General features: G+C 71.4%; 94 protein-coding genes and 1 pseudogene (2 of these 95 cut by a window edge). 41 read left to right on the top strand and 54 right to left on the bottom strand.

Going from position 1 to position 115,343, the window contains the following annotated elements; all coding sequences use genetic code 11:
* On the top strand, positions 1–755 hold the 3' portion of the coding sequence (locus tag HHX40_RS03520) for a multicopper oxidase domain-containing protein (protein WP_220498561.1). The gene continues 274 nt to the left of window position 1, outside the view; 755 of the gene's 1,029 nt are visible here — the last part of the coding sequence; the start codon falls outside the window, past its left edge; the stop codon is at positions 753–755.
* 13 nt (positions 756–768) lie between these two features.
* Here the strand turns inward: HHX40_RS03520 and HHX40_RS03525 are convergent, their stop codons facing one another.
* A complete protein-coding gene (locus tag HHX40_RS03525) occupies positions 769–1,947 on the bottom strand; it encodes an ROK family transcriptional regulator (protein ID WP_182879369.1) in 1,179 nt (392 codons plus the stop codon).
* Between the two features lie 276 nt (positions 1,948–2,223).
* Between HHX40_RS03525 and HHX40_RS03530 the strand changes: the two genes are divergently transcribed.
* The 3 genes from HHX40_RS03530 to HHX40_RS03540 all read left to right on the top strand — a co-directional run bounded on the left by HHX40_RS03530 (position 2,224) and on the right by HHX40_RS03540 (position 5,490).
* Complete coding sequence (locus tag HHX40_RS03530; RefSeq protein ID WP_182879370.1) at positions 2,224–4,143, top strand: endonuclease/exonuclease/phosphatase family protein; 1,920 nt, start codon at positions 2,224–2,226, stop codon at positions 4,141–4,143.
* A 63-nt stretch (positions 4,144–4,206) separates the two neighbouring features.
* Complete coding sequence (locus HHX40_RS03535; RefSeq protein WP_111699706.1) at positions 4,207–4,671, top strand: RrF2 family transcriptional regulator; 465 nt, start codon at positions 4,207–4,209, stop codon at positions 4,669–4,671.
* A 33-nt stretch (positions 4,672–4,704) separates the two neighbouring features.
* A complete protein-coding gene (locus HHX40_RS03540) occupies positions 4,705–5,490 on the top strand; it encodes an Fpg/Nei family DNA glycosylase (protein ID WP_182879371.1) in 786 nt (261 codons plus the stop codon).
* Positions 5,491–5,776: 286 nt separating this feature from the next.
* On the opposite strand, the gene HHX40_RS03545 is transcribed toward HHX40_RS03540, so the two are convergent.
* The 11 genes from HHX40_RS03545 to HHX40_RS03595 form a co-directional block, all read right to left on the bottom strand.
* Entirely contained in the window at positions 5,777–6,133 is a 357-nt protein-coding gene (locus HHX40_RS03545; RefSeq protein WP_111699708.1) for a helix-turn-helix domain-containing protein, read from the bottom strand.
* Between the two features lie 253 nt (positions 6,134–6,386).
* Positions 6,387–6,881 (bottom strand): CinA family protein, encoded by a 495-nt coding sequence (locus HHX40_RS03550; protein WP_111699709.1) that lies wholly within the window; start codon positions 6,879–6,881, stop codon positions 6,387–6,389.
* The gene (gene pgsA / locus HHX40_RS03555) at positions 6,878–7,630 is read right to left on the bottom strand and encodes a CDP-diacylglycerol--glycerol-3-phosphate 3-phosphatidyltransferase (protein ID WP_182879372.1); all 753 of its coding nucleotides are present in this window, start codon (positions 7,628–7,630) and stop codon (positions 6,878–6,880) included. Before pgsA ends, HHX40_RS03550 begins: the two co-directional genes overlap by 4 nt.
* Positions 7,627–9,039 (bottom strand): 30S ribosomal protein S12 methylthiotransferase RimO, encoded by a 1,413-nt coding sequence (gene rimO / locus HHX40_RS03560; RefSeq protein WP_111699711.1) that lies wholly within the window; start codon positions 9,037–9,039, stop codon positions 7,627–7,629. The genes pgsA and rimO overlap by 4 nt, the downstream gene beginning before the upstream one ends.
* A 30-nt stretch (positions 9,040–9,069) precedes the next feature.
* A complete protein-coding gene (locus HHX40_RS03565) occupies positions 9,070–9,813 on the bottom strand; it encodes a helix-turn-helix domain-containing protein (RefSeq protein WP_182879373.1) in 744 nt (247 codons plus the stop codon).
* 177 nt (positions 9,814–9,990) lie between these two features.
* Positions 9,991–12,552: a DNA translocase FtsK gene (locus HHX40_RS03570; protein ID WP_182879374.1), complete on the bottom strand. Its 2,562-nt coding sequence runs from the start codon at positions 12,550–12,552 to the stop codon at positions 9,991–9,993.
* Positions 12,553–12,616: 64 nt separating this feature from the next.
* Positions 12,617–13,390 carry an IclR family transcriptional regulator gene (locus HHX40_RS03575; RefSeq protein WP_111699713.1) on the bottom strand — a complete coding sequence of 258 codons (774 nt, stop codon included), beginning with the start codon at positions 13,388–13,390 and terminating at the stop codon, positions 12,617–12,619.
* A 31-nt stretch (positions 13,391–13,421) separates the two neighbouring features.
* A complete protein-coding gene (locus HHX40_RS03580) occupies positions 13,422–14,585 on the bottom strand; it encodes an enolase C-terminal domain-like protein (protein WP_182879375.1) in 1,164 nt (387 codons plus the stop codon).
* 93 nt (positions 14,586–14,678) lie between these two features.
* Positions 14,679–15,968 carry an ABC transporter substrate-binding protein gene (locus HHX40_RS03585; RefSeq protein WP_182879376.1) on the bottom strand — a complete coding sequence of 430 codons (1,290 nt, stop codon included), beginning with the start codon at positions 15,966–15,968 and terminating at the stop codon, positions 14,679–14,681.
* Positions 15,969–16,012: 44 nt separating this feature from the next.
* Positions 16,013–16,891 carry a carbohydrate ABC transporter permease gene (locus HHX40_RS03590; protein WP_138461426.1) on the bottom strand — a complete coding sequence of 293 codons (879 nt, stop codon included), beginning with the start codon at positions 16,889–16,891 and terminating at the stop codon, positions 16,013–16,015.
* 14 nt (positions 16,892–16,905) lie between these two features.
* The gene (locus HHX40_RS03595; RefSeq protein WP_182874914.1) at positions 16,906–17,763 is read right to left on the bottom strand and encodes a carbohydrate ABC transporter permease; all 858 of its coding nucleotides are present in this window, start codon (positions 17,761–17,763) and stop codon (positions 16,906–16,908) included.
* 264 nt (positions 17,764–18,027) lie between these two features.
* Here HHX40_RS03595 and HHX40_RS03600 point away from each other — a divergent pair, with 264 nt between their 5' ends.
* On the top strand, positions 18,028–19,350 hold the full coding sequence (locus tag HHX40_RS03600) for a pectate lyase family protein (protein ID WP_182879377.1): 1,323 nt from the start codon (positions 18,028–18,030) through the stop codon (positions 19,348–19,350).
* 42 nt (positions 19,351–19,392) lie between these two features.
* Here the strand turns inward: HHX40_RS03600 and HHX40_RS03605 are convergent, their stop codons facing one another.
* From HHX40_RS03605 to HHX40_RS03615, 3 genes are read right to left on the bottom strand one after another with little or no spacing between them, the layout of a single operon-like run.
* Positions 19,393–19,812: a nuclear transport factor 2 family protein gene (locus tag HHX40_RS03605; RefSeq protein ID WP_182879378.1), complete on the bottom strand. Its 420-nt coding sequence runs from the start codon at positions 19,810–19,812 to the stop codon at positions 19,393–19,395.
* A gap of 56 nt (positions 19,813–19,868) precedes the next feature.
* A complete protein-coding gene (locus HHX40_RS03610; RefSeq protein ID WP_182879379.1) occupies positions 19,869–21,311 on the bottom strand; it encodes an aldehyde dehydrogenase (NADP(+)) in 1,443 nt (480 codons plus the stop codon).
* A gap of 1 nt (position 21,312) precedes the next feature.
* Positions 21,313–22,116 carry an NAD-dependent epimerase/dehydratase family protein gene (locus HHX40_RS03615; RefSeq protein ID WP_111699720.1) on the bottom strand — a complete coding sequence of 268 codons (804 nt, stop codon included), beginning with the start codon at positions 22,114–22,116 and terminating at the stop codon, positions 21,313–21,315.
* Between the two features lie 223 nt (positions 22,117–22,339).
* Between HHX40_RS03615 and HHX40_RS03620 the strand changes: the two genes are divergently transcribed.
* The 4 genes from HHX40_RS03620 to HHX40_RS03635 all read left to right on the top strand — a co-directional run bounded on the left by HHX40_RS03620 (position 22,340) and on the right by HHX40_RS03635 (position 27,082).
* Positions 22,340–23,242, top strand: a complete 903-nt coding sequence (locus HHX40_RS03620) for a 5-dehydro-4-deoxyglucarate dehydratase (protein ID WP_182879380.1) — start codon at positions 22,340–22,342, stop codon at positions 23,240–23,242.
* A gap of 8 nt (positions 23,243–23,250) precedes the next feature.
* Entirely contained in the window at positions 23,251–24,510 is a 1,260-nt protein-coding gene (locus tag HHX40_RS03625) for a glucarate dehydratase family protein (RefSeq protein ID WP_182879381.1), read from the top strand.
* Positions 24,507–25,643 (top strand): hypothetical protein, encoded by a 1,137-nt coding sequence (locus HHX40_RS03630; RefSeq protein ID WP_182879382.1) that lies wholly within the window; start codon positions 24,507–24,509, stop codon positions 25,641–25,643. The genes HHX40_RS03625 and HHX40_RS03630 overlap by 4 nt, the downstream gene beginning before the upstream one ends.
* Positions 25,644–25,879: 236 nt before the next feature.
* On the top strand, positions 25,880–27,082 hold the full coding sequence (locus tag HHX40_RS03635; RefSeq protein ID WP_182879383.1) for a lipase family protein: 1,203 nt from the start codon (positions 25,880–25,882) through the stop codon (positions 27,080–27,082).
* 8 nt (positions 27,083–27,090) lie between these two features.
* On the opposite strand, the gene HHX40_RS03640 is transcribed toward HHX40_RS03635, so the two are convergent.
* The 4 genes from HHX40_RS03640 to HHX40_RS03655 all read right to left on the bottom strand — a co-directional run bounded on the left by HHX40_RS03640 (position 27,091) and on the right by HHX40_RS03655 (position 30,821).
* Positions 27,091–27,588 carry a DUF402 domain-containing protein gene (locus HHX40_RS03640; RefSeq protein ID WP_182874820.1) on the bottom strand — a complete coding sequence of 166 codons (498 nt, stop codon included), beginning with the start codon at positions 27,586–27,588 and terminating at the stop codon, positions 27,091–27,093.
* A gap of 42 nt (positions 27,589–27,630) precedes the next feature.
* Positions 27,631–29,316 carry a ribonuclease J gene (locus HHX40_RS03645; RefSeq protein ID WP_182874821.1) on the bottom strand — a complete coding sequence of 562 codons (1,686 nt, stop codon included), beginning with the start codon at positions 29,314–29,316 and terminating at the stop codon, positions 27,631–27,633.
* A 101-nt stretch (positions 29,317–29,417) separates the two neighbouring features.
* Positions 29,418–30,332: a 4-hydroxy-tetrahydrodipicolinate synthase gene (gene dapA, locus HHX40_RS03650; protein ID WP_111699726.1), complete on the bottom strand. Its 915-nt coding sequence runs from the start codon at positions 30,330–30,332 to the stop codon at positions 29,418–29,420.
* A gap of 279 nt (positions 30,333–30,611) precedes the next feature.
* A complete protein-coding gene (locus HHX40_RS03655; protein WP_259403209.1) occupies positions 30,612–30,821 on the bottom strand; it encodes a hypothetical protein in 210 nt (69 codons plus the stop codon).
* A gap of 224 nt (positions 30,822–31,045) precedes the next feature.
* On the opposite strand from HHX40_RS03655, the gene HHX40_RS03660 reads away from it, so the two are divergent.
* From HHX40_RS03660 to HHX40_RS03670, 3 genes are all read left to right on the top strand, one after another.
* Complete coding sequence (locus HHX40_RS03660; RefSeq protein WP_182879384.1) at positions 31,046–31,783, top strand: GntR family transcriptional regulator; 738 nt, start codon at positions 31,046–31,048, stop codon at positions 31,781–31,783.
* A 52-nt stretch (positions 31,784–31,835) separates the two neighbouring features.
* Positions 31,836–32,498: a JAB domain-containing protein gene (locus HHX40_RS03665; RefSeq protein WP_182874823.1), complete on the top strand. Its 663-nt coding sequence runs from the start codon at positions 31,836–31,838 to the stop codon at positions 32,496–32,498.
* Positions 32,499–32,611: 113 nt separating this feature from the next.
* Positions 32,612–33,091 (top strand): GntR family transcriptional regulator, encoded by a 480-nt coding sequence (locus HHX40_RS03670; RefSeq protein WP_310737930.1) that lies wholly within the window; start codon positions 32,612–32,614, stop codon positions 33,089–33,091.
* Between the two features lie 1,486 nt (positions 33,092–34,577).
* Here the strand turns inward: HHX40_RS03670 and HHX40_RS03675 are convergent.
* Positions 34,578–41,111, bottom strand: a complete 6,534-nt coding sequence (locus tag HHX40_RS03675) for an RHS repeat-associated core domain-containing protein (protein ID WP_182879386.1) — start codon at positions 41,109–41,111, stop codon at positions 34,578–34,580.
* A gap of 634 nt (positions 41,112–41,745) precedes the next feature.
* On the opposite strand from HHX40_RS03675, the pseudogene HHX40_RS38095 reads away from it, so the two are divergent.
* The 3 genes and pseudogenes from HHX40_RS38095 to HHX40_RS03690 all read left to right on the top strand — a co-directional run.
* A pseudogene (locus HHX40_RS38095) lies at positions 41,746–41,835 on the top strand (HAD hydrolase-like protein); the annotation flags it as partial.
* A gap of 382 nt (positions 41,836–42,217) precedes the next feature.
* Entirely contained in the window at positions 42,218–42,865 is a 648-nt protein-coding gene (locus HHX40_RS03685; RefSeq protein WP_182879388.1) for a DUF2306 domain-containing protein, read from the top strand.
* A 95-nt stretch (positions 42,866–42,960) separates the two neighbouring features.
* Positions 42,961–45,237 carry an LLM class flavin-dependent oxidoreductase gene (locus HHX40_RS03690; RefSeq protein ID WP_182879389.1) on the top strand — a complete coding sequence of 759 codons (2,277 nt, stop codon included), beginning with the start codon at positions 42,961–42,963 and terminating at the stop codon, positions 45,235–45,237.
* Here HHX40_RS03690 and HHX40_RS03695 read toward each other — a convergent pair.
* From HHX40_RS03695 to HHX40_RS03705, 3 genes are all read right to left on the bottom strand, one after another.
* The gene (locus HHX40_RS03695; RefSeq protein WP_182879390.1) at positions 45,230–45,850 is read right to left on the bottom strand and encodes a DJ-1/PfpI family protein; all 621 of its coding nucleotides are present in this window, start codon (positions 45,848–45,850) and stop codon (positions 45,230–45,232) included. The genes HHX40_RS03690 and HHX40_RS03695 overlap by 8 nt on opposite strands.
* The gene (locus HHX40_RS03700) at positions 45,847–46,845 is read right to left on the bottom strand and encodes a GlxA family transcriptional regulator (RefSeq protein ID WP_182879391.1); all 999 of its coding nucleotides are present in this window, start codon (positions 46,843–46,845) and stop codon (positions 45,847–45,849) included. The genes HHX40_RS03695 and HHX40_RS03700 overlap by 4 nt, the downstream gene beginning before the upstream one ends.
* Before the next feature lie 106 nt (positions 46,846–46,951).
* A complete protein-coding gene (locus HHX40_RS03705; protein ID WP_310737931.1) occupies positions 46,952–47,455 on the bottom strand; it encodes a MarR family winged helix-turn-helix transcriptional regulator in 504 nt (167 codons plus the stop codon).
* Between the two features lie 258 nt (positions 47,456–47,713).
* Between HHX40_RS03705 and HHX40_RS37535 the strand changes: the two genes are divergently transcribed.
* The gene (locus HHX40_RS37535) at positions 47,714–49,084 is read left to right on the top strand and encodes a PHB depolymerase family esterase (protein ID WP_182879392.1); all 1,371 of its coding nucleotides are present in this window, start codon (positions 47,714–47,716) and stop codon (positions 49,082–49,084) included.
* A gap of 73 nt (positions 49,085–49,157) precedes the next feature.
* Here the strand turns inward: HHX40_RS37535 and HHX40_RS03715 are convergent, their stop codons facing one another.
* Entirely contained in the window at positions 49,158–50,018 is an 861-nt protein-coding gene (locus HHX40_RS03715) for a PaaX family transcriptional regulator C-terminal domain-containing protein (RefSeq protein ID WP_310737932.1), read from the bottom strand.
* Between the two features lie 110 nt (positions 50,019–50,128).
* Between HHX40_RS03715 and HHX40_RS03720 the strand changes: the two genes are divergently transcribed.
* The 8 genes from HHX40_RS03720 to HHX40_RS03755 all read left to right on the top strand — a co-directional run bounded on the left by HHX40_RS03720 (position 50,129) and on the right by HHX40_RS03755 (position 58,008).
* Positions 50,129–51,073 (top strand): SDR family oxidoreductase, encoded by a 945-nt coding sequence (locus HHX40_RS03720; protein ID WP_182879393.1) that lies wholly within the window; start codon positions 50,129–50,131, stop codon positions 51,071–51,073.
* Entirely contained in the window at positions 51,070–51,954 is an 885-nt protein-coding gene (locus HHX40_RS03725) for an amidohydrolase family protein (protein ID WP_182879394.1), read from the top strand. The genes HHX40_RS03720 and HHX40_RS03725 overlap by 4 nt, the downstream gene beginning before the upstream one ends.
* Complete coding sequence (locus HHX40_RS03730) at positions 51,951–52,409, top strand: MaoC family dehydratase (RefSeq protein ID WP_182879395.1); 459 nt, start codon at positions 51,951–51,953, stop codon at positions 52,407–52,409. Before HHX40_RS03725 ends, HHX40_RS03730 begins: the two co-directional genes overlap by 4 nt.
* A gap of 215 nt (positions 52,410–52,624) precedes the next feature.
* Positions 52,625–54,049, top strand: a complete 1,425-nt coding sequence (locus HHX40_RS03735) for an MFS transporter (protein WP_182879396.1) — start codon at positions 52,625–52,627, stop codon at positions 54,047–54,049.
* A 47-nt stretch (positions 54,050–54,096) separates the two neighbouring features.
* Positions 54,097–55,644 (top strand): acyl-CoA synthetase, encoded by a 1,548-nt coding sequence (locus HHX40_RS03740; protein ID WP_182879397.1) that lies wholly within the window; start codon positions 54,097–54,099, stop codon positions 55,642–55,644.
* Between the two features lie 3 nt (positions 55,645–55,647).
* A complete protein-coding gene (locus HHX40_RS37540) occupies positions 55,648–56,709 on the top strand; it encodes an aromatic ring-hydroxylating dioxygenase subunit alpha (RefSeq protein ID WP_208798394.1) in 1,062 nt (353 codons plus the stop codon).
* Between the two features lie 71 nt (positions 56,710–56,780).
* A complete protein-coding gene (locus HHX40_RS03750; RefSeq protein WP_220498563.1) occupies positions 56,781–56,945 on the top strand; it encodes a hypothetical protein in 165 nt (54 codons plus the stop codon).
* Between the two features lie 109 nt (positions 56,946–57,054).
* On the top strand, positions 57,055–58,008 hold the full coding sequence (locus HHX40_RS03755; protein ID WP_182879398.1) for a PDR/VanB family oxidoreductase: 954 nt from the start codon (positions 57,055–57,057) through the stop codon (positions 58,006–58,008).
* Here HHX40_RS03755 and HHX40_RS03760 read toward each other — a convergent pair.
* From HHX40_RS03760 to HHX40_RS03785, 6 genes are all read right to left on the bottom strand, one after another.
* Complete coding sequence (locus tag HHX40_RS03760; RefSeq protein ID WP_182879399.1) at positions 57,982–61,623, bottom strand: WD40 repeat domain-containing serine/threonine protein kinase; 3,642 nt, start codon at positions 61,621–61,623, stop codon at positions 57,982–57,984. The genes HHX40_RS03755 and HHX40_RS03760 overlap by 27 nt on opposite strands.
* 137 nt (positions 61,624–61,760) lie before the next feature.
* Entirely contained in the window at positions 61,761–63,536 is a 1,776-nt protein-coding gene (locus tag HHX40_RS03765) for a DUF222 domain-containing protein (RefSeq protein ID WP_182879400.1), read from the bottom strand.
* Between the two features lie 758 nt (positions 63,537–64,294).
* Entirely contained in the window at positions 64,295–64,681 is a 387-nt protein-coding gene (locus HHX40_RS38100) for a ClpX C4-type zinc finger protein (RefSeq protein WP_182879401.1), read from the bottom strand.
* A gap of 109 nt (positions 64,682–64,790) precedes the next feature.
* Complete coding sequence (locus HHX40_RS03775; protein WP_182879402.1) at positions 64,791–66,221, bottom strand: MFS transporter; 1,431 nt, start codon at positions 66,219–66,221, stop codon at positions 64,791–64,793.
* Positions 66,222–66,297: 76 nt separating this feature from the next.
* Complete coding sequence (locus tag HHX40_RS03780; RefSeq protein WP_111699749.1) at positions 66,298–66,783, bottom strand: MarR family winged helix-turn-helix transcriptional regulator; 486 nt, start codon at positions 66,781–66,783, stop codon at positions 66,298–66,300.
* A 61-nt stretch (positions 66,784–66,844) separates the two neighbouring features.
* A complete protein-coding gene (locus HHX40_RS03785; protein ID WP_111699750.1) occupies positions 66,845–67,432 on the bottom strand; it encodes a TetR/AcrR family transcriptional regulator in 588 nt (195 codons plus the stop codon).
* 84 nt (positions 67,433–67,516) lie between these two features.
* Here HHX40_RS03785 and HHX40_RS03790 point away from each other — a divergent pair, with 84 nt between their 5' ends.
* Entirely contained in the window at positions 67,517–68,482 is a 966-nt protein-coding gene (locus HHX40_RS03790; protein ID WP_182879403.1) for a quinone oxidoreductase family protein, read from the top strand.
* Positions 68,483–68,544: 62 nt separating this feature from the next.
* On the opposite strand, the gene HHX40_RS03795 is transcribed toward HHX40_RS03790, so the two are convergent.
* A complete protein-coding gene (locus tag HHX40_RS03795) occupies positions 68,545–69,480 on the bottom strand; it encodes a DMT family transporter (RefSeq protein ID WP_182879404.1) in 936 nt (311 codons plus the stop codon).
* On the opposite strand from HHX40_RS03795, the gene HHX40_RS03800 reads away from it, so the two are divergent.
* From HHX40_RS03800 to HHX40_RS03815, 4 genes are all read left to right on the top strand, one after another.
* The gene (locus tag HHX40_RS03800) at positions 69,479–70,873 is read left to right on the top strand and encodes a PLP-dependent aminotransferase family protein (protein ID WP_182879405.1); all 1,395 of its coding nucleotides are present in this window, start codon (positions 69,479–69,481) and stop codon (positions 70,871–70,873) included. The two genes, HHX40_RS03795 and HHX40_RS03800, sit on opposite strands and share 2 nt — an antisense overlap.
* Before the next feature lie 245 nt (positions 70,874–71,118).
* On the top strand, positions 71,119–71,664 hold the full coding sequence (locus HHX40_RS03805) for a CGNR zinc finger domain-containing protein (protein ID WP_111699754.1): 546 nt from the start codon (positions 71,119–71,121) through the stop codon (positions 71,662–71,664).
* Positions 71,665–71,702: 38 nt separating this feature from the next.
* Entirely contained in the window at positions 71,703–72,305 is a 603-nt protein-coding gene (locus HHX40_RS03810) for a GNAT family N-acetyltransferase (protein WP_111699755.1), read from the top strand.
* Positions 72,306–72,439: 134 nt separating this feature from the next.
* The gene (locus HHX40_RS03815) at positions 72,440–73,312 is read left to right on the top strand and encodes a 1,4-dihydroxy-2-naphthoate polyprenyltransferase (protein WP_182879406.1); all 873 of its coding nucleotides are present in this window, start codon (positions 72,440–72,442) and stop codon (positions 73,310–73,312) included.
* A 48-nt stretch (positions 73,313–73,360) separates the two neighbouring features.
* Here the strand turns inward: HHX40_RS03815 and dapB are convergent, their stop codons facing one another.
* From dapB to rimP, 13 genes are all read right to left on the bottom strand, one after another.
* Entirely contained in the window at positions 73,361–74,098 is a 738-nt protein-coding gene (gene dapB, locus HHX40_RS03820; protein WP_111699757.1) for a 4-hydroxy-tetrahydrodipicolinate reductase, read from the bottom strand.
* Between the two features lie 222 nt (positions 74,099–74,320).
* Positions 74,321–75,631, bottom strand: coding sequence for a M16 family metallopeptidase (locus HHX40_RS03825; RefSeq protein ID WP_182879407.1), 1,311 nt, complete (start codon positions 75,629–75,631; stop codon positions 74,321–74,323).
* On the bottom strand, positions 75,628–77,973 hold the full coding sequence (locus HHX40_RS03830) for a polyribonucleotide nucleotidyltransferase (RefSeq protein ID WP_182879408.1): 2,346 nt from the start codon (positions 77,971–77,973) through the stop codon (positions 75,628–75,630). Before HHX40_RS03830 ends, HHX40_RS03825 begins: the two co-directional genes overlap by 4 nt.
* 282 nt (positions 77,974–78,255) lie before the next feature.
* A complete protein-coding gene (gene rpsO, locus HHX40_RS03835) occupies positions 78,256–78,525 on the bottom strand; it encodes a 30S ribosomal protein S15 (protein ID WP_111699759.1) in 270 nt (89 codons plus the stop codon).
* A gap of 162 nt (positions 78,526–78,687) precedes the next feature.
* Positions 78,688–79,632, bottom strand: coding sequence for a bifunctional riboflavin kinase/FAD synthetase (locus HHX40_RS03840; RefSeq protein ID WP_182874918.1), 945 nt, complete (start codon positions 79,630–79,632; stop codon positions 78,688–78,690).
* Positions 79,633–79,759: 127 nt separating this feature from the next.
* Positions 79,760–80,647 (bottom strand): tRNA pseudouridine(55) synthase TruB, encoded by an 888-nt coding sequence (gene truB, locus HHX40_RS03845; protein ID WP_111699760.1) that lies wholly within the window; start codon positions 80,645–80,647, stop codon positions 79,760–79,762.
* Positions 80,644–81,675: a DHH family phosphoesterase gene (locus tag HHX40_RS03850; RefSeq protein ID WP_182879409.1), complete on the bottom strand. Its 1,032-nt coding sequence runs from the start codon at positions 81,673–81,675 to the stop codon at positions 80,644–80,646. Before HHX40_RS03850 ends, truB begins: the two co-directional genes overlap by 4 nt.
* Positions 81,672–82,166, bottom strand: coding sequence for a 30S ribosome-binding factor RbfA (rbfA, locus tag HHX40_RS03855; protein WP_138461450.1), 495 nt, complete (start codon positions 82,164–82,166; stop codon positions 81,672–81,674). Before rbfA ends, HHX40_RS03850 begins: the two co-directional genes overlap by 4 nt.
* Positions 82,167–82,213: 47 nt before the next feature.
* A complete protein-coding gene (locus tag HHX40_RS03860; protein ID WP_165900587.1) occupies positions 82,214–82,513 on the bottom strand; it encodes a DUF503 domain-containing protein in 300 nt (99 codons plus the stop codon).
* A gap of 70 nt (positions 82,514–82,583) precedes the next feature.
* Positions 82,584–85,706, bottom strand: coding sequence for a translation initiation factor IF-2 (gene infB / locus HHX40_RS03865; RefSeq protein WP_182879410.1), 3,123 nt, complete (start codon positions 85,704–85,706; stop codon positions 82,584–82,586).
* 187 nt (positions 85,707–85,893) lie between these two features.
* Positions 85,894–86,196, bottom strand: a complete 303-nt coding sequence (locus HHX40_RS03870) for a YlxR family protein (RefSeq protein ID WP_182879411.1) — start codon at positions 86,194–86,196, stop codon at positions 85,894–85,896.
* Positions 86,180–87,169, bottom strand: coding sequence for a transcription termination factor NusA (gene nusA, locus HHX40_RS03875; protein WP_220498565.1), 990 nt, complete (start codon positions 87,167–87,169; stop codon positions 86,180–86,182). The genes HHX40_RS03870 and nusA overlap by 17 nt, the downstream gene beginning before the upstream one ends.
* 23 nt (positions 87,170–87,192) lie before the next feature.
* Positions 87,193–87,753, bottom strand: a complete 561-nt coding sequence (gene rimP, locus HHX40_RS03880) for a ribosome maturation factor RimP (RefSeq protein WP_182874855.1) — start codon at positions 87,751–87,753, stop codon at positions 87,193–87,195.
* 160 nt (positions 87,754–87,913) lie between these two features.
* On the opposite strand from rimP, the gene HHX40_RS03885 reads away from it, so the two are divergent.
* Positions 87,914–88,447: a hypothetical protein gene (locus HHX40_RS03885; protein ID WP_182879413.1), complete on the top strand. Its 534-nt coding sequence runs from the start codon at positions 87,914–87,916 to the stop codon at positions 88,445–88,447.
* Positions 88,440–89,033 (top strand): ferritin-like domain-containing protein, encoded by a 594-nt coding sequence (locus HHX40_RS03890; protein ID WP_310737933.1) that lies wholly within the window; start codon positions 88,440–88,442, stop codon positions 89,031–89,033. The genes HHX40_RS03885 and HHX40_RS03890 overlap by 8 nt, the downstream gene beginning before the upstream one ends.
* A 43-nt stretch (positions 89,034–89,076) precedes the next feature.
* Here the strand turns inward: HHX40_RS03890 and HHX40_RS03895 are convergent, their stop codons facing one another.
* A complete protein-coding gene (locus HHX40_RS03895) occupies positions 89,077–90,831 on the bottom strand; it encodes a proline--tRNA ligase (protein WP_182879415.1) in 1,755 nt (584 codons plus the stop codon).
* Positions 90,832–91,006: 175 nt separating this feature from the next.
* Entirely contained in the window at positions 91,007–91,492 is a 486-nt protein-coding gene (locus HHX40_RS03900; protein ID WP_259402406.1) for a hypothetical protein, read from the bottom strand.
* A 224-nt stretch (positions 91,493–91,716) separates the two neighbouring features.
* Between HHX40_RS03900 and HHX40_RS03905 the strand changes: the two genes are divergently transcribed.
* The gene (locus HHX40_RS03905) at positions 91,717–93,039 is read left to right on the top strand and encodes an FAD-dependent oxidoreductase (RefSeq protein ID WP_182879416.1); all 1,323 of its coding nucleotides are present in this window, start codon (positions 91,717–91,719) and stop codon (positions 93,037–93,039) included.
* Between the two features lie 32 nt (positions 93,040–93,071).
* Here HHX40_RS03905 and HHX40_RS03910 read toward each other — a convergent pair whose 3' ends face one another.
* The gene (locus tag HHX40_RS03910; protein ID WP_259403281.1) at positions 93,072–93,722 is read right to left on the bottom strand and encodes an NYN domain-containing protein; all 651 of its coding nucleotides are present in this window, start codon (positions 93,720–93,722) and stop codon (positions 93,072–93,074) included.
* 181 nt (positions 93,723–93,903) lie between these two features.
* Between HHX40_RS03910 and HHX40_RS03915 the strand changes: the two genes are divergently transcribed.
* Entirely contained in the window at positions 93,904–95,085 is a 1,182-nt protein-coding gene (locus HHX40_RS03915; protein WP_182874861.1) for a DUF6986 family protein, read from the top strand.
* A gap of 91 nt (positions 95,086–95,176) precedes the next feature.
* The gene (locus HHX40_RS03920; RefSeq protein ID WP_182879418.1) at positions 95,177–96,763 is read left to right on the top strand and encodes an SAM-dependent methyltransferase; all 1,587 of its coding nucleotides are present in this window, start codon (positions 95,177–95,179) and stop codon (positions 96,761–96,763) included.
* Between the two features lie 12 nt (positions 96,764–96,775).
* On the opposite strand, the gene HHX40_RS03925 is transcribed toward HHX40_RS03920, so the two are convergent.
* The 3 genes from HHX40_RS03925 to HHX40_RS03935 all read right to left on the bottom strand — a co-directional run bounded on the left by HHX40_RS03925 (position 96,776) and on the right by HHX40_RS03935 (position 99,306).
* Positions 96,776–97,456 (bottom strand): copper homeostasis protein CutC, encoded by a 681-nt coding sequence (locus tag HHX40_RS03925; protein WP_117410490.1) that lies wholly within the window; start codon positions 97,454–97,456, stop codon positions 96,776–96,778.
* Between the two features lie 51 nt (positions 97,457–97,507).
* Complete coding sequence (locus HHX40_RS03930; protein ID WP_182879419.1) at positions 97,508–98,233, bottom strand: GNAT family N-acetyltransferase; 726 nt, start codon at positions 98,231–98,233, stop codon at positions 97,508–97,510.
* A 320-nt stretch (positions 98,234–98,553) separates the two neighbouring features.
* Entirely contained in the window at positions 98,554–99,306 is a 753-nt protein-coding gene (locus HHX40_RS03935; protein WP_117410488.1) for a GntR family transcriptional regulator, read from the bottom strand.
* 199 nt (positions 99,307–99,505) lie between these two features.
* Here HHX40_RS03935 and HHX40_RS03940 point away from each other — a divergent pair, with 199 nt between their 5' ends.
* Together HHX40_RS03940 and HHX40_RS03945 are read left to right on the top strand one after the other, a co-directional pair.
* A complete protein-coding gene (locus HHX40_RS03940) occupies positions 99,506–99,763 on the top strand; it encodes a hypothetical protein (RefSeq protein ID WP_133306211.1) in 258 nt (85 codons plus the stop codon).
* A gap of 199 nt (positions 99,764–99,962) precedes the next feature.
* Complete coding sequence (locus HHX40_RS03945) at positions 99,963–100,724, top strand: SDR family oxidoreductase (RefSeq protein WP_117410486.1); 762 nt, start codon at positions 99,963–99,965, stop codon at positions 100,722–100,724.
* A 28-nt stretch (positions 100,725–100,752) separates the two neighbouring features.
* On the opposite strand, the gene HHX40_RS03950 is transcribed toward HHX40_RS03945, so the two are convergent.
* From HHX40_RS03950 to HHX40_RS03960, 3 genes are all read right to left on the bottom strand, one after another.
* Complete coding sequence (locus HHX40_RS03950; protein ID WP_182879420.1) at positions 100,753–101,580, bottom strand: ATP-grasp domain-containing protein; 828 nt, start codon at positions 101,578–101,580, stop codon at positions 100,753–100,755.
* 96 nt (positions 101,581–101,676) lie between these two features.
* A complete protein-coding gene (locus HHX40_RS03955) occupies positions 101,677–103,227 on the bottom strand; it encodes a glycoside hydrolase family 3 protein (protein ID WP_182879421.1) in 1,551 nt (516 codons plus the stop codon).
* 87 nt (positions 103,228–103,314) lie between these two features.
* A complete protein-coding gene (locus tag HHX40_RS03960; RefSeq protein ID WP_182879422.1) occupies positions 103,315–104,691 on the bottom strand; it encodes an alkaline phosphatase D family protein in 1,377 nt (458 codons plus the stop codon).
* 87 nt (positions 104,692–104,778) lie between these two features.
* Between HHX40_RS03960 and HHX40_RS03965 the strand changes: the two genes are divergently transcribed.
* The 4 genes from HHX40_RS03965 to HHX40_RS03980 all read left to right on the top strand — a co-directional run bounded on the left by HHX40_RS03965 (position 104,779) and on the right by HHX40_RS03980 (position 110,006).
* Positions 104,779–105,459, top strand: coding sequence for a TetR/AcrR family transcriptional regulator (locus tag HHX40_RS03965; RefSeq protein ID WP_182874869.1), 681 nt, complete (start codon positions 104,779–104,781; stop codon positions 105,457–105,459).
* Positions 105,456–106,136 (top strand): DNA alkylation repair protein, encoded by a 681-nt coding sequence (locus HHX40_RS03970; RefSeq protein ID WP_117409812.1) that lies wholly within the window; start codon positions 105,456–105,458, stop codon positions 106,134–106,136. The genes HHX40_RS03965 and HHX40_RS03970 overlap by 4 nt, the downstream gene beginning before the upstream one ends.
* Before the next feature lie 149 nt (positions 106,137–106,285).
* Positions 106,286–108,316 (top strand): serine/threonine-protein kinase, encoded by a 2,031-nt coding sequence (locus tag HHX40_RS03975; protein WP_182879423.1) that lies wholly within the window; start codon positions 106,286–106,288, stop codon positions 108,314–108,316.
* Between the two features lie 328 nt (positions 108,317–108,644).
* Positions 108,645–110,006, top strand: coding sequence for a cellulose binding domain-containing protein (locus HHX40_RS03980; RefSeq protein ID WP_182879424.1), 1,362 nt, complete (start codon positions 108,645–108,647; stop codon positions 110,004–110,006).
* Positions 110,007–110,051: 45 nt separating this feature from the next.
* Here HHX40_RS03980 and HHX40_RS03985 read toward each other — a convergent pair whose 3' ends face one another.
* Complete coding sequence (locus HHX40_RS03985) at positions 110,052–112,307, bottom strand: MMPL family transporter (protein WP_182874873.1); 2,256 nt, start codon at positions 112,305–112,307, stop codon at positions 110,052–110,054.
* Positions 112,308–112,792: 485 nt separating this feature from the next.
* On the opposite strand from HHX40_RS03985, the gene HHX40_RS03990 reads away from it, so the two are divergent.
* Positions 112,793–115,343 carry the 5' portion of a helix-turn-helix transcriptional regulator gene (locus HHX40_RS03990; protein WP_182879425.1) on the top strand. The gene runs 56 nt beyond the window's last position, so the window shows 2,551 of its 2,607 coding nt (coding positions 1–2,551); the start codon lies at positions 112,793–112,795; its stop codon lies off the right edge, out of view.

A 115,343-nucleotide genomic window follows, 5' to 3' on the forward strand; every position in this document is an offset into this window, starting at 1 on the left:
AGGGCGAGACCCTCGAAATCGAGCTGGTCAACAACACCGACGTGACCGCCAGCCTGCACGCCCACGGAGTGGACTACGAAACCTCCAGCGACGGCACGCGGATGAACGACAGCGTGGTGCAGCCGGGGGGCCGGTACGTCTACACCTGGCGCACCCACACCCCGGGCACCCGCACCGACGGCACCATCGAGCCCGGCAGCGCGGGCTACTGGCACTACCACGACCACGTCGTGGGAACCGACCACGGCACCGGCGGCATCCTGCGCGGCCTCTACGGACCGCTCGTGGTACGCCGAACCGGCGACATCCTCCCCGACAAGACCCTCACCGTCGTCTTCAACGACATGAAGACCAACAACCTCACCCAGGCGCCCGACTTCACCGCCAAGCTGGGCGAACGCGTGGAGTTCATCGTCATCGCCCACGGCAACCTGTTTCACACCTTCCACATCCACGGACACCGCTGGGCCGACAACCGCACCGGCATGCTGAGAGGCCCGCAGGACCCGAGCCGCGTCATCGACACCAAGACCACCGGACCCGCCGAGTCCTTCGGCTTCCAGGTGATCGCCGGCGAACGCGTCGGCCCCGGGATGTGGATGTACCACTGCCACGTGCAGAGCCACTCCGACATGGGGATGGCCGGTATGTTCACCGTGACCGACGCGAACGGGAACGTGCCGGGCCACTCGATGGACGACATGCCGAGCCCTTCGACGAGCGCCGTGCCGGGCCACTCCATGGAGGGCATGTAACGGCGACGCCGTCCTACGCCGTGAAGATCTCCTCGCGGGCCTGGTCGAGCGCGGCGAGGACGGCGCCGCGCAGCACGGGGTTGCCGTCCACCTGACTGGGGATCACCTGAGGCGGTATGGGGCAGATGCGCGCCACGGCCTCCTCCACCCGGGTGGCCAGGCCCTCCCCGCCGGCCCGGCAGACCTCCCCGGCCAGGACCACGAGGCCGGGGTCGAGCACCACGCACACCGAGGCGACGCCGAGCGCCAGTCGCGCGGCGACCTCGTCGAGCAGGGGCTCGCCCGCCGCCCCCGCGGCCACCGCGGCGGTCACGCAGTCGGCCGCGGTGGCTCCGGCGAAGCCGTGCTCGCGGGCGAGTTCGCCGACCGCCTCCGAGCTGACCAGTGACTGCAGTCCGCCCCGCAGCGACGGCAGCCGTCCGGGGATCGCCCGCACGTCGTCGGCGAGGGGCACCCCGGGCACCGGGAGATAACCGATCTCTCCCGCGCTGCCCGATCTGCCGCGGTGCAGGCGTCCACCCAGCACGACGGCCAGGCCGATGCCCCGGCCGACCCAGACGAGCACGAAGTCGTCGGCCTCGCGGGCGGCGCCCCGCGCGCGTTCGGCGATCGCCGCGAGGTTCACGTCGTTCTCGATCGTGACGTCCCGGCGCAGGTCTCTCGCCAGCGCCTCGTGGATGCCCTCGTGCCACTGCGGGAGGTCGAAGGAGAAACGCACGTCCCCGGTGCGGGGGTCCACGACGCCGGGCGTGCCGATCACGACCCCCCGCAGCCGCGACAGCGCGACCCTGCCGCCGCGGCAGGCCTTCACGACGGCGGAGTGCACCAGCGACACCGGGTCGTCCGCGCCGTCGGGAGACGCCGTCACCTCGGCGACGATGTGCCCGTTGATGTCGGCGATCGCCGCCGACACCCGGTCGGGCCCCACGTCGAGCCCCGCGACGTACGCGCAGGAGGGGATCACGCCGTACAGCGCGGCGTTGGGGCCGCGGTTGCCCGCCTGCTCCCCCACGACCTCCACGAGGCCGCGCTCCTCCAGGCGCGCGAGCGTCTGCGAGGCCGTGACCTTGGACAGTCCGGTGAGCTGGCCGATCTGGCCACGCGTCAGGGGACCCGAGGCGAGCAGCAGTTCCAGGGCGGCCCGGTCGTTGATCTCCCGGAGCAGCCGGGGCACGCCAGGACGTCGCTCCATACTCCCGCTTCCCATCGTCTGAGTCTCCCGCTCACCGTCGGCGCGCACCCGCACACCCCTCCGACTTCGCCGGGCCCCCGTCGGCGCTCCCACCACGCGCGCCCGTGAACGACCGGCGCCCGTGAACGAGCAACAAAGTTTTCAGCAAAGCTTAGCGAGCCGGGGAGCGCGGAGAACGCGCCGGTCGCCGCTCCCGGTAACGCTCCCAGCCCGCATGAGGATGGCTTATGAGGACGGCTCACATGACCGCCCAGCCGGCCGGGACGAGGGAGCGCCATGACCGAGACGGCCCGGGAGCCGCACGCCCCGCCGCGGCGCGGGCTGCCCGCTCCCCCGTGGCCGCTGGTCATGCTCGTGACGGGCGTCGCGCTCCTGTTCGACGTGGTGCGGGTGTTCCTGCCGTCCCTCATCACCCTGTTCGGCAGGGCGGGCGAGACCTCTCCCGAACGCATGGGGCTGTACGCGGCGCTGTGGTTCGTCCTGCCGTTCGCCGCGATATTCGCGGCCCGGCTCGTCCCACCCCGGATCGTCCTGGTGGCGGGCGCGGTGGCGCTCACCGCGGCCCGGCTCTGCCTGCAGGTCTCCGACGGGGGCACGCCCCAGCTTCTGCTCGCCTCCGCCGGGGTCACGGCGGGGCTGGTCTTCCTCCACGGCTGCGCGCGCACGACCAGGGGCGCGTGGGTGCCGGCCGGGCTCGTCGGGGGCCTGGCGGGCGCCTCGATCCTCCACCTGGCCCTCGACCGGGTGGACCTCGTCTGGCGGGACGGGCCGCTGCCCTGGCTCGCCGTAACAGCACTCTGCGCCGCCTTCCTGTGGTCCGTACGCCTGTCGCCCCCGTCGCCCGGCCCGGCCCCGGCGGCCGTGTGGTTCGCGTTCGGCCCGATGCTCCTGCTCGCGGGCATGTACGGCGGCGGCTCGGGCATGCTGCCGCAGGAGGCCGGGCAGCACAGCGGGGCCTACACCGCCCTGATGGTCGCGCTGCAGGCGGGGGCGTGGTGCGCCGCCGTCGTGTGCGCCTGGACGTCGTCGTGGGGCTGGGCGGCGGGGCCCTTCCTGGTCGCCGCGGTGGCGGCGCTGGAGGCGGGTGTGACGGGCCTCGCCGCCATCGTCGCGACCATCGCCCTCGGTGCCTGCGCCGCCGCCGCCGGACAGGACACGGGCGCCGGACAGGATATCGGCGCCGGCCCGGAGACCGCGGCCCGGCGCGGGGGCGTCGCCGTGCTCGGCGGGATGCTGGTGTTCCTGGTGGCGGCCTTCCTCTACTACGCGGCCTTCGACGCCGACCTCGGGTTCCCCAACGCGGTGGTCCCGGTGGCGGTGGCCGTCCTGGTCGCCGTCGTCGCCTTGCGGCGGGGCCGGCGGCACCGGTCCGCCCCCGTACGGCGGGCGCCCCGCCGATGGGGCTCGGCGGCGGTGTCGATCGCGCTGCTGACCGGGCTCGTCACCTGGCAGCGGCTCCCTGCCGAACGGCCGATCGAGGGGGACGAGTTCACGCTCGTGGCGTACAACATCCGGATGGGGTTCGGGCTCGGCGGCCGGCTCGACCTCGACCGGATCGCCGCCTGGGCCGCGGCGCGGCGTCCCGACGTGGTGCTGCTCAGCGAGGTGGACCGGGGCTGGCTGCTCAACGGCGGGCACGACGACCTGGCGAGGATCGCCCGGGGCCTGGGAATGCGCTACCACTTCGCCCCCGCCGCCGACCGTCTCTGGGGCGACGCACTGCTCACGAACCTGCCCGTCACAGAGATCGGCTCCACCCGGCTGAACCGGCACGGCTATCCGACCGGCGCCCAAGCCCAGTCGATCGTGCTGGAGGTCGGCGACCACGAGGTGGGGATCGTCAACACCCACCTGCAGGAGCCGCGGGGGCAGGCGCCCGAGGTCGCGGCGATCGCCCGGCGGCTCGCCGCGGCCGCCCTCCCGCCCGGCGTCGGCGTGGCCGAGCCGCGACCGGTGATCGTGGCGGGCGACCTCAACACCACGCCGTCCGACCCGCAGATGCGGGTGCTGGAGGCCGCGGGCCTGACCGATCCGCTGCGGGCGCTCGGCGACCCGCCGACCTCGCCCGCCGACGCTCCCGTCCGGCGCATCGACCACGTGCTGATCTCGAAGGGGCTCACGGCGGTCGCCGCCGACGTCCCCAGGGTGCCGTTCTCCGACCACCTCCCGGTCGTCGTACGCCTGCGGGTGGGGTGAGACCAGGAGGTGAGAGGGGACCGCGCGTCGTACCGAGGCCAACCAGGCGGGATAATCGGCTACATGCGACTTTCTGCCCGTGTCGACTACGCCCTCCGTGCCGCCGCCGAGCTCGCCGCGGCGGGCGAGGGACCCACAACGGTGGGCGAGCTGGCCAAGGGGCAGGAGATGCCCCCCAAATACCTGGAGAACATCCTGCTTCAGATGCGCCGCGCCGGCCTCGTACGCGGTCAGCGCGGCCCGGAGGGCGGCTACGTGCTGGCCCGTCCGGCCGCCGAGATCTCCCTCGCCGACGTGATCCGCGCGGTGGACGGCCCTCTGGCCAACGTCAGGGGCGAGCGGCCCGAGCACGTCGGCTACCAGGGCGCCGCCCAGGCGTTGCAGCAGGTGTGGATCGCGCTGCGGGCGAGCGAGCGGGCCATCCTGGAGGAGGTCAACCTGGAGCAGATCGCCAAGGGCGAGCTGCCTCCCCGGGTGACCGAACTGGCCGCCGACCCGGCGGCCTGGGACTCGCACACACCGGTGTGAACCGCCCGTCCCTGATCCTCGCGGGAGGATGGCGTGCCGGAGGGTGACTCGGTCTACCGGGCCGCGAAACGCCTGCGGGAGGCCCTCGACGGCCGGACGCTGACCCGCAGCGACTTCCGGGTGCCCCGCCACGCCACCGCCGATCTGCGGGGCCGGGCCGTGCTCACCACGATCTCGCGCGGCAAGCATCTCCTGACCCGGGTGGAGGGCGGACTCACCGTCCACACGCACCTGCGCATGGAGGGCAGCTGGCGGGTCGGCCCGGCGGGCCGGCCGGTGCCCCGGGGCGACGTGGTGCGGCTGGTCCTCGCCAACGCCGAGTGGCAGGCGGTCGGAACCCGGCTGGGGATGGTCGACCTCGTCCCCACCGGCCGGGAGGACCGGGTCGTCGGGCATCTCGGCCCGGATCTGCTCGGGCCCGACTGGGACCCGGGGCGGGTCGTGGGCAATCTGCTGCGGGAGCCCGGGCGGACCATCGGAGAGGCGCTGCTCGACCAGCGCGTGCTGGCCGGAATCGGCACGATCTGGCGGGCGGAGACGCTGTGGGCCGCGCGCCTGTCGCCGTGGCGCGTCATCGGGTCGATCCCGCCGGAGGAGCTGGAGTCGCTGGTCTCGGCCGCGCACCGGCTGATGGAAGCGAGCAAGGACGCGCCGTTTCCGGTGACGAGCGGTGATCCGCGTCCCGGCCGGTCACTGCTCGTGTACGGCAGGGCACGCCGTCCGTGCCGGCGGTGCGGCAGTCCGATCAGCAGGGGGGAGATGGGTCCGCAGCCGTCCGAACGGCTCGTCTACTGGTGTCCCGCCTGCCAGCGCCCATAGCGGCGCGAGGGGAACAACCACAGGGGACCAGGCACTGGGGAACAAGCACGGGGTAACAAGCACGGGGTAACAGGCGCGGGGCAACAAGCGCGAGAGAACGAGCGCGGGGAAACGAGCACGGAGAACAGTCGTGCGACAGGCCCGGCACATGCCCGGACACTGTGCCGCGGCGATCCTGCGTGCGAAGGCGACACCGGTCGCACACCCGGGGGCCGGGCGTCCGGCGTCAGGCACGGCGGCACGACCTCGCCACAGGCGGAGACCCGGGGCGGCGGAAGCGCCGTCTCTAGGCGGCGACCATGTCCTTGACCTCGGGGAAGCCGTCGAACTCGGGGCCGGCGGGCACGGTCTCGGGAATCGGCAGCCGCTCGTGCTCGGGCAGTTCCGCGAGCATGGGGGCGGCCTGCAGTTCGGCGAGCGCGAACTGGTCGGACACCTCACGCAGCACCTGGGACAGCGGGACGCCCAGTGCGCCGCAGATCGAGGCGAGCAGCTCAGAAGAGGCTTCCTTCTGGCCGCGTTCGACCTCGGACAGATAGCCGAGTGAGACACGGGCCACGGTGGAGACCTCGCGAAGGGTGCGATTCTGCCGCACCCTCAGCCGCCGCAGTACGTCACCGAGCAGCTGACGCAGCAGGATCATCTGTCGCTCCCTCCCCAAGGGGGGCGCCTTCACGACGCCTCGCACGGTGGGCTCATGGCGCCCCTTCTTCATCTGCCCTTCGTACATACGCCTCGCCGTCATCATTGGTTCGCTCGGCCCCTTTGCCGGGCGTGCGCCTGTCTTGCTCCTCGCCGATGGCTCACGGACCTCACTCACAGCTCCACCGTACCTGTAGAGGGCAACACCGCGGCAGACCGTGGCGAGCATGTTCGCTGGGGACGTAACGCGGTAATCACCCGAGATGTTCCCCCGAATTTGCCTGTAGCACACCTTCCAAGAGGTCCAAAGCCTCCCGGAGGGTCGCCTTTCTGATCTCGTCCCTGGTCCCGGTCAAGAGCAGGTCACGGTGCCAGAGCCGCTCCCCCGGGCCGGCCAGGGCGATGTGGACCGTGCCGACCGGTCTGCCGTCCTGCGGCTCGGGACCGGCGACCCCCGTCACCGCCAGACCGTAGTCCGAATCCGTCAGCTTACGCACCCCTGTCGCCATGGCCGCCGCCACGTCCGGGTGCACCGCCCCCTCCCGCTGCAGCAGGCCGGGCGGCACGCCGAGGATGCTCGCCTTGAGGTCGGTGGCGTAGGCGACCACCCCGCCGCGGAAGGCCGCCGAGGCCCCCATGGGCTCGGTCATCGCGGCCCCGATCAGACCGCCCGTCAGCGACTCGGCCACGGCGGCCGTCGCGCCCCGGCGGACCAGCAGGGACAGCACGTGCGCCGCCATGCCCGTCATACGGTCCGCGCCCTCTTCGCCACCTGCCGCAGCCGCACCGCCCGCACCACGTAGTCGGCGCCGGTCCCCACCGTGACCACCAGGGCGAGACCCATCGCCGCCCACCTGGCCAGGTCGGGCACGACGGGCACGATGTAGAGCGCGATGGCCACGATCTGCAGCACGGTCTTCACCTTGCCCCCGTAACTGGCCGGGATAACCCCGTGCCTGATCACGAGGAAACGCAGCAGCGTCACTCCCGCCTCACGAGCGATGATCACCAGGGTGACCCACCAGGCGAGCTCGCCGAGGTACGACAGGCACAGCAGCGCCGCGCCGATCAGCGCCTTGTCCGCGATCGGGTCGGCGATCTTCCCGAAGTCCGTGATCAGCGCGTACTTCCTGGCCAGCCAGCCGTCGAGCTGGTCGGTGACGGACGCGAGCAGGAACACCCCCAGCGCCGCCAGCCGCCAGGCCTCGCCCTCGGCGAACAGGAAGACGACGAAGACGGGCACGATCGCCAGGCGGGCGATGGTCAGGGCGTTCGCGATGTTCCAGGTGCTGACGCGGCGGGCCGTCCCCTCCTCGCCGGCGGCGGGCGCCGGCGTCAGAGGCTCTGGTGTCACAGGCGCGGGAGGCGCGACGGGGACGGCGGCGGCCGGCGACGGGCCGATCTCCGCGGTCGCCTCCACCGGCGCCTCCACGGTGGCCTCTACCGCGGCCTCTACCGGGCCCGCCACCTCCACCGGCGGCTCGCCGCGCTCCGTCATGTGCCTGCCTTGATCCGGGCGATCAGGTCGACCCCCTCGGAGTCGACCGCGACCGCCTGCACGATCTGCCCGGGGACCAGGCCGATGCCCTGGACCGTGACCGCTCCGTCGACCTCGGGGCCCTGGTGCGCCGCACGGCCCTCGTATCCGCCGTCGCCGAGGTCCTCCTCGATGAGCACCTCCAGTTCGGTGCCGATACGCTCCTCGGCCCGCTGGGCGGTCAGCTCCTCGGCGAGCTCGGTGAGCGTCGCCACGCGTTCGTCGATCACGTCCTGGTCGAGTTTGCCGTCGAAGCCGTACGCCTCGGTGCCCTCCTCGTCGGAGTAGCCGAAGACGCCGATGACGTCGAGCCTGGCCTCCTCCAGGAAGCCCACCAGCTCCTCGAACTGCTCCTGGGTCTCCCCCGGGAAGCCCACGATGAAGTTGGACCTGACGCCCGCCTCCGGCGCGCGCTCGCGGATCTGGTCGAGGAGGTCCAGGAAGCGCCGGGGGTCGCCGAAGCGCCGCATCCGCCGCAGCACCGGCCCGCTGGCGTGCTGGAAGGACAGGTCGAAGTAGGGCGCGATCCCCTCGGACGAGGCGATCACGTCGAGCAGCCCCGGCCGCAGCTCGGCGGGCTGCAGGTAGCTGACCCGCACCCGCTCGACGCCGTCGGTCTCGGCCAGCCGCGGCAGCAGCTTCTCCAGCGCCCGCAGGTCGCCCAGGTCCTTGCCGTACGACGTGGAGTTCTCGCTGACCAGCACCAGCTCCTTGACGCCCTGGCCGGCCAGCCACGCGGCCTCGGCGAGCAGGTCCTCCGGACCGCGCGAGACGTACGAGCCGCGGAAGGCCGGGATGGCGCAGAAGGTGCAGCGCCGGTCGCAGCCCGAGGCGAGCTTCAGCGAGGCGACCGGCCCGGAGCCGAGCCGCTTGCGCAGCGTGCGCGGGCCGCTCGCGGGGGCGACGCCCCGCGGCAGCGGGTCCTCCTGGGCGTGGCCGGGGATGTGCGCCCGGGCCGCCGAGCGCTCCACCGGGCTGATCGGCAGCAGCGTGCGGCGGTCCCGGGGGGTGTGCGGGACCAGCGGCCTGCCCGCGAGGACGTCGTCGAGACGCTCCCCGATCTCCGCGTAGTCGTCGAAGGAGATGACGGACGCCTCGGGCAGGGCGTCGGCGAGCTGCGCGCCGTACCGTTCGGCCATGCAGCCCGCCGCGACCACCTTCGCGCCCGAGTCGGCCGCGGCGAGCAGGGTGTCGATGGAGTCCTTCTTCGCCGAGTCGATGAAGCCGCAGGTGTTGACGACGACGACGTCCGGGTCGTCGTCACCGGTCTGCCACCCGGCGGCCTCGAGCCGCGCGGCGAGCTCCTCTGAGTCGACCTCGTTGCGGGCGCAGCCCAGCGTGATCAGCGATACGGTTCGGCGAGAAGACATGATGCGAACTACGGTATCGGCAGTCGGCGATTAACGGGGACTCGGGCCGCCCGCGGCGAAGGTCCGCCGCACCATCTGGCCGTCCCTGCCGGGCGCGCCGAGGTCCCTGCCGTTGACCACGAGCCGCACCGCCCCGGCGTCGCCGATGACCATCTTCACCCGGTCCCTGGCCGAGTACGTCGTGGTCCTCCCCTCCGGCAGCGTGCCCTCGAAGATGGCCTTGCCCTTGGCGTCCTTCACGGCGATCCAGGACGGCTTGCGCGTGGTGACCTTGACCACCACGAGGCCGGGCGCGAAGGCCTCCTCCAGGCTCCGGCCCTCCCGGTCCCCCTCGTGACGCGCCTGCCCGTGCTGCGCGGGCGCCGGGAGCCGGACGGCCGTCGGGCCCGTCCTGTCTCCGGAGCCTCCGAGCATCCGCGCGACGACGACGATCACGACGATGGCCAGGGCGACCGCGACGGCCATCGTCCAGCCGGAGCCCCGGCGGCCCCGCTCGCGCAGCACGGCGGCCCCTCCGAACAGCGCCGACGTCCTGACCGGGGAGTCGCCGCCCGGGTGCTCCTGCTCGTACTGCCGCACGAGCTCGTCCGGGTCCAGGCCGAGATCGGACGCGATGGTACGGAGGTGGCCGCGCGCGTAGAAGTCGCCCACCGAGAAGTCGTCCCCCTCGAAGCGCTCGATGACGGTCTCGCGGATCCGCGTGCGCTCGCTGAGCTGACGCACGGACAGTCCGGCGCGCTCACGGGCCTCGGCCAACGCAGCACCTACGCTCATCGTTAAGCCCCCTGTCTTCCAGACCGCCCCACAATGCGTAGTTAGCCACATTCAATCAGCTACTGACTACGAACGGTACCCAAGAGTGGACACAGAGCAACCGCTCTGTCACCTTCGCACCGGTTTCGGGGCCTGGCGAGAGGAGCGCGGCTCAGCCTCCCGCGCCGGAGCCGGCTTTCAGCCGGTCTCCCCGCGCAGGTCGGCGAGCAGGCCGGGCAGGTCGTCGGGCTTGACCAGCACCTCGCGGGCCTTCGATCCCTCGCTCGGGCCGACCACGTTGCGGCTCTCCAGCAGGTCCATCAGCCGTCCGGCCTTGGCGAAGCCGACCCGGAGCTTGCGCTGGAGCATCGATGTGGAGCCGAACTGGGTCGACACGATCAGCTCGGCGGCCTGGACCAGCAGGTCGAGGTCGTCGCCGATCTCCTCGTCGATCTCCCGCTTGGCGGCGGCCGGAGCGGCCACGTCCTCCCGGTACTCTGCCTGCATCTGGACCTTGCAGTGGCCGACGACCTCCGCGATCTCCTTCTCGGAGATGAACGCGTTCTGCAGCCGCATCGGCTTGCTAGCGCCCATCGGCAGGAACAGCGCGTCGCCCTGCCCGACCAGCTTCTCGGCGCCCGGCTGGTCGAGGATGACCCGGGAGTCGGCGAGGGACGAGGTCGCGAACGCCAGCCGCGACGGCACGTTCGCCTTGATCAGACCGGTGACCACGTCCACGGACGGCCGCTGGGTGGCGATGACCAGGTGGATGCCGGCGGCGCGGGCGAGCTGGGTGATGCGGACGATCGAGTCCTCCACGTCGCGCGGGGCGACCATCATCAGGTCGGCGAGCTCGTCCACGATCACCAGCAGGTACGGGTACGGCTGGTAGACCCGCTCGCTGCCCGGCGGAGGCACCAGCTTGCCCGCCCGGACGGCCTTGTTGAAGTCGTCCACGTGCCGGAAGCCGCTGGCCGCGAGGTCGTCGTACCGGCGGTCCATCTCGCCGACCACCCATTCGAGGGCCTCGGCGGCCTTCTTCGGGTTGGTGATGATCGGCGTGATGAGGTGGGGGATGCCCTCGTACGCGCTGAGCTCGACCCGCTTGGGGTCGACCAGCACCATGCGGACCTCGTCGGGGGTGGCCCGCATCAGGATCGAGGAGATCAGCCCGTTGATGCAGGTCGACTTGCCCGCGCCGGTGGCGCCCGCGATGAGGATGTGCGGCATCTTGGCCAGGTTGGCCACGATGGTGCGACCCTCGACGTCCTTGCCGAGGCCGACGATCATCGGGTGGTGGTCGGCCTGGGCCACCTGCGAGCGCAGCACGTCGCCGAGCGACACGAGGTCCTTGTCGACGTTGGGGATCTCCACGCCGATCGCCGACTTGCCCGGGATCGGGGACAGGATCCGCACGTCGGCCGACTTCACGGCGTACGCGATGTTCTTGGTGAGCGCGGTGACCTTCTCGACCTTGACCGCCGGGCCCAGCTCGATCTCGTACCGCGTGACCGTCGGGCCGCGGGTGAACCCGATGACCTGCGCGTCGATGGCGAACTGCTCCAGCACGCTGGTCAGCGCGTTGACGACCGTCCGGTTGGCCTTGGTCTCCTGCTTGGGCGCGCTGCCCGGCCGCAGCATCGCGAGATCGGGCAGCGTGTAGGGCCCCTCCTGGCTGGACAGGACGAGCTGCTCGACCTTCCGCGGCGCGGGGGTCGGCAGCGGCGGCTGCGGCACGGGCTTGGGGAGCTGAATCTCCGGCTCGGTGGGCTCGCCGGGCTCGGCCGAGTCGGCGACGTCGTCCGTCAGGCCGGGGACGATCTCCGGCGAGTGCTCCTTCTCCGACAGCACGGGCGTGTCGTACGGCTTGACCGTGTCGCCGGGCTCGCCGGCGTCGCCCTGCGACCTGCGGGTGCGCTTCTTCGGCCCGGCCGGCGACCTGCGCGGCGCCCCGGCGCCCTCCGGCCGCTCGAAGAGCATGTGCCGGATCTCGGCGAGGCGCTCGGGGACGCGGTGCACCGGGGTCGCGGTGATCACCAGCAGGCCGAAGCCCGACAGCATCACCAGCAGCGGGATCGTGATGAACGCCGGCAGGATGCTCGACGGCGGCGCCGAGACGATGAAGCCGACCATGCCGCCCGCCGCCGACACGTTGTCCATGCCGTCGGTCGGCCCGCCCGAGGGGTACGGCGTGCCGTGGGCGACGTGCACGATCCCGAGGATCCCGGCCAGCAGCGCGGTCCAGCCGATGCCCATCCTGCCGGTCTCGGAGTTCTGGTCGGGGTGGCGCAGCAGCCGCCAGGCGAGCAGCGCGAGGAGCACGGGGACGGCCCAGGTGAGCGAGCCGACCGTGCCGCGCAGCACGGCGTCGACGAACGCGGCGAAGCCCGTCTTGGTGTCGCGCCAGGTCAGCGCGGCGAGCACGATGGCGCCCGCCAGCACCGACAGGCCCTGCCCGTCGCGCCGGTGCACGGGGTCGAGGTCGCGGGCGTTCTGCCCGAGCGCCCGCGCGGCCATGCCCAGGCTGTTCGCCACCACCATCCACAGGCCGATGACGACCTTGCCGATCACCAGGAAGACCCAGCTGATCGGGTCGTGTCCGGTGGCGGGCGGGCGTTTCCTGGGCGCGGGCCGGGGCGCGGCCCTGCCTCGGGAGCCGGCCGGGGACCGTTTCGGTGCTGCCGTACGGGACCCGGAGCGCGGCCCGGAGCGGGGCGTGGAGCGCTTGCCGGACCCCTGTCCGGACGTACGGGTGGCCATGATGCCGAAGTTACCCCGGAGGCGGGCGATAACCGGCACGACGCGCCGGACGGGCCCTCACCTGTCAGTAGGCGCGGCGCTGGCGCAGGGCGGAGCGCTCGATGCGCTCGCGCGCCTCCAGCAGGCAGGAGGCGATCTCCTTCTCCCGCTCCGGGGTGAGGCGCGGGATCGGCACCGAGCAGCTGATGGCGTCCCTCGGCGGGTCGCTGATCCGCAGCGCCACGCCGAAGCACCGCAGCCCCTCGGTGTTCTCCTCACGGTCGACCGAGTATCCCTGCTTGCGCACCCGGCGCAGGTCGACCAGCAACTCCTCGGCGTCCACGATGGTGTGGGCCGTCAGCGAGGGCAGCTCTGCGGGCAGCAGCGCGCGCACCTCCTCGTCGTCCCGGCTCGCCAGGATCGCCTTGCCGAGGGAGGTGGTGCTCGCGGGCAGCCGGCGCCCGACCCGGGAGAACGGCCGCAGGTAGTGGCGTGAGGCGCGGGTGGCGAGGTAGACGACGTCGAAATGGTCGAGCCGGGCGAGGTGCACGGTCTCCCCCGTCACCTCCGCCAGCCAGTCGAGGGCGTCGTGCGCGAGCTGGACCACCGGGTCGCCGTCGATGTACGTCGCCCCGACCAGCAGGGCCCGCATGCCGATCCGGTAGAGCGTGCCGGTGACGTCGGTCTCGATCCAGCCGAGGTCGACCAGCGTGCGCAGCAGAGCGTGCAGGCTGCTCTTCGGGTAGCCCAGCTTGCCCTGCAGGTCGGTGAGGCTGTGCAGCCCGGGATACTGCGCGAAGAAGTCGAGCAGCTCGACCGTCCGGAGCGCCGACTTCACGTGCGGCACGGGTTCCGCCATTTGGTACCTCCCTGACCCGCCTGTCCGCCTCCTATTGTGAGCCGGTTCCCCAGGAGGCGACCGTACGGGAGGCGATGTAGTCCACATCCAGATCATCCCCCAGTCCGGGGGCATCCGGCATCCGCACCTTCCCGTCCACGAGCGGGTCGACGATCGACCGCAGGTGCGGGGCGGGGGTGTCGTAGTCCGAGTGCGGATGCAGCAGGCCCCGCTCGTACCACCGCCCGCACAGCGTGGCGCCGATCACGGCCAGGGCGCCGGACCCGTTGCCGTGGATCTCGCAGTCCATGCCGAACGACTCGGCGAGGTGCACGGCCTTGACCGCCGGGATGATCCCGCCGGAGCCGACCACGCCCACCCTGAGGATGTCGCACGCCCCGGCGGCCACCCACTCGGCCCGGGCCATGTGCTTGCCCCAGGAGGTCTCCGGCCCGAGGATCGGCGTCCTGAGCTGGTCGGCGAGCCACCGGTACGACTGCACCGACGCCTCCTCCATCGGCTCCTCGTACCAGGCGAAGTCCAGGTCGTCGAGGGCCCGGCCGAGGGTGAGGGCCTCGGAGCGGGAGTACCAGTGGTTGCTGTCGAGCATGAGCGCGACGTCCGGGCCGACCGCGTCGCGGACCGCCGCGCACGCCTCGATGTCGCGGTCCACGCCGTACGGCATGGGCGGCATCCAGGTGTGCAGCTTGATCCCGCGGTAGCCGCGGGAGACCAGGTCCTTGGCGAAGGCGGCGTAGTCCTCGGGGGTGGCCAGGCCGCCGGGGATGTCGTCGCCGCACATGGTGCTCGCGTACGCCGGCACCTCGGCGCGGGCGCCGCCGAGGAGCTTCCAGACGGGCAGGCCGAGCCTGCGCCCGGCGAGGTCCCACAGCGCCTGGTCGGCGGCGCTGAGCGCCCGGTCGGAGAGGTTGCCCTGGGCGCCGCGCTGGCGGCGGGCGACGCGGTGCCACAGCCGCTCCCGGTCGAGGCTGTCCTGGCCGATCAGCGCCGGGCCGATCTGACCCGCGATCACCGCCTCCCGTACGGTGTCCGGCGCCGCGAGGCAGCGTCCGGTGGCGCCGTCGCTGTCGGTGATCGTGAGCAGCGCCTCCCGCACCTCGCGGGGCGGGCCGGGGTGCCGGTGGCCGTGCCCGTCGACCACGGACCTGGTGACCGTGGTGAAGACCGTGACGACGACGCGTTCGACGACCGCCATGGAACCTCGCCTCCTCAGTGGGCTGGCCTCAGTGGTTGAGAGGGCCGGTGCGCGGTCAGGGACGCACCGGCCCGGTCCGGGGGTGACCGCCGCTCAGCCGCCGTTGGCCTTCTTCCATTCGGCCTGGGCGTCGGTCAGCTTCTGCGCCAGGGTGTCGAGGAACTCCTGGGGCTTCATCTGGCCGAGCAGCACCTTCTGGAAGAGGGGCTCTGTGTCGGCCTTGGTGATGGAGGAGAACTGGGGCAGGTAGTACGGCGGGGACACGACCTGCGTGTTCGGGTCGTTCAGCGTGTCGACGGCCGTCTTGAGGTGGTCCAGGCCCTGCACCCAGGAGTCGCCCTGCGCGTCGGTGTTGGCCGGGATCTGGCCCGTCTGCTGGTTCCAGTAGCTGTTGCCGTCATGGGAGACGAGGAACTCCACGAACTTCCAGGCGGCGTCCTTGTGCTCGCTGTTCTTGAACACCGCGAAGCCGTCCACGGGGTTGGCGACGACGGTCCGCCTGCCCCCGGGGCCGGTCGGCAGCGCGAAGGCGCCGATCTTGTCCTTGCCGTGGGCCTTGACGTGGTCGTTGTAGGAGCCCAGGTTGTGGTGCATCATCGCGATCTTCCCGGTGCCGAAGGCGGCGACCATCTTCGGGAAGTCGTTGGTGACGTCGGCCTCGGGGGTGTCCTTCTTGTACAGCCCGGCCATCCTGGTGAGGAACTCGGCGTTCTTCGGGTCGTTGACCGTGCTCCTGCCCGAGGCGTCGAAGAACTGGCCGATCCCGGAGTAGGAGTACATCTCGGCCAGGATCTGGAAGATCGACCCGGCGCCGCCGCGGATGGTGTAGCCGTACTGGTCGGGCTTCCTGGTCAGCCCGTCGGCGTCCTCGAAGAACTCGTCCCAGGTCTGCGGGGCCTTCTGGAGCCTGTCCTTCAGGTACCAGACCACGTCCATGTTGGAGGTGTTCGGCACCAGGTAGAGCTTGCCGTCGGGCACGGTCTTGCGGACCGAGTCGAGCATCGGCGTGGCCAGCCTGCCGTTCACCGAACTCTTGGCCAGCCACTCGTCCGCCGGCTCCAGCGCCTGCTGGCCGGTCAGGTTGGCCAGGTACGACGTGGTGACGCCGCCGACGTCGGGGGTGTCGCCGCCCGCGACGGCCGTGTCGTACTTCTGCTGGACGGAGGCGATCGGGACGCCGACGTACTCGACGTGGATCTTGGGGTTGGCCGCCTCGAACCGCTTGATCAGCTCCTGGTAGATCGGAGTGCGGGCGCCGCCGTTGTTGTCCCAGAACGTGATGGTCGTCTTGCCGGAGCCCTCGCCGGAGCCCGAGTCGGACCCGCACCCGGTGGCGGTGACGGCGAGAACGGCGAGCGCCGCCCAGGCCACCTTCATCTTCATGGTTCCTCCTGGTCAGGAGAGGCTGTGTGGAGCTGGGGGATCCGCTATCCCTTGACCGCGCCGGCGCTGATGCCGTGCACGAGATAGCGCTGGACCACTGCGAACACGCAGACCACCGGCAGAGCGGCGACGACGCCACCGGCCGCCAGAGCCCCGAAGTCGGCGCTGTACTCCCCGATCGTGTAGCTGAGCCCGACGGGGATCGTGAAGCTGTCCTGCCTGCTGACGAACATCAGCGCGAACAGGAAGTTGTTCCACGTGTGGATGAACGCGAACGACCCGACCGCGATCAGGCCGGGCCGCAGCTGCGGCAGCACGATCGCGAGGAAGCCGCGCAGCCGGCCGCAGCCGTCGACCATCGCGGCCTCCTCCACCGTGAACGGCACGGCCGAGACGAACCCGCTCATGAGGATGATCGACAGGGGCAGGTTGAAGACGGTGTCGGCGACGATCAGGCTGCCGAGGCTGTTGATGAGGCCGAGCGTCTTGAAGATCGAGAACAGCGGGATCAGCATCATCGCGCCGGGGACGAACTGGGTGCACAGCAGCACGACCATGAACAGGCTCCGGCCGCGGAACCGGTACCGCGCCAGCGCGTACCCGCCCATGACCGCGATCACCGTGGTGACCAGCAGCGACCACACCCCGACGACGACGCTGTTCCGGAAGAACACCGCGTAGCCGATGTCGTTCCAGACGGTCTCGAAGTGCTCGAACGTGATCGGCCACGGCACCGGGTCGGCCGAGCCCGCCGGCCGCAGGGCGAAGACCAGCATCCAGTAGAACGGCACGAGCGTGAAGATCAGATACATCCCGAGAGGGACGTAGAGCCGCAGCACCCGGCCGGGATCCCGTCTCGGCCGCCCGGGGCGGGCCTCGGGCACCGCTCGCGGACGCGGGCGGGTCATGACGTCGGCGCTCATCGCCGGAGCCCTCCTCATCGGTCCTCGCCGAACCGGCTGAGCCGGAGGTAGAGGACGGAGCAGAACAGCAGGATCACGAAGCCCGCCATCGTCAGCGCCGAGCCGTACCCGAAGTCCTTGGAGTCGACGGCGCGCTGCGCGACGTACAGCGGCAGCGTGGTCGTGACCTGCGCGGGACCGCCGCCGGTGAGCGTGTAGAGCAGGTCGACGTTGTTGAACTCCCAGACCCCGCGCAGCAGCGTGGCCAGCACGATCGCGTCGCGCAGGTGCGGCAGCGTGACGTGGCGGAAGCGCCTGAGACGCCCGGCGCCGTCCACCGCCGCCGCCTCGTACAGCTCGCCCGGGATGCCCTGCAACCCGGCGAGCAGGAGGATCGCGAAGAACGGCACGCCGCGCCACAGTTCCGCCACAACCACGGCCGGGAAGACCGTGTCCGGATTGCCGAGGACCGCCGCCTCGGGCTGCCCGAGGAAGCGCAGGACGCCGGTGCCCGGCGTGTAGAGCAGGATCCAGATGCCCGTCGTCAGCACTCCGGAGACGGCCCACGGGGAGAACACCAGCGACCGGGCGAGCCCCCGCCCGATGAAGCTTTCATTGACTATCAACGCGAGGGCCAGTCCGAGGATCAGCTGGAGACCGATCTCGGCGATCACCCATTTGGCGGTGAATCCCAGGCTGTGCCAGAAAACCTCGTCCTCGGTCAGCATGCGCCGGAAATTGTCCAGCCCGGCGAAGCCGTCCGCCCATGGCCGGGTGAGGTTGCGGTGCTGCAGGCTGTAGTACGCGACGCTGCCGATCGGATAGACGAGGAACGCGGCGATCAGCGCGACCGTCGGCGAGATCAGCAGGTACGGCACGGCCCTGCGGCGCATCGTCGTCACCGGCCCATCTCCTCCGCGTACGTCGTCCCGGTCCCTCCGAGACATATTCCTGAACGCCGTTCACAAACGTGGACGACAGATCAACGGTGATATTCCGCACTCGTCCTGTCAAGGACTCGTGTCCTATTCGAGACATTCACTCTTGGCACACCAGCACGCCTTGACCGCCGGCACGACTGGCCGTACGGTCCGGGTGTTCATGAATATGAATCGAGTTCAGAAGGATGACGGCACGACCGAGGAACGGAGACAGTCATGCCCGCACGATCCCTGCTCGTGCCCGCCGTCCTGGCGCTCACGGCGCTCACGGCGCTCACAGCGGCCGTCCCGGTTCCGGCGGCGAGCGCCGCCGGAAGTGATCCCGCCGGAAGTGATTCCGCCGGAGTCGAGCTCGGGCGGCAGACGCTGCCGGCGGGGGACGGCTGGGCCTCGGCCGGCGCCGGCACCACCGGCGGCGCGGCGGCGCCCGCCGCCAACGTCCGGGTGGTCACCGACCGCGCGGGCCTGGTCGCGGCCCTCGCCTCCCCCGGCCCCCGGGTCGTCTACGTGAAGGGCGTCGTCGACGTCGACAGGACCTGCGCGGACTTCGCCACCGGCGGATACACCCTCGCCGGTTACCTCGCGGCGTACGACCCGGCCGTGTGGGGCCGCGCCACCGAGCCGTCCGGGCCGCTGGAGGACGCCCGGGCCGCCTCTGCGGCGGCGCAGACGAAGTACGTCAAGCTCAAGGTGCCGTCGGACACCACGATCGTCGGCCTGCCCGGAGCGACCATTCGGCACATCAACCTGCACGTGGACAAGGCCGACAACGTCATCATCCGCAACATCCGCTTCGAGGACGCGGCCGACTGCTTCCCCCAGTGGGACCCCACCGACGGCGACGAGGGCAACTGGAACTCCCTCTACGACAACATCTCGGTGACCGGTTCGACCCACGTGTGGATCGACCACAACACGTTCACCGACGGGGACAACCCGGACGCGGACCAGCCGGTCTACTTCGGCCGGCCGTACCAGGTGCACGACGGCCAGGCGGACATCACCAGCGCGTCCGACCTCGTGACCGTCTCCTGGAACAGCTTCCGCGACCACGACAAGACGATGCTGATCGGCTCGACCAACAATCCCGCGAACGACCGGGGCAGGCTCAGCGTCACCGTGCACCACAACGAGTTCTACGACAACCTGCAGCGCCTGCCGCGGGTGCGGTTCGGCAAGGTGCACGTCTACAACAACTACTACCAGGCGCCCGACGCCGCGACCTTCGTGTACGCGCTGGGCGTGGGCCTGGAGTCCCAGATCTACGCGGAGAACAACTACTTCCGCCTCAGCCGGGCCGTGGACCCGGCCGCGCTGCTGTACGACTGGGGCGGCACCGCCCTCACCGCCAGGGGCAACCTGCTGCGCGTCGGCGGCACCGAACGGCCGATCGATCTGGTCGCGACGTACAACGCGAAGCACGACCCCGATCTCGGCGCGGACGCGGGCTGGACCCCGGCCCTGCACACCGGGATCGACCCCGCCGCGGCGGTGCCCAGGGAGGTCTCCCGGCACGCGGGAGCCGGGAAGATCCGCTGACGTCCGCGCGGTCTCCCCTGGCCCGCCTCAGGCCGGCAGGCCTCAGGCGGGCATGCGGAGCCCGAGCTGGACGCACAGTTCAAGCTGGTCGTAGAAGACCTCGCTGCAGCCGATCAGGCCGCACACGACGTCGATGTCGAACATCCAGCAGGAACGCACGCTGACCCGCCGCCCGGTGGCCTCGACCACCTCCCCCGTGGTGAGCGGGAACGGGCCGGCGTGCGTACCGGTGCCCACAGCGGCCGCGGCCACGGCGGCGTCTGTGACGATCTTCTGCCACACCGTGACGCGCACGTCGGGGAACGCCTGCCAGACCAGCGTGTGGTACGACGCGACCTCCGAGCGGCCCTCCGCGGGCCCGCCGGGCCCCACCGCCTTGGGCTCCCGGCCGTAACAGGCCATGACCTCCCCGAGGTCGTGGGCGTTGTAGGCGCTGAAATACCGCTCAACCACGTGGAGCACGGCGAGACCCCCGTTTCCCGCACATCCGGAGTCCAGGTTACGCGGGCGTACGGCCGTCAGGAGAGGCGCGGGCGGCCGTCCACCCGCTGGGGCACGCCGAGGGGGTTGCCGTCGCGCAGCTCCGGCGGGAGCAGGTCCTCCGGCCAGTCCTGGTACGCCACCGGGGTCGTCCAGCGCCTGATGGCGGCCGCGCCGACGGAGGTGTGCGCCGGGGTGGTGGAGGCGGGCCAGGGGCCGCCGTGGTGCATCGCCCAGGAGACGGCGACCCCGGTGGGCCAGCCGTTCCAGATGAGCCGCCCGGCCAGCCGGCGCAGCGCCGGCAGCAGGTCGCGGGCCTCCTCGGGCCCGGCGGCGTGCACGGTCGCGGTCAGCGACCCCGGCAGCCGCCGTAGCACGGCGGGCAGGTCGGCGGGGTCGCGGTAGCGGACCACGATCGCCGAAGGGCCGAAGCACTCCTCCCCCAGCTCGGGCAGCCCGTCCGCGAAGGCCTCCAGACCGGCGGCGAACACCCGCGGGGTGATGCCGTCCACCTCGCCTCCGCCGGCCAGCACGGTGAGCCGCTCGGCGAGCCTGCCGGACGCCCTCAGGTAGCCCTCACGGATCTTGGCGGTCAGCATGGGCCCGCCGCTGGTCCCGGCCACCGCCTCGGCGATCGCCCGCTCGAACCCTCCCTCCGCCGGGACGAAGACCAGGCCGGGGTTGGTGCAGAACTGGCCCACCCCGAGCGTCAGCGAGGCCGCGAACCCGGAGGCCACGGCGGCGGGATCGGCCGAGGGCAGCACGACGACCGGGTTGACGCTGCCCAGCTCGCCGTAGAACGGGATGGGGTCGGGCCGCTCGTCGATCAGCTTCTGGATCGCCTTCCCGCCCGCGAGCGAGCCGGTGAAGCCGGCCGCCGTGACGAGCGGATGCCGCACCAGCGGGGCCCCCGCCTCGAACCCGTGCACGAGCCCGAGCAGGTCCGGGTCGGGCAGGGCCCGCCGTACGACGGACGCGGTGAGGTCGGAGGTGCGCGGGTGACCCTCGTGCGCCTTGACGACGACCGGGCAGCCGGCCGCGAGGGCCGACACCGTGTCGCCGCCCGCCACGGAGAACGCGAAGGGGAAGTTGCTCGCCGCGAAGACGGCGACGACGCCGAGCGGATGGTTCATCCGGCGCACGTCGGGACGCGGCGGCGTGGCGCCGGGGTCGGGGTGGTCGATGACCGCCTCGGCCCATCCGCCGTCACGCAGGACGTCCGCGAACAGCCGGAACTGCGCGGCCGTACGGGCGACCTCCCCCCGCAGCCGCGCCTCGGGCAGACGTGTCTCCTCCGCGGCGACCGGCCACAGCTCCTCGGCGTGCTTGAGCAGGGCGTCGGCGACGGCTTCGAGCACGGCGGCGCGCTCGGCCGCGGGGGTCGCACGCCAGGCCTCGCCCGCCGCCGCGGCCCGCGCGACCGCCTCGTCCACCGCCTCGTTCGTCGCTTCGTTCGTCGTTCCAGTTGCGGGGCCGGTCATCTCATCCCTCCGCCGTGAGATTGTCGACGTCGTAGCGGGGACCGCAGAACGCCCCGCCGACCACGGAGTGCGGCAGTTCGCCGAGGTCCGGCTCGCCGTACTCGCCGACGAGCGTATCGGCGAAGACCTCGGCGTCGTCCTTCGGCTCGTAGCCGATGGCCCTGCCCTCCTCCAGCGACCACCAGCGGCGCGTGTTGGCCGACACGCCCCAGACCACGTGGAAGCCGTCGGCCGCCAGCGCCGCCTCGACCAGCCGCGCGCAGTCGTCGGGCGACAGCCACGTCGACAGCATGCGCACGTCCCTCGGCCGCTCGAAGCAGGAGCCGATGCGCAGGCACGTCACCGCGAGGCCGTAACGGTCGTGGTAGAGGGAGCCGAGCGCCTCCTTGGCGACCTTGCTGACGCCGTAGAAGGTGTCCGGGCGCGGGAACAGGTAGTCGGGGGCCTCACCCTCGCCGCGCGGGGCGAACCCGACGGCGTGGTTGCTGCTGGCCAGCACGACGTGGCGGACCCCGGCCCGCCGCGCGGCCTCCAGCACCACGTAGGTGCCGTTGACGTTGACGTCCAGGATCTGCTCCCAGGGGCGTTCGAGGCTGTGCCCGCCCAGGTGGAGCACGGCGTCCACGCCGTCCATGGCCGCCGCCACGGCCTCCTCGTCGGTGATGCTGGCGGCCACCCCCTCCTCGCCGGGCCCCGCCTTCAGGGGCGCGACGTCGAGCAGACGCAACACGCGTCCCTCCTTGGCCAGCCGGGGTCGCAGCAGCGTGCCGACGCCGCCCGCCGCGCCGGTGATGAGAATACGCATGTGCCCTCCTGTCGGAATCTGTCCTGGTTCTGGCCCTGATATCGCTTCGCAGTTTCGCAGCAAGGCCAGCGTGTTCACAACAACGGGTGTTGTTCACATATATGACCGACCATTCCTCTCGCATGCCGTCTCCGTCCTGCGTTGACTTCACAAACAGAGCCCGACTAGCGTCAAGAACAGGATCAAGGACACTGTCCACGTATGTGGACGGGAGGGTTGGCGGATGCGTCTCGACGGCGTTCTCTTCTTTCCCGTGACACCGTTCGACTCCGGCGGCGAACTGGCCGGGGACGTACTGGCCCGGCACGTCGCGCGCGGAGTCGCGGACGGCGCGGGCGGGGTGTTCGCGGCCTGCGGCACCGGCGAGTTCAACGCGCTGGGCATCGACGAGTACGAGCGGGTGGTGCGGATCTCCGCCGAGTCGGCGGGCGGGCGGGTCCCCGTCCTGTCCGGCGCGGGCGGGCCGCTCCCCTACGCCCGTGAGTGCGCGCGCAGGGCCGCGGCGGCCGGCGCGGACGGCCTGCTGCTGCTGCCGCCCTACCTGGTGAGCGCCCCCGCCGAGGGCCTGGTGCGCTACGTCCGCGAGGTCGCGGCGGCCACCGATCTGCCGATCATCGTCTACCAGCGGGCCAACGCCCGTTTCACGCCGGCCGCCGCGGTGGCGCTGACCGGGATCGCGAACGTCGTCGGGTTCAAGGACGGCCTCGGCGACGTCGACCTCATGCAGCGCATCGTGCTCGCCGTACGGGAGGCCGCCGGCCGGGATTTCACGTTCTTCAACGGGCTGCCGACGGCCGAGATGACCGTGCCGGCCTACCGGGGGATCGGCGTGAACCTGTACTCCTCCGCCGTGTTCTGCTTCCTCCCCGAGGTCGCCCTGGCCTTCCACAAGGCCGTGAACGCCGGAGACGACGACCTGGTGAACCGCCTGCTGAGCCGTTTCTACCGGCCGCTGGTCGAGTTGCGCGACCTCGTGCCCGGTTACGCCGTCTCGCTGATCAAGGCGGGCGTCGCCCTGCGCGGGCTCGACGCGGGCGGGGTGCGGCCGCCGCTCGTGGACGCGGCCCCCGAGCACGTCGCCCGGCTGGAGAAGCTGATCGCGGCCGGGCTGGACGTCGTCGGATGAGCGGCCGGATGAGGATTCGGGAGATCCACGTCACGCCGGTCGCCTTCCGCGACCCGCCGCTGCTCAACGCCGCCGGCGTCCACGAGCCCTGGGCGCTGCGCACGGTCGTCGAGGTCGTCACCGACGAGGGGCTGACCGGCCTCGGGGAGACCTACGGCGACCTCGACCACCTCGTACGGGTGCGGGCCGCGGCCGAGGCGCTGCGCGGTCACGACGTCTACGGCGACAACGCCATGTACGCCACGGTGGCCGGCCTCGTCGGCGCCGACGTGGTCACCGACCTGCACGGCCTGACCGGCACGTCCTCCCGGGCCAAGACCGTCGACCGGATCTTCTCCCCCTTCGAGGTCGCCTGCCTGGACATCCGCGGCAAGGCGGCGGGCCGGCCCGTCGTGGACCTGCTCGGCGGCCGGGTGCGCGACGCCGTGCCCTACAGCGCGTACCTCTTCTACAAGTGGGGCGGCCATCCCGGCGCGCCGGAGGACGGCTTCGGCGCCGCTCTGGACCCGGAGGGGGTGGTCGAGCAGGCCCGCCTCCTGATCGGCCGGTACGGCTTCGGCTCGATCAAACTCAAGGGCGGGGTGTTCCCGCCCGAGCAGGAGGCCGAGGCGATCCGGGCGCTGCGGGAGGCGTTCCCCGGGCATCCGCTGCGCCTCGACCCCAACGCCGTGTGGAGCGTGGAGACCTCGATCCGGGTGGGGCGCGAACTCGACGGCCTGCTGGAATACCTGGAGGACCCCACCGAGGGCATCGAGGGCATGGCGCGGGTCGCCGCCGAGGTGCCGATGCCGCTCGCGACCAACATGTGCGTCGTCACCCCCGAGCACCTGCCTCCGGCGCTGCGTGCCGGTGCCATCGGGGTGCTGCTGACCGACCACCACTACTGGGGCGGCCTGGTGCGTTCGGCGCACATCGCCACGCTGTGCGCGACCTTCGGCATCGCGCTGTCCATGCACTCCAACTCGCATCTCGGCATCAGCCTGGCCGCCATGACGCATCTCGCCGCCGCCACCCCGGCGGTCACCCACGCCTGCGACACCCACACCCCCTGGCAGGACGGGCAGGACGTGGTCGCCCCGGGCGCGCTGCGGTTCGTGGACGGCGCGGTCCCGGTGCCGGACGGCCCGGGACTCGGGGTGGAACTCGACCGCGACGCCCTCGCAATCATGAACGAGCAGTATGAGAAGTGCGGGGTCCGCTCCCGTGACGACACGACGTACATGAGGTCCGTCGACCCGTCCTTCTCGGCCCGGAGGCCACGCTGGTGAACGTCATCTACGCCTACCCCTGGGACATCGTCGGCGACGCCGGGGCCGCCGCCCGCCTGGCGGGCCTCGGCGTCGACGCCGTCGCGCTCGCCGCGTCCTACCACACCACCCGCGCCGCGACCCCCCACCACCCGGCCCACCGGCTGGTCGACGCCCGGCACTCCGCCTGCTACGTGCCCCTACGCGAGGAGGCGTGGAAGGGCGCCCGCCTGGTGCCGGGCACGCCGTCGTGGATGGACTCGGCCGACCCGTTCGGGGAGGCCAGGGACGCCCTGCGCGCGGCGGGCCTGCCGGTGCGGGCGTGGACCGTGCTGACCCACAACACGCTGCTCGGCTCGGCCAACCCCGACCTGGTCGTCACCAACGCGTTCGGGGAGAGCTATCCGTACGCGCTGTGCCCGGCGGCGGCCGACGTGCGCGACTACTGCCGCACACTGGTCCGCGAGATCGTCGAGGCCGGCGACCCGGACGCGCTGATCCTGGAGGCGTGCGGCCCGCTCGGCTTCCGGCACGGCGGCCACCACGAGAAGACCGACGGCGCCGACTGGTCGCCCGCGCAGGTCGCCCTGCTGTCCCTGTGCTTCTGCGCGAACTGCGTCCTGCGGTACGAGGCGGCGGGACTGGACGTGACCGAGACGCGGGCGCGGGTGCGCGCGGGCGTGGACGGCCGGCCGGGCTCGGTCGAGGAGGCGCTGGGCGACCTGGCGGACCCCCTGCGCGAGCTGCGCACCGGGCTCGCGGGAGAACTGCGCGCGCTGCTGCTGGCGGAGGCCAGGGCGGCACGGCCCGGCCTGGAGGTCGCCCTGCACGCCAGCGCCGACCCGTGGGCGACCGGCCCGTTCGCGACCGTCCCCGAGGGCGTGGACGCCGACCTGCTCGTCGGCAACTGCTGGAACTCCCCCGAGGCGGACGAGGCCGGGCTGCGGGCCCTCGGCCGGCTCGGGCCGCGGGTGGGGGCGTACGTGCTGGCCCTGCCGCCGCGCCCGGCCGACGGCGGGGCGCTGACGTTCCTGGCCGAGGCGTACACCGCGGCCGGCGCCTCCGAGATCCACTGGTACCACGGCGGCCTCGCCTCCACGGCCCGCCTCGAGGCCATCGCCGAGGCGATCGGACAGCATCGGCGACGCGTGTAGCTTCGGAAGACGCGACAACCTCTACGACAGTGCAAGGGCACCAGCTCCTCGGTGAGGTGGTGCCCTTGCTGCCGGCCGGCGCGAAGCGGAAAGGGCGGCCTGCTCGACGGCGCGGGATGTTTGCTCAGCCGGGAGTTTTCTCTCCGGCCGTATCGGAAATCGTCCCCACGTTCCGGTCCCGCGGCGACCACCCCGGACCGGGATCACTCGTGTCGGGTGACCGGAAGGTGGACGGCGTGGCGGAGACCACGGAGCGGCGGCAGCAGGCTGGACGCGCGACGGCCATGCCGAAGGCCGACGGCCTGCATGTGAGCGACGCCGAGGCACCCAGCTACGAGGTGCTCCGGCCCTATGGTCGTTCCGCAGGCGACGCCGACAGGTTTCCGGTCTACAAAGATCTCGAAGAGCACCTGCTGACGACCCACGAGCATCCCGACCCGGTCGTCGCACACGTCATGGCCACCTGCGCCGGCTACGCCTATTCGGATGCCGAGACGGTTGCGATGATCATGGCCAGGTTGGGCCTCGAGGACAACCACTGCCGCACGATCTCGATGTCCGTCGACGGCATGCTCATCGACTCCACCGCCCATCTCGTGCGGAGCCGGAGCGGGCGGGTGGCGATCCTGGCCTACCGCGGCACCCCGCCGTTGAACGGCATCGACTGGCTGCTGAACCTCGAAGTGGAGCCGGAACAGATCACCTACTGGTACGGCGAACCCTGCTCCGCCGTCCACGCCGGCTTCTACCGGAACGTGCGGGCCACCCGATACGAGGTGCTGGGGGCGCTGATGCGAGCCTGCCGCCCCGGCCCGGTCCGCGTGTCGCCGCATGACGGCTCGGAAGCCGACGGCGGTGACCGCGTTGTGGACGGCGCACTCGATACGCTGTACATCACCGGCCACAGCCTCGGCGGGGCGATGGCCGCGTTGATGGGCGTCATGCTCCGGCACGAGGACAAGTTCCGGGAGTTGACCGGCCGGCTGAAGGCGATCTACACCTTCGGCCAGCCCATGGTCGGCACACCGCAGTTCGCCGCCGCCGCGGAGCGGGACGACTTCCTGCGCGAGAAGGTGATCCGGTACGTCTACGACAAAGATCCGGTGCCCCATCTCCCCCCGGCTTCTTCCGGTCGTTACCAGCATTTCGGGAAGGAGTACCGCTCTACGGTGCAGCGCGTTTCGAGCAGCCTGTTCGGGCTACTCGACCCCGGCGGCGGCGCCTGCCGTCCGCGTAGCGGCGACCCGAAGTATGCGCCGCTGCCCACGACGCAGATGCCCGGCCTCCTGGGGCTTGTACTCGCCAACTTGGCCTTCTTGGGGAACAAGTTCACGCTGACCCGCTCGCTGCCGATGGTGTACTCCTTCGAGGACCACCTGCCGCAGCACTACATCTCCGCCGTGACCCCGTCCGACGTACCGAACGAGTTCGGCGACTAGAGGTTCGCTCAGGTCACGAGGGACAGCCAGCGGTCGTGGGCGCCGTCGAACGGACCGGTCCGTTCGGTGACGGCCTCCATCAGCCAGGCGGCCGACCGCTCCGCCTGGCGGATGATCTCCTGCGGGTACGCGTACCGCACCTGGTGCTCGGCGAACTCGTCCTCGTCGTCCAGCAGCACCCGGCCGTCGCGCATCCGCAGGACGTCGAGGTCGAGGTCGGCCATGGTGATCCGGCCGTCACGCCGCACCGGCACCGTGGTGATGTCGCAGTAGATCTCCGCCTTGTGCGGCGGGGCGTTGAACGACGCCGTCCACCACGAGTCGCGCGGGAACAGCATGACGGACGGGATCTCGAAGACCGTCTCGGGCTCGTGCCCCCGCTGGGCGACGGTCCTGGCGGGGAAGCCGGCCCAGACGCCGTGCTCGTCCTCGCCGAGCAGCCGGGCGAAGTGGTGCCAGTGCAACGCTCCGCCGTACTTGCGGTAGACGATCCTCACCTCGGACACGGGCGGGACGTTACGCCACGCCCGTCTCCGAGTTCAACGGGATTACACCTCGACGACCACCGGGATGATCATCGGCCGGCGACGGTAGGTGTCGCTCACCCAGCGCCCCACCGTACGGCGGATCGTGCGCCGGATCTGCATCTCGTCGGCGACGCCCGCCGCGGCGACCTCCTGCAGCGCGGACTCGATCTGCGGCACGACCGCGTCGAAGGCGTCGGGGTCGATGCCCGAGCCGCGGGCGGTGATCTCCGGCCCGCCGGTGAGCTTGCCGGTGGTGGAGTCCACGACGACGACGATGGAGATGAACCCCTCGTCGCCCAGGATGCGCCGGTCCTTGAGCGCCACGTCGGTGATGTCGCCCACGGAGGTGCCGTCCACGAACACGTACCCGCACGGGACCGCGCCGGCGATCCTCGCCCGGCCGTCGACCAGGTCCACGACCACGCCGTCCTCGGCGATCACGATGTTCTCGCGGGGTACGCCAGTCAGCTCGGCCAGCCGGGCGTGCGCCCGCAGGTGCCGCCACTCCCCGTGCACCGGCATGAAGTTCGACGGCTTGGTGAGGTTGAGCACGTACAGCAGCTCACCCGCCGCCGCGTGACCCGAGACGTGCACCCGCGCGTTGCCCTTGTGGACCACCCGGGCGCCCCAGCGGTTGAGGCCGTTGATGACCTTGCTGACCGCCGTCTCGTTGCCGGGCACCAGCGACGAGGCCAGCAGGACCGTGTCGCCCTCGGCGATCCTGATCGGGTGGTCGCGGTTGGCCATGCGCGACAGCGCCGCCATCGGCTCGCCCTGGGAGCCGGTGCAGATCAGCACCACGTCCTCCGGCGGCCACTCCTCGATCTCCCGTGAGTCCACGAGCAGGCCCGCCGGCACCTTCAGGTAGCCGAGCTCGCGCGCCACGCCCATGTTGCGGACCATCGACCTGCCGATGAGCGCGACCTTGCGGCCGTGCTTCTCGGCCGCGTCCATGATCTGCTGCACGCGGTGGATGTGCGAGGCGAAGCTGGCCACGATGATCCGCTTCGCGGCGGTGCGGAAGACGTCGTCGATGACCGGCGCGATGTCCCGCTCGCTGGTGACGAAGCCCGGCACCTCCGAGTTGGTGGAGTCGGACATCAGCAGGTCGACGCCCTCGGCCCCGAGCCGCGCGAACGCCCCGAGGTCGGTCAGCCGCCCGTCCAGCGGAAGCTGGTCCATCTTGAAGTCGCCCGTGTGCAGGACGAGGCCCGCGGGCGTCCTGACCGCCACCGCGAGCGCGTCGGGGATCGAGTGGTTGACCGCGACGAACTCGCACTCGAACGGCCCGAACGAGCGCCGCTCGCCCTCGATCACCTCGACCTTCACCGGCTGTATGCGGTGCTCGGCCAGCTTGCTCTCGATGAGCCCGAGCGTCAGCCGCGAGCCGACGATCGGGATGTCGCGCCGCTCCCGCAGCAGGTACGGCACCGCCCCGATGTGGTCCTCGTGGGCGTGTGTCAGCACGAGCGCCTCGATGTCGTCGAGACGCCCCCGGATGTAGTCGAAGTCCGGAAGGATGAGGTCGACGCCCGGCTGGTCCGGCTCGGGGAACAGCACCCCGCAGTCCACCACCAGCAGACGGCCGTCGTACTCGAACACCGCCATGTTCCGGCCGATCTCGCCGAGTCCGCCCAGCGCGACGATGCGCAGGCCGTTCTCCGGCGGCGGGGGCGGCGGCCCGAGTTCGGGATGCGGATGACTCATGACACCCCCTCAGCCCGGCGCCGTTCGGTCACGCCGCCACCCCCGGTTCTTCCGTTCTCTCTTTTCCTGGTCAAGTCGCTCATTCGGCTCCATCTGTTGATCTAATCCACAAGCTTGAGACCTCCCGTGATGAGGTCCTCCCGCAGCGCCGCGATCTGCTCCCGGGTGGCGTCCACCAGCGGAGGCCGGACGTGACCGCCGTCCTGGCCCAGCAGCGTCAGCGCCGCCTTCACCATGATCGCGCCCTGGGTCCGCGTCATGATCGCCGAGACCACCGGCAGGAGCCGCCGATGGGTCTCCAGGGCGCCCGCCACGTCACCGGTGCGGTACATGTCGCACATGGCGGCGAGGTCGGGGCCCGCGACGTGGCCCACCACGCTGACGTAGCCGACCGCCCCCACCGACAGCCAGGGCAGGTTCAGCAGGTCGTCACCGGAGTAGAAGACGAGGTCGGTGCCCGCCATCACCTGCGAGCCGGCGAACAGGTCGCCCTTGGCGTCCTTCACCGCCGTGATGCGCGGGTGCTCGGCGAGCCGGAACAGGCTCTCCGTCGTGATGGGCGTGGCCGCACGCCCGGGAATGTCATAGAGCATCACTGGAAGGCCGGTCGCGTCGGCGACGGCGGTGAAGTGGCGGACGAGGCCCTCCTGCGGCGGCCTGCTGTAGTACGGAGTCACCACCAGCAGTCCGTGCGCCCCCGCGCGCTCGGCGGCCCGGGCCAGTTCGACGCTGTGCCGGGTGTCGTTGGTGCCCGCGCCCGCGACGATCGTGGCCCGGTCGCCCACGGCCTCGACCACCGCCCGCAGGATCCGGTCTTTCTCCTCGTCCGAGGTGGTGGGGGACTCACCGGTGGTGCCGCTCACGATCAGGCCGTCGTTGCGCTGATCGTCGACGAGATAGGCGGCGATCCGCTGGACGCCCTCGTAGTCGACGGCGCCGTCAGAGGTGAACGGTGTCACCATCGCGGTCAAAGCGCGGCCGAAGGGGGCGTCGGAGGTTCCAGTTGGCGATGCCATAGACCGAACGGTACCCGGATCCGCGCGGGTCATGGACGTCGCCACCCCGATATGTCCCGTCCCGTGACGCCTGCCGGGGACAGAGCCGGGGACGGAGAAAGAGGCCGCCGATATGTGCTCGGGGGTACACACATCGGCGACCTCTACCGGAGAATCGGCGTTCCTTACGCGGACGTTACACACCATCGCGCGAATTTTTTCCCGGAGGCCGCGAACGGTGTGTCATACCCCCTACGACCAGGAACGTCGTGGTTCAAGGAGTTCAGGCTCCGAGCGTGCTCAGCGGGCCTCCCCCGTCAGCAGCTTGGTCCACAAGGGCTCGATCCTGGCGGAGACGAGACGCTCGGTCTCGTGGACCTTCACCTCGCCCTCCCGTTCGGTGCGGCGGACGAACAGCAACCCGCCCGCCTGGCACAGCTCGTAGATCGTGGGCCTGCACTCGCAGGTGTGACGCCGCACCCGGACACGGTCGCTGCGGGGAGTCGGCACCAGCCATGTGATGCACTCGTGCCCGTCCCAGGCGGGACCCACATGGATGCCGTGATAAGGGGGCGGGAGCGGAATATCAACACCCGACCCCTTAGCGGCACAATCGCCCATTGGCGGACCTTTCACCAGGCAAAGTTGGGGTCACAGGACACTTCCGTCACTCTGTGTCGCCCGGCGGATACGTCAAGATTTGGAGGACCCGTCACCCCCTCAGGGATGGATTGATGGCAAACTCTGATCCGGTCTACCTGCGAGTAGTCGAAGACATCCGCCGCCAGATCATCGACGGCACGCTCCCGCCGGGCGCACCGATCCCGTCGCGGCACCAGATAACCCGGAAGTACAGCGTCGGAGAGACGGCCGCGCGCCACGCGCTGCGCGTGCTCGCCCAGGAGGGCCTCATCATCAGCCGGGTGGGCTCCGGGCACCGGGTGCGGGAGAAACCGATCCTGCTCCCGCTGCACCGCGGCCGTTCCCCCGAACCCCACACCGCCTTCGCCAGCGACATGCACGCGGGCGGGCGGCATCCGAGCTGGAGCTGGCGCAGCGAGCTCGCGGACGCCCCGCCCGACATCGTGCTCCGGCTGCGCCTGGGCGAATCCGGCCCGGTGATGCGGACCCGCCACATCTTCCGCGGCGACGGCAGGCCCCTCCAGCTGCTCACCACGTACGAGCCGATCGAGCCGGGGCAGGGCCAGGGCGCGGAGGAGGGCACCTACGAACGCAGGAGCGCGGCCTTCCGCCTCGCGGCGAGCGGCACGCCGATCACCGAGATCAGCGAGGCCGTGCACGTCCGCGTGCCCCAGCCGACCGAGAGCGATCTGCTGGAGCTGCCCGCCGGCGTGCAGGTGCTCCAGATCGAGCGCACGTACTGGTCGGGAGACCGGCCGGTCGAGACCAGCGACGCCGTGGTGCCCGGTGATCGCTTCCGCCTGGTCTACGGCATTCCCAGCCCCCTCTGACTGTCGGTGCCCGCTGGTACAACCGATCCGGATCCCCCGTCCGGAGGTGCCGATGCGTGTCAAGGACCTGCCCCTGGCCGACCAGCCCCGTGAGAGGTTGCTGGCGTCCGGAGCGGCGGCGCTCGCCGACAGGGAGCTGCTCGCCCTGCTGCTCGGCTCGGGCAGCAGGGGCGTGAGCGCCGTGGAACTCGCCTCCCAGGTCATCGCCCACTGCGGCGACCTCGGCGAGCTGGCCCGCTCAGAGGCCCACCGGCTGCTCGCCGTACCGGGAGTGGGCCCGGCCAAGGCGGCCCGGGTGGCCGCCGCCTTCCACCTCGTACGGCGGGCCCAGGCGGAGCCGGAGCGGAGCAGGATCACCTGCTCGGCCGACATCGCCTCGGCCGCCGCTCCCCTGCTGCAGGGGCACCCGCGCGAGCGGCTCGTCGTGATCGTCTGCGACGGCCGCGGCGCGGTGCTGCGGCGCGCGGTACTCAGCGAGGGCGGCAGCGACCACACACCGGCACCGGTCCGGGACATCGTCACCACCGTCCTCCTCTCCGGCGGGGTCGCCTTCGGCCTCGCCCACAACCACCCGAGCGGATCGCTCGATCCCAGCCCTGCCGACGTCGAGGTCACCGCCCGCCTCCACGAGGCCGCCGACACCGTCGGTCTCCGCTTTCTCGACCACGTGATCGTCACCGACACCGCCTGGCGCCGCGTGCCTCACGACGAGTAGCGATGACGTCACTATAAGTCCATCCGTTACCACCGGTCTACAGCCCGTATCTGCCCGGGCTTTGAGATGTTGCATTTTGTATGGCGATGTCTGTTCCGGTCTATGGTTTGGCTGTGCTCGACCGAGACGGACCTGTACCTGTCTACAAGCAGATCGCCGAGATCCTCCGCGACCGCATCGACAGCGGTGAGCTGGCACCGGGCAATCCGGTGCCGAGCGAAGCCGACCTTGAGGCCGAGTACGGAATAGCGAGGACGACCGCCCGCCGCGTGGCGCGCGAGCTACGCGAGCAGGGCCTCGTCTACACCGTGCAGGGTGAGGGCACCTTCGTCGGCGACCAGAAGGCCCCGCGCGTCCAGCGGAAGAAGCGCCTCTACCAGGAGATCGCCGAAGAGGTCGCCCAACGCATCCGGCAACAGGAGTTCAGGCCGAACCGCGCGATCCCGAGCGAGAAGGCGCTCATGAAGGACTACGGCGTGGCCAAGGCGACGGTACGCCTGGCCGTCGGGCTCCTCCGGGATCAGGGGTACGTCTTCACCGTCCCTCATCGCGGCACGTACGTGTCCGCGCCGGAGAACTGGCCGCAGGACTGACAGAGATGATGTAGGCGAGCACCTCCCGGAGAGGCCTGACCCTAGGACTGACATGGGGCGTTGGATCTGCCCAACGGCAATAAGGTGTCGCTGTGGCCGACGATGTCGCGGACGACCTGGGGCGGGACGCCGAGATTGAGTAGGAGCGTTACGCAGGTGTGGAGGAGGTCGTGGAAGCGCATGTCGCCGAGGCTGGCCGCCTTACGGATGCTCCCCAGCTTCGCCGGAGGTTGTCTGGCTCCATAGGCGTGCCGCGCAGGGAGGGGAAGACGAGGCCGTGGTCCTCCCAGTCGGGCCAGCGGTCGGAGCGCTCGGCGAGCTGCTGGCGCCGGTGCTCATGGAGCGCCTCAACACAGATCGGCGGTAGTGGGACCGTACAGGCCGAGTCCTCCGTTTTGGGACGGACGAATTGGAGACGGCCCGCGACTCGCTGAGAATCTGGACGACTTCAAGCGTCGCTCCGTCGAGGTCGTCGCCGACCGCGCTGCGGTTCTTCAGCCGGTCCTGGCCGACGCCGCCCGTGCGCTCCCGCACGGCGAAACGGAACGCCAGGCAATCGGGGGCCACTGCGGCCAGGACGACGACCGAGGCGACGCGGTCCAGCTCGCGAGGCGTCCGGAAGAAAGAGCCGCTAGGGGCTCCGCCCCCTGCACCCCGGTCCTCCGACAGAGATGCGCTTGACAGCCAACCCCTGTGGGATGCCTCGGAGACGAGCCGGGGACAGTGCGGGTGGAAGGCTGTCATCTCCTCGCCGGCCATCCCGAAGGGATGCAGACCGGCCGCCCAAGGTCAAGCCATCCTGTGCGGGCAGGACAATCAGCAGGAGCGGAAGGCTGCGGTCAATATCTTTGATACATCCCGCCACTCATTACCATAGTCATCACAAGTTCGCTAACTAGAGCTGTCGCAACTTACCCGCCGGTAATGCTTTACTGCACTTCCGTCAGACTTCGGCCAGCGGATCCATACTGAGGAGATGAAGAAATAATTCTAAATTATTCACGTATGGGATGAAGCCATATGGAGTGTATATCTCGACCCCTGCAGCCAAGGACAACCCCGGTTGCGATTTCCATCAATTCATCGTCACGGCTTTCATCAAATGCAACACGCACCCAGCCGGTGCTTTGGTCATGCAGTGTTATCCAGTCGCCCTCTACTGCCAGAGGAATTGATATCCCCGGTTCAAGCGTTTCGTCCATATTAATGAATACGGCCGCCTGTGTAGCTTTGGGGGGCGTTAACGATGCCCGCTTCCACGTAGAATGCGGATGAAACCCCCAAGCATACAGCGCTCGCCCCGACGATACCGCTACTTCGAGTTGTAGGGTACCGACTACTAGGCTTGCAACCCCTCGATCGCCTATGACAGCTCGCAGGTCGACGGGACTGTCCGGCTCGAAGGAAAAGCTGTATTCATGTTCGATGTATTTAAGCAGCCCTTCGATTCGACTGCCCTCTACACAGTAGATTTTCATGCGATCAATCACTTCTGACCAACGAAGTTGAAGTGCAGGATTGTATTGGTTTTGGTGTCCACAACCAGTTCCCAAACCCCTTTCCTTCCGCGGAAGGTTCCGGCGACATCCCAGCGTAGTGCGGTAGCCACGCCCCGTGGGTCAACTTTCGGCATACCGCTCTCAATAATCTCCTTCAACAGGAGCTTAGAGTTCATATATGGCCGCGACGATTCCCCACGCTTCGTTATATCATCCAGATGCCTACGAACAGTCTCCGTCATCTTTATATTGTCGACATTGACATTCTTGAGCATTCTATAGATGCTGTACGTGGTCTTAGCTGCTGCTAACTTTTCTTCTGCCTTGAGCCATCCCTTGAATCTATCATATGCGGTAGTTATAGCGCCAGCCAGCTTCTTGCCGACTTCGTAGGCCTTCTTCCATTTCCAGGGCAGCCCATACTTCGCAGCGAGCTTTCCGGCGAACCCGCCGGCGACAGACGCAAGAACGTTGAGTGCAGTACTACCACACGCGCCAATATCGCCCTTTGTGAAACAGTTGAGGGCGTCTGTGATGCCGAGTTCGTCAGCTGCGATTTTCGCGATTTCTTTGAGCGCCCCAAGGAATTGCTGCCAGTAGCCCTCGGACTCATTTTTCGCCTTGTTGTAGCGCATCTCGGCACACTTGAGCTTACCGAGCTTCTTGACGCAGTCTGCCCAGGCCTCTTCGTTCATGCACTGCTGGTAGTTCGCCTGGTTAGGTTCACAGTTCAGCGGTGCCAGCCCTGTCGGGTCGGAGGCGCCGATAGGGTTGTTCCCGGAGTAGGCATAGGGGTTCGCCCACTGCGGCTTGCGTAGGTCGAGCAGAGGATCGGTGGAAATGAACTTGGCGATGGCCGGGTCATAGTAACGTGCACCCAGCAGGTCAAGGCCGGTGGAGTCGTCCTCGATCTTTCCCAGGAAGCCATGGTCGGTGAACGGAAGGTCGTCGCTGCCGCGGCGCTGGCCGAAGGGTAGGTAGCGTTCGCGGGATACCTGTCCGGTTGTGTCATTGACGGCGAGTTGGGTTGAGCCGTGCAAGCCGGACATCAACCAGGTGATGCCGCTGCCGCCTGTCCGCATAGCCACCAGGGCGCCGTCGGGTGCGGTGTAGTAGCGCTTGCCCGTAATCGTGCTGCCCACGACCTCGATCTCCATGGAGCCGAGATAGAGGGTGGTCCTGCCAGTGGGATCGCGCCGGATCAGCCTGTCTCCATCGGCGTCGTACACCATCGTGGTGTCCTGGCCGTCGATCGTGGCCTTCTCCAGTTCACCCAGTTCATTCCAGACGAAGGTGCCAGCCTTGCCTCCAACGGTGCGGGAGGTGAGCTGGCCGACGGCGTCGTAGTTGTAGGTGTCGGTGCCGCCGGGACGGGTGATGGAGGTGACGGCGTTCGGGCGTACGGCCGAGGTGCCCGGCTGAGGATAGGCATAGGTCGAGCTCTGCCCGCCAGAGGTGACGGATGTGATGTTGCCCACCGGATCGTAGGCGTAGGACTGCGCGTAGGGATCGATGCCTAGGTTGTCTGCCGATGCAGTGCCGGACCCGCAGGTGCTAGCAGTGGTGGTCCAAGCCTGTGACAGGCGATGCAGGCCGTCATAGGCGAAGCATTCGGACTGGCCGGGACTGCCGCCCGTCGCTGAGGCGGCGTCCAGGATCCGGGTGATCTCGCCTGAGGTGTCGTAGAAGTACTGGTCGTCGTGGCTGACCATCGGGCTGCTGGTGTCAGCCTTGGTCGTGGTGGTGACTCGGCTCAGCCAACCGGTGGCGTTGTCCCAGGTGAGGGTGCGCTTGATCTTCCCGTTCGCGCCGTAGGTGCGCTCGGCCAGACGGCCCGTCGGCGAGTAGGTGGTGGAGCCAACGTAAGTGAAGCCACCCCCGAGATCCGAGGTCAGGCCTTGGGGGAGGCCGATGTCGGAGTAGGTGGAGGTGACCTTCTCCGCAGGCAGACCGCCTGCGGCGGGCATCCCGTGCTCCGCGACGGTGCCAGAGGAGTTGTAACTGATGGAGAAGGCGTAGGTGCCAGCCAGCAGTCCCTCAGACGACGGGATCGTCAACGCGGAACCAGTCGGCCGGCCCATGACGTCATAGCCCGTGACCGCGTCCACGAACGCGTTGCCGCCGACAAACCGAGTCGCGGAGGTTAATTGCCCCTTGGCTATAGTGTCGTACACCCACTCGGCCAGCTTCGTTCCCGTCCCGGCATCCCCCGACCACACTGCGGTCTTACGCCCGAGATCATCGTAGGAGTAGGAGACCTTCTGGCCCTTGCCATTTGTCGACCACAGCAGGCGGCCGGCCGCGTCGTAGTCCTGCTCGGAGTCACCTGCATCCGGGTCGTGCGCCGTCTTGCGACGGCCCATCAGGTCATAGGTGAAAGTGCGGACATTGCCGTTGGCGTCGGTCTGCTTGATCAGCTGACCGTTCAGGTTGTACTCATAGCGGGTGTCGTAGTGAGTGGTGGCGTCCTTCCACTCCTCGACCTTGGTCACCTGATCGTCGGCGTCGGTGTAGGTGACGGTCTTGCCCCCGACGGGCGGGCTCACTTCCGTCCGATCGCCGAAGTAGGTCGTCGTCGTGCGCCGCAACTCGGTCGCGCCCGACATGTCTACTGCGGCGACCACCCGCTCTAGACCGTCGTAAATGGGCTTGTTCCATTGCGGTAGGGCTGTGAGCGCGGGGTTCAACAGCCCGCTTCCCGACTGTGCCGTGTTGTACGTCGGCGCACCGGTAGCAGCGGTAAGACCGCGGGCATCGTAGATAACCGGGGAGACTATTCGCCCACCTGCTGGTGAGGCCGTCTGTGTTTCACGGGTGCGGCCCAGACCGTCATCGTAGGTGTAGGTCGTCACGTACTTTGCCGCCGCTCCGGTCCCGGACTGAAGCCGAGCGACCGCCGTCCTCGCCGCGCCGGCGACGACTCCGTTGGCATCTGTGGGGATGGTGTACGTCACCGTCGCGGCAGGGGTATCGCCGGACCTCGGCTGGGCGGGCGTCCACAGCATCGTGGTGCGGCCGAGCGCGTCGTAGTCAATGTTGGTGTCGTGCCCGTTGGCATCTCTGATCCCAACGATTCCGCCGTATGCGGCGGAGGTCCAGGTGGTGGCGGTGTGACCGAGGGGGTTGGTCACGGTGACACCGTTACCCGGCCACCCCACTGCGGGGTTGTAGGTCGTGGTAGTCGTCTTGCCCAGCGGGTCGGTCGCCGACAGGGTTCGGCCGTAGCCGTCGAAGTCGGCCTTCACCCTAGTGAAGTCGCTGCTGCTGGTGTAGGTCCGCGTCTCGGTCGCGTTCCCCTTGGTCGGGGTATTGGCGGACTCGCTGGTTGCCCCGTCGTACAACGTGACGGTACGCCCCATGAAGGTGCCCGAGGTGCAGTCGTCCCCAGCACGCCGCTCCACGCTGGCCGGGTAGGAAATCATCCACGCACTGCCGGAGGTATTGCGCGCGTAGGTCGTGGCGGTGCAGGTGTTGTCCCCCGCGACCCCGCGTTCACCGTAGTCGTTGACCTTGATCGGCAACCCGTCGGCGTTGTACGCAGTGGCGGTCTCGGTGTAGCGCCAGCCCGAGGACACCTTCTCTCGGGCTACCTGGCGATTTGGGTTGACCTGGTGCGGGTCGGCAATTCCGGGCCCATTTCCAGTGACGACGTTGGCGTACTCGTAGCGAGTGGAGGCTTCCTCGTTGTAGCCGGCGGGTGTAATGGTTGGGCAGGGACCGAGGTCCTTCCATTTTGCCCCGCTTGACGGGGGATTGGAGGTAAACGAGTTCGACAGTGATTCCCAGTGTCGGTTGTTGTATGACACTCTTGTGCCAGTTGGGTAGAAGCTGCCGCTCCATGCGGGATAGGTGCATTGGACTTGCGGGGACAGATTGACGCGACGCCAGGTCTGCTCTTGAAGAGTCTTCCCCGCCAGGGTCCTTAAGTCGTTGAAGGCAGTACCGTCGAAGTCGGTCACCTGAATATGCTTAGGGGTTCCGTTGGCCAGCGGATCTTCGTACATGCCCCGGTAGAAGGTGGAGCTACTGACGCTGTACCCTCCGGGGTCGGTTCCGCTGCCTCTGCTGACTCTAACGGTTGAGTATCCGCGCCATTCGGTCCAGCTGTCGCTCCATTCGGTGCAGCTCATCGCACCGTTGATGAACGCCCAGTTGATGCACCGTGGGGCCGGTACTTCGTAGTTGCCGGTGGTCTCGTCGAACTTGGCGGCCCGAGCCCAGGCCGGGGTGCCAAGGTATTCATATCGGGTCAAAACGTCGGGGGATGCGGCGACGAGATCCTTGTCAACGACCTGGGTAACCAGCCACTTGTTATACACCTCGCCTTGGACGTGCTGCACGTTGTTGACATCGGTGTAAAAGTTGGTGAAGACCCAGTAGCAGTCGTATCCAGCATCGTCTCGGTCCACGGCCTTGGATTCCGTGGTCAGCGGGCATCCGGACGGCTGCCCATAGGTGATTTCGGTGCGCCCTCCCAGGCCATTGCCAACAGCGGACATTCGAGGGAGTGCGTCTAACCAGCCGAACCGGTTAGCGAGCAGTGTGGCGTCGAACTGTAGTGGCGGTCTGGCGACGTCGGGGCCGTCGCCAGCCAGTCCGACTGTTCGAAAAGTGTCCAGCCAGAGCACTGGGCCCTTGTCCGTGGCCGACGGGTTGGTCTCCACCCACTTGTAGCGCAGCTCAAGGCGGGTGACGTCATCCCATCCATTTGAGGAGGGGTTCCACGACTGGGTGACGATGTTGTCCAGCCGTTTGGTGACATAGAAGGTCGGCCCATCTGCGGTGTTGAAGCAGGATGTGGGGTCGGTGCACCAGTTGAGGTCCCAGGGAACGTCTCTTGGAGTGGAGCCTGGTAGGCCTTGACCGCGCTCGACGGCTGTGAACATCACTCGGGCGGTCGCGGTGGAACCAGCTACGTTTGTATTGCTGCCGTAGGTCATCTGTGCCAGGTAGCCGCCCCGGTCGTAGGGAAGGTTACCGCCGGCATCCCGGCAGGCGTCACCCGAGACGATGCAGTAAGTGTTCTGCTCCCGGGTGTAGGAGTAATCAGTTACGTTGCCTTTAGGGTCGATCTCCTGATCGAGCATCCACCGCCAGGTTGAATAACAGAACCTGTCCGCCGGAGGCTTCAACAACGGCGGTGTCGAATACTGTGAGTACTTGTCGTGGCAGGGGTCGCCAGCCTTCGCGCCGAGGAACGGCACCTGAAATGAGGAGTCACGGTGAAAGCCGAACCGGTAGACCGTTCCGTCCTGGGTAATGACCTTCCAATGCGGCTGACCTGAATCACCGCCTGTGCTGACTTGGTCGATCTTCCAGCCGTAGTCGTCAACAGTCTTCCACGCACCCGAGCCGCTGTCCTTAACTATTCGCGAGGAACGGCCACCCACAGACAGCGTAAGATCATCATGTGCATCCCAGCACAACTGCTGCGGGCTATCGTCGTTGTCCTCATCAAGCGGGCAGGATTTGTACTGCCGCTCGATGAACCCGACCCCGAGGTCCCACCCCGTCCCCACCCAGCCAGCCTGGTTATTGGTGTACCAGGTCAGTGAGTCAACCGAAGACGACGAATAATCTAACGACACCTTCGGCGTCTGTCCTCCCGGGGCGGGCGGCACGTCAATTGGTACGCTGTAGGAAAAACCGCCCCCCGACAACCCCACTTGCCAGGTGCCGGACGGCTTGAGGTCCGTGGCCGCAAATGATCCAGTCGCATCGGACGTCGAAGTCACGGACGCGGAACTGGTCACCGTGTATACCAACGCGCTACTGGAAGTAGTACCGGTAGTAGACGCCGGAGCAGCCTCCACAACAGCGCTCAATCTGGCATGAGCAACGTCGTTGACCACGGGCAAACGGCGCACCTTCGCCCCTGCCTGCTTAAGGCACTGCTGGGACGGCTTAGGCACGACCATGCAGACGGGTACCTGAAGCAGAGCGAGACGCGAAGCGAAACCGCCGGGGTAGGCGTCCTGGAAGGACGAGTAGTCGATGCTCACCTTCGCCGGCGCCGTAGTCGTACCGCCGTCGGCACGCGTCAGCCGTACCGCGATGCCCACCCCACCCAGGCGCCGTGCCGTGACATTGTCGAGGGCCTCCACCTGAACCGAGGACGGAGACCCCTCCGGCGACGATGTGGACTTCGATCGGGAAGCTGCAGCCGCCACCTCCACCGGAGCCACCGAGATCGGTAGACCGGCAACAGCAACCGCACCCTTGCCCGAGGAAAGGTCGACCCGGCCGGAACCGCCCTTGGGCCACACCGGCTTAAACTGCTTCGCGAGCGTTTGCCGGTCCTCTGCACCCTTCGATACCGGCTTCCGCGCTACAGGCTGCCCGTCGACACTCCGCTCCGTCCGAGGCGACGGCGCCTCGGCAGCGGCCTGCCGAACGAAACCGTCCGGAACGCCGATCCCAGCTACCAGGACAGCCAAAGCGACAGTTGCGGAACCCAAGCGCTGGAACACGCTGCGGCGTGACCGGCTGCAACGTTCCACACGAGCCTGCGAAAGCGGCACGGCGCACCCTCCACAGCACGAAGCGCGCGGCACAAAAAGGACCGCTCGCCCACAAAGCCAAAATAAAGACGAACAGCGCGATCATGAGTCACTGACATGAAGTGGTCAATAGCAGAATTGCAGCGGCAGCATTACTGGGAGTCATTTGGGCCTGACTCGTCTTGAGTGACCCAGTACGCGAGCAGCTCCAGGAGGTTCCCTCGATCGCCGCCCTAAAGACTGTGATATGAATCACCCCCGGGCTTGCGGTAAGAGCGCCCCGTGGCGCCTCATAGGTCACCCGGCAAGATCGGCCACAGGGAGGCACCAAGTTCTCCCGAACTAGAGACTGGACCCGGCCGCCCTACGAGCCTCTCCGCTCTGTTGCCTGCTTGACGAGTGAGCGGTGTAGTGGGGCCGCACGGCTCCCGCATTTGACCATCTGGGCCGAGCTCGTCAACTCGAGCAAGTAGAGGAGGTGCCGTCCCGGAACGGCACGCCGAGTCACCCTCGGAGAGGGTCAAGCCGCAACGCTTGGCGGCGATCTCAAACAGACCGTCTCGGGGTTGCGCATGCCCTCGGCTCCTGACAGCGCGTAGGCGTCGACGGCCTCAGTCAACCCGGTCTGCTGGATCTTCCTAAGCTGGTCGGATGGGTGAGCGGTGACAACCCCACGGCCGACATAGCCGGCGGACGCGCTGCCGGTCTCCGTACGATCGGGATCGACCGGGGCACATCACCCGGTGTCGACCACCAGGCCGACCACGTAGTCGGCGGCTGCATGCCGGTCAGGACGCGCTCCGCAAGGGACAGGAGGAACTGCGCGCTGACACTGCCGCGATCCGCGAGACGCTGGAGGATTTCCGCGGCCTGTTCGCCTTCGTCATGGACGAGATCCGGCTCCAGAAGGCGTGGCGGGAGGAGTTCTCCGACAAGCTCGCTCGTGTGATCGCCAAGAGTGAGGGCGTGGAAGCGTAACCGCGAAGGTCGGGCGGCTCTCCGAACCCTCCGCGCTTCCTCGGGCATGGAAAGCCGCCTGACCCCCAGTTCCCGTACGCCGATTTGCGTACGTGCGGGGCCATCCGCGGGCGGATGCCGGAGCGGGTCGCGCCTGCGAGGCTGCGGCCATGCGGAGACGAACCACATGGCTGATGTTGATCGTCGCGGTTGTCGCCGCCTCGGTGCTCGTCTACCCGTACCTGGGTCTCGACATCGACGACAGCCGCCTCGACGTGGGCGACAGCCTGCACTACTACGTCCTGGTGGGGCACATCGCGACCGCCGCCGTCGCGCTGGTGCTCGGCCCCCTGCAGTTCATGCCGCGGGTACGGGCCCGCCAGCGGATCCACCGGACGATCGGCCGGGTCTATCTCCTCGCCGGGGTGCTGCCGTCCGCGGCGGCCACCATCCCGGTCGCGCTGTGGTCGGGCCGCGTCGTGACGCAGATCGGCCTCACCACCGCGGCCGCCCTGTGGCTGGTCACCGGCGGCCTCGCCTACCGGGCGGCCCGCCGGCGCGACTTCGTGGGCCATCGGAACTGGATGATGCGTAACTACGCGCTGACGTTCCTCGCGGTGACGTCGCGCGTCCTCGTTCCCCTGCTCCTGGTGGTCCAGATCCCCTTCCGCGGGGCCGGGGCGGTGGGAGAACTCGCGACCTCGATGATCCCCATTGGGCAGACCCTGGGCTGGATCGTCAACCTCGTCGTGGTCGAAGCCGTCATCAGGCGGCGTACTCGCGTACCCGAAGCCCGCCTGGACCATGTGGCACGGTGAGGCCCACCCCGACCTGGAATACGCCGCCGTGTCGTTAAGTTGCGTCGCATATCGTCTGTTCTACAGATTATTTGCGACACAGAGAGGTCCCGGCGATGACGGACTACGGCCACGAGCCGGCCTTCGGCGCGTTTCTCACCCCGCAGAACCACGACCCGCAGGGGCCGGTCCGGCTGGCACAGGTCTCCGAGGCCGCCGGGCTGGATCTCGTGACGTTCCAGGACCACCCGTACCAGCCGGGGTTCCTGGACACCTGGACGCTGCTGTCCTGGGTGGCCGCGCGGACCGAGCGGATCACGGTCTCGGGCAACGTGCTCAACCTGCCGCTGCGGCCGCCGGCGGTGCTGGCCCGCGCCGCGGCGTCGCTCGACCTGCTCTCCGGCGGCCGGTTCGCACTCGGCATCGGCGCGGGCGGCTTCTGGGACGCGATCGAGTCGATGGGCGGCACCCGCCTGACGCCCGCCGAGTCCGTGACCGCGCTGGAGGAGGGCATCGAGATCATCCGCGGCATCTGGGACGTACGCGAGCGCCGCATCCTGCGCGTCGACGGCGAACACCACCGTGTCGCCGGGGCCAAGCGCGGCCCGGCGCCCGCACACGACATCCCGATCTGGGTCGGCGCCTACAAGCCGCGGATGCTGCGCCTGGTCGCGCGGAAGGCCGACGGATGGCTGCCCTCGCTCGCCTACCTCAAGGACGGCGACCTGCGGCGCGGCAACGAGATCATCGACGAGGCCGCCGAAGAGGCCGGGCGCGACCCGGCGCGGGTGCGCCGCCTGCTGAACATCGGCGGCGAGGTCACCGAGACCCGGCAGGGCTTCCTGCAGGGACCGGTCGAGCAGTGGGTGGAGGAGCTGACCGCTCTGGCGCTTGAGGACGGCATCGGCACGTTCGTCCTCGGCTCCGACGACCCTCGGCTCATCCAGGTCTACGGCCAGGAGATCGCCCCCGCCGTACGGGACGCGGTGGCGCGCGAGCGAGCCGCCACCGGCACGGTCCCCGCGGCCGCCCGCCGCGGAGCCGCCGCGATCGCACTGCGCCGCGACGGGATCGACTACGACAAGGTCCCGTCGAGCCTCGCGGCCGACGCCGTGGAGCCCGGCGACCGCGCCTACGAGTCGGTGCGGCACAACTACCTGCGCACGGGCTCACCCGGCCTGGTGCTGCGTCCCCGGACGGCCGGCCAGGTCGTCGAGGGGCTCGCGTACGCCAGGTCCCAGGACGTGCCGCTCGGCGTACGCTCCGGCGGGCACGGGATCAGCGGCCGTTCCACGAACGACGGCGGCATCGTGCTCGACCTCGGCGCGCTCGACACCGTCGAGGTCGTCGACCCGGCCAAGCGCCGGGTGCGGCTGGGCGCGGGCGCCACCTGGGGCGAGGTGGCCGAGGCCCTGGTTCCGCACGGATGGGCGATCAGCTCGGGCGACTTCGGCGGCGTCGGCGTGGGCGGCCTCGCCACCACGGGCGGCATCGGCCTGCTCGGGCGCCGCTTCGGCCTGACCATCGACCACGTCGTCGCCGCGGAGGTCGTGACCGCCGACGGGCGGGTGCTGCACGCCTCGCGGGAGGAGAACCCCGACCTGTTCTGGGGCCTGCGCGGCGCCGGGGGCAACCTCGGCGTGGTCACCTGGGTCGAGATCGAGGCGATGGAGCTCGGCGACGTCGTCTTCTCCCAGATGACCCTGGACGCCCGCGACACGGTGGGGCTCCTCGAACGCTGGGGCGCGGCGATGGAGAAGGCGCCGCGTGAGCTGACGAGCTTCCTCGTCCTCTCACCGGCGCGCCGCGGCCAGGACGCCGTCGCCCAGCTCATGACCGTCTACGCCGGCGCGGACACCACGGCCGCGGTGCGCGAACTCGAGCGGCTCGCCGAGGCCGGCCCGCTGCTGGGGCACCAGGGTTACCTGCTGCCCTACTCCGGGGTGGTGCAGCCGGCCGGCAGGCACCACACGGGCGGCGGGGACCCCGCCGTACGCTCCGGCCTGGTCACCCACCTCGACGGTGGCGTGAGCCGCGCCTTCGAGCGGATCGCGAGCTCCCGGTCGTCCTACTTCCTGCAGATACGCGCCACCGGTGGGGCCGCGCACGACCTGGCCCCCGACGCCACCGCCTACCCGCACCGGCACCAGAACTTCCTGCTCACCGCCATGGGCGCCGCGCAGCCGGCCCTTGACGCGGCGTGGGACGCCGAGGTCGCGCCGTACACCGACGGCCTCTACCTGTCCTTCGACACCGACACCCGGCCCGAACGGCTGCTCGACGCGTTCGGCGAGGCCGGCCTCGCCCGGCTGCGGCAGGTCAAACGCGCCTACGACCCGGACAACGTGTTCCGCGCGAACTTCCCCGTCGAACCGGCGGATGACGTCAGATGAGGGCCATGGCCTTCTCGGCCAGGCCGGCCGGGGCGGTCTTCGGGCTGCCCGCGGCGAACGGGGGCCGCGGGTCGTACTCGATGGCGAGCTGCACGGACTGCGCCGTCTCCTCGCCGCGCATCGCGGCCAGCAGGGTGAGGGCCATGTCGATGCCCGACGAGACGCCGGCGGCCGTCACGATCTTCCCGTCGGTCACCACGCGCTCGCTGACCGGCTCGGCGCCGAACCCGGCGAGCTGGTCGAGCCACCCCCAGTGGGAGGTGGCCTTCCGGCCTGTCAGCAGTCCGGCCGCGCCCAGCAGGAACGAGCCGCTGCACACCGAGGTGGTCCACCGCGTCCGCTCGTGCGCCCGCGCGATCCAGCCCAGCAGCGCGGAGTCGGACAGCGCCTCGATCGTCCCGGGTCCTCCCGGCACGACGATCACGTCCGGCGTGGGCAGGCCGGCGTACGACGCGGTGGCCGCGAGGCTCAGGCTCCCCCGGTCGTCGAGCACCGGCCCCGGCTCGGCCGCGACGAACGTGACCGTGCAGCCGGGCGCGAAGGCCAGCACCGTGTACGGCCCGACGGCGTCGAGCGCGGTGAACCTCGGGTAGAGGGGGATCGCGATGTTCATGATCTGCTGGTCTCCTTCGATCGGAACCGGCGGCGGTAGTCGCCGGGTGAGACGCGCCAGTGGCGGCGGAAGACGCGGTAGAGGGTCTCCGGAGCGCCGAGTCCCGTCTCCCTGGCGACCCTGTCCAGGGGGTGGGCGGTCGTCTCCAGCAGCCGCCGGGCCGCGTCGGCCCTGCTGCGTTCGACGTACCTGCCGGGCGAGACCCCGGTCTGCTCGGTGAAGACGCGGGAGAAGTGACGTTCGCTCATCCCCGCCCGCCGGGCGAGCGCGGGCACGCTGAGGTCCTCGGCGGGGTGGGCGTCGATGAACGCCTGGATCTCGCGCAGCGGCTCGGCGCGTGGGACGGCGGCCCGCATTGGGGCGCTGAACTGGCTCTGCCCGCCCGGCCGGTGCAGGTAGACGACGAGCCCCCGGGCCACGTTCCGGGCGAGCCTGTGGCCGTGGTCGTCGGCGACGAGCGCGAGGGCGAGGTCGACGCCCGAGCTGACCCCGGCCGAGGTCCACACGTGCCCGTCGCGTATGTAGATCGGGTCGGCGTCCACCTCGACGTCCGGATAGCGGTCGGCCAGCTCGCCGGCCACCAACCAGTGGGTGGTCGCGCGCCTGCCGCCCAGCAGCCCGGCCTCCGCGAGGAGGAAGCTCCCGTTGCAGACGGAGGCGACCCGGCGGGCCCCGGCGGCCAGCCGGGCGACGCCGCCGATCAGCTCCCGGTCGTCCAGGTGCTCCGGCACCGACAGCCCGCCGACGACGAGCAGCGTGTCGATCGGGCCCGCGACCTCGCCGATCGCGGTCTCCGCGAGCGTCACGATCCCGTTCTGGGCCGGTACGGCCCCGGCGCGCACGGCCGTCACCTCGACGCGGTAACCCCCCTCGCGGGCGAGCAGGTTCGCGGTCGCGAAGACGTCCGCCGGCCCGGCCAGATCGAACATCTGGAAGCCGTCGAAGACCACTGTGACCACACGTCGGACCACGCGCCGGACCGCTTGTCGCTGCATGCCTTCGATGCTTCCGGGCAGGGCGTCATGGCGTCAACGACACGGATATTGCACATTAGGCCATCGGGCCGGCCCGCTCCCGGCACCGGGCGGAAGCCGGTAGGTCTCAGTGATTGTCGAGGTGGGCGTCCAGGTGGGCGTCCAGGTGGGCGTCGGGGCGCAGCGCCCGGGCGCACAGGGTCAGGCCCTCCCTGAGAGTGCCGCGCATCGTGCTGTCGACCTTGGCGAGCATGACCGTCTCGATCTCGTCGAGCGATCCGTCGCACCGCTGCAGCACCGACACGCCCTCGGAGGTGAGGCGGGCGCACAGCACCCGTCCGCCGGCCGGGTGCGGGTCGCGGCGGATCAGCCCGCGCCGTTCGAGGTCGCGGATGACCAGGTTCATCGCCTGCGGCGTGACGAAGGCGATGCGGGCCAGCTCCGCCGACGACAGTCCGTCACGCGTACGAAGCTCGCTGAGCGCCATGTACTCCGTCGTGGTGACGCCGTGCCGGGCGAGCGAGTCGTCCAGGTGGGCCCGGATGCGACGCTCCAGTCGGAACACCAGGTAGCTCAGACGGGGCGCCGGAGCGCTCTGCGGGGCGGCCGGAGGGATGCGGGAGGCGATCACCGGACGACGATACCTCGCGGCCTTCCGGATGTAAGTTTCGCGTCCCTATATCAAGTGACTTGATAGCAAAGTGCTTGATATGCAGCGCAAACCGGCTTTCCCCGGGAAAAAGCGATCATGGCCGTTCCGGCCACGTCTTGACCATCGGCCGGACCTCCTCATATACCGGCTGACGTCATGTTCTTGCCGACGCACGGCGCTTCCGGAAAAGGCGCGCCGGAAAGCGGGACCTCCGCACGTCCAGCAGAGGAGGAGCGAATGAAGCGATTACTCGCGGTACTCGCCGGTGTCTGTGCCGCGGTGCTGTACGCCGCCGTGACCCTGGTGTCCGCGCAGTCGGCCGCCGCGGCCACGCTGACCGAGGTGACCAACTTCGGCGCCAACCCCGGCAACCTGCGGATGCACGTGTACGTGCCGAACACGGTGCAGTCGAACCCGGCGATCGTGCTGGCCATGCATCCGTGCGGCGGCTCCGGGCCGGGCTTCTACTCGTCGAGCGAGTTCGCGTCGCTGGCCGACCGGTACGGCTACATCGTCATCTACCCGTCGGCCTCGAAGAAGAGCAACTGCTTCGACAACTGGTCCGACGCGTCGAAGGTGCGCGGCGGCCAGACCGACCCGGTGTCGCTCATGTCGATGATCACCTACGTCGAGAACCAGTATCACGGCGACCCGAACCGGGTGTTCGCGACCGGCAGCTCCTCGGGCGCCATGATGACCAACGCCATGCTCGGCCTCTACCCGGAGGTCTTCAAGGCGGGCGCGGCCTTCATGGGCGTGCCGTTCACCTGCTTCCCCAACGAGGCGGCGTACAGCCCGGGCGGCAACTCCGCGCCGTGCGTCGGCAAGACCGCGCAGCAGTGGGGCGACGCCGTGCGCAACGCGAACCCGAGCTACCGGGGGCCGTGGCCGCGGATGCAGCTCTGGCACGGCACCAACGACACCGTCGTCGCCTACTCGGAGCTGGAGGAGGAGATCAAGCAGTGGACCAACGTCAACGGCCTTAGCCAGACGCCGACCAGCACGGACACCCCGCAGTCGGGCTGGAGCCGCCGCCGCTACGCCGATTCCTCCGGCACGGTGAAGGTCGAGGCCTACACCATCCAGGGCGCGGGTCACAGCCTTCCGTCGACCGGGATGGCCGCCGTCGCCATCCAGTTCTTCGGCCTCACGGGCACCAGCCAGAGCCCGAGCCAGAGCCCCAGTCAGAGCCCGAGCCAGAGCCCGAGCAGGTCTCCCAGCTCGACCCCGAGCTCGACCCCGTCCGTGACGCCGTCTGTCACCCCCTCCGTGACGCCGTCGGACCCGCAGACCGGCGCGTGCCGGGTCAGCTACCGGCCCAACACCTGGAACAACGGGTTCACCGCGGACGTCACGGTCACCAACACGGGCGCCGCGGTCAACGGCTGGACGGTCACCTGGAGCTGGCCGGGCAACCAGCAGGTCACCAACGCCTGGAACGCCACGGTGACCCAGTCCGGCACGCAGGTGACCGCGCGCAACGTCTCCTACAACGCCGCGATCCCCGCCGGAGGCAGCACCAGCTTCGGCTTCCAGGGCACCTACAGCGGGACCAACACCGCGCCGGCCCGCTTCACGCTCAACGGCACGGCCTGCGCCAACGGATGACGATCGGACCCCAGGTGCGTGCCCGTCCCGGGCACGCACCACCCGTCGTCACGCCCGTACGTCAGCTCTGACGTCAGAGGGCGAGGGTGTCCAGCACGGCGGCGGCCGTCTCGGCGGCCCGCTGCTGGTAGTCGCGGGCGAGCGTCTGGAAGACCTGCTCGGCCCGGATCGCGGGCCAGTCCCCGGGCAGGTGCTCGGCCGGCAGGTGCGGATCCTGCCGGACGAGCTGCAGCCAGTCGGTGTGCAGCAGCAACTGCCGGGCGAGGTCGTCCGGCTCCTCCGGCAGGGGCGGGGAGGCGTCCCACCGGGTGAGGAACGCCCGGTAGCGGGCGGCGATCTGCTCGATGTCGAAGGCCTTCCGGACCAGGTCGGCCGCCTCGGTCGGCTTGAAGGCCCGGGCGGTCAGCACGGTGACGTGGTCGGCCAGGTCGAGGGAGGCGTTGTCAGGGGAGGCGTGGTCCAGGGAGGCGAGGAGCTCGGTGACGTCCTTGGCGCCCGGCGCAATCCACAGCCCGCTCTGCAGCAGGCCGAACCCACCCCAGACGAGCCGGGACCGCAGGTCGTGCCGGGTGCTGCGCCGGCTGTCCGGCAGCGAGAACCCGACCACGGTCCAGGTGCCGTCCCAGTCGCGGTTCACCGCCCCGGTCTCCCACACGCGTCTGCGCCCGTCCTCCAGCACCTCCGCGGCGTGCGGGGTGAGCGCGAAGTACATCTTGCGTCCCCGCCGGTGCCGTTCCAGCAGGTTCCGCTTCACCATGCGCGCGAGTGTCGACCGTACGGCCTCCTCGGAGACGCCGAGACGGGCGAACACGTCGATGACGCTGCCCGAGTAGATGGCGGTGCGGCGGTCGAGCGCGTAGATCCCGAGAAAGCTGAACATCAACGACTGGGGGCGCATGGAACCCGCCGTCTGGTCGTGGTCGCCGGTGCTCACAGCAGAAAGCGTAGACGGTTCCCCATAGAAGGCAAATCTTTGACGATGGTCACATAACTGCCATAGATTCGAGACGGCGTCACGCTGCCCCCAATCGAGAGGTGGAGCACATGGATCTGTCGGGCAAGGTGGCCGTCGTCACCGGCGCGGGCCGGGGCCTCGGGCGCGCGTACGCCGAGGCGCTGGCGGCGGCCGGCGCGGCGGTCGTCGTGAACGACGTGGACGGCGACTCCGCGGCACGCGTCGTGGACGAGATCACCGCGAAGGGAGGCAGGGCGGCCCTGGTCGCCGCCCCGGTCGGCTCCGCGGAGGTCGCCGACCGGCTGGTCGACACGGCCGTCAAGGAGTTCGGCCGGCTCGACGTGATGGTCACCAACGCCGGCATCCTGCGCGACCGGGTGCTGTGGAAGATGACGGACGACGACTTCGACGCGGTGATCGGCGTACACCTGCGCGGCACGTTCACCTGCGCCCGCGCGGCGGCGGTCCGGATGCGGGAGCAGGGGACCGGCGGCCGCCTCATCCTCGTCTCCTCCCCCGCGGGCCAGCGGGGCAACTTCGGCCAGACGAACTACGCCGCGGCCAAGGCCGGCATCGTCGCCATGGCCCGCACCTGGGCGATGGAGCTGGCCAGGGCGAACATCACCGTCAACGCGATCGTGCCGGTCGCGGCCACCGAGATGACCCGGACGATCCCGGCGTTCGCCCCGATCATCGAGGAGGCGGAGCGGACCGGCCGGCCGTTCCCCGCATGGCTGCGCCAGGGCGAGGGCATGGGCACGGTCGAGGACGTCGCCCCGCTGGTCGTCTTCCTCGCCTCGGACGCCTCCGCGGACGTGACGGGCCAGGCCATCGGCATCGGCGGCGACCGGCTCGCGCTCTGGTCGCACCCGGGCGAGAAGTCCGTGGCGTACACCTACGGCGGCTGGTCGGCCGACGCCATCGCCGCCGCGTGGCCGGAGGGCGTCGGCGCCGAACCCGAGACGTACGGCATTCCCGCGCCGAACGTGCCGGACGCACCCCAGGCATCGGACACGCCGAAGGGAGGCTCGTGAACGTCGAGGAGCTGGTCGCCATCGACGTGCACACGCACGCCGAGGTGTCGGCCGGCGGGCACGCCTCGCTGAGCGCGGAGCTGTTCGGCGCGTCCGAGAAATACTTCAAGGAACATCCGCGGCCGACGATCCCGGAGATGGCCGCCTACTACCGCGAGCGGAAGATGGCGGCGGTGGTGTTCACCGTCGACGCCGAGCACGCGACCGGGCACCCGCGCATCTCCAACGAGGAGGTCGCCGAGAGCTGCGCCGCGCACCCCGACGTGCTGATCCCCTTCGCCAGCGTGGATCCGTGGAAGGGCCGGGCCGGCGTCCGCGAGGCGCGCCGTCTCGTGGAGGAGTACGGCGTGCGCGGGTTCAAGTTCCATCCGAGCATCCAGGGCTTCTCCCCCGACGACCGCATGGCCTATCCCCTCTACGAGGCGATCGAGGAGCTCGGCGCGATCGCGCTGTTCCACACCGGGCAGACCGGCATCGGCGCGGGTGTCCCGGGCGGGGGCGGCATCCGGCTGAAGCACTCCAACCCCATGCTGGTGGACGACGTCGCCGTGGACTTCCCCGAGCTGCGGATCATCCTCGCCCACCCGTCCTTCCCCTGGCAGGACGAGGCGCTCGCGGTCGCCACGCACAAGCCGTACGTCCACATCGACCTGTCCGGATGGTCGCCCAAGTATTTCCCGCCGCAGCTCGTGCGGTACGCGAACACGCTGCTCAAGGACAAGGTGCTGTTCGGGTCCGACTTCCCGGTGATCACCCCGGACCGCTGGCTCGCCGACTTCGACAAGCTGGAGATCAAGCCGGAGGTCCGCCCGAAGATCCTCAAGGACAACGCCGCACGCCTGCTCGGGCTCGGCGGGCAGAAAGGGACACGACAGCCATGACGACAACGGCCCACGGGCTCGACGAGATCACCGCGCTCGCCGGCAAGGACCTCGGCCACAGCGGGTGGATGGAGATCACCCAGGACCGGGTGAACACCTTCGCCGACGCCACCGGCGACCACCAGTGGATCCACGTCGATCCCGAGCGGGCCGCCAAGGGCCCGTTCGGTGCCCCGATCGCGCACGGGTATCTGACCCTGTCGCTGGTCATCCCGCTGTTCAACGAACTGCTCGACATCCAGGGCGTGACGATGAGCGTCAACTACGGCCTGGAGAAGGTCCGATTCCCCAGCCCGGTCAGGGTGGGCGCCAGGATCCGCCTCGCCGCCACCGTGGTGACGGTGGAGGAGGTCCCCGGCAACGGCGTCCAGATGCTGCTCGACTTCACCGTGGAGGTGGAGGGATCGGCCAAGCCCGCCTGCGTCGCCCGCGCCGTCTACCGGCACTACGCCTGATCACGCTGCCCGCGGCTCTTGATACCCGTACGGCGTGTTTCGGCGTGCCGAAAGACAGCCGCGGGAGGGCGCCGCGAGCGTTCCGGCAGGCCGGGGAGACATCCCTCCCCGGCCCCCTGGCCAATATTGGGCAAAGTATTGACCTCCGTTATCGATCTGCCTAACCTCCGGACAAGAAAGCGACACAGCTCGCTCCCCGGACGAGGAGCTCGGTCATGCCAGAGACACCCCCCAGCCAGACCCAGCCCAGCCAGACCCAACTCCGACGCGCGGTGAGCTCCAGCTTCATCGGGAGCGTCATCGAGTACTACGACTTCCTGCTGTACGCCACGGCCTCGGCAGTGATCTTCAACAAGGTCTTCTTCTCCTCCCTCGACTCGCTCGCCGCGACGGTCGCCAGCTTCGGCACGTTCGCCACCGGCTACCTCGCCAGGCCGCTCGGCGGCGTGCTCTTCGGCCACTTCGGCGACCGCCTCGGCCGCAAGCGCATGCTGGTGCTGACCATGACGCTCATGGGTGTCGCCAGCTTCCTGATCGGCCTGCTGCCGACCTACGACCAGATCGGCTCCCTCGCGCCCATCACCCTCGTCCTGCTGCGGATCCTGCAGGGCATCGCCGTCGGCGGCGAATGGGGCGGCGCGGTGCTCATATCCGCCGAGCACGCGACCAGCCGCCGCGGCCTGTGGGCGAGCTTCACGAACGCCGGCGCCCCGTCCGGCATGGTGCTGTCCACCGCCGTGCTCACCGGCACCGGCGCGATCATGAGCGAGCAGGCGTTCCTGAGCTGGGGCTGGCGGGTGCCGTTCCTGCTCAGCATCGTCCTGCTGGCGGTCGGCCTGTTCGTCCGGCTGCGGGTCACCGAGCCCCCGGTCTTCGAAGCCGCCAGAAAAGCAGCCGCCGGAAACGAGGCCGGCGGGAGCGCGGCAGCCTGGAGTCCTTTCGCCTGGAAGTTCGCGTGGTTCCGGAAGACACCGCTGTTCGACGTGCTCCGCAACCACCCGAAGACGCTGCTGCTCGCGGTGGGCGTCGGGCTGTCCGCCTTCGTGGCCCAGGGCACGCTCACCACCTATCTCATCGCGTACGGCGTGCGGGCCGGCTTCCCCCGGCAGGCCGTGCTCAACGGGCTCACGCTCTCGTCCGCGCTGGCCGTCGTGGGTATCGTGGGATGCGCGGCGCTGTCGGACCGCGTCGGGCGCCGTCCCGTCGTGCTGACTGGAGCGCTGCTGATGGCGGTGTTCGGATTCGTCCTCTTCCCGATGGTGAACAGCGGCAGCACGGCCGTGCTCACCCTCGCGCTCGTGCTGGGCCAGTCGATCCTGCACCCGCTGATGTTCGGCCCGCTCGCGGCCCTGTACACGGAGCTGTTCGCCACCAGGAGCCGCTACACCGGAGCCTCCCTCGGCTACCAGATCGCCGGGCTCGGCGCCGGGCTGGCTCCGTTGCTGTTCGCCCAGCTCGACGCGTCGTCCGGCGGCGGCGGGACCACGACGACCTCCACGATCATCGCCGCGTCCTGCCTGCTGACCGTGCTCTGCGTACTGGCCCTGCGCGAGACCAGGGGTCAGGACCTGACCTCGGTCGCGGTGGTCGCGCCCGCCTCCGGCGACATGCCCGGCGCGGCCAAGCCGTCCTCGGCCTGACGCCGTCCCTCCTACACCGTCCCCGAGACGCGAAGGGGTTGTCACCGATGCGGAACGCCGGACTGGGAGGCTGGCCCGCCCGCCGGGCCCAGATGAGCCCGAACCGCACCGCGTTCGTCTTCGCGGACCGGTCGGTCAGCTACTCGGAGGTGCACGAACGGACGACGCGGCTCGCGTCCCGGCTGCGCGACGCCGGGGTGCGGGCCGGGGACCGGGTCGCCTACCTCGGCCACAACCACGTCGCCTTCGCCGAGACCCTGTTCGCGACGCACCTGCTCGGCGGGATCTTCGTCCCGCTGAACTTCCGCCTGACGGCGCCCGAGATCGCCTACATGCTGACCGACTCGGGCGCCTCCCTCCTCGTCTACGCCCCGGAGTGCTCGGCGGTCGTCCGCGCCCTGCCCGCCCTTCCGGCCCTCCGTACGGTCGTGGCGCTGGGGTCGCCCGCGCCCGGCGAGACGGAGTTCGAAAGCTGGCTGTCGCAGGGCGACCCCACCCCGATCGACATCCCGGTGGCGCTCGACGACGTCGCCCTGATCCTCTACACCTCCGGCACCACAGGACGGCCCAAGGGCGCCATGCTCAGCCACGCCAACCTCGTGTGGAACTGCTTCCACATGATGATCGGCGTCGACGTGGCGAGCACCGAGGTGACCCTGGTCAGCGCGCCGCTCTTCCACGTGGCGGCGCTGAACCAGACGCTGCTGCCGACCTTCCTCAAGGGCGGCACCTCGGTGATCATGCCGTCGTGGGACGTCGACCAGTGCTACGACCTCATCGAGAAGCACCGCGTCACCTGGATGTTCGGCGTCACCGCGATGTTCGCCGCGTTCGCCAGGTCGCCACGGTGGGCCCACGCCGACCTGTCCTCGCTGCGTACGCTGATGTCGGGCGGAGCGGCGATCCCGGTCGCGCTGATCCGCGCCTACCAGGAGCGGGGCCTGACCTTCTGCCAGGGCTACGGGCTGACCGAGACCGCACCGGGCGCGACCTTCCTGGAGGCGGGCGAGAGCGAGCGCAAGGTGGGCTCCGCCGGGGTGCCGGTGTTCTTCGCCAACGTGCGGGTGGTGCGGCCCGACCTGACACCCGCGGCGGTGGGCGAGCCGGGCGAGGTGCTCGTGCAGGGGCCGAACGTCACCCCGGGCTACTGGCGGAACCCGGAGGCGACCGCCGCAGCGCTCACCGAGGGCGGCTGGTTCCACTCGGGCGACATCGGCGTCCTGGACGACGAGGGGCACCTCCACATCGTCGACCGCGTGAAGGACATGTACATCTCCGGCGGGGAGAACGTCTACCCGGCCGAGGTCGAGAACGTGCTGTTCGAGCATCCCGCCGTGGCGGAGGCCGCCGTGGTCGGCGTGCCCGACCAGCGGTGGGGGGAGGTCGGCCGGGCCTTCGTCGTCCCCCGCGCCGGGGCCGCCGTCACCCCCGGCGACCTGCGGGAGTTCCTCCTCTCCCGGCTCGCCAAGTACAAGATCCCCGTTTACTTCGACATCGTCGGCGCCCTGCCGAAGACCGGCTCCGGAAAGATCCGCAAACCCGACCTGCGCGGGCGGCCCCTCGCCGCCGGCACCGAGGCAGGCACAGAGGAGTGACCAGTGATCGTCACGGAATTCGCGCGCGACCAGTGGTACGTCGCCGCCTACGGCCACGAGGTGGGCAGGCGGCAGCTCGGCCGTACCATCCTGAACGAGCCGATCCTGCTCTGGCGCACCGAGGACGGGCGGGCGGTGGCGATGGCCGACCGCTGCGTGCACCGCAGGTTCCCGCTGTCCGAGGCGCCCAGTCACCTCGTCGGCGACCGGGTGGTCTGCGGCTACCACGGCTTCACCTACGGCCCTGACGGCGTCTGCGTCGCCGTGCCCGCCCAGCAGCGCATCCCGCGTACGGCCCGGCTTCGCACCTACCCCGTGGTGGAGCAGGACTCGTTCGTCTGGGTGTGGATCGGCGACCGCGAGCCGGGCGACACCCTGCCGCCGCGGGCGCCCTGGCTGGTCTCGCCCGAGTACGCCACGGTGTGCGGCATGGAGCCGCTGAACGCGCGGTACGGCCTGCTCGTGGACAACCTCCTGGACCTGTCCCACGAGACCTACCTGCACGGCGGGTACATCGGCACGCCCGAGGTGGCCGAGACCCCGATCACGACCGAGGTCGACGAGGACGAGGGCGTCGTCTACGTCAGCCGGCACATGGACGACGCGGCCTGCCCGCCGTTCTACGCCGAGTCGACCGGCATCAAGGGCCGGATCACCCGGTGGCAGGACATCGAGTATCACCCGCCGTGCCTCTACCTCCTGCACAGCCGGGTCGCCCCCGTCGGGTCGCCGCCGCCCGCCGCCGACGGCACGGACCCGCACGCCTTCCACGTCGAGGTCGTCTACGCGATCACCCCGTCGACGGACGGCAGCACCTACGACTTCTGGGCCGTCGCGCGGGACTTCGCCCTCGACGACGAGAAGGTCTCGGACTTCCTCCGAGAGAGCAACCGGACGGTGGTCCTGCAGGACGTGACCGCGCTGAACACGCTGGAGCAGGTCATCGCCGCCGAGCCGGACCGCTACCAGGAGCTGTCGGTGAACATCGACACCGGCGGCCTGGCCGCCCGGCGCCTGCTCGCCCGGATGGCCGGCTCCGCCTCCTCGCGGGCCGCCGCCCGATGAGCCCGGGCGAACCCGGCGCGCGGACGGGCCGCACCGGCAGTACCGGCCGCACCGTCCACCGCATCCGCTGGGTGCCGGGGACTGACCGGCTGCAGGCCACCTGCTTCTGCGGCGCGGAACGGGAGTTCGACGATCCCGTGGTCCTGTGGGACTGGCTGCTCGGCCACCCGGAAGGACACCGGGCCCGGCCGGCCGGAGCGGAGAACTCCCCCGCCCCGGCCGCCGCACTCGTCTGACCGCATGTCCGGGCTCACCGCGGAGGGCGCCTTCGGGTGCCGCCCTCCGCGTGCGTCCACCTCACGCCCACTCGCACACCGCGTTCATCCATAGGAGGACCCGCGCGCCATGCCCCTGACGGAACCGGAGCTCGACCTGAAGGTGACGGGCAAGACGCCCGTCGCCGAGGGGGTCGTCCTCCTGCGCCTCGCCCGGCCCGACGGCGGCCCGCTGCCCTCCTGGACGCCGGGCGCGCACGTCGACCTGCTGCTCGCTCCGGGCCTGGTCAGGCAGTACTCGCTGTGCGGCGACCCCGGTGACGACCGCGCCTTCGAGGTGGCGGTGCTGCGGGAGCCGGTCGGGCGCGGCGGCTCCGCCCATGTGCACGACCGGCTCGCCGAGGGCGACACGGTCCGGGCGCGCGGTCCGCGCAACCACTTCGGCCTCGCCGAGTCACCCCGCTACCTGTTCGTGGCCGGCGGGATCGGCATCACCCCGCTCCTCCCGATGATCGCCGAGGCCACGCGTCGCCGTACGGACTGGCGGCTGGTGTACGGCGGGCGCACCCGGGCCTCGATGGCCTTCGCCGACCGGCTCGTACGGGACCATCCGGGCCGGGTCGAACTGTGCCCGCAGGACGAGACGGGCCTGCTCGACCTGGACGGGCTGCTCGGCGTCCCCCTTCCCGGTGCCCTGGTCTACTGCTGCGGGCCGGAACCACTGCTGAGGGCGGCGGAGGAGCGCTGCGCGTCCTGGCCGAAGGGCGCGTTGCGCGTCGAGCGGTTCACCCCCGCGACCACGGACGGCGGCGAAGCCACGGCGTTCGAGGTCGAACTGGCCCTTTCCGGCACGACGCTGACCGTGCCGGAGGACCGCTCGGTCCTGGAGGTGGTCGAGGAGGCGGGCGTCTCCGTGCTGTCCTCCTGCCGTGAGGGGACCTGCGGCACCTGCGAGACGGTGGTGCTGGACGGCGTGCCCGACCATCGCGACAGCCTTCTCACCGAGGAGGAGCGCGCGGCCGGCGACGTCATGTTCATCTGCGTGTCGCGGGCCCGCTCACCCCGCCTCGTCCTCGAACTGTGAGGCTGCTCGGCAGACGTCGCGGTAGGGCACGTCGGGAAGATACGTCCGCCAGTCCCGCTCCGGGAGGGTGTGCCCCACCCGGGCGCACACCCGAGCGGCGATCCGCTCCGGGGCCACCGGATAGTCGTGCACGCCCCCGGATCGGTCGGCGGCGTACAGGGTGGTGCCGTCGGGGCTGAACGCGAGGCTCAGAATCTCGCTCCCGTACAGATCGACCGCGGGGCCGAGACGGCGCCCGGCGGCGACATCCCAGAGCTGCACGGTGCCCTCCTCGCCGCCGGTGGCGAGGACCCGCCCGTCCGGCGCGAAGGCCATCGCGCCGACCGGCTCCAGAACGCCGTGCAGCACCGGCGGCCGCGGCACCGGGCCCCAGGTGCTCCACAGCGCGATCCTGCCCATACCGTCGCCCAGCGCCATCAGCCGCCCCCCGGGCGCGAACGCGAGCTCGCCGAAGGTGGAGCCGCCCTGCGAGGACAGGTCGTAGTTCCCGCCGAACGGCCTGGCCGAGGCGGCGTCGACGAACCGGCCGAGCCCCGGGTTCGTAGGCGCCATGTAGCGCCCGTCCGGGGAGAAGACGTACGGCCCGGCGGGCGCGGCGAGGCGCACGGTCGTACGCACCGCGCCGGTGTGAACGTCCCACAACCGCATCCAGCGCTCGTCCTCCTGACTCGCCGACCGGATCACCCGGGGGGTCATCTCGGCCACGAGCGTGCGGCCGTCCGGGCTCAGCGCCGCCGACTCCAGTCGCAGGTCCTTCGTCCCCGTGATGGTGCGCAGCACCCGACGGGCGGCGACGTCCCACACCGTGTACGCCCGCGTGCCGTCGCCGGTGAGCAGGAGACGGGCGTCGCGGCTGAACCGCGGCGGATCGGAGCCGGCGGGGTCGAGGCCGGGCTCCGGCTCCCGGAAGGGTTCCCCGAGAAAACGCCGCCCGCGGACGTCCCACAGCCGCACCGGACCGGACTCGCTCATCCGGACGGCCAGCAGGCGCCCGTCCGGGCTGAGCGTCGCGGCGTCCGGCTTCCCGGGAAGCCCGCCGCCCGCCAGGCGCTGCCCGAGGTCCACGGTGACGACCGACTGGTCGACCAGATACCTGAGCGAACGCCCGTCGGAGTCGAACCGGACGTCCAGGGCCGCTCCGTCGAGCCGGTAGTCCAGCAGCAGGTGGCGGTCGGCGACCCGCCACACCTGGATCCGGTTGTCGGCGAACGAGGCCAGCAGCCGGCCGTCGGGGCCGTACCGCAGCACGGGCATGCTCACGAGGTCGAGGTTCACCGGTCCTGCCGCCGTCAGCTCCCCGGGCAGGCGCCGCGCCGTCGCCGTGTCGACGAGGGTGATCGACCTGCCGCTCTGGCAGGCCAGCATGCGGCCGTCCGGGCTGAAGGCCAGAGAGACCGGGGCGCCGGGGCAGGCCGCGCGGAACCGGGCGTCCTCGGTCCCGGCGGGCAGCCGCCGGAGGTGGATGCCGGGCTCGCCCCCCTCCACGGCGTACGCCGCGAGCCGCCCCGAGGACGCGACGGCCGCGTGCCCGAGTTCCCAGTGGGGAAGGACGCGGCCGCTGCCGATGTTCCAGAGGAACAGGCCCTGGCCCTCATGCACGACGAGGGTCGCGTCGTCGTCGCCGAACTCCAGAAGGAAGTCCACGATCGACCGGCGGTCCTCAGGCTTGGCGGGGTCGCCGGCCTGCGGGTCGTACTCGCGTATCCGCTTTCCGGTGCGGACGTCCCACACGACCACCTTCGCGCCGAACGCCGCTGCGAGATAACGGCCGGTCGGGCTCAGCGCGACACTCTGCAACAGCTCACCGGCGCCTATGCCGGTGTCAGCCAAGCCGCCGGTCCTCCGGCCGGTGCGTACGTCGTAGAGGCGCACGCCGTCGGCGCTGACGCTCGCCAGGACGCGGCCGTCGCCGCTGAGTGCGCGGAGCGTGGTGCCGGTCGCCTGAGGGTCCTGGAAGACGGCGGTCTCGGGCTGGTAGAGGGACGTCGTCAGGGCCGAGCGGGTGTCGGCGCCGGGGGCCAGGCGCCAGCCGGCGACCGTCAGCAGCATCGCGATGCCCGGATCGGTCGTGCGCAGCGTCCCCGCCAGGGAGGCGACCTGCCGACCGGTCGCCTGATCGCGCTGCCCGGCGATCCGGCGGCCCTGGTACACCGACAGCCCGCCGCCCGCGACCGACAGCACGAGCAGCACGGCCAGGACCAGCGTGAGCAGCCTGCGCTGGTTGGCACGCCTCCTGACCAGGGCCGACCCGGCGGCGAGATACTCGCGCTCCAGAGCGTTCAGGACGAGGAGGCGGCGCCCGCCCGCCGCCCAGGCGAGGGCCGCGTCGAGCCGGGCGCCCTGGAGCAGGTCGGCGTCCTTCCGGCCGTCCCCGCGCCAGCGATGGGCCGCCGCGGCGAGTTCCACGTGGCCGCGCAGGCCGTCGCGTTCCTCGTCGACCCATGCGCGCAGGCGGGGCCAGGCCTTCGGCAGTGCCGGGCTGGCCAGCGTGACCAAGCCGCCCGCCCCGGCCAGCAGCCCGGCCTGGGCCAGGGCCGCGAGCACCTGTTCGACGGCGGCCCTCTCCTCCGCCGGACGGCCCTCCAGCAGTTCCGCACGGTTCACCCGGCGTGTGCTCTCGTCTCCGTGCTCGTCCACGGCGATCATCCGCAGCAGCATGTCCGGGACGATGGCCTGTGCGGCCGGCCCAAGCCCGGCGTACACCTCCTCGGCGAGCACGCCCAGGCCGGGCTCGCGATCGCCGTCCCGGCCCAGCAGCCCCGCCTCGGCGCTGCCCAGGGCAAGCAGGTCGCCCTGGAAGCCGCGGAACCCGCTGACCAGGGCGATCAGCAGGTCGCGGGCCGTCGGGCGCTCTGCCGGGTCCTTGCGCAGCGCGGCGGCCACCAGCGGGCGCAGCGGCTCGGGGAGCAGGGTCAGATCGGGGTCGACGGACAGGACGCGGTGCATGACACCGCCGAGGCTCTCCGCCTCGAACGGGTCGGCCCCGGTGGCGGCGAACACGACGACGCCGCCCCAGGCGAACACGTCGGCGGGAGTGCCGGCCCGCCGTCCCGTGAACACCTCCGGCGCCATGTAAGTAGGCGTTCCGGCCACCAGGCCGCTCGCTGTCAGCGACATCTCCAGCGTCCGGGCCACGCCGAAGTCGATCACTCGCGGCCCGTCCGGCCCGAGGAGCACGTTGTCGGGTTTCAGATCGCGGTGGATCACACCCGCGTCGTGGATCGCGGCCAGGGCGGTGGCCACTCCGGTGGCCAGCCGGTGCAGGTCGTCCCCGGCGAACCGGCGGCCCTCCTGACGCACGGCCCGGCGCAGGCTCGGCCCCTCCACGTACTCGCTCACGATGTACGGCTGACCACCGTCCAGCTGTGCGTCGAGCACCCGGGCGGTGCAGAAGGACGCCACCCTCCGGGCCGCCGTCGCCTCCCGCCCGAAGCGGCCGCGTAACTCCTGGTCGCGGGCTGCCTCGCCGTGCAGCACCTTCACCGCGACGCGGCTTCCCCCGGAGTCGTACGCCTCGTACACCACCCCCTGGCCGCCCGCCCCGAGCCGGCCCGCCAGCCAGTATCCGCCCAGCCGCTCCGGATCCTCCGGCAGCAGCGGCGCCGCCAACGCCATACGCGCATCCCCCATCCCTTGGTCATTTGATGCCGCCGACGGTCTGGAGGTTCACCACCCGGAACTGCGCGCGATCGCGGGCGCGGTCGGCGAGCGGCTCTCCCGTTGCCGCATGTCAGCGTTGATGAGGTCCGACGTCATAGGCGTCTCCGGGTGGTGCGGGGGTTGCGGTAGGTGAAGGCCCAGCGGTCGTCTCCGATCTTGCGGCGGGTGTAGCGGTTCGGGTGGCGGTAGCGGTCGCGGTTGTGGAACTGGCACGCCGGTCCCAGCAGCTTGAGATCGGTCAGCCCGCCGCTGCACCAGTCCTCGGCGTGGTCGATCTGGCACATCGTGGCCGGCAGCGGGCAGCCGTCCACCCAGCAGGTCGCATACCGCGCGAAGACCGCCCGCCGCTGCGCCGGGGTCGCCAGACGGACCTTGCGGCCCATGTCCAGCACCTGCCCACCGGCGTCCATCACGATCCGCACCAGGGTGCTGGTACGGGCCAGCCGGTGCACGGTGGAGGCGGGCAGCAGATGCCCGGTCGCCAGGATCAACCCCGGCAACCCCCGCAACCACACCCCCGGCGGCGGACTGTTGACCCCCACCCCCACACCCGCCCAGACGCCACCTCCCCGCCGGGCGCTGCCTTCCGCCCACGTTCGGTCGCCCGACCCGGACGGCGCACCGGAGCCCGCTCGCGGCCAGGCGCTCCCTTCCGCACCCGACGGCGCGTCGGAGCCCGCCCCCGGCATCGCATGCGTTTCACCCGGCGCGAAGGCATGCCAGCAGTCCCCCGCCGGGCAGTCGCCGACAGGGCAGTCCCCACTGGGGCAGCCGTGAGCATTGCAGTCCCCAGGACAGTCCCCGCCTGGGCTTTCCCCAGTGTGGCTACCAGGAGGATCGCCGTGCTCGGGCGGCGGATCAGAGGCGGAGTCGGCGGCGGAGGGCTCGCCGGTGGCATTGGCCGCGCCAGCACAGGTCTCGTCGGCACACGTCGCACGGGCGGGGCCGATACTCGAAGAGTCGGGACCAGGGCCGGGGTCAGGGTCGGTGCCGGAGGAGTCGGGACCAGGACCGTCGCTCGGGTCGGTGTCTACCGGGTCGCTGGTTGGGTGGTCGGCAAAGGGGTCAGCTGAGGGGTCGGCTGTGGGATCACCTGAGGGGGTGGTGCCTGTGGGGTTGTCGGCTCCGGGGTTGTCGGCGGGGAGGGATTCGGCGGTGACCAGCACCAGAAGCTCGGTCGCGATCTTGTTCTCCAGGAACGCGATGACAGCATCGGCGTTCCGCACGCTCGGGGTCCGGTCGTCGCCCTCGGCCTTGGGCTTGGCGTAGACGTCCAGCAGGTGCTGCAACCGCGCGGCCGCCTCGACCGGGAGGTAGAACTCTCCCTCCAGCCCGCCGTTCCTGCGCCGCCGCACCCGGAAGAACCGGCGGTCGAAGTCGGCCTGCTCATCGCTTTCGTGGCCGTCGGGGTCCAGCACCGCCCGCAGATACCGCCCCGCCTTGGCCACCTCCGCAGCCCCCGCCGAACCTGCCAACTCCAGCAAAATCCCCTCAGCAGTCACGGCCTGCTCGTCGGTCAACCCGGAGGTGGCGGTGCAGATCGCCTCCACAATGCCTTCGGCCAGGCTGCCCTCGGCGAACCGCTCACGCACCCGCGACAGGCGACCCAACTCCACGCCCATCGTCACCAACCGACCGACTCCGGGGATGGTCATCCCCCCGACGCTGCGCAGCCACAACCTGGTGGAGGCATGCCCATGGTTCCTCGCCTCCCCGGACCGATGCACCCGGCCCACCCGGGCGGCCAACGCCGAAGTGATCCGGTCACGGGCCACCAGCAACTCCTCGGCCTCAGCCAGGCACACCTCCGCCGACTCAGGCACCGGCACCAGCGCCACTACCCGCGCCGCCTCACCAACCGCCGCCACCGCCACCCACGACGACGACCCACCGCCACAAGCACCACCAAAGACACCGCCGAAGGCATCGTCCGACACACCACCAGGCGCACCGTCGGCATCCCGATCGCGGTCCGCATCACCCCGGTCAGCGCCAGAGGCCCTGTCCGACGCACCACCCGGAGGAGCATCGTGCTTTCGCGCATCGGGATCGACAATCGGCACATATTCGCGAGCCAGTGAATCCTGGGTGGACCAGAGGGACGAGCCGGAAATGAGCCGCTCCCACCAGTCGCCATCGCCAGTATCGTTCGAACGAGGAAGGTGCGCAGGATCATCATCAAACAAGTCCATGACACCTCCCCCGCGCGGATTCGAAAGCCTGTATGAATTGTTTCACATCTCTACACCGTGAGCACCTCCGCACAGCGATTTGCTGGAGTCACAGGCACGCAGAAATACCGCCCCCAAAGCGCGCGACCCGCACGCCTCTCGGCCGAGGAGCTGTGGCCCTGCCGTTCTAGCGGCGGCCCTGCGTTCTGGCGGGACCACCGCTGCGGCTTCCCCTGCCGCGCACCTACCACTGCCATGGACCAACTTCCGCATGCCGGGCGTGTCCCTGAAATCCGGCGAATGTCTCGACTGCCGAGAATGCGATCGAATCAGGGCTCGACATGACGAAACGCGACGATTGCGGGTCGGGCCCCTTTACGAAGCAAAGCGCATTATTCGGCGCGATTCCTCGTGAAGACAACCGGCACGAGGGCGACATTCGGTCCGGCGGCGTGTCATTCCTCCCCGGAGAACCTCTCCCAGGCGGACTGGCGGGTCATGCCGAGGGCGGCGCCGATCCTGGCCCAGGTGACGCCCCGGTCGCGCAGTCGCTGGACCCAGACCCGCAGGTTGTCCTCCACCTGCGCGCCCACGGCCGCGATACGCGGGAGGAACTCCAGGATCTGCTCGTCGGTCATGCTCTCGGCGTACGGGATCTCCGGGGCCGCCTCGGCGGACTGGGCCGACTTGGCGAACTCGGCCGCGATGATCTCGCCGCAGAGCCCCACGCACTCGTCGCAGATGTAGACGCCCGGACCGGCGACCATCTTGTTCACCTCGGTCTTCGACTTCGAGCAGAACGAGCAGCGAATGTCCTGTTCCGACGGAGAAGGTGCAGGCATGTCGTCCTCCCAGCATTCGTTGTCAGGCAGCCCCTGACGAGTGATCGCGAGACTACGCCGTCAGGAGTCACCTGACAAGACGTTCCGGATCAGCCGGCCGAAAGGGCGGTTACGCCCGCTCGGGCTGGAGCGCCGCCTCGTGCCCGACGTCTGCCTTCGGCCGCCGCAGGACGAGGAGCCCGACCGCGAAGGCGGCGATCAGCAGGCCGAAGGACACGGTGAAGGCCAGCCGGTAACCCCCGGTCAGCGCCACCGCCCCGCTGGCCCCGTCGGCCAGCAGCCCCTCCGTCCGCGACGCGGCCAGCGTGGAGAGCACCGCGACGCCGGTCGCCATCCCGATCTGCTGAGTCGTGTTGAACAGTCCCGAGACCAGACCCGCGTCGTCGGCGCGGGCCCCGGACATGCCGAGCGCGGTCAGCGCCGGGAGCACGAGGCCGCCACCCATGATGAGCACCATCACCGGGAGCAGGTCGGTCACGTAGTGGGCGTCGAGGGGAACGCGGGCGAGCCAGCCCATCGCGCCGATCAGCAGCGTCAGACCGGCCAGCAGGACGGTACGCGCGCCGAAGCGCATGGTCAGCCGGGGGTAGACGAACAGGGACACCACCGCGATGGACACCGCCGCTGGAAGCATGGCCAGGCCGGTGCCGAGCGCGCCGTACCGCAGCACCTGCTGCATGAACAGCGCGACCACGACCTGGAAGGCGAACATGGCGCCCAGCGCCAGGACCTGCACCAGGTTCGCCCCGGCGACGGCGCGAGAGCGGAGGACCCGCAGCGGCATGAGCGGAGTGCGGGCGGTCGCCTGACGGACGAGGAAGGCGGCCAGCGACACGAGGGACGCCACGCCGAACCACAGGACGCGCACGCCGTACCGCTCGATCTGGACCACGGCGTAGATGCCCAGCATGAGCCCGGCCGTGACCAGCAGGGCGCCGAGGGCGTCGGCTCCGCCCGACAGGCCGGGCCCCCGTTCCGCCGGCAGCGCCCGGACGGCCAGCACGACGGTGACCACACCGATCGGAATGTTGATCAAGAAGATGTAGTGCCAGCCGAGGGCGTCCGTGAGGACGCCGCCGAGCACCGCGCCCAGTGACGCTCCGACGGCGCCGGTGAAGCCGAACACCCCGAAGGCCTTGGCCCGCTCCCCCGGGTCCGTGAAGGTCGTCACCAGAATGCCGAGCACGACCGCGGTGGCCATGGCGCTGCCGACGCCCTGCAGGAACCGGGCGCCGATCAGCGTCGCCGGGTTCACCGCCACCCCGGCGAGCAGGGACGCGACGGTGAAGACCACGTTGCCGGCCAGGAACACGGCCCTGCGGCCGAGGAGGTCGCCCAGGCGTCCGGCCAGCAGGAGCAGCCCGCCGTACGCGATGAGGTAGGCGTTGACCGTCCAGCTCAGCTCGGCGGGCGCGAAACCGAGATCGCGCTGGATCGCGGGCAGGGCCACGGTGACGATGCTGCCGTCGAGGATCGTCATCAGCATCGCGGTGGACAGCACACCGAGCGCCAGTCGGCGGGAGGGGGATATGCGCGACATCGGTCGCCTCCTGTTCATTGGGAACAGAAAGGACCGTAGCAGATAGTTTTGTTGCAGACTATCTATCGGAGACCGATCATCCTCGCTGGCGCGCTCGGCGCACGGCCTGGGGCGCCTCCGCCGGAGTGGCCAGGTGCCCCGTGGCCAGGTGGTTCAACGCCCGGACGAGCACCTCAGCCTCCTCCTTCGGCAACGACTCGATGGCGGCCCGGTGCACTTCGTCGACGATCTCCTGACTCCGCTTCGCCACCTGCGCACCCTTGTCCGTGACCGCGACGATCCTGGCCCGCCGGTCCGCGCTCGAAGGGCGGCGTTCGGCGAGGCCGGCCTTCTCCAGGGCGTCGATGGTGACCACCATCGTGGTCTTGTCCATGTCGCCGATCTCGGCGAGCTGGATCTGCGTGCGCTCCTCCTGCAACGCGTGGACGAGCACGCAGTGCATGCGCGCGGTCAGCCCGATCTCCGCCAGCGCCGCCGCCATCCGCGTCCTCAGCACGTGGCCCGTGTGGTCGAGCAGGAAGGACAGATCGGGTTCGGTCCGCGAGGGCGCCAGTGCGGTCATGCACCCAGGCTACCAATTCGTCCGGTTCGGGATTATCTCCAAGCGATCCAGGAGGACGGCGTCACCGCAGGAGGGACTCCGCCATCGCCCGCATCCCGGCGGCGACCCGCTCGGCCTCCCCGGCCAGGAGCAGTCGCGCGACCCCCTCGTTGTGCAGCGAGCCGACGAGGACGTGGGCCACGAGATCGGCGTCGAGATCGGGCCGGGCCTCCGCGACCAGCGACATGACGTGCGCGTGCCAGGACAGGTAGACGGGGTTCTCCGTGAGGCGCCCCTCGGCGTGCCGCCGGGTCGCCAGCGCGTGGTCGTGGGCCGTGATCAGCCTCCCGTTGCGGGCGGCGAGCACGACCACCGCGTCGAGGAAGGCGACCAGACGGTCACGGGACGGCGCACCGGGACCCAGTGGAGGAGGACCTCCGGCGACGGCCTCCCCGAAGGTTCGCACCCGCTCCTCCATCAACGCGCGCATCAGGCCGACCCTGCTGCCGAAGCGGTGGAAGACGGTGCCCTTGCCGACGCCCGCCGCGGCGGCGATCCGCTCGATCGACACCTCGTCCGGAGCATGACGGCGCAGCAGTTCCTCCGCGGCCCTGAGGATCGCACGCCGGTTCCGCGCCGCGTCGGCGCGTTCCGCGCGCTGCTCGCCCATCCGGAACCCCCTGGTGACAACTGGACCTGTGGTCCGTATAGTAGCGGCGACAGAACTTGACCGCTGGTCCAGTTAGGAGCGCTCATGCGCGCGATCGTGATGCACAAGACCGGGGGCCCCGAGGTCCTCACACTGGAGGAGGTGCCCACTCCGGCGCCGGGTCCGGGACAGGTGCTCGTCCGCACGGAGGCGGTGGGCGTGACCTACTACGAGACCGCCATGCGTTCGGGGCTCTTCCCCATGCCCCGGCCGCTCCCCTCGACCTTCGGCTTCGAAGCGGCGGGCGTCGTCGCCGAGGCCGGCGCAGGGGTGGACGGCGGCCTCGTCGGCCGCCGGGTCGCGATCATGAATGCGACCGGCGAAGGCACGTACGCGGAGTACGTCACGGCCGCCGCCGACGCCCTCGTTCCCGTGCCGGACTCCCTGAGCTCGGCGGACGCGGTGGCTGTCGCCGTCCAGGGCGCCCTGGCGACGACCCTCCTGCGTACGGCCGGCCTCACCGGAACGGAGACCGTCCTGGCCGAGGTGGCGGGCGGGGGTGTCGGCGGCTACCTCACGCAGCTTGCCCGGCCCATGGGCGCCGCCCGCGTCCTGGCCACCGCGGGCGGCCCGGCCAAAGGTGAGCGTGCCAGGGAGCTCGGCGCCGACGACGTCTTCGACCACACCGACTCCGGCTGGACCGAGCGGCTGCGGGAGGCGGGCGGCACGGTCGACGTCGTCTTCGAGTCGCTCGGCGGCGCGTCCGCCGGGCGGGTACTCGACGCGATGACCCCGGGCACCGGGCGCATGTTGCTGTATGGACTCCTCGGCGGCCCGCCGGCCTTCACACCGATGGACCTGCTGCAGCGCGGCCTGACCCTCGTCGGCTGCGGCGGACCGGAGGGGTGGCTCCTCCGCGTGCTGGCCGCCCGCGCGGAGGTGCTGGACCTGGCGGCCCGGGGCGGGCTGCGCCCCCAGGTCGACTCGGTGCTGCCGCTGGCCGACGCGGCCGAGGCCCACCGGCGCATCGAGGCGAGGACCGCCGTGGGCAAGGTCGTCCTCGTGCCGTGAACACAGCGCCCTGAACACAGCACCGTGAACACAGCGCCGTGAACACCGCGCCAGAGCCCGGCTCACGAGGCGCGGCGGCCGGCCTGTGTGGCGGCGACGCACACGAGCACGGCCAGGGCCGCCGTGACGGTCGCGGCACCGATCTCCTCGTTCAGCAGCAGCCAGGCCCACACCAGGTTGAGCAGCGGCTGCGCGAGCTGGATCTGCCCGGCGCGGGCGATCCCGCCCCTCGCGAGCCCGGCGTACCAGGGAATGAACCCGAGAAACATCGACACCAGCGCGACATACGCGAACCCGGCCAGCGACTCGGCCGAGGGCGCCGCCGGCGTGGTCACCGCCAGCACGACCGTCACGGGGACGGTGACCGGGGCCGCGAGCACCAGGGCGTACGAGATGACCCGCCAGCCGGGCGTCTCCCGCGCCAGCCTGCCGCCCTCGGTGTAGCCGACGGCGGCCGACAGCAGGGCGAGCACGAGCAGCACGTCGGCCCCGGCGAGGCGGCCGGTCCCCCGCGTCAGGGTGAACACGGTGATGGACAGCGCGCCGGCCGCACAGGCGGCCCAGAAGAGCGGCCTCGGCCGCTCCCCGGCCCGCAGCACCGCGAACACGGCCGTGGCCGCCGGGAGCAGGCCGATGACCACCGCCGAGTGGGCCGTGCTCGCCCCGCTGTTCAGCGCCAGGCCGCTGAACAGCGGGAAGCCCAGCACGACGCCCAGCACGATCAGCGCGTACGGCCGCAGGTGCGCGCGGGGCGGCAGAAGAGGCGCACCGGCGGCCTTGAGGCAGATCACCGCGGCGACCGCCGCGACCACGGCCCGCCCGACCGCGACGAGGTACGGGTCGAACCCCCGCATCGCGAACACGGTCGCCGGCAACGACCCCGAGAACGACAGGACGCCCAACCCCGCGAGCAGACTGCCCCGCCAGTCTCCCTGCCGAGTTCCCTGCCGGCTGGCCGCTATCGGCCGGACATCGATAGCGCTATCGTTGTATTTCATGAATGACGATAGCAGTATCGTCCGTCTCGCCGCGATCCTCCGTACGGAGACGGAGCGGTCGCGGCCGGGCGAGCGGCTGCCGCCGAGCAGGGAGATCATGCGCCGCCACGGCGTCGGCCCGGTGACCGTCTCCCGGGCCATCGCCCAGCTCTCGGCGGAGGGGCGGGTGGTCACCCGGCCCGGGGCGGGGGTGTTCGTCGCCCCGGCCCGGCACCCCGTCGCGGAGGCGCCCGACTCGTCCTGGCAGACGGTGGCGCTCGGCGACCGGGTCGTCGACGACTCGGCGGTGGCCGGCCTGCTGGCCCAGCCGGCCGAGGGCGTCGTGCCGCTCACCGGCGGCTACCTGAACCCCGGGCTGCGCCCGGCGCGGGCCCTGGCCGCCGCCGCGGCGAGAGCTGTACGCCGTCCGGAGACGTGGGCGATGCCGCCTGTGAACGGCCTGCCGGAGCTGCGCCGGTGGTTCGCCGCCGAGGTCGGCGGCACGGTCACCCCGAACGACGTGCTCGTCGTCAGCGGCGGCCAGTCGGCGCTCACGCACGCGTTCCGGGCGCTCGCCGCGCCGGGCTCGCCGGTCCTGGTGGAGACCCCCACCTACCCGGGCGCGCTCGCGGCGGCGCGGGCGGCCGGGCTGCGGGCCACGGCCGTGCCGCTCGACGGCGAGGGAGTACGGCCCGACCTGCTGGCGGAGGCCTTCGCCATGACCGGGGCGCGGGTGTTCTACTGCCAGCCGTCGCTGCACAACCCCACCGGCGCGACCCTCGGCCACGAGCGCAGGGAACAGGTTCTGGCCGTGGCCCGGGCCGCGGGCGCCTTCGTCGTCGAGGACGACTACGCGCGTTATCTGGCGACCGGTCCCGTCCCGCCGCCCATGGCGGCCATGGACACGCATGGGACGGTGGTGCACGTCCTGTCGCTGAGCAAGATCACCTCACCGAGCCTGCGGGTGGCGGCGCTGGTCGCGCGGGGACCCGCCGCGCACCGGCTGCGGGCCTCGCAGGTGGTGGAGTCGTTCTTCGTCGCCCGGCCGCTGCAGGAGACGGCGCTGGAGTTCCTCGCCTCCCCCGCCTGGCGCCGCCACCTCGGCGCGGTCCACCAGGAGATCGGCGTACGGCAGGCCGCGCTGCTCGCCGGGCTCGCCCGGCACGCGCCCGCCGCCGAGGTGCATCTGGTGCCCCCCGGCGGCCTGCACGTGTGGGTACGGCTCCCACCCGGCACGGACGAGGCCGCGACGACCGAGGCGGCGCAGGCGAACGGCGTGCTGGTGAGCCCGGGACGGATCTACTACCCCGCCGAGCCGCCCGGCCCGCGGCTGCGGCTGACCCACACCGCCCCCGCCAGCCCGGCCGAACTCGACGAGGGCGTGCGCCGCCTCGCCGCCGTCCTCCCGCAGTGACACGGGTGACGCGGTGACACGGGCGACACCGGCGTCACCGGCTCCGGCGGTCCGGCCGGGGCTCGCGCGCGTCACGCGACAGGCGCTCGCGGCGCTCCTTGTTCCGCAGCGCCAGGTAGGCCAGGTAGCTGATGCGCATGGGATCCTCCTCGACCGGAATTGAAGACACCAGTGTAACGCTTATGAAGGTGTTGGTATTTCGCGACCTCCGACTGTCGTACAGTGGTCACGAGGGGTGATCGATCATGACGGGCCCGGCGGAGCTGCTCCGCGACTTCGTTAACACCTACGACGTCGAGGGAGACGCCGACGAGCTGGCATCGCCGGCCGACCTGTCCGTCTGGCTGCGCGAACGCGGGCTGACCGGCGACGGCGACCGGGCCTCCGACGAGGACCTCGCGGTCGCCGCCCACCTGCGCGAAGGACTGCGCGCCGCGTTGCGCCGCAACCACGACGGAGGTCCGTACGACGGGCCGGAGGGCCTGGAGGCGGCGCTGGCCGGTCTTCCGGTGCGCGTGACGCTCTCGGGGGGCGCACCCACGCTGGAGCCGGTGGCGTCCGGAGTCGCGGGCGGCCTGGCGCGGCTCGCCGCGCAGATCCCGGCGGCCCACGCCGACGGCACCTGGTCACGGCTCAAGGTCTGCGCCGAGAGCACGTGCCAGTGGGCGTTCATCGACTCCTCGAAGAACCGGTCTCGCTCCTGGTGCTCCATGCGCGTCTGCGGAAACCGCACAAAAACCCGGGCATATCGGGCACGACGCCAGGCGGACGGCACGGCGAGGCCCTCCTGACCAGTACGGTGTTACACGCTAAGAAAGGAGCCCGCCGAATGGGTGTGAGAGCTGCCCGCCTCGAGGACGTCGACGCGGTGACCAGCACCCAGATCCGGGCGTGGAGAGCGGTCTACCGCGACTTCCTGCCACCGGTCCCGCTGGAGCACATGACGGGTCCGGCGGCGGAGAAGATGTGGCGCCGCCAGTGGGAGGAGGCGATCCTCTCGCCGCCCACGCCGCGTCACCGCCTGCTCGTCGCCGTCGAGCGGGTGGTGCCCGACACCGACGCGTTCACCGCGCTCGGGCCCGGCGGGATTCTGGCGACCGCGGCGCAGCGTGCCTCCGACCGGGTCGTGGGGCTGGCTTCGCACGGACCCGCCGAGGATCCCGACCTCCATCCGGCCACGACGGCCGAGTTGATGACGCTGCTCGTCGACCCCAACCACATCAGGCGCGGGCACGGCAGCAGACTCCTCAACGCCACCGTGGACCACCTCCGCGAGGACGGGTACAGCACGGTCGTGACCTGGGTCTTCGCCGACAACCACCAGATGCTCGGCTTCCTGGAGTCGGCCGGCTGGGGCGAGGACGAGGCCGAGCGCGTGCTCGACATGGGCCGCCCGATCCGGATGATCCGCCTGACCACCGACATCAGCTGACCACTCGCGTCAACTTCGCCCGCCTCCCGCCGCCGCCCGTCCCGTCCGCCAACCCCGCTGTCGGCACTCCGCAGGGGATTGGCCAGACTGGTGACGCCTTCACCGGCTACGCAGAGGTAGGAAAAGGGAGTCACGTGGCCACCCCAGCTCAATGGTTAGCGGGCGCACGCCCCCGCACGCTGCCCGCCGCCGTCGTCCCGGTCGCCGTCGGCACCGGCGTCGCGGTCGCGCACGACGGCGCGGTCTGGTGGCGGGCCCTGCTCGCCCTGTTCGTCGCGCTGGCGCTGCAGGTCGGCGTCAACTACGCGAACGACTACAGCGACGGCGTCAAGGGCACCGACAAGGACCGGGTGGGACCGCTGCGGCTGGTCGGCTCGGGCGTCGCGGCGCCGAAGCGGGTGCTCGCCGCCGCCCTGGCCTGTTTCCTCGCCGCCGCCGTCGCGGGGCTGGTGCTGGTGGTCGTCACCCGTGCCTGGTGGCTGCTGCTGGTCGGCCTCGCGTCCATCCTGGCCGCCTGGTTCTACACGGGTGGATCCCGCCCGTACGGCTACCGCGCGCTCGGCGAGCTCTCGGTCTTCGTGTTCTTCGGCCTCGTGGCCGTGGCCGGCACGACGTACGTGCAGGTGGAGCACCTGACCTGGCTGTCGCTGGCCGCGGCGGTGCCCGTGGGGCTGCTCGCCTGCGCGCTCCTCGTGGTCAACAACCTGCGCGACATCGTGACCGACGGGCCGTCCGGCAAGCGCACGCTGGCGGTGGTGCTGGGCGACACCCGGACCCGGCTGGCCTACGCGGCGGCCCTGGTGCTGCCGTTCGTGTGCGCGCTCGCCCTGGTGCCGGTGCGGCCCTTCGCCGCGCTGACCGTGCTCGCGCTCCCCCTCGTGGTGACCCCCGTCAGGACGGTCCGCTCGGGCGCGACGGGCCCCGCCCTCATCGCGACCCTGCAGCAGACCGGCCGCCTGCAACTCGTCTTCGGCGCGCTGTTCACCCTCGGCCTGGCCCTGTTCTGACCGCCCGCGGCGGGCAGGGGACCACCCTGCCCGCCGGGTACGGCGCAGCTACAGGTCGAGGAGGTGCTCCAAGCCCACGGTGAGGCCGTCGAGGCCCCCCACCCGCCGTACGCCCAGCAGGACGCCGGGCGTGAACGAGGCGCGGCTCATCGAGTCATGACGGATCGTGAGGGTCTCCCCCTCGCCGCCGAAGATGATCTCCTGGTGTGCGATGAGCCCCGCGAGCCGCACCGCGTGCACGTGGACGTCGTCCACGGTCGCGCCCCGGGCGCCCTCCAGCGCGGTGGAGGTCGCGTCGGGAGAGGGAGCGAGGCCCGCCTCACGCCGCGCCCGCGCCACCAGTTCGGCCGTACGGCGGGCGGTGCCGGAGGGCGCGTCGGCCTTGTGCGGGTGGTGCAGCTCGACGATCTCGACCGACTCGAAATGCTTGGCCGCCTGCGCGGCGAAGTGCATCATCAGCACGGCGGCGATACCGAAGTTGGGGGCGATGAGCGAGTTCGTCCCCGGATTGGCGGCCAGCCAGCCGCGCACGGTCTCCAGCCGCCCCTCGTCGAACCCGGTCGTGCCGACGACCGTGTGGATGCCGTGGGAGATGCACCATTCGAGGTTGTCCATGACGACGCCGGGGTGGGTGAAGTCCACCACCACCTCCGCGCCGCTCAGCGCGTCGAGCTTGTCGTCCTTGTCGACCTCCGCCACGAGCTCCAGGTCGTCGGCCGCGGTCACGGCCTTGCACACTTCCACACCCACGCGCCCTCGGGCGCCCAGAACACCGACCTTAATCACGCGCCAAGGCTATAGCGCCCGGCGGCCGTGACGGCGGAGGGGAGGCACAGACGGGAGGCATGGGCGGGAGGCACGGGCGGGGAGCGTGGATGGGGAAGCGCGACCAGGGGAAGTGCGCACGGGAAACGCAAAAGGCCGCGTGCGGTGCGAGCTGCACCACACGCGGCCTCCACAGCCCGCGACGCGGGCTCGCGACAGGCTTACGACGGCCTCACGACGCGCTCAGGCGATGGCGGAGCCGAAGTCCTTGTCCGCGTACGGCCCGATGACGGCGAGCGTCAGCGGCCGGTTGAGGACGTCCTGGGCGACCGCGGCGATCTCCTCGGGGGTGACCGCCTCGATGTGCCCCAGCACCTCGTCCACCGTCATGAGCCGCTCGTAGACGAGCTCGCTCTTGCCGATCCTGGACATGCGCGACCCGGTGTCCTCGAGGCCGAGCACCAGCCCGCCGCGCATCTGGCCCTTGCCGCGGGCGATCTCCTCGGGCGAGATGCCCTCGGTCAGGACCCGGCCCAGCTCGTCGCGGCAGATCTTCAGCACATCGTCGATCTTCGAGGGCAGGCAGCCCACGTAGATCCCGAACTGGCCGGTGTCGGCGTACTGGGAGGTGTAGCTGTAGGCGCTGTAGGCCAGGCCGCGCTTCTCCCGGATCTCCTGGAACAGGCGCGACGACATGCCGCCGCCGAGCGCCGCGTTCAGGACGCCGAGGGCGAAGCGCCGGTCGTCGTTGCGGGAGACGGCGGTCATGCCGAGGACCAGGTTGGCCTGCTCGGTGGGCCGGTCGAGCACCCGGACGCCGCTCCGGACGTCCACGCCGGGCCCGCCGATGCGCGGCTGCGCCGGCGCGGCGGAGCCGCCCAGCGCGCCCGCCCGCTCGTAGGCCGCCGCGACCAGCGCGACCACCCGGTCGTGGTCGACGTTGCCCGCCACCGACACCACGGTGCGGGGCGGGACGTAGAACCGCTGGTAGTACTCACGGATGCGGTCACGGGTGAGCGCGTTGATCGAGTCCTCGTTGCCGAGGATCGGACGGCCGATCGGCGTGTCGCCGTACAACTCGGTGGAGAACTGCTCGTGCACCACGTCGGAGGGATCGTCGTCGTGCATGGCGATCTCCTCCAGGATCACGCCGCGCTCCGACTCCACGTCCTCCTCGGTGACCAGCGAGGAGGTCACCACGTCGGCGAGCACGTCGATCGCCAGCGGCAGGTCCTCGTCGAGCACCCGGGCGTAGTAGCAGGTGTACTCCTTGGCGGTGAACGCGTTGATCTCACCGCCGATGCCCTCGATGGACGCCGAGATCTCCATGGCGTCCCGGGTGGGCGTGCCCTTGAAGAGCAGGTGCTCCAGGAAGTGGGTGGCCCCCATGTGCTCGGGGGCCTCGTCACGCGAGCCGATGCCCACCCACATGCCGACCGCGACACTGCGCACGGTCGGCATCGTCTCCGTCACGACCCGAAGGCCGCCGGGCAGGACGGTGCGGCGGACGACCCCCGCACCCTCCTTGCCCGGAAACAGCGTCTCGGTCGTCACGAGTTGCGCTCGTCCCGCCCGCCGCGGGTGCGGCTGCGGCTGCGGCGCGGCGTCCGCGGCTGCTCCTCCTCCTGCGGCGCGGCGGCGGCCTCGGCGGCCGGGGCACCGGTGTCCTCGGCGCCGCCGTCCTCCGCGGCGCCGTTCTCGGCACGGGCGGCCTTCTCGGCCGCCTCCTTCTCGACCACCTCGACCGGGACCAGCGAGAGCTTGCCGCGCGAGTCGATCTCGGCGATCTCGACCTGGATCTTCTCGCCGACGTTCATCACGTCCTCGACGTTCTCGATCCGCCGGCCGCCGTGCAGCTTGCGGATCTGCGAGACGTGCAGCAGGCCGTCCTTGCCCGGGAGCAGCGAGACGAACGCGCCGAACGCGGCGATCTTGACGACCGTGCCCAGGTAGCGCTCGCCGACCTCCGGCATGTGCGGGTTCGCGATGCCGTTGATCAGCGTGCGGGCGGCCTCGGCGGACGGGCCGTCGGTGGCGCCGATGTAGATCGTGCCGTCGTCCTCGATGGTGATCTCGGCGCCCGTGTCGTCCTGGATCTGGTTGATCATCTTGCCCTTGGGGCCGATGACCTCGCCGATCTTGTCGACCGGGACCTTGATCGTGATGATCCGCGGCGCGGTCGGGTTCATCTCCGCCGGGGCGTCGATGGCCTCCTGCATCACGTCGAGGATCGCCAGCCGGGCGCCCCTCGCCTGCTTCAGCGCGGCGGCGAGCACGTGGGCCGGGATGCCGTCCAGCTTCGTGTCGAGCTGGAGCGCGGTGATCAGGTCCTTGGTGCCGGCGACCTTGAAGTCCATGTCGCCCATCGCGTCCTCGGCGCCGAGGATGTCGGTCAGCGTGACGAAGTTCTCGCCCTCGCCGATGAGACCCATCGCGATGCCCGCGACCATCTCCTTGAGCGGGACGCCCGCGTCGAGCAGGGCCATCGTGGAGGCGCAGACCGACCCCATCGAGGTCGAGCCGTTCGACCCGACCGCCTCCGACACCTGCCGGATCGCGTACGGGAACTCCTCGCGCGTGGGCAGCACGGGGATCAGCGCCCGCTCGGCCAGCGCGCCGTGGCCGATCTCCCGGCGCTTCGGCGAGCCGACGCGGCCCGTCTCACCCGTGGAGTACGGCGGGAAGTTGTAGTTGTGCATGTAGCGCTTGGTCCGCTCGGGATTGAGCGTGTCGATCATCTGCTCCATGCGCAGCATGTTCAGCGTGGTGATGCCCAGGATCTGGGTCTCGCCGCGCTCGAACAGGGCCGAGCCGTGCACCCGCGGCACGACGTGGACCTCGGCGTTGAGCTGCCGGATGTCCTTGGGCCCGCGGCCGTCGATGCGGACGCCCTCGCTGATGACCCGCTCGCGCATGAGCTTCTTGGTCAGCGACCGGAACGCCGCGCCGATCTCCTTCTCGCGGCCCTCGAAGTCGGGCAGCAGCTTCTCGGCCGCGAGCTGCTTGACGCGGTCGATCTCCAGCTCGCGCTCCTGCTTGCCGGCGATCGTCAGCGCCGAGGCCAGCTCGCTCTTCACGGCGGCGGTGACGGCCTCCAGGGCGTCGTCCTGGTAGTCGAGGAAGATCGGATACTCGGCGGTCTCCTTGGCGGCGACCTCGGCCAGCTTGGACTGCGCGTCGCAGAGCACCTTGATGAACGGCTTGGCGGCCTCCAGGCCCTGGGCCACGACCTCCTCGGTCGGGGCGACCGCGCCCTCGGCGACCAGCTTCAGCGTGTCGCGGGTCGACTCGGCCTCGACCATCATGATCGCCACGTCGCCGTCGGCGAGCGTGCGGCCCGCGACGACCATGTCGAACGTGGCGCGCTCAAGCTCGACGTGGGTCGGGAACGCCACCCACTGGCCGTCGATGAGCGCGACCCGCACGCCGCCGATCGGGCCCGAGAACGGCAGCCCGGCGAGCTGCGTCGACATGCTCGCCGCGTTGATCGCGACCACGTCGTACAGGTGGTCGGGGTGCAGAGCCATGATCGTCGCGACGACCTGGATCTCGTTGCGCAGGCCCTTGACGAACGACGGGCGCAGCGGCCGGTCGATGAGGCGGCAGGTGAGGATCGCGTCCTCCGACGGCCTGCCCTCCCGGCGGAAGAACGAGCCGGGGATGCGGCCCGCCGCGTACATCCGCTCCTCGACGTCGACGGTGAGCGGGAAGAAGTCCAGGTTCTCCTTGGGATGCTTGGACGCGGTGGTCGCGGACAGGATCATGGTCTCGTCGTCCAGGTACGCGACCGCGCTGCCCGCGGCCTGCCGGGCCAGCCGGCCGGTCTCGAACCTGATCGTACGCGTGCCGAAGGGGCCGTTGTCGATAACGGCCTCCGTGCTGTGGACACCCTCCACGGGGGACCTCCTTCTTCGGATCGGTCTCCCGCGTCTCGGTTGCCGGGCTCCCCGTTCAGGTGCAGTGCCGGTCTTCGATCGAAGCGCCCGGTCCGTCCGCACGGCTGTCGCCGTGCCGACCGGGGGCCACTACCGAGGACCGGCCCTCTCACGCCGCGGGATCGCGCTGCGGCTTGCTTGCGGACGCGGGGCACTGTGTCTCGGCTCTTCAGTTGTCTTGTCAGGCCATTGTGGCCTGGTTATGGAAAAGGAGCGGCGATGAATCGCCGCTCCTTCCTCACCTTATCGGCGAAGGCCCAGCCGCTCAATCAGGGAGCGGTAGCGGGTGATGTCCTTGGCCTGCAGGTACTTCAGCAGCCGGCGGCGCCGGCCGACCAGCAGGAGCAGACCACGACGGCTGTGGTGGTCGTGCTTGTGGGTCTTCAGGTGCTCGGTCAGGTCGCTGATCCGCCTGCTGAGAAGCGCGATCTGAACCTCCGGGGACCCGGTGTCACCCTCGGTGGTGCCGTACTCGCTGATGATGGTCTTGGTGGTAGCGGCGTCGAGCGACACTGCTTCTCCGTTCTGGTGAGATGGCACGCGCGACAACTTCAAGCCCGCGAACGACCGTGCGTGCCTACAGTCGCCGTGACAGACAGCCGGGGTGGAGAACACCACCCGAACATGGCTGACATACAACCCTACCAGGTGCCGGCGGCACTCCGTCGCGGTGCGTCACGACGTGAACGCGCGGGCCCGTGCCGTGTCCTGATGCATCTGCTCGATCAGCGCCTCGATCGAGTCGAACCTGAGCGTGTCGCGCAGCCGCTCGCCGAAGTCCACCGCCACGTGCGCGCCGTACAGGTCGAGGTCGTCGCGGTCCAGCGCGTACGCCTCGACCGTGCGCTCCACCCCGTCGAAGGTGGGATTGGTCCCGATCGAGATCGCGGCGGGCCAGCGCTCCCCCTCGTACGGCGAGGGGGATTGGAAGCACTCCAGCCACCCGGCGTAGACGCCCTCGGCGGGGACGGCAGTCTGCTGCGGCGACTCGACGTTGGCGGTCGGGAAGCCGAGCGCGCGGCCCCGCTGGTGGCCGCGGACCACCACGCCCTCCACCCGGTGGGGGCGGCCGAGCAGGGCCGCCGCGCCCGCGACGTCCCCGGTGGAGAGCCGCTCGCGGATCCGGGTGGAGGAGATGGCCTCGCCGTCGCTGACGAGCGGCACCCCCTCGGCTGTGAAGTCGTACTTCTCCCCCAGCGTGCGCAGCGTCTCCAGGTCGCCCGCCGCCTTGTGACCGAAGCGGAAGTTCTCTCCCACCACGACACCGGCCGCGTGCAGGCGGTCGACCAGGGCGGTCTGCACGAACTCGTCCGGCGTCATGCGGGAGAACTCCAGCGTGAACGGCAGCACGCACACCGCGTCGACGCCGAGCGAGAAGAGCAGGTCGACCCGGCGGGGGGTGGTGGTGAGGCGCGGCGGCTGGTGACCCGGCCGGACGACCTCCTCCGGATGCGGGTCGAAGGTCACGGCCACCGCCGGCAGCCCGAGCTCACCGGCCATGCCGACCGTTCGCGTCACCATGCGCTGGTGACCGAGATGGACACCGTCGAACACGCCGATGGTGACGACGGACCTGCCCCAGTCCTGCGGGACCTCGTCCAGCCCGTGCCAGCTCTGCACCTCGACCTCGCTTCGCATCCATGTGCCCCGCCTCCGGCGAGGCGGCCCGGATCGCCCTCCCGGACGCCCTCGCGCGCAGTAGACAGCCTGCCATGCCCGGGCGGCCGCGCGGGAACCAGCCCCGGTATCAGGAGACGAAGACCACCAGGGGCCGGGCCGCCCCGTCACGCTCCTCGGCCAGCGCCAGCAGCGCGCCGTCCGGCCCGAACACACCGACCGGGCCCGGCCCGAGACCCGCCGCGCGCAGCCGCCCGCCGTGCGCGACCAGCCGCGCCTCCTCCTCCGCCACGTCCCGCCGGGGGAAGGCCGCCGCCACCGCGTCGGCCATCGGCATGATCACGCACTCGCGGGCCAGGTCCTCGATCGTGCGGGCCGACTCGATGCCGTACGGGCCGACCCGGGTGCGGCGCAGCCGGGTGAGATGGCCGCCGACGCCGAGCGACGCGCCGAGGTCGCGGGCCAGCGCCCGGATGTAGGTGCCGCTGGAACACGTGACGACCGCGTCCAGGTCCACCGTCTCCGGGGTCCGCCTGATCTCCCCGATCTCGAAGGCGCGCACCGTGACCGGCCGGGCGGCCAGGGCGACCTCCTCCCCCGCCCGGGCCCGCTTGTAGGCCCGCTCCCCGTCCACCTTGATGGCGCTCACCTGCGGCGGCACCTGCATGATCTCGCCGGTGAGCGCGGCGACGCCCGCACGGATGTCCTCGTCGGTGACATGGCCGGCGGGAGTGGTGGCGGTCACCTCGCCCTCGGCGTCGTCGGTGTTGGTCGAGGCCCCGAGGCGGATCGTCGCCTCGTACACCTTCTCGGTCAGCGCGAGGTGCCCGAGGAGGCGGGTCGCCTTCTCCACGCCGATGACCAGCACGCCGGTCGCCATCGGGTCGAGCGTGCCGGCGTGGCCGACCTTGCGGGTGCCGGCGATGCCGCGCATCTTGCCCACGACGTCGTGGGACGTCCAGTCCGCGGGCTTGTCCACGATGATCAGCCCGCTCGGCGGCGGGGTCCTTCTTGTCACGGCTCGGTCCTGTGCGGGTGAGGAGGGGGCGGGGTGAGGAGGGGGCGCAGCGCGGCCATCGTGTCCGCCACGGCCAGCGCCGAGGAGAACCCCGCGGCCCGCGCGTGCCCGCCGCCGCCGAGGGCGGCACAGGCACGGGCCACGTCGACCACGCCCTTGGACCGCGTCGAGACGTTCCAGCCGCCGGCGTCGTCCTCCTTGAGCACGACCGCGACCTCCGCCTCGTCGACCCGGCGCACGACGTCGATCACGCCCTCCACCTCGTCGTACGGCAGGCCCTGGGCGGCGCGGTCGGCGCGGGTCACGTAGGTCCACACCAGCCCGTGGCCGCCCGCGGCATCCGGCTCCAGCGTGGCCCGTCCGAGCGCCGCGCCCAGCACCGGCAGGTACGCGTACGGCGACCGGTCCCACAGCTCCCTGGCGAGCTCCTCCGGGCGGAGCCCGGTCTCCAGCAGCCGGCCCGCCATGGCGTGGGCGGCCGGCGTGGTGACGGAGTGCCGGAACGAGCCGGTGTCGGTCACCAGTCCCGCATACAGGCAGGTGGCGACTGATCGGTCCACCGGCAGCCCGAGCCGGTGGATCAGTTCCTCGGCCACCATCGTGGTGGAGGCGGCCGAAGGATCCACCAGGTGGACCGTCCCGAACCTGGTGTTCGACACGTGGTGGTCGATCACGAGCAGCTCCCCGGCCTTGCCCGCGTGCGGCGCGAGCAGGCCCAGCCGCTCCATCGTGGACGCGTCGAAAGTGATCATCAGCTCCGGCTCGGCGGGGTAGGCCGCGGGCTCCACGAGCAGGTCCTGGCCGGGCAGGAACCGCAGCAGCCGGGGCACCTCGAACACCCGGTCGCCGAAGGACGCCACGACCTTCTTCCCCGACCGCGCCAGCGCCAGCCCGAGGCCCAGCATCGAGCCCAGGGCGTCCCCGTCCGGGGAGACGTGGCAGGCCAGCGCCAGTGTGCCGGCGCCTTCGACGAGGTCGGCCGCCCGCCGCCAGTCCGGCTCGCCGATCGCGGGCTCGGTCGCGGTCACCGGGCGGGGCGTCCCGCGCGGTCGCTGGGCTCCTCCTCGCCCTCCTCGACCGCCTCGTCCGGCTCGGCGTCGAGGTCGTCCTCGAAGCGGTAGGGGTCGGCCTCCCCGGCGAACTCCGCGCTCTCGGCCTGCTTGGCGACCTCGGCGTCCTTGGCCCTGGCCAGCGCGAACAGGTCGTCCATGTGGCGGGCGTTGTCGGGGAGCGGGTCGTGCACGAACGAGAGGGTGGGGGTGTGCCGCAGCCCGGTCTGCCGGCCGACCTCGGAGCGGATGATGCCCTTGGCGCTCTCCAGCGCGGCGGCCGAGTCGGCCCGCTCCGCCTCAGAACCGAAGACGGTGTAGAAGACGGTCGCGTCGCTCAGGTCCGCGGTGACCCGGGTGTCGGTCACCGTCACGAAACCCAGCCGCGGATCCTTGATCCGCCGCTCCAGCATCTCCGCCACCACCTGCTGGATGCGGTCGGCCAGCTTTCTGGCACGCGCTGCGTCCATGCTCACGCTCCCTCGTATCTGTACGGCTGACGCGGGGGCCCGGCCGTCTATTCCTCGTGGTCGTTGAAGAGCCGCCGCCGCGCGGACAGCAGCTCGATCTCGGGGTGGTAGGCGACTACCCGCTCACAGGCGTCCAGCACCTCGTCGCAGTTGGCCGCCGACTCCGACACCACGGCCACGCCGATCTCGGCGCGCCGGTGCAGGTCGAGATGCCCCGCCTCGGCCACGGCGACGGCGGGGTAACGCCGCCGGATCTCGGCGATGATCGGCCGGACCACGGAGCGCTTCTGCTTCAGCGAGCGGACGTCGCCGAGCAGGACGTCAAGAGTAAGTGCACCGATGAACATGTGTGTCTCACCACGGTGAAGACGACCGACCGCCGCCCCCGCACGTGTGCGGGGGCGGCGGCCCGGTGCGTCAGACGCGCGGCTTCTCCTGCATCTCGAACGTCTCGATGACGTCCTCGACCTTGATGTCGTTGTAACCGACACCGATACCGCACTCGAAGCCCTCGCGGACCTCGGTCGCGTCGTCCTTGAAGCGGCGCAGCGACGAGACGGTGAGGTTGTCGGCCACCACGACGCCGTCGCGGATGAGCCGTGCCTTGCTGTTGCGGGTGATCACGCCCGTACGGACGATCGAACCGGCAACGTTGCCGATCTTCGGAACCTTGAAGACCTCGCGGACCTCGGCCGTGCCGGTCCTGACCTCTTCGAACTCCGGCTTGAGCATGCCCTTGAGGGCCGCCTCAATCTCCTCGATCGCCTGGTAGATGACCGAGTAGTACCGGATGTCGACGCCCTCGCGCTCGGCGAGGTCGCGCGCCCGGACCTCGGGCCGCACGTTGAAGCCGATGATGACCGCGTTGTCGTCGGCGATCGCGAGGTTGACGTCGTACTCCGTGATGGCACCGACGGCGCGGTGCAGCACGCGGAGCTTGACCTCCTCGCCCACGTCGATCTTGAGCAGCGCGTCCTCCAGGGCCTCGACGGAACCGGAGACGTCACCCTTGATGATGAGCTTGAGCTCGTCGACCTGGCCCTTCTCGAGGTCCTTGAACAGTTCCTCGAGAGTACGCCGGCGGCCGGACCTGGCCATGTCGGCGATGCGCTGCCGCGCCGCCCGCTGCTGGGCGATCTGACGGGCCATCCGGTCGTCGCCGACGACGATGAAGTTGTCGCCCGCGCGCGGGACGGCGGTCAGACCGAGGACCAGGACCGGACGCGAGGGGTCGGCCTCGTCGACCGTCTCCCCGTTGTCGTCCAGCATCGCCCGGACGCGGCCGAACGCCTCGCCACAGACGATCGAGTCGCCCACCCGCAGCGTGCCGCGCTGCACGAGCACGGTCGCCACGGGGCCGCGGCCCTTGTCGAGGTGCGCCTCGATGGCCAGGCCCTGGGCGTCCATGTCCGGGTTCGCCCGCAGGTCGAGCTCGGCGTCCGCGGTCAGCAGGATGGCCTCCAGCAGGCCGTCGATGCCGATGCCCTGCTTGGCGGAGATGTCCACGAAGAGCGTGGAACCACCGAACTCCTCGGCCACCAAGCCGTACTCGGTGAGCTGGGCCCGCACCTTGGTCGGGTCCGCGCCCTCCTTGTCGATCTTGTTGACCGCCACCACGATCGGCACGTCCGCCGCCTGGGCGTGGTTCAGCGCCTCGATCGTCTGCGGCTTCACACCGTCGTCGGCCGCGACCACCAGCACCGCGATGTCGGTGGCCTGCGCACCACGGGCACGCATGGCGGTGAACGCCTCGTGACCCGGGGTGTCGATGAAGGTGATCTTCCGCGGCTCGCCCTCGTGGGTGGTACCCACCTGGTAGGCGCCGATGTGCTGCGTGATGCCGCCGGCCTCGCGGGCCACCACGTTGGTGTGGCGGATCGCGTCGAGCAGCTTCGTCTTACCGTGGTCGACATGACCCATGACGGTCACGACCGGCGGGCGCGGCGCGAGGTCGCCCTCGTCACCCTCGTCCTCACCGAACTCGATCTTGAAGGACTCGAGGAGCTCGCGGTCCTCCTCCTCCGGGCTGACGACCTGGACGTCGTAGTCCAGCTCGGCGCCCAGAAGCTGGAGCGTCTCCTCGCTGACCGACTGGGTCGCGGTCACCATCTCGCCGAGGTGCAGCATGATCTGCACGAGCGAGGCCGGGTTCGCACCGATCCGGTCGGCGAAGTCCGCCAGGGACGCACCTCTCGGCAGGCGGATCGTCTGCCCGCCGCCACGTGTGACCTGCACGCCGCCGATCGCCGGGGCCTGCATGTTGTCGAACTCCTGGCGCCTCTGGCGCTTGGACTTGCGGCCACGGGTCGGACGGCCTCCCGGACGCCCGAACGCGCCCGCCGTGCCACCGCCGCGGCCACGGCCGCCGCCACCGCCGGGACGACCGGCGAAGCCGCCACCGCCACCGCCGCCGCCGGGACCACCGCCCGGCCCGCCGGGACGACCGGTCGTGGCACCGGGACGCGGGCCGCCGAAGCCGCCGCCACCCGGACGACCGCCGCCGCCACCCGGACGGCCACCGCCGCCACCGGGACCGGGACGACCGCCGCCGCCACCGGGACGCGGGCCTCCGCCGCCCGGCCCGGCCGGACGGCCCTGGGGCATCATCATCGGGTTCGGACGCGGACCACCGGGACGCGGACCGCCGGCGCCGGGACCCGGGCGGGGACCGCCCATGCCAGGACCGGGACGCGGGCCTCCGGGGCCGGGACGCGGACCACCCGCGCCCGGAGCGCCGGAACGCGCGGCGGGCGGACGCGGCATGGCACCGTCACGGCCGCCGTCGCGGCGCGGCTCACGAGGAGCGCCGTCCCCACGGTCGGGACGGTCGCCTCGGTCGGGACGTCCCCCGTCGCGGCCGCCGGGCCGCGCGGGACGCTGGCCCATGCCGCTGGCGGTCGAGGAGAACGGGTTGTTGCCCGGACGCGGGCCGCGCGGGCCAGGCTTGGGCCCACCCGGACGCGGGGCGCCGCCGCTGGGCGCACCGGAACCGGCGGGCGCGCCACCCGGGCGCGGCGCCGGCGCGGGCCTCGGGCCCGGCTTGGGCGCTCCGGCGCCACCCGGCCTCTGACCTGAGGCCTGGCCTGACGCCGGACCTGAGGCCGCGGGACGCGAGACGTCCGGACGGGGCCCCTGCGGACGGGCCGCCTCGGGGCGCGTCTCGGGGCGCGCCGCCTCCGGCTGGGAAACCGGCGGGTGCGGCATCGGAACCGGACGCGGAGCGGGTCGCGGACCCGGCTTCGGGCCCGGCCTCGCGACCGTGTCGCCGGACTGGGAAACGGGCGCCTGCGGGGCGCCCCCGTTGACCTGGCTCTCTGAAGCCGGCCTGGGCGCAGGCTTCGGCTGCGCCGGACGGGCGGGCCTACCCCCGCCCCTGGAGGCGTCACCCTTGAACGCCTCGGTCAGTTTGCGGACGACCGGCGCCTCTATCGTCGAGGACGCCGACCTCACGAACTCGCCCATTTCGGTGAGCTTGGCCATGACGACCTTGCTCTCTACCCCGAACTCCTTGGCGAGCTCGTATACCCGGACCTTCGCCACTGCACTCCCTAACTCGGCCCGGGAGGCTAGCAGTGCCGCCGGACCGTCGCTACCTGTACGTACTCATCGCCGCGTGCTCATCAGGCGCTCATAGCAATCTGACTCCGCCCATCAACTCGGCGTCCTACATGACAATTACGTCGTGCCCTGATTCCCGGAGCCGATACCGGGGACCAGCGGTAACCATTCACCCGGACCGCCCCGGCGTCAACCCCTCCAGGTGATCCCGCAAGAGCGACGTGTCAAGCGGCCCCTGCGCGCGAAACGCGCGAGGGAACGCCCGCCGACGCTCGGCGAGCTCCAGACAGCGTGGGGACGGGTGCATCGAGGCACCACGTCCCGGGAGCCGTCCTCGCACGTCGGGGACGATGACGTCCTCGACCACGACCAGGCGGAGCAACTCGGACTTTACCGTGCGAACCCGGCAGCCCACACACGTTCTCAGCGGGACTGCCCGGCAACCGTATTCCAGCTTACCTCGCCGACGCATCGGCGGGATCAGCAGGGGCCTGCTCGGTGTCCGGCCGGATGTCGATCCGCCAGCCGGTCAGCCGGTTGGCGAGGCGGGCGTTCTGCCCTTCCTTGCCGATGGCCAGGGACAACTGGTAGTCGGGCACGATGACGCGCGCCATGCGGCCATCGGCGTCGACCACCTCGACACGGGAAACACGCGCGGGAGACAGGGCATTCCCGACGAACTCGGCCGGATCCTCGGACCAGTCGATGATGTCGATCTTCTCGCCGTGCAGCTCCGTCATCACGTTGCGCACCCGCGACCCCATCGGGCCGATGCACGCGCCCTTGGCGTTGACGCCCGGCTTGCGCGACCGTACGGCGATCTTGGTGCGGTGGCCCGCCTCCCGGGCGATGGCCGCGATCTCCACCGTGCCGTCGGCGATCTCCGGGACCTCCAGCGCGAAGAGCTTCTTCACCAGGTTGGGGTGGGTGCGCGAAAGGGTGACCGACGGGCCCTTCGGGCCCTTCTTCACCTGGACGACGTAGCAGCGGATGCGCTCGCCGTGCGCGTACTCCTCACCGGGGACCTGCTCGTTGTGCGGGAGGATCGCCTCGATCTTGCCGAGGTCGACCAGCACCACCCGCGGATCCTTGCCCTGCTGGATGACGCCCGCCACCAGCTCGCCCTCGCGGCTCGCGAACTCGCCGAAGTTGATCTCGTCCTCAGCGTCCCTGAGCTGCTGCAGGATCACCTGCTTGGCCGTGGTGGCGGCGATCCGGCTGAAGTTGGACGGGGTGTCGTCGTACTCGCGCACGACGTCGCCGTTCTCACCCAGCTGGGCCGCCCAGATCACCACGTGGCCCGTGTCGCGGTCCAGCTCGGCGCGCGCCTTCTGCGCCGCGCCCTCGGTCCTGAAGTACGCGATCAGCAGCGCGTCCTCGATCGCCTTGACGACCAGGTCGAAGGAGATGTCCTTCTCCCGCTCCAGGCTGCGCAGGACGCTCATGTCAATGTCCACAAGGCTCCCCCCTAGCCCTCGTCGCCGGTGCCGGCGGCGTCGGCGATGTCCTCGTCGACATCGAGGTCCTCGTCACGTTCGTCATCAAGTTCGTCATCAAGTTCGTCTTCGAGACCGGCGTCGCGCCGGTTGAACTCGACCTGCACACGGCCGCGCACCAGCTCGCCGTAGGCGATGTCGCGCGCGCCGTCCAGCTCCACACCGGACTCGTCCGCGCCGGTCACGCGGCCCTCCACCGAGGTGCCGTCACGCAGCTCCGCCCGCACCAGCCGCCCCTGCGCCCGGCGCCAGTGGCGCGGCTCGGTGAGCGGCCGGTCCACGCCGGGGGAGGTGACCTCCAGGACGTACGCGCTGCCGCCGAGCACGTCCACCTCGTCGAGCCGCTTGGAGACGGACTGGCTCACGTCGGCCACGTCGTCCAGGCTCACGCCGCCGTCCCGGTCCACCACCACGCGCACCAGCCGCCGGCGGCCCGCCGGCGTGACCGTCACGTCCTCCAGGTCGAACCCTTCGGCGGCGACCACCGGGCCGAGCAGTTCGACCAGGCGGCCGCGTCGAGCATCGCTGCCCATGCCGACCTCCCTATGACCGTGTAACTCGCCCGATGTGCCAACAGCCTATCGACACCGGGAGGTGGAAACTGCGCCACACCCGGGCGACGATCCGACACGCACACGATCATCACGGTCACGGGCGGGGACCAGTGGGCGGCGCGCCGTACGATGCTGTCTCGTGGAGGACGGCGGCGGGGCACGGGTGACCAGACGCGCGTTGCTGGGCGTCGCCGCCGCGGCGGGCCTGGCCGCCGCGGGAGGCTGTTCGAGCGGCCCGGGCAAGCCCGCCGCGTCACCCCCTCCGGACCCGCAGACCGTGCTGATCGGCGAGCTGATCGCGGACAAGGAGCGGCTGGTGTCGCTGTACGGGCGCGCGGTCGCCGCCCTGCCCGGCCGGGCCGCCGCGCTGGAGCCGTTCCGGCAGCGGCACGCGGCTCACGCGCGGGCGCTGCGCGCGCTGCTGCCCGCCGGGAACGCTCCGACGACCCCGGCCCCGTCGTCCTCCGGATCGCCGGCCGCAGCGCCGTCCGGGTCGCCCTCCGACGGCTCGCCCGAGGCCTCCGTAGAAGTGCTGAGGGACGCCGAACGGACCGCGGCGGCGGCGCGTCCCGGGCAGACCGCCACGGCCTCGCCCGCCCTCGCCCAGCTTCTGTCCAGCATCGGCGCCTGCGAGGCCGTCCATGTCGTCGCCCTGGGGAGGCTGCGTGGCTGAACCCGCGACCCCGCCCGTCGTGAGCCCGGCTGTGAGCCCGGCCGCGGAGCCCTCCGTCGGCGCCCTCGGCCGGGCCCTGTCCGCCGAGTACGCCGCCGTGTACGCCTACGGAGTCGTCGGCGGGCGGACGAAGGGCGGGCTGCGCGCCCGGGCGACGGCGGCCTTCGACGCCCATCGGGCGCGGCGCGACCAGTTGCGCACCCTCATCACCCAGCGCGGCGGCACGCCCACCGAGCCGGGGCCCTCCTACGGCCTCCCGTTCGAGGTGCGCACGCCGTCCGACGCGGTGCGCCTGGCGGTGCTCGTGGAGCAGCGGGTCGTCACCGCCTATCTGGAGCTCGCCGCCGACCGCGATCCCGCCCTGCGGCGGCTCGCCGCGCTGGCGGCGCAGGAGAGCGCGACGCGCGCGTACGGCTGGCAGCCGGAGATCGGCGCCTTCCCCGGCATGCCCGGCCGCGACGCCGGTCCCACTCAAGCCGGGCCACCCGACAGCGAACCGACCGGCGCCACCCAAACCGACACCACGCAGAGCGGCACCGCACAACCCGACGCAGAACTCCCCGACGCCACTCCCTCCGGGTCGTGATCGCCGGTAGGGCCGGGGCCCGGCCCTACCGGCTACCGGAAGATCACGCGGGAGAGGCGGGGAGGCAGGCGGCGAGGACGCGGTCGACGGCCTGGTCCAGCGGGATCTCCTCCTTGGTCCCGGCGACCCGGTCGCGCAGCTCCACCACACCCTGGGCCAGCCCACGGCCGACGATCAGGACGGTGGGCACACCCAGCAGCTCGGAGTCCTTGAACTTGACGCCCGGCGACACGCCCTGACGGTCGTCCACCAGCACGCGCAGTCCCCGCGCCTCCAGGCTCTCGGCGAGCTCGCTGGCCACCTCGATCTGGTTTTCCTTGCCGGTGCCCACGATGTGCACGTCGGCGGGGGCCACCTCCCTGGGCCACACCAGGCCCAGCTCGTCGTGCCGCTGCTCGGCCAGCACCGCCACCGCCCGGGACACGCCGACGCCGTACGAGCCCATGGTGATGCGGATGGGCTTGCCGTCCGGCCCGAGCGCGTCGAGGTGGGCCGCGTCGGCGTACTTGCGGCCGAGCTGGAAGATGTGGCCGATCTCGATGCCGCGGTCGATGGACAGCGGGTGCGCGCAGCGGGGGCAGGAGTCGCCCGCACGCACCTCGGCGGCCTCGATCGTGCCGTCGGGCTGGAAGTCACGGCCCACGACCACGTGCGCGGCGTGCTTGCCCGCCTCGTTGGCGCCGGTCACCCAGGCCGAGCCGGCGACGACGCGGGGGTCGACCAGGTAGGTGATCCCGAGATCCGCGAGCACCTGCGGGCCGATGTAGCCGCGCACCAGGCCCGGGTGGCGGGCGAAGTCCTCGGCCTCGAAGATCTCCGGCACGCCGGGCGCGAGCGCGGCCTCCAGGCGCTTGAAGTCCACCTCGCGGTCGCCGGGGACGCCGACGACCACGGTCCTGACCTCGTCCGAGCCCGGCGTGCGGACCTTGACGACGAGGTTCTTCAGCGTGTCCGCAGCGGTGACGCCCAGGCCGTACCGCTCGTTGACGTACGTCACCAGCGACTCGATCGTCGGCGTACCGGGCGTGTCGAGGACCTCCATGGCCGGCTGCTCGGCCGTCACCGCGGGCGGTGCGGGCGTGACGACGGCTTCGGCGTTGGCCGCGTACCCGCAGTTGTGGCAGGCCACGAAGGTGTCCTCACCGGTGGCGCAGGGCGCGAGGAACTCCTCCGAGGCCGATCCGCCCATCGCGCCCGACATGGCGAAGCAGATCCGGTAGTCGATGCCGAGGCGGTCGAAGATGCGGATGTAGGCGTCGCGGTGCATCTCGTAGGACCGCTTCAGGCCGTCGTCGTCGAGGTCGAAGGAGTAGGAGTCCTTCATCACGAACTCCCGGCCCCGCAGGATGCCGGCCCGGGGACGCGCCTCGTCGCGGTACTTGGTCTGGATCTGGTACAGCGTCACCGGATAGTCCTTGTAGGAGGAGTACTCCCCCTTGACCATGTCGGTGAACATCTCCTCGTGGGTCGGCCCGAGGAGGTAGTCGGCGCCCTTGCGGTCCTTCAGGCGGAACAGCGTGTCGCCGTACTCGGTCCAGCGGCCCGTGGGCTCGTAGTAGTCGCGGGGCAGCAGCGCGGGGAACAGCACCTCCTGCGCGCCCATCCGGTCCATCTCCTCGCGGACCACCCGGGCGACGTTCTCCAGCACGATCTTGCCGAGGGGCAGCCAGGAGTAGATGCCGGGCGCGACCCGGCGGACGTAGCCGGCGCGGACGAGCAGCTTGTGGCTCGGCACTTCCGCGTCCGCCGGATCCTCACGCAGGGTGCGCAGGAACAGGGTCGACATACGCAGCAGCACGGCTACTCCTTGCTCGTGAGAGGTCTCCCGCCACGCCTCCTCCGGATCGCCGCGGCCGGAGACCCCGGCGCGGATCTCCTCGCGGACCCCCGGCGACGGCGTGGGAGACGAAGACGATGTGCTCCAAGGCTATCGACTCGGGGCACCCGCCGCCTCCCCTCCACGCGCGCCCCGCTCAGCCGCCGAGAAGTTCCTCCCAGTGCTGGCGCGACCGCTCCCCGGCGCCCGCCGGGCCGTCCAGCACCGCCGACAGCCGCCACAGGCCCGGCCTGGACCGCAGCCGTTCCATCCCGAACGGGTCGATCGCCCGCAGCACGAAAGTCACCCCCATCACGTCGATCACGGCGGTCGACGCGGTCGCGGGACCGGCCGGGGCGGTCGGCGCGGCGTCGGGGCCCGGCTCGCCGATCCGCTCGACCAGCAGCGCCGCCACCTCCGCCGCCTGCGGGCCGTCGCGCCACTCGACCTGCCAGGAGTGGTCGGTGGTCCGCCACCAGGTGAGGTCGCGGCACGCCTCCAGTGTCTCCGCCTCGCCGGACAGCGCGGCCATGACCCGGCCCAGCGCCTCGTAGCGGCGGCCGTCGCCTGGATCGTTCCGTGGCCCCCGGACCGTGGCCGGCGAGGCCCCGGGCTCGTCCTGCCCCCCGCGCAGTCCCCTCATGTCAGGGAGGGTCCCACCGCCCGGCCGTCTCGTCCGCGGGTTTCCCCGTCTTTTAGCCCCAGAGCCCACGGGCATCACTCTGATCGCGGCCGCCGGGTCGCCGCAACCCCACGAATCATCACAACACGGATCACAGTCGGGTGCCTCGGCATGGCGTTCCGGTGACACGGCCGCCGCCGATGATAAAGAATCAAAGACAGAGACGCCGCCGCTGCCGGGAGGCCATGGTGACACTGCGCGTCGCGATCGTCGGGTCGGGCCCGGCCGGGATCTACACGGCCGAGGCACTGGTCAAACAGTCGCACGACCCCGTCGAGGTGGACGTGCTCGAACGCCTGCCGACGCCCTACGGGCTCGTGCGGTACGGCGTCGCGCCCGACCACACGTCGATCAAGTCGATCGCCGGGTACCTCCGGCGCGTCCTCGAGACGCCCGGGGTGCGCTTCCTCGGCGGTGTGGAACTCGGCGCGGACGTCTCGGCCGACGATCTGCTGTCCTGCTACGACGCCGTCGTCTACTGCACCGGCGCGATGGTCGACAGGCAGCTCGGCATCCCGGGCGAGGACCTTCCGGGCAGCGTCGCCGCGACGGACTTCGTCAACTGGTACTGCGGCCACCCCGACGTCCCGCCGGACACCTTCTCCCTGGACGCCGAGGACGTCGTCGTCATCGGCGTCGGGAACGTCGCCGTGGACGTGGTGCGGATCATGGCCAAGACCGCCGACGAACTGCGCGGCACCGACGTGCCCGAGGAGGTGCTCGACCGGCTGGCCGCCTCGCGGGTCAGGCGCATCCACATGGTCGGCCGGCGCGGCCCGGAGCACGCCAAGTTCACCCTCAAGGAGCTGCGCGAGCTCGGCGAGTTGCTGAACGCCGACGTCCTGACCTTCCCCCACGAGATCGGGACCGCCGACCTGACCGCCCTGTCGCGGCAGGTCAAGGGCAACGTGGACGTGCTGCGGTCGTGGTCGGAGCGCGAGCCGGCCGACCGGCCGCGCCGTCTGGAGGTGCGCTTCTGGCTGCGCCCGGTGGAGATCCTCGGGGTCTCCCGGGTCGAGGGCGTACGGCTGGAGCGGACCCGCCTGGAGGACGGGCGGGTCGTCGGGACCGGCGAGTTCGAGACGATCCCGGCGGACATGGTGATGCGCTCGGTCGGCTACCGGAGCGTCGCGCTGCCCGGGGTGCCCTTCGACGCGCGGGCGATGACGGTGCCCAACGTCGCCGGGAAGGTGACCGACCGGCAGTACGTCGCGGGCTGGCTGAAGCGGGGACCGACCGGGGTGATCGGGACCAACAAGTCCGACGCCGCGGAGACCGTGCGCACCCTGCTCGCCGAGGTGACGCCGGGGACCGCGACGACCCGGCTGGACGACCTGCTCGCCGCCCGCGGCGTGCGCCCGGTGACGTACGAGGACTGGCTGGGGATCGAGGCCGCGGAGGCGGCGCTGGCGGAGAACCTCAAGCGGGGCGAGCGGGTGAAGCTGGTGGGCAGGGACGCCATGCTGGGCGCCTGCGGCCGTCTCGCGCGCGGGGGAACGCCCTCCTGAGCGCCCGTCGGGCGGCGCGGATCCGACGAGGGTCAGTTCCAGTACCCCGGCCGGTGGTAGCGGGCGCCGTCGCGCCCGGGCACGAGGTCGGGCAGCTGCGACCGGCGGATGATCGCTTCCCCGAGGGGGAACCACGCGTCGCTCGCCAGGCGCAGGCCGTCAGAACGGCGTCCGGGCGGGAACACGGCGACCACCCGGGTCTTGCCGCCCCGCCGGGCGTCCACCGACCGCACGGCCTCGATCGCCGCGCACAGGTCGCTGTCGGCCGACAGCAGCAGCACGACGTCGACGAGATCGAGCGCGACGTCGCCGACGATCGCGGCGGCGAGAGCGGCGTCGGACTGCTTCTCCTCGTACGTCCGCCAGGAGGCTCCGCAGATGCGGCAGGAGGCCCGCTGCTCCTGGAACCGTCCCAGCACCACGTCGACCCCCAGGGTCTCGAGAACCGCGAGATAGGTCTTCTGCCGTAGCAGCGCGCCTGGTTCGTTGCGCACGTGGGCGCTGAAGTAGCGAATGGTGGTCAGCGTCTGGCCGGGCTTCAACAGCCGGCTCGCCAGCGCGTGCAGATCGAGCCAGAGATAGCGTCTGCCCCGCAGGGAACGCAGCCCGTAGTAGAGGTTGAACCCATCCACGTAGACCCCGACGCGTACGGATCGAGGAACGGGGTTGTCGCGCACCGCCATCACGCCCTAACATGGTGTCACCGCGCCCGGGGTTACGTCCCCGGGCTCTACGGCCCCCGACAGGGGGCCGTTTCTTTTTTCGCTCGCTTGTTCGAGTAAGAGGATACCCAACTCTCCGTCGCCACGTGACGACGTTGCGTGATGAAGTCGCCCGTGCCGGGACTCTGCGAGGATCGTCCGCATGGAGACGACGCTGACCGGCCTGGACGGGCTGCTCGACGGCTTCGACCGCGTCTACCGCGACCAGCTCGCCCGTTACCCCGCGGGGCAGGAGCCGGCGTGGCAGCCGGTGCACACCGTGTACGTGCCGGCGGACCGGGTCACGGCGGAGGTCGTCCACGAATGGCGGCACGCCGCCGCCGACCTGCTCAACCGGCTGCTGTTCACGCCGGGCGAGCTGGCCGCGCTGTTCGGGCTGGACCTCGAACTGGCCCGGCCGGTGCACGAGCGGGTCCGCCGCAAGCTCCACAACGAGCCCATCGAGGACCTGCGGATCGACTTCGAGGACGGGTACGGCGTGCGCGCGCCGGAGGAGGAGGACCGGCACGCCGAGTCCGCCGCCGCGGCGGTGGCCGAGATGCACCGCGCGGGCACGCTGCCGCGCCGGTGGGGGCTGCGGGTGAAGTCGTTCGCCGACGGCGACCCGCACCGCTCGGTCCGTACGCTCGACGGCTTCCTCACCGAGGTCGTACGGCGGGCCGGGCGGCTTCCGGACGGGTTCACGGTGACGTTCCCCAAGGTCCTCATGGAGGACTACCTCCGGCAGTTCGCCCGCTGCCTAGAGGCTCTGGAGCGCGCGCTGGCGCTGCCCTCCGGGACGCTGCGCTTCGAGATGCAGGTGGAGGCCCCGCAGACCGTGCTGTTCCTGCAGCGGTCGGCCGGCCTGGTGCCGTCGCTCGGCGGGCGGCTCGCGGCCGCGCACTTCGGGGTGTTCGACTACACCGCGGCGGTCGGGTTGCCCCCGGACGAGCAGCGGCTCGACCATCCCGCGTGCGATCACGCCAGGCACGTCATGCGGACCGCGCTCGCCGGCACGGGCGTCGAGCTGTCGGACGGCTCCCTCGCCGCGGCGCCGGCCTCGGACTCGGCCGCCGACGTGCACGCCCTGCTCCGCAGGCACTCGGCGCTGGTGGCGCACTCGCTGTCCCACGGCTTCCACCAGGGCTGGGACATGCATCCCTCCCATCTCGTCAGCCGCTTCACTACCGTCTACGCGTTCCATCTCGCCTGCTACGAGAAGTACGCCGACCGGGTGCACGCGTGGGAGGAGCGGCGGGCCGCGGCGGGCGGGGTCTTGGACGAGCCCGCCACCGTCCGGACGCTGGCCGCCGCGCTGGCCCGGGCCGACCAGGCCCTCGGCTGACCGCGTCCGTCTTTGCCATATCGGCAACGTTGTTTGGCGGTCCCGCCGATCATGTCGCATCGTGACCGGAGCGATGCGAGAGGAGATTCGGGTGGACGGGACATATGACGTGATCGTGATCGGCGGCGGCGCGGCCGGGCTCAGCGGCGCCCTGGCGCTGGCGCGGGCGAGACGGACGGTGCTGGTGGTCGACGACGGGCGGCCGCGCAACGCGCCGGCCTCACACGTGCACAACTACCTCGGCAGGGAGGGCACGCCGCCCGGCGAGTTGCTGGCGGCCGGGCGCGCGGAGGTCGAGGCGTACGGCGGTGAGGTCACCGACGGCCGCGTGGCGAGGGCGGCGCGGGAGGACGACGGCCGTTTCCTCGTGACGCTCGACGACGGGCGTGTGCTCCGCGCGCGACGGCTGCTGCTCGCGACGGGGCTCGCGGACGAGCTTCCGGACGTGCCCGGTCTGGCCGGACGGTGGGGCCGCGACGTGCTGCACTGCCCCTACTGCCACGGCTGGGAGGTCCGCGACCGGCGGATCGGGGTGCTGGCCACCGGGCCGCACGCCGTCCATCAGGCCTGCCTGTGGCGGCAGTGGACCGACGACGTGGTCTTCCTCAACCATCACGCCGTGCCGCTGACGGAGGAGGACGCCGAGCGGCTCGCGGCGCGCCGGATCGCCGTCGCGGACGGCCCGGTCACGGCGGTGGAGGTCACCGGCGACGCGATCAGCGGAGTGCGCCTGGCCTCGGGCGACGTGATCGCGCTCGACGCGGTCGTCGTCGCGCCGCTGTTCACCGCCCGCGCCGAGGTGGCGCGGTCACTCGGGCTCACGCCGGTGGAGGTGGAGGTCCGCGGTCAGGTGGTCGGCAGCCGGATCCCCGCGGAGCCTACCGGGGCCACCGCCGTGCCCGGCGTCTGGGTGGCGGGCAACACGGCCGACGTGATGGCACAGGTGATCATGGCCGCCGCGGCGGGCCTGACCGCCGGCGCGGCGATCAACATGGACCTCGTCGCCGAGGAGACCACGGAGGAGGTCGGCGCCTACCGGCATCAGATGGGCACGATGTTCGAGGAGGCCGCCTGGGAGGAGCGCTACCGGTCCCGGCCGGCCGTCTGGAGCGGGCGCCCGAACCCGCAACTCGTCGCCGAGGCGGCCGATCTGCCCCCGGGGCGGGCCCTCGACGTCGGCAGCGGCGAGGGCGCCGACTCCGTGTGGCTCGCCGAGCGCGGCTGGCGGGTGACCGGGACGGACATCTCGGCCACCGCGCTGAAGCGGGCCGCCGCCCACGCCGCCGACACCGGTCCCGAGGTCGCGGCCCGGATCGAGTGGCTCCATGCGGACCTGCGCGACCACCCGCTCCCCGAGGGGGCGTACGACCTGGTGTCGGCGCACTACATGCACCTGCCGGGCGAGACCCGGCGGGCGCTGTACGCCCGGCTGGCCGCCGCCGTTGCGCCGGGAGGCACCCTGCTGATCGTCGGGCACCACCCGCTCGACCTGCTGACCGTGCCCCACCGGCCGCACTTCCCGCAGGCGATGTTCACCGCCGAGGAGATCGCGGCCTCGCTCGACCCGGCCGCCTGGGAGGTGACGGCCGCCGAGGCGCGGCCGCGCACGGCGAAGGACCCGGAGGGGCACGAGATCACGATCCGGGACGCCGTCCTGGTCGCGCGCCGCCGCGCCTGACGGCGCCGGGGTTCAGAGCCGGTCCACGAGGCGGCGCCAGTGCCTGACCCGGCTGGGGTCGACGGGCTCCTGCCAGGAGCCCCGCACCGCGCCTCCCACGTGGAAGGCGCGGATGCCGTAGTCGAGCAGCGCCGGGACGTGCGCCTCGCGCAGGCCGCCGCCGGCGAGCACGAGCGAAGCGTCCCCCGCCTCCGCCCGGGTCCGCAGGACGTGCAGGCCACTGCCGACTCCCTCGGGCGACCCCGACGTGAGGACGGTCGCCAGGTTCGGCAGCAGCCGTACGGCGCGCCACGCGGCCCGCACGTCGGCGGCGTGGTCCACCGCGCGGTGGAAGGTCCAGGGCAGCGGCGAGACGGCGTGGATGAGCGCCTGGGTCGCCTCCACGTCCACGGACCCGTCCTCGGAGAGGAATCCGAAGACGAACCCCGCCGCGCCGGCCTCGGTCAGTTCCTTCACGTCGCGGCGCAGCCGGTCGAGCTCCTCCGGGCTCACCGTGAATCCGGCGTCGCGGCGGAGCATGATCATCTGCGGCAGGCCGCACTCGCGGGCGATGGCCGCGACGAGGTCCGCCGAGGGGGTGAGCCCGCCCGAGCCCATGTCGGACACGACCTCCAGGCGGTCCGCCCCACCCTCCTCGGCGGCCACGGCGTCACGCAGATCGAGCGCGATCACTTCAAGGAGGGATCCCGTCATGATGTGAACAGTATCGGGTCCCTTTGCGGCGCCTCACGGCATCCGCCCTGTTCAGCACTCGATCAACTCGTTGTGTGCCGTGATGTCAAGAACGCGCAACTGCTGCGTCCCGTGGCCCCCGCGCGGGGCCGGCACCAGCGGAACGCGGCGCTCCGGCCGCCGCCGCTGCCCCGGCCGTGCCGGTTCGGCGTGCTCGGAACGGTCCCAGCCGGAGAGCACGGCGCAGGCGTCCCGCTCGAACAGCGCCCCCGAGGCGCGGTGCGGCAGGTCGACGGTGCGGACGTGCCGGAAGCCCGCCCCGCGGTAGTACGCCTGCAGCCGGGCGTTGTCCTTCGCGCAGTCGAGGCGCAGGTACGGCCGGCCCTGGACGGCGGCCCGCAGACCGGCCCAGTCGAGCAGCGTCTCCCCCAGGCCCTGGCCCGAGAAGGACCTGTGCACGGCCAGTTTGTGGACGTACAGCGCGTCGCCGGGCCGGTCCCGCGGCGTCCAGAACTCCGCGTCGGCGTGACCGTCCACCGCGATCGTGGCGGCGGGCACGCGGGCGGCGCCCTCGACGGTCTCCGCGTCCTCTCCGGCGTCGAGCAGGTACATGACCCCCTCGCCGATCAGCGGGGCGATGCGCTCGGCGGGGAAGCCCGCGGCGGGCCACTGCCGTACGCCGAGACCGTTCAGCCAGCCGGCGGTGCGGGCCAGCAGGACGAGGACCCCCGGAAGGTCGGCGGGGGTGGCGCGACGCAGCGTGAGTTCCGTAACAAGATCCAGGGTGTTCGCAGGCATGCCTGATTCCTTTCGTGCCGAGGGGGATGATCTGATCACTCAGAGTGACGGCGAGACGCCGTACAGCGTCCGTCGCGGGGACGGCGAGGCCTCGCTAGGGCGCGCGGGTGCGGCGAGGCCAGCGGCGGGAGCGCCCCCGGGAGACGGCACGGTGATCGGAACGGCGATCGGAACAGCGATCGGGGCGGGAACCGGCACGGTAGTGATCGGCACGGGGATCGGCACGGCGGCCGGACGGGCCGGCGCACAGGAGGTGAGCGCCCCCCGGAGGAGGGCTCGGCCTGGGACGCCCGCTCAGGGGAGCGGGCGCCGGGGCCTCGTCAATGACGTTCCAGCTCGTATCGGATCAGATGTTTGTCCGCGGGCAGCACGGACACGGCGACGCGGACCGGGGTGTCGTCGGCGTCGTAGCCGACCCGGGTGTGGACGACGACCGGGGTGCCGGGCTCCAGCTGGAGCCGCGCCGACTCGTCGGAGGTGGGCATGCGGGCCGAGAGGTCGTCGACCACGCGGGTCTGCAGGTGCCCGAGCTCCTCCAGCACCCTGTTGGCTCCGCGGGTGATGTCCCCCGGCCGGGCGATCTCGGAGCCCCCCACGATCTCCAGGGGGAAGTACGAGTCCAGCGTGTTGAACGGCTGGGCGTCGACGAACCGCAGACGGCGGCGCACCACGGCCAGGGCGCCGTCGGCGAGGGCGAGGCGGGTCGCCACGTCCTCGGGCGGTTCGACGATCGACACCTCGATCCGCTGGTCGGCCGTACGGCCCTCGGACCGGACGGCGTGGACGAACGCGTCGAACCGCGGCTCTTCCTGGTCGTGCGCGAGGAACTCGTCCTGGGGCCGCATGAGGAGGGGACGGCGCTCGCGTACGAACGTTCCACGCCGGCGCATCCGCAGGATGAGACCCTCGTTCTCCAGCTCGCCCAGCGCCAGCCGTACGGTGTTGCGGCTGACCCCGTGCGCCTCCATGAGGTCGGTCTCGGTCGGGATCTGGTCCCCCGGCGCGAGTTCGCCCGCGTAGATGGCCCTGCGCACCTCGGCGGCCACCTGCTGATAGAGCGACGATCGTGCCATCTTTCCTCAATCCACCCTTTTGTTCCAACAAATCTAGAGGATCTCGGTCTAGCGGGAAACAACCCCTTGACCGGAGCCCTCCGGGCCGCGCATTATCCAAACGTTGGTACAAATCCATCCAATGGAGGTGGGGCAAGTGCTAGCGGTCCGTGCGGGCACGCCGTACTTGCCCTGGCGGGACCCCTGCGAGGCGACGCGGATGCTGCGCTACGCCTTGCATCGGCAGGGGTTCACCCACACCTACCAGAGCAACGGGAACGGCATGTCCGTGCTGTCGGTATCCACCGACCTGACGGTCTGGTGCAGGAACGGGTCGTTTGTGTGGCATGAGGATGACTTCCTCATCACGCATCCCTCCGACGACCCCGACGGCGCGACACGCCTGATCATGCGGCACCACCGCACGCCGGAGCGGCCGGACGACGACGGCCTCTCCCCAGAGACTCCGTGCGAATGAACGAGGTCTCGACCCCAACCCTCGCCGGGGTCGAGGCCTCGCGCCGGGGCGGAGCGCGTCCTGGCGGGTCCCCCACGCCCGCCAGGACGCGCCACCGTTAGCCCGCGCCGTTAACCCGCGCCGTTGACCCGCGCCGCCGGACTCGACTCCGCCGCCACGCGGGACCGGCCGGGAACCGACCGGTCGGTACGCTTCCCTCATGACTCTGTTCTCGGTGGAAGGCAAGACGGTCGTCGTGACGGGCGGCTCCCGGGGAATCGGCAAGATGATCGCGCGCGGGTTCCTCGACGCGGGCGCCACCGTCTACATCTCCTCCCGCAAGCGGGACGAGCTGGAGGCCACGGCCGCGGAGCTGGGCTGCCCGGCGGTCCGGGCCGACCTGTCGACCCCCGAGGGCGTCGAGACGCTGGCGCGGGCGGTGGAGGAGCGGGAGAGCCGGCTCGACGTGCTCGTCAACAACGCCGGGGCGAGCTGGGGCGCGCCCCTGGAGGAGTATCCCGAGCACGCCTTCGACAAGCTCTGGGACATCAACGTCAAGGGCGTCTTCTTCCTCACCCGCCGGTTCCTGCCGCTGCTGCGCGCCGCCGCCTCGCCCGACGACCCCGCCCGCGTGATCAACATCGGGTCGGTCGACGGGCTGCGGGTGCCGTTCATGGAGAACTACGCCTACTCGGCCGCGAAGGCGGGGGTCCACATGCTGACCCGGCACCTGGCGCATCGGCTGGCCAAGGAGTCAATCACCGTCAACGCGATCGCCCCCGGGCCGTTCGAGTCGAAGATGATGGCCTTCGCGCTCGACGACCCCGAGATGCGCGGCGCGATCGAGAGCGGCGTGCCGCTGGGGCGGATCGGCCGGCCCGACGACATGGCGGGCGCGGCCGTCTTCCTCGCCTCACGGGCCGGCTCGTACCTCACCGGGGCCGTCATCCCGGTGGACGGCGGCATATCGACGCACGGCTGAACACTGGCCCGCCCTGGTGGGCGCGGGGTCAGCCCGCCTTGAGCGCCTCGGCGAGGGCCTCGGCGAACAGGTCCGGCGCGGCCAGCTCGTCCCGCAGGAACAGGTACGGCTCGGTGAGCTCGACCTCCATCAGCACCGGCTCGCCGTCCGGCATCCTGACCAGGTCCACCCGGGCGTACAGCAGATCCGGCGGGACGGCGGCCAGCACCCGCTCGGCCAGCGCGAACTGGTCGTCGTCGGGGTCGCGCAGGGTGGCGCGGTTCTCCGCCGTGGCCTCGACGCCGCTGAGCATGGGATGCCGCCGTACGGCGTGGCTGAACCGGCCGCCGAAGTACAGCAGCGACAGCTCCCCCTCCAGTTCCACGGACGGGAGGTACGGCTGGACCATGACCGTGCGGCCCTCGTCGAGCAGCCGGGCCACGTGCGCTGCCGCGGCGTCCCGATCAGCCGTGCGGGTCGTGTCGCGGGCCCCCGCCGAGACGGCCGGCTTGACGACGTACTCGTCCCACTCGGGCAGCCCGGCGCCCGGCTCGGGCCAGAAGGTGGGTACGGTCGGCACGCCGAGCGTGCGCAGGTAGGTCTTGTCGGTGTTCCATTCGAGCACCGCCGCCGGGTTGAACAGCCGCGTGACCCGCTCCACCCGATGGGCCCAGGCGACGAACTCGTCACGCCGCTCGATGTAGTCCCAGGCGGAGCGGACGACCACCGCGTCGAACTCCGACCAGTCGGCCCGGGGGTCGCGCCAGTTCACCGGCGCCCCCTCGATGCCGACCCCGAGCCAGGCGGCGAGGGCGGTCTCCCGCTCGTCGTCGTGGCGGCTCACCGTATCGTCGGCGGTGACGTAGGCGACCTTCATGAAGCTCCCATCCGCGATGCGTCGGCGCCCATGCTACGGCGCGTGTCACACCGCCGGGCCGCCGCCCGCCCTCCCCCGCCGCCCGCTCGGGTGCCCTCAGCCGAGGCCGGCGAGGACCTCGGCCGCCGCCTGGCCGCAGACCCTGGCGGCGCCGTGCGTGGCGATGTGGACCGCCCCCAGGTCCGTACGGCCCGGCAGCCCCATCTCGACCACGACGCCGTCGGGCCGGGCGGCCAGCAGGCGCTCCAGCAGGTCCGTCTGCCAGGGATGCCGGTGGGCGTCCCGGACCACGACGACGAGAGGCCGCTCGGCCGCCTGGCGCAGGATCGCGGCGGCGACGCCGTCGCCCGGCTCGCGCGCGCCGCGCCCGTCCTCCGCGTGCCCGTCCTCCGCGTGCCCGTCCTGCGCGCGCACGTCCTCCGCGCGCAGGCGGGTGACCGTGGTGCCCGGCAGCAGCTTGCCCAGCGGCTCCCCCGCGCCCCACGGCATGCCCTTGTCGATCGCGAGGTTGGTCTCCGGCGCGAGCTCCACCACGTGGGGCGCCGCGGCCAGCGGCAGCGTCCCGGCCGGTCCGCGCAGGGTGACCCGCAGCGCCCGGCGGGCGGCGGCCAGCCCGATCTCGCCGGGCACGGCGTCCCCCGGCTCCGCCCCGGCCCGCCAGGCGGCCAGGGCGCGCACCCGGGCCGCCGCGTCGGCGAGCCGCTCCTCCGTCAGCGATCCCTCCGTCACGGCGTCGGCGATCGCGTCGCGGATGCGCGCGTGGGTCGCCTCGTCGGCGTTCTCGCCGCCCACGCAGACCGCGTCGGCCCCCGCCGCCACGGCCATCGCGCTCGCGCCGCCCAGGCCGTACCGGCCGGAGACCGCGGCCATCTCGATGCCGTCGGTGACGATCAGGCCCTCGAAGCCCAGCTCCCGCCTGAGCAGGCCGGTGAGGACGCGGGGGCTCAGGGTGGCCGGCCGCTCCTCGTCGTACGCAGTCACGAGCAGGTGACCGGTCATGATGGAGCGCACCCCCTCCCGGATCGCCACCCGGAACGGCAACAGCTCGACCTCGGCCAGCTCCTCACGTGAGGCGGTCACCCGCGGGATCCCGTGGTGGGAGTCCACGGACGTGTCGCCGTGCCCGGGGAAGTGCTTGGCGCAGGCGGCGACGCCGGTGGACTGCAGCCCGCGGATCCAGGCGGCCGTGTGCCGCGCGACGAGCCCCGGGGCGGCGCCGAACGCGCGCAGGCCGATGACCGGGTTGTCCGGGTTGGAGTTGACGTCGGCGGCCGGGGCGAAGTCGATGGTGATGCCGGCCTGCCGCAGGTCGTGCCCGATGTCCCGGGCCACCTGCTCGGTCAGCTCCACGTCGTCCACGACGCCGAGTGCGTAGTTGCCGGGCCGTGAGCTGCCCGTGCGGGCCTCCAGCCGCGTCACCTCGCCCGCCTCCTCGTCGATGCCGATCACGACGTCGGGGTTCTCCGCGCGCAGCGACGAGGTCAGGGCGGCGAGCTGGGCCGGGGTGTCCACGTTCCGCGAGAACAGCACGACGCCGGCGAGGCCGCCCGCGAGCCGCCGCCGCACCCAGTCGGGGGCGGTGGTCCCGGCGAAGCCGGGCAGGAGGACCGTGTCGGCCAGACGGAGCAGGTCAGGGCTTCGCTTCATGCTGCGTCCACAGGGCATCGCTCAGGCATGCCCCGCAATCTAATAGGAAACTTTCCTATTTGCCAGCCCCGGGACGTGCCCGGCGGCTCAGAGATCGGTGCGGTGCAGCCGGTTCTCCCTCACCTCGAAGCCCGCGATCGTGGTCAGCGGGGCGCCGGGCCGGTCCACGAAGGCGACCGCGCGGTAGTCGGCCCGGAAACCGGTCATGTCCGCCGTGCAGGACACGTACCCGTGCCGGCTGTCGAAGAAGGCGATGTGGGGGTTGATGTCGAGGATCTTGCTCGCGTCCGTGATGCCCGGCATGCTCGTCACCGAGGGACCGACGAACTCGGCGCCGAGCGCGCGGGAGGCCGGGTCCGCCCAGTCCGCGCGCACGTCGCAGGCGTACGCGCTGTGCACGTCGCCGCTCAGCACGACCAGCCCGTCCGGGGCGGCGGCCAGCACGCGGGCGCGGGAGTCGGGGTAGCCGTCCCACGCGTCGGCGCTGACGGGTTCGAGCGGGAACCTGCGCTGGGAGAAGAACACCGCCTGCGCCAGCACCTTCCAGCGGGCTGTCGAGCCGCGCAGCCGTTCCAGCAGCCACTTCTCCTGCTCGGGGCCGAGCATGTCGCGTCCCTGGCGGTACTGCCGGGTGTCGGCGAGCAGGAAGTCGGCGACCCGCCCGTACGGCCGCCAGCGGTGGTTCTGCAGGCTCGCGCCGGACGGGCGCACCCGCAGCGGCTGGTGCTCGTAGTACGCCTTGAACGCGGCGGCCCGGCGCTTGAGGAAGGCGGCGGAGGCGCTTCCGTCACCCGGCAGCGCGCCCGCCCAGTTGTCCCGGACCTCGTGGTCGTCGGGGATCGCGAGCCACGGAGCGGCGGCGTGCGCGGCCTGCAGGTCGGGGTCCAGCTTGTAGCGGGCGTAGCGGTTGCGGTACCCGGCGAGCGTGGTGCACTCGGCCGCCGACTCCAGCGGGCGCACCCAGCGGCCGGGCCCGGGGTTCTTCGGCTTGCCGTACTCGTAGATGTAGTCGCCGAGGTGGAGGACCAGGTCGGGCCGTTCGGCGGCGAGATGGCCCAGCGCGGTGAAGTGACCGTGCTCGTAACGCTGGCAGGAGACGAAGCAGAAGCGGACGGGGCCGGTCGAACCCGCGGCGGGAGCGGTCCTGGTGCGGCCCACGCGGCTCACGTGGCCCTCGGCGGAGAACCGGTAGAAGTAGTCGGCCCCGGGCCGCAGCCCGGCCACCCGCACGTGCACGCTGTGCGCCCAGTCGGGCTGCGCGGGCGTGGTGCCGGACTGCACGATCTTCCGGAACGCCTCGTCCTCGGCGATCTCCCACCGCACGGTCACCGACTTGTCCGGCATGCCGCCGGGCCGCGTCGGATGCAGCGGCTCGGGAGCCAGCCGGGTCCAGAGGATCAGTCCGTCGGATAAGGGCTCGCCCGACGCCACCCCCAAGGTGAACGGATACTGCAATTTCGCCATGTGCCCGATCCTGCCGTACCGGCGGCGGTCATGCCGGGAGGTCACGTGCGGCGAGAGTTGCGAACAAGCCCTTGCTCGACGGCCATAATGGGAGCCGTGAACCAGCGTAAGGACTCCGGCGGCACGGCCGTGCCGGTCAGGGCGAGGCGCGGCGGGGCCGGGCCGGCGTCGGAACGACGCGAGCACCTCGTGAGACTCGCCGCCGAGTTGTTCGCGCGCAAGGGCTTCCAGGCCACCACGGTACGGGAGATCGCGCTGGAGGCGGGCATCCTCTCCGGCAGCCTCTACCACCACTTCGACTCCAAGGAGACGATCGTCGACGAGGTGCTGCGCACCTTCCTGGACGATCTGATCACCCGTTACCGGGCCGTGCTGGAACGCCGCGGCGATCCCCACTCGGTCCTGGCGGAGATGGTCCGCATCGGCTTCGGCACCCTGGAGCCGCACCGGGCGGCCATCACCGTCATGCAGAACGACTGGAACTACCTGCGCTCGCTGCCCGGCGACCGGTTCGACTACCTGCTGCGCGCCGAGGACGAGGTGGAGCGCATGTGGGTGGAGCAGATCAGGGCCGGTCAGGCCGCCGGCCAGTTCCGCGACGACGTCGACCCCAAGCTGACCTACCGGATGATCCGCGACACCATCTGGGTGACCGTGCGCTGGTTCCGCCCCGGCGGCAGGCTCGACACCGACCACCTCGCCGACCACTTCGTCAAGCTCCTGTTCGACGGTCTCGCGACCGGAGAGCGGGCGAGCCGGCCGTCATGACACTGCACAAGGCGGTACGCCTCGCGCTGACGGAGGCCGCCGACCCCGCGCGCGCCCTGTCCATGCGGGCGTACATGAAGTCGGAGATGCCGTTCCTCGGGGTCACGGCCGTGCCGCGCCGGGCCCTGCTGCGCCGGCTCTTCACGGAGCACCGGCTCGACAGCGCGCCCGAGTGGCGCAGGGCGGTGCTGGCGCTGTGGCGCGACGCCGAGTACCGCGAGGAGCGCTACGCCGCGATCGAACTGTCCGCGCACCGGTTCTACCGGTCCTGGCAGACGCTGTACACGATCCCGATGTACGAGGAGATGATCGTCACCGGGGCCTGGTGGGACTTCGTCGACGACATCGCCATCCACCGGATCGGCACGCTGCTGCGGTTGTACCCGGAGAGCATGCGCCGCCTGGTGCTGGAGTGGGCGCACGACGCGGACCTGTGGAAACGGCGCGCCGCCATCCTGTGCCAGAACTCCTTTAAGGACGGCACCGACGTCCACCTGCTCTACGCCTGCATCGAGCCGAGCCTGTCGGACACCGACTTCTTCGCCCGCAAGGCCATCGGCTGGGCGCTGCGCGAGTACGCGAGGACCAACCCGCAGGAGGTGCTCCGCTACGTGAAGCACCGTGGCCTCAGCGGGCTGAGCCGCCGCGAGGCGCTGCGGAACCTCCCCGGCGCCTGAGGCCCCGGGTGCCCGGGGCCTCAGTGCGCCCCGTACGGACGACGGCACGCCCGGTCCCCCGGATTACATCCGGGAGGTGACGTTTTTGCTCCGGTGACAACCGCCCTTTCGGGTGAGACCTTGAGTCAGGGCGGATTCAAGGGGGCGTCATGAGGGCCTGGTCGGTACCGGGCTACCGGGAGGTACGGGAACTCGGCGCGGGCGGCGCCGGGCGGGTCGTGCTGGCGACCTACACGACCACCGGCGCCTACGTCGCGATCAAGTATCTGCGCGAGGAACTGCGCCGGGATCCGCACTTCCTGGCCGGGTTCCGGCACGAGGCCCGGGTCATGGTGGAACTGAACGACCCCAACGTCGTGCGCCTGTACGAGTACGTCGAGGCGCGCGACGGCGCGGCGATCGTCATGGAGCTCGTCGACGGCGTCTCCCTGCGCAGGATCCTCGCCGAGCACGGCTCGACCAGTCCCGAGGCCGCGCTGGTCGTGCTGAAGGGCTCGCTGGCGGGCCTGTCGGCCGCGCACGCCGCGGGCATCGTCCACCGGGACTACAAGCCGGAGAACGTGCTGGTCCAGGCCGACGGCGCGAGCAAGCTGTCGGACTTCGGCATCGCCACACCGAGCGGGACGCCGGAGGCCCCCGCCGGCACCCCGCCGTACATGGCGCCCGAGCAGTGGTACGGCGGGCCCGCCGGTCCGGCCACCGACGTCTACGCCGCCACCTGTGTGTTCTACGAATGCCTGACCGGGCGCAGGCCGTACCGCGCGCAGGACATGGCGGTGCTGCGCATGCTGCACCGCAGCGCGCCGGTCCCGGCCGGGGACGTGCCGGCCCCGGTGCGGGCCCTGGTCGTACGGGGCATGGCCAAGAACCCGGCCGACCGGCCGCCGACCGCCCGGGCCTTCGTCGCCGACCTGGAGACGGCGGCGACCTCGGCCTACGGCCCCGACTGGGAGCAGCGCGGCCGCCGTCACCTGGCGGAACTGGCCACCCTGCTCGCGCTGACGTTCCCCCTGGCCACTCCGGCGGTGCCGGTCGAGGTGTCCACGTCGCTCGCCCGGACCGTGCTCGCCGAGCGGCTGACCCGCTTCGCCCCGCGCTTCGCCCTCGGCGCGGTCGTGCTGGCGGCCGTGGTGACCGCGGCGGTGGTCGCCGCCAACCGTCAGATGCCGGTCGCCCAGGGCACCCTGCTCACGCCGCCCCCGCCGCACAGCCTTCCCGCCGCGCCGCCTCCGGACACGGCCGGTCCGGTTCCGCCCGGGGCCACGGAGTCGTACGGCCCCGGCCCCGCGGACTCCACTCCCGAGGACGTCGGCGGTGCGTCCGGAGGCGGCACGGACGGCGACACGGACGGCGACACCGGCGCGGGCACCGGCGGCGGCGGGTCCTCGGCGGCGCCCGGGACGGCGGGGCCGGTCCCCTCTTACATGGGCGCGACGAGATCTCCGAGCCAGGCGCCGTCCCCGAGCCGCGCGCCGTCTCCCAGCCCCGCCCCGCCGCGGGTGACCGGGCTCGGCATCACCTCGTTCGACGGCCAGGCGGTGCTGGTCGACGTGCGGGCGAGCACGACGGGACGGGTGCTGCTCACCGCGCGGTTCGCCTCCGGGCCGTCGCCCGCCGCGCTCGTCGCCGCTCCGCCGCAGACGATCGCGCTGCGGGGCGCCACCTCCTACCGGATGGGTTTCCAGCAGCCCTTCCCCTCCCCCGCGTGCGGGACGACCGTGCACCGCAGGGTCGAGGTGTCCACGGTCCCGGCCGCGCGAGGAGGCGCCGGTACGAGCGTGGCGACCAGGACCGTCGCCGGTCCCCGGTGCCCCAAGCCGGACGTGTCTCCGGCGGTCCCGGGCAACAGCCCCGGTCCGCGCGAGAGCCCCGTGCCGGCCGGAACTCCCGGTGTGCCCGGAACACCCGACGCGCCGAAGACTCCCGATCCACCGAAGACTCCCGAAGCGCCGCGGACTCCCGAAGCGCCGCAGAGCCCCGACAGGCCGCGCACTCCCGGCGTGCCGCAGAACGGGCCGCAGGACACGCCACAGGACACGCCGCAGAGCGCAACACAGACCGCGGCACAGGCCCCGGAGATCGCGCCGCCGACGGCGCGACAGGGGGTACAGCAGGGGGTGTCGCGGAGTCCCGAATCGCCCGTGAAGGCGGAGGCCGGAGAACCCCGGACGGCTGACTGACTTTCGCCGGGACCGGTGAAATATTCACCGGCCGCCCCTCGCCGTTCCGGTGACTCCCGCCGCCCGCGCTCGCGAAGCGCCAGGTCAGTAGCCCTTCACAGGCGCGGCCTGAGCACGGTGTGAGCACGGCGGGCACTCCGCCTCGTTGACGCGTCCGGGTCTGCCCGGGTTGGCTCGCGCTCAGCGCACCAGACCACCTTCCGGGGGCATCGGCGGTCCGAATTGTTAACGCTCACATGAGGCATTCGTGCCGCCGTCGGCGGTCCCCACCAGCGCGTACGCGCAGCAGCAGCGGAGAAACGTACCACTCGGAGAATGGGAAAAGCCTGTGCGACATGACAGCTCTTTTCGCCGGCGGTCGAGCCTGACGGCCGCCGCCGTCGCCGCGCTGCTGACGGCCGGCGCCGGGGTGGCCGGCGTCCACGTCGCGTCGGCGGCGACGGCCGGATGCCAGGTCACCTACACGGTGACCAGCGAATGGCCGGGCGGCTTCGGCGCGAGCGTCGGCATCCAGAACCTGGGCGACCCGGTCAACGGCTGGCGGCTGACCTGGTCGTTCCCCGCCGGGCAGACCATCACCCAGCTGTGGAACGGCACCCACACCCAGTCGGGCTCCCAGGTGACGGTCACCAACGCCTCCTACAACGGCGCCATCCCCACCGGCGGCAGCGTCGCCTTCGGGTTCAACGGAAGCTTCACCGGCTCGAACCCGAAGCCTACGAGTTTCGCCCTCAACGGCGTGACCTGCACCGGCGGCGTCGCCTCCCCCACCGCCTCTCCCACCGCCTCCCCCACCGTCACGCCCAGTCAGACTCCCAGCCAGACCCCCTCGCAGAGCCCTTCGCAGAGCCCGAGCCCGAGTCCCAGCCCGAGCCCGAGCCCGAGCCCGACGCCGAGTGCCACGCCGCCGGACCGCCCGATGATCAACAACAACTTCCCGGTCACGCGTGAGGGGGCGTACGGCACCAACCGCTACACCGTGTTCCGCCCGTCGAACCCCTCCTCCGTCGGGCGCGCGATGCCCGTGCTGGTCTTCGGCAACGGGGCCTGCGCGCACACGAACGGGAGCGAGGTCGTCCAGGCGCTGACGTTCATCGCGGCCCGCGGGTTCGTCGTGGTGGACACGGCGTCGGTCGACGGCTCGCCCAACGGGGTGAACAGCGGGTCGCCGATCCCGTCGCTGCTGACCGACGCGATCGGCTGGGCCGAGCGGGAGAACGCCCGGAGCGGCTCGCCGCTCTACCAGCGTCTCGACCTGTCCCGGGTGGCCACCGCCGGGCACTCCTGCGGCGGGCTTGAGGCGCTGATCGCCGGGCAGGACCAGCGGGTCGACGGCGTGGTCTCCCTCGACAGCGGGTTGTTCGCCGACGGTTCGTTCGGCTACTCGCGCTCGGAGCTGTCCAAGCTGCACACGCCGGTGATGTTCCTGGACGGCGGGCCCTCCGACATCGCCTACGACAACACCCGGGCCAACTACGACCTGGTCAGGGTGCCGGCCGTGCTGGCCGAGCAGTCGCAGGCCGGGCACACCGGGTTCATCACCGGCTCGCAGATGACCGACGGCATGACCGCCGTGGTCCAGTTCCTGGACATGACCCTCAACGGCAACGCCACGGCGCGCTCCTACATCCTCGGCTCCTCGGGCCTGGCGGCGAAGGCGCAGTGGACGGTGCGCAGCAAGAACTTCTGACGCCGGCGTCCCCGCCCCGCCCCCTCGCCGGGCCTGGCGAGGGGGTCAGGGGCGCCGGGCGTGCCGGCCGGCGTCCACGAGCAGGGGCTCCGCCGGCCCGGCGGGCGGAGCGTCCTCCTCGTGGCCCTCGACCGACAGATTCGGCAGCAGGCGGTCGAGCCAGCGCGGAATCCACCAGTTGAGCCGGCCGAGCAGCACCATCGTGGCGGGCACGAGAAAGCCCCGGATCAGGGTGGCGTCGACCGCGATGGCCACCGCGAGCCCGACCCCGAACACCTTGACGAGGGGATCGGGGTAGGCGATGAACGCGGTGAACACCGCCACCATGATCAGCGCCGCGGAGGTGATGACGCGGCCGGTCGACCCGAGCCCCTCGGCCACGGCGGAGCGGTTGTCCCCGCTGCGCGTGTAGGCCTGCCGTACGGAGGTCAGCAGGAAGACCTCGTAGTCCATCGACAGCCCGAACAGCACGGCGAACAGCATGAGCGGCACGTACGTGTCGATGGGCACGGAGAAGAACAGCGTCGCGAGGTAGGACCCGTCGGCCGAGACCGGCGGGTCCATGCCGACCACGCGGCTGCCCAGGCCCTGGGAGAACACCACGGCCAGCGCGCCGAAGGCGGCTCCGAGGGAGACGAGGTTCATCACCGCGGCCTTGACCGCGACCAGGGGCGCGCGGAAGGCCAGCAGCAGGAGCAGGGCGCTGAGCAGCACGACGACGCCGACGACCAGTGGGGTCCTGCTCATCATGCGGTCGCCCGCGTCGGCCATGCCGGCCACCTCGCCGCCGACGTGCAGGCGCGCCCCCGGCACCTGGACGGCCCGCACCCGCTTCACCACGTCGAGGGCCCGCGGGTCGCTCGGCGCGTAGTCGGGGACGACCTGGAACAGCACCGATCGGCCGTCGTCGTTGACCATCGGCGCGGCGACGAACGCGACGCCCTCGATGTGCTCGATCCGCTGTCGCAGCACCTGGACGAGCGGGTCGGGCGGCGTGGAGTCGGCGATCCTCTCGTCCGTCTCGGCGACCGCGATGAGCCCGGCGTTGGCCCCCGGGCCGAAACCGGCCTCGATCAGCTCGTACGCCCGCCGGGCCGACGTGCCCTTGTCGCCGTACCCGTCGTCGAGGGGGCCCAGCTTCATCGTGACGGCCGGGGCGGCGAGCGCCACGAGCACGACGACGGTGACGGCGAGCACCCGCCAGGGGCGGCGCGCCACCCACAGGCCGAGCCTCGTCCAGCCCGTCGCCGGGCCGTCCCGGCGGGCGGCGCGCCCGAAGAACGGCAGCCGCAGCGCGTTGATCCGCTGGCCGAGGATGCCGAGCAGCGCCGGGACCAGCGTGATCGACGTGAGCACGGCGCACACGACCGAGACGCCGGTGATCCAGCCGAGCGTGGCCAGCAGCGGGAACCCGGCGAGCATCAGCGCGCTCAGGGCGATCACGACCGTGCCGCCGGCGAACAGCACGGCGCCGCCGGACGAGGCGGCCGTGCGCCGGACCGCCTCGTGCACCGCGACCCCCCGGGCCAGCAGCGCCCGGTGCCGGGACAGCAGGAACAGGGCGTAGTCGATGCCGACGCCGAGGCCGATCATCGTGGCCAGGATGGACGCCGTCGAGGGCACGTCCACGATGTGACCGAGCAGCCCGATGAGGCCGAGCCCGACGCCGATGCTGACGATCGCGGTGAAGATCGGCACGATCGCGGCGACCAGCGTGCCGAAGGCGAACAGCAGCACCAGCAGCGCGAAGACGACTCCGATGACCTCGCTGACGCCGGTCTTGATCTGCTTGTCGGCGGGAGTGGAGCTGTCGGAGGGGACGACCTCGATGCCCGCGCGGGCCGCAGGAGCGGCGGCCGCGGCGAGCTGTTCGGAGGTCTGCGCGATCTTCGTGGTGTCCTGTCCCCGCAGCCGCACGGTGATGACGCCGATGCGCAGGCTCGGCGACATGCCGCCCACCCGGTACGGCGTCTCCACCTGGGCGACGTGCGGGGTCCGCCGCAGGGCGTCCATCGACCGCTCGACGGCCTTCTTGCGGGCCTTCTCGTTCAGCGTGCCCTTCGGGGTGTACAGGACGAGCTGCACGGTCCCGCCCGGGTCGAACCCGGGGCCGAAGCCCTCGCGCATGAGCTCGTGCGCCCGCTGCGCGTCGGTGCCGGGGATCGCCACGTTGTTGTTGACCGGCCGGCCCCACACCACCGTGCCCGCGGTCAGCAGCCCCGCCGCGAGGACCCACAGCGCGAGCACGAGCAGGCCGTGCCGAGCGCACCATTCGCCGAGCCGCCCAAGAAGCCCGCTCATCGTCGACCGTCCGTCCCCGGGTAGCACGTCACGACGGCCGTACCCTACGGCCGTACAGTACGAGGGTAGAGGCAGGAGATCGGGGGGCGGACGCCACCTTCGCCCTACGCGCCCGTGGTGGTCCGGTTACCCGCCGGCGACATCGGCGGGGCCGGCGACCCCCCGCCCGGGTCTCCCGGCGAGGCGGTCACGGAGTTTCGGAAAAGAACTTTTCATGCGGCTCGCCTGGCCGATCCCTCCCCCGTGACCCGCGTGCGCGCCGGGCCGCCCAGGGTGTGGCGCGGTCAGGGGCGGTCCGGCCCACGAACACACCCCCGCAGGTGATCGGACAGACTCCGCCGCCGCCGTCGCGGCGTTCGAATTCTGATATCCATATCCCCTTGCGATCACCGCCGGGGCGCGTCACATTTCGTGTGAACGTTCAACCTTTATGCCGCGTCCTAGGAACACCAGCGGACCCGATGTGAAGGGGGTGACGGCCAGCCGTGGACGTACCGGCCGTCGGGGAGGGCCGCGCGGGCGCGCTCGGCCAGGTGGTCTCGGCCCTGTCGAGCACCCCCCGGACCGTCCTCATCGTCGGCGAGCCCGGAATCGGGAAGACCCGCCTGCTCGGCGAGGCGGCGGCGCGGCTGGAGGGCTTCCGCGTGCTGCGCGGCCGGGCGCGGGAACTGGACGGCGGACGGGCCTACGCTCCCCTGGTCGACGCCCTGGGCTCGCTGCGCGGCGAGGTGGCCGGTGTCCTGTCCGACCTGCTGGAGGCGATCGACGAGGCGGCGCTCGGGGAGCCCGCCGCCGCGCCCGGCGCGATGGCCGCCAGGCTCCTGGAGTCGCTGCCCGGCCCCACTCTCCTCGCCATCGACGACATCCACCTCGCCGACGCCGACACGCTGAGCGTGCTGCGGGCGCTGCCGCACCGGCACGACTCCGTCGCCATCCTCGGCGCCGCGCGGCATCCGCCCGCTCTCGACGTGGACCTGTCCGTACGGCTCCAGCCGCTGACCATGCCCGAGGTGGCGGAACTGGTCACCACGCTGCTCGGCCGTACGCCGAGCGACGCCGTCCTGCGGCGGATCCACGCGGTGAGCCGGGGCAACCCGTGGTTCGCGCAGGAGGCGGTGCTGACGCTGGTGCAGGGCGGCGCGGTGCGCTCGGCGGACCCGGGGGCCCGGCGCGGCGCGATCCTCAGCCGGCTGTTCCAGCGCGACCGGGGCGGCCGCGACCTCGCCCGCGTGCTGGCCGCGCTGTCGCGGACCAGGGAGGCCGCCGACCTGGCGGCGCTCGCCGAGCTGGCCGGGCTGCGCCCGGAGCAGGCCGAACGCGCCTTCGAGGCCCTGGTGCGGGACGGCGTGGTCGCCCGGAGCGGCGACGGCTACGCCCTGGCCCACCCGCTGGTCGCCGAGGCGCTGTACGACGACCTCGGCCCCGCGGGGCGGCGGGACGTGCACCGCCGCATCGCCGACATGCTCGAAGGCGACGGGCTGACCGGCACCCGGCGCGTGCTGGAGTGGGCCACGCACATGGCCGAGGCCGGCCCGCCCGCGCGGGCCCTGCCGGCGGTGCTGCGGGCGGCCGACCTGACCCGCTGGACCGCGCCGCTGTCGGCCGCGCACTGGTACGGCAAGGCCGCCGAGCTGTCCCCCGAGCCGGGCGAGCTGCTGGCCAGGCAGGCCCTGGCCTACTGGAAGGGCTCGCGGCCCGCGCTGGCGCTCAACTCGGCCCAGCGTGCCCTCGCCGTGCTGCCCGCCGGGCGGCGCCGCACCCAGGCCGCGTACACCGCCGTCGGCGCGGCGCACGCCATGGGGTGGTACGAGGTGGCGCTCGACGTGGCCCGCCGCCAGATCCCGAAGGCCGACGACGCCTCGGCGCTGCTCGCCCAGCAGGCACTGGTCAGCGCGGAACTGGGCCGCCCCAGCCGCGACATCGCCCGCCGCGCCTGGGAGAGCGTCGCCGACTGCCCTCCGCAGGACCGGGCGATCGCGGTGGGCTGCCTGGCGATCCACGCGCTGGTGCGGGGCGACTGGGCCGAGACCCAGCGGGCGGTCGACGAGCTGCTCGCCTTCGCCGCCGCGCTGCCGCCCGGCGCCCGCCTCGCGTCCCTGGAGTCGGCGGCGCACGTGCTGGCGGCGGCCGGGCAGCGTGCCCGCGCCGCCGAAGTGCTGGAGCAGGCCGAGCAGATCCACCGCGGGCTCGGCTGGCACGACATCGCCGGGCAGCACGTGCGGACCGTCGCGGTCATCCGGCGGCTCGGCGGCGACTGGGACCGCGCGCTCCAGGAGATCGCGGTCGCGGCCCGGGGGCTGGCCGAGGCGGGCCTGCTGGAGAACCTCGCCCTGCTGCGCAACATGGAGATCGACATCCTGCTCGACCAGGGCAGGCTGGAGGAGGCCGAGCGGGTCCTCGCCGAGCCGCCGCCCGGCTGCGCCATGCAGGACGGCCTGCGCTGCACGTTCCGCGCGCGCCTCGCGCACGCCCGGGGCGACCTCGCCGCGGCGCGGCGCGAGCTCGGCCGGGCGCTCGCCTGCGACGTGCCGGACGTGGTGCACCGGGCCCTCGCCGTACAGGTGTTCATCACGGGATCGGCGGGTGACGACGCGGCCTGCCGGGCGGCGGCCGCCCGGCTGGACGAGCGGTCGGCGAACGGCAGCCCCCGGACCCTGCTGGCCGCCGACCTTGCGGTGGGCTGGGCTTTCCGCAAGCCCGCCCGGGCCGGCGCGGCGCTGGAGCGGGCCCGGGCCGACGGCCTGCCGTTCGAGGAGGCCCGCGCCCGGCTGATCCTCGGCGCGCTGGGCGACCCGGCGCAGCTCCCCCGCGCGCACACCATCTTCACCCGGCTCGGCGCGGCTCCCTGGGCGGAGATGTCCGGGCGCCGCCTGCGGGAGGCCGGGATGGTCCCCGAACCCGAGGGCCGCCTCACCCCGGGCGAGCGCCGCGTCATCGAACTGGTCGCGGGCGGCCTGAGCAACCCCGAGATCGCCGAGGAGCTGCACTACAGCCGCAAGACGGTGGAGGTGTACCTCACCCGGGTCTACGCCAAGA

Origin of the sequence: Microbispora sp. H10949 (assembly GCF_014161435.1) — a bacterium.
GTDB classification, from domain to species: domain Bacteria; phylum Actinomycetota; class Actinomycetes; order Streptosporangiales; family Streptosporangiaceae; genus Microbispora; species Microbispora triticiradicis.

What these genes read in the sequence shown, in the direction of transcription:
- HHX40_RS03525 (WP_182879369.1), bottom strand. Translation starts at nt 1,947, where the DNA reads ATGGAGCGACGTCCTGGCGTGCCCCGGCTGCTCCGGGAGATCAACGAC.
- HHX40_RS03530 (WP_182879370.1), top strand. Translation starts at nt 2,224, where the DNA reads ATGACCGAGACGGCCCGGGAGCCGCACGCCCCGCCGCGGCGCGGGCTG.
- HHX40_RS03535 (WP_111699706.1), top strand. Translation starts at nt 4,207, where the DNA reads ATGCGACTTTCTGCCCGTGTCGACTACGCCCTCCGTGCCGCCGCCGAG.
- HHX40_RS03545 (WP_111699708.1), bottom strand. Translation starts at nt 6,133, where the DNA reads ATGATCCTGCTGCGTCAGCTGCTCGGTGACGTACTGCGGCGGCTGAGG.
- HHX40_RS03550 (WP_111699709.1), bottom strand. Translation starts at nt 6,881, where the DNA reads ATGACGGGCATGGCGGCGCACGTGCTGTCCCTGCTGGTCCGCCGGGGC.
- pgsA (WP_182879372.1), bottom strand. Translation starts at nt 7,630, where the DNA reads ATGACGGAGCGCGGCGAGCCGCCGGTGGAGGTGGCGGGCCCGGTAGAG.
- rimO (WP_111699711.1), bottom strand. Translation starts at nt 9,039, where the DNA reads ATGTCTTCTCGCCGAACCGTATCGCTGATCACGCTGGGCTGCGCCCGC.
- HHX40_RS03565 (WP_182879373.1), bottom strand. Translation starts at nt 9,813, where the DNA reads ATGAGCGTAGGTGCTGCGTTGGCCGAGGCCCGTGAGCGCGCCGGACTG.
- HHX40_RS03570 (WP_182879374.1), bottom strand. Translation starts at nt 12,552, where the DNA reads ATGGCCACCCGTACGTCCGGACAGGGGTCCGGCAAGCGCTCCACGCCC.
- HHX40_RS03575 (WP_111699713.1), bottom strand. Translation starts at nt 13,390, where the DNA reads ATGGCGGAACCCGTGCCGCACGTGAAGTCGGCGCTCCGGACGGTCGAG.
- HHX40_RS03580 (WP_182879375.1), bottom strand. Translation starts at nt 14,585, where the DNA reads ATGGCGGTCGTCGAACGCGTCGTCGTCACGGTCTTCACCACGGTCACC.
- HHX40_RS03585 (WP_182879376.1), bottom strand. Translation starts at nt 15,968, where the DNA reads ATGAAGATGAAGGTGGCCTGGGCGGCGCTCGCCGTTCTCGCCGTCACC.
- HHX40_RS03590 (WP_138461426.1), bottom strand. Translation starts at nt 16,891, where the DNA reads ATGAGCGCCGACGTCATGACCCGCCCGCGTCCGCGAGCGGTGCCCGAG.
- HHX40_RS03595 (WP_182874914.1), bottom strand. Translation starts at nt 17,763, where the DNA reads ATGCGCCGCAGGGCCGTGCCGTACCTGCTGATCTCGCCGACGGTCGCG.
- HHX40_RS03600 (WP_182879377.1), top strand. Translation starts at nt 18,028, where the DNA reads ATGCCCGCACGATCCCTGCTCGTGCCCGCCGTCCTGGCGCTCACGGCG.
- HHX40_RS03610 (WP_182879379.1), bottom strand. Translation starts at nt 21,311, where the DNA reads ATGACCGGCCCCGCAACTGGAACGACGAACGAAGCGACGAACGAGGCG.
- HHX40_RS03615 (WP_111699720.1), bottom strand. Translation starts at nt 22,116, where the DNA reads ATGCGTATTCTCATCACCGGCGCGGCGGGCGGCGTCGGCACGCTGCTG.
- HHX40_RS03620 (WP_182879380.1), top strand. Translation starts at nt 22,340, where the DNA reads ATGCGTCTCGACGGCGTTCTCTTCTTTCCCGTGACACCGTTCGACTCC.
- HHX40_RS03625 (WP_182879381.1), top strand. Translation starts at nt 23,251, where the DNA reads ATGAGGATTCGGGAGATCCACGTCACGCCGGTCGCCTTCCGCGACCCG.
- HHX40_RS03645 (WP_182874821.1), bottom strand. Translation starts at nt 29,316, where the DNA reads ATGAGTCATCCGCATCCCGAACTCGGGCCGCCGCCCCCGCCGCCGGAG.
- dapA (WP_111699726.1), bottom strand. Translation starts at nt 30,332, where the DNA reads ATGGCATCGCCAACTGGAACCTCCGACGCCCCCTTCGGCCGCGCTTTG.
- HHX40_RS03660 (WP_182879384.1), top strand. Translation starts at nt 31,046, where the DNA reads ATGGCAAACTCTGATCCGGTCTACCTGCGAGTAGTCGAAGACATCCGC.
- HHX40_RS03665 (WP_182874823.1), top strand. Translation starts at nt 31,836, where the DNA reads ATGCGTGTCAAGGACCTGCCCCTGGCCGACCAGCCCCGTGAGAGGTTG.
- HHX40_RS03685 (WP_182879388.1), top strand. Translation starts at nt 42,218, where the DNA reads ATGCGGAGACGAACCACATGGCTGATGTTGATCGTCGCGGTTGTCGCC.
- HHX40_RS03690 (WP_182879389.1), top strand. Translation starts at nt 42,961, where the DNA reads ATGACGGACTACGGCCACGAGCCGGCCTTCGGCGCGTTTCTCACCCCG.
- HHX40_RS03695 (WP_182879390.1), bottom strand. Translation starts at nt 45,850, where the DNA reads ATGAACATCGCGATCCCCCTCTACCCGAGGTTCACCGCGCTCGACGCC.
- HHX40_RS03700 (WP_182879391.1), bottom strand. Translation starts at nt 46,845, where the DNA reads ATGCAGCGACAAGCGGTCCGGCGCGTGGTCCGACGTGTGGTCACAGTG.
- HHX40_RS37535 (WP_182879392.1), top strand. Translation starts at nt 47,714, where the DNA reads ATGAAGCGATTACTCGCGGTACTCGCCGGTGTCTGTGCCGCGGTGCTG.
- HHX40_RS03720 (WP_182879393.1), top strand. Translation starts at nt 50,129, where the DNA reads ATGGATCTGTCGGGCAAGGTGGCCGTCGTCACCGGCGCGGGCCGGGGC.
- HHX40_RS03730 (WP_182879395.1), top strand. Translation starts at nt 51,951, where the DNA reads ATGACGACAACGGCCCACGGGCTCGACGAGATCACCGCGCTCGCCGGC.
- HHX40_RS03735 (WP_182879396.1), top strand. Translation starts at nt 52,625, where the DNA reads ATGCCAGAGACACCCCCCAGCCAGACCCAGCCCAGCCAGACCCAACTC.
- HHX40_RS03740 (WP_182879397.1), top strand. Translation starts at nt 54,097, where the DNA reads ATGCGGAACGCCGGACTGGGAGGCTGGCCCGCCCGCCGGGCCCAGATG.
- HHX40_RS03755 (WP_182879398.1), top strand. Translation starts at nt 57,055, where the DNA reads ATGCCCCTGACGGAACCGGAGCTCGACCTGAAGGTGACGGGCAAGACG.
- HHX40_RS03760 (WP_182879399.1), bottom strand. Translation starts at nt 61,623, where the DNA reads ATGGCGTTGGCGGCGCCGCTGCTGCCGGAGGATCCGGAGCGGCTGGGC.
- HHX40_RS38100 (WP_182879401.1), bottom strand. Translation starts at nt 64,681, where the DNA reads ATGCCTGCACCTTCTCCGTCGGAACAGGACATTCGCTGCTCGTTCTGC.
- HHX40_RS03775 (WP_182879402.1), bottom strand. Translation starts at nt 66,221, where the DNA reads ATGTCGCGCATATCCCCCTCCCGCCGACTGGCGCTCGGTGTGCTGTCC.
- HHX40_RS03780 (WP_111699749.1), bottom strand. Translation starts at nt 66,783, where the DNA reads ATGACCGCACTGGCGCCCTCGCGGACCGAACCCGATCTGTCCTTCCTG.
- HHX40_RS03785 (WP_111699750.1), bottom strand. Translation starts at nt 67,432, where the DNA reads ATGGGCGAGCAGCGCGCGGAACGCGCCGACGCGGCGCGGAACCGGCGT.
- HHX40_RS03790 (WP_182879403.1), top strand. Translation starts at nt 67,517, where the DNA reads ATGCGCGCGATCGTGATGCACAAGACCGGGGGCCCCGAGGTCCTCACA.
- HHX40_RS03800 (WP_182879405.1), top strand. Translation starts at nt 69,479, where the DNA reads ATGAATGACGATAGCAGTATCGTCCGTCTCGCCGCGATCCTCCGTACG.
- HHX40_RS03795 (WP_182879404.1), bottom strand. Translation starts at nt 69,480, where the DNA reads ATGAAATACAACGATAGCGCTATCGATGTCCGGCCGATAGCGGCCAGC.
- HHX40_RS03805 (WP_111699754.1), top strand. Translation starts at nt 71,119, where the DNA reads ATGACGGGCCCGGCGGAGCTGCTCCGCGACTTCGTTAACACCTACGAC.
- HHX40_RS03810 (WP_111699755.1), top strand. Translation starts at nt 71,703, where the DNA reads ATGGGTGTGAGAGCTGCCCGCCTCGAGGACGTCGACGCGGTGACCAGC.
- rbfA (WP_138461450.1), bottom strand. Translation starts at nt 82,166, where the DNA reads ATGGACGCAGCGCGTGCCAGAAAGCTGGCCGACCGCATCCAGCAGGTG.
- HHX40_RS03860 (WP_165900587.1), bottom strand. Translation starts at nt 82,513, where the DNA reads ATGTTCATCGGTGCACTTACTCTTGACGTCCTGCTCGGCGACGTCCGC.
- HHX40_RS03870 (WP_182879411.1), bottom strand. Translation starts at nt 86,196, where the DNA reads ATGCGTCGGCGAGGTAAGCTGGAATACGGTTGCCGGGCAGTCCCGCTG.
- nusA (WP_220498565.1), bottom strand. Translation starts at nt 87,169, where the DNA reads ATGAGCGTCCTGCGCAGCCTGGAGCGGGAGAAGGACATCTCCTTCGAC.
- rimP (WP_182874855.1), bottom strand. Translation starts at nt 87,753, where the DNA reads ATGGGCAGCGATGCTCGACGCGGCCGCCTGGTCGAACTGCTCGGCCCG.
- HHX40_RS03900 (WP_259402406.1), bottom strand. Translation starts at nt 91,492, where the DNA reads ATGAGGGGACTGCGCGGGGGGCAGGACGAGCCCGGGGCCTCGCCGGCC.
- HHX40_RS03905 (WP_182879416.1), top strand. Translation starts at nt 91,717, where the DNA reads ATGGTGACACTGCGCGTCGCGATCGTCGGGTCGGGCCCGGCCGGGATC.
- HHX40_RS03910 (WP_259403281.1), bottom strand. Translation starts at nt 93,722, where the DNA reads ATGGCGGTGCGCGACAACCCCGTTCCTCGATCCGTACGCGTCGGGGTC.
- HHX40_RS03915 (WP_182874861.1), top strand. Translation starts at nt 93,904, where the DNA reads ATGGAGACGACGCTGACCGGCCTGGACGGGCTGCTCGACGGCTTCGAC.
- HHX40_RS03925 (WP_117410490.1), bottom strand. Translation starts at nt 97,456, where the DNA reads ATGACGGGATCCCTCCTTGAAGTGATCGCGCTCGATCTGCGTGACGCC.
- HHX40_RS03930 (WP_182879419.1), bottom strand. Translation starts at nt 98,233, where the DNA reads ATGCCTGCGAACACCCTGGATCTTGTTACGGAACTCACGCTGCGTCGC.
- HHX40_RS03935 (WP_117410488.1), bottom strand. Translation starts at nt 99,306, where the DNA reads ATGGCACGATCGTCGCTCTATCAGCAGGTGGCCGCCGAGGTGCGCAGG.
- HHX40_RS03940 (WP_133306211.1), top strand. Translation starts at nt 99,506, where the DNA reads ATGCTGCGCTACGCCTTGCATCGGCAGGGGTTCACCCACACCTACCAG.
- HHX40_RS03945 (WP_117410486.1), top strand. Translation starts at nt 99,963, where the DNA reads ATGACTCTGTTCTCGGTGGAAGGCAAGACGGTCGTCGTGACGGGCGGC.
- HHX40_RS03950 (WP_182879420.1), bottom strand. Translation starts at nt 101,580, where the DNA reads ATGAAGGTCGCCTACGTCACCGCCGACGATACGGTGAGCCGCCACGAC.
- HHX40_RS03955 (WP_182879421.1), bottom strand. Translation starts at nt 103,227, where the DNA reads ATGAAGCGAAGCCCTGACCTGCTCCGTCTGGCCGACACGGTCCTCCTG.
- HHX40_RS03960 (WP_182879422.1), bottom strand. Translation starts at nt 104,691, where the DNA reads ATGGCGAAATTGCAGTATCCGTTCACCTTGGGGGTGGCGTCGGGCGAG.
- HHX40_RS03965 (WP_182874869.1), top strand. Translation starts at nt 104,779, where the DNA reads ATGGGAGCCGTGAACCAGCGTAAGGACTCCGGCGGCACGGCCGTGCCG.
- HHX40_RS03970 (WP_117409812.1), top strand. Translation starts at nt 105,456, where the DNA reads ATGACACTGCACAAGGCGGTACGCCTCGCGCTGACGGAGGCCGCCGAC.
- HHX40_RS03975 (WP_182879423.1), top strand. Translation starts at nt 106,286, where the DNA reads ATGAGGGCCTGGTCGGTACCGGGCTACCGGGAGGTACGGGAACTCGGC.
- HHX40_RS03985 (WP_182874873.1), bottom strand. Translation starts at nt 112,307, where the DNA reads ATGAGCGGGCTTCTTGGGCGGCTCGGCGAATGGTGCGCTCGGCACGGC.